This window comes from Enterobacter sp. B79-1 (assembly GCF_057444735.1).
Genome location: NZ_JBYAZJ010000003.1, coordinates 286,054 through 398,031, shown reverse-complemented (window position 1 = coordinate 398,031; position 111,978 = coordinate 286,054). Strand labels below are relative to the sequence as shown.

The window sequence follows — 111,978 nt, the reverse complement described above, 5'->3', positions numbered from 1 at the left end:
ATGGCAAGGTCACGAGTATTGTGGTTATATTTTGCAATAGCGGTTGGCGTACCTTTACCACCATTGTCCATAAAGAAGACAATATCCTTACGACCATAAAGAAGAACTTGTGGGATGGGATCACGCCCATAACTCACCGCCTGCGGCAGGGCGTGGATAGACTCTGTCGTGAGGAACCGAGGAATATTTTCATGCTCAATATTACCTAAAGGTGTTGTGGCAACAAGAGATCCAATAAAATCGGTCGTATACACTAACGCATCTGTATCTTTGGTCGTTACTTTTGAACCCGTAATATATTTTATCTGTTGCCAAAGGGTAATATCTTTAGGGATAACCTTAACGCCATCCATAAACATATCTTGCTTGCGCTTTAGCTGAATGACAGTACGGTGCACCTGTGTTAAAGAGGGGCTGATTTCCCCAACAGAAGGCATAAGACCATCGCGGGAATACAGCCGTTCAATGATAAAATAAATCCCAGTTGGGCGGGCAACATCAATGTTAATGGATGACATATGAATCCTGTAAGGAATGGGGATTAATGCTCATCGTGACAGTATGTTGTGAAGAGCCAGGCTATTCAACCACTCCCACCATAAATGATAGGGTGTCTTTTCTGTTTTTAATATCCAAATCAAAAAGAATGGGATTTTTCTTAAATAATACGTTTGTGCCGATTTTAACCAAAGAAATAAAAAAGCCCCGACATGCGGGGCTTTATCGACAGGCAGTAAGAATTACTTCTTAGCCGCGCGCTCGAAAGAGGCGATGATTTCTGCTTTCGCCGCTTCAGCGTTGTCCCAGCCGTCAACCTTAACCCACTTGCCTTTTTCGAGGTCTTTGTAGTGCTCGAAGAAGTGAGTGATCTGCGCTTTCAGCAGCTCTGGCAGGTCGTTCACATCTTTGATGTGATCGTACTCTTTGCTCAGCTTGGTGTGCGGTACCGCAACCAGCTTCGCATCTTCACCGGATTCGTCGGTCATTTTCAGCACGCCAACTGGACGGCAGCGAATGACGGAGCCTGGCTCCAGTGGGTATGGCGTTGGGACCAGCACGTCAACCGGGTCACCGTCCAGAGACAGGGTGTGGTTGATGTAACCGTAGTTGCACGGATAGAACATCGCGGTAGACATGAAACGGTCTACGAACAGGGCGCCGCTCTCTTTGTCCACTTCGTATTTGATCGGATCTGCGTTAGCCGGGATTTCGATAACTACGTAGATGTCTTCTGGCAGTTCTTTACCCGCTGGGACGTTGAGTAAGCTCATGTCGGTGTCCTTTAAAATGGATGGTAAACAAGTGGCAGGTATTATAGCCAACTCGCGCTGAATGTCTCCGCCTGTTTTCGCCATCTTCCCTCGTTGACCCCACTTTTCAGACCGTTTCCATGACAGGAAAATCCATAAACTCAGCCGCATTTTTAATGGTGAAATGAAAGCGATTACAAACTTGTGATTAACGTTTTATTCACTTTTCTGAAGTGTGATGTAACGCAATTCGTTACATATTTCATTGGCTATAGTCATTTCGCAGAACATCTTTTAACCAACAATAACTCACCCTACGAGGACGTTCATATGTGGAAGCGCTTACTTCTTGTCACAGCAGTTTCGGCAGCCATGTCGTCTATGGCGATGGCCGCACCTTTAACCGTAGGTTTTTCGCAAGTCGGCTCTGAATCCGGCTGGCGAGCGGCAGAAACCAACGTCGCGAAAAGCGAGGCCCAGAAACGCGGGATCACGCTGAAAATCGCCGATGGTCAGCAAAAACAAGAGAACCAGATCAAAGCCGTACGCTCCTTTATCGCCCAGGGCGTAGATGCCATCTTTATTGCGCCCGTCGTGGCGACCGGCTGGGAGCCCGTGCTGAAGGAAGCGAAAGACGCGGAGATCCCGGTCTTCCTGCTCGATCGTTCCATTGATGTAAAAGACAAATCTCTCTATATGACCACCGTGACGGCCAATAACGTGCTTGAAGGACAGTTAATTGGTGACTGGCTGGTGAAACAGGTCGACGGCAAGCCTTGTAACGTCGTTGAACTGCAGGGCACCGTCGGTGCGAGCGTGGCCATCGACCGTAAGAAAGGCTTTGCTGAAGCCATCGCTAAAGCGCCAAACATTAAAATTATCCGCTCTCAGTCCGGTGACTTTACCCGCAGTAAGGGCAAAGAGGTCATGGAGAGCTTTATCAAGGCTGAAAACAACGGCAAGAACATCTGCATGGTTTACGCCCACAACGATGACATGGTGATCGGTGCGATTCAGGCGATTAAAGAAGCGGGTCTGAAACCGGGCAAAGATATCCTCACCGGCTCTATCGACGGCGTGCCGGACATCTACAAAGCGATGATCGACGGTGAAGCCAACGCCAGCGTGGAGCTGACGCCGAACATGGCGGGCCCGGCCTTCGACGCGCTGGAGAAATTCAAGAAAGACGGCACGATGCCTGAGAAGGTGACGGTCACCAAGTCCACGCTCTACCTGCCGGATACGGCGAAAGAAGAGTTAGAGAAGAAGAAAAATATGGGCTACTGATCCAGTGAAATTGCCGGGTGGCGCTGCGCTTACCCGGCCTACCGGAACGTGCCGGGGACGTAAATATGAATACTGAACAACACCAGGAAATCCTCCGCACAGAGGGCTTGAGTAAATTCTTCCCCGGCGTGAAGGCGCTGGATAACGTCGATTTCAGCCTGCGTCGCGGCGAGATTATGGCGCTGCTGGGCGAGAACGGCGCGGGGAAATCGACGCTGATAAAAGCGCTGACCGGCGTGTATCACGCCGATCGCGGCACCATCTGGCTGGAAGGTAACGCCATTTCGCCAAAAAATACCGCCCATGCCCAACAGTTGGGGATTGGGACGGTGTATCAGGAAGTCAACCTGCTGCCGAACATGTCGGTGGCGGATAACCTGTTTATTGGCCGTGAGCCACGTCGTTTTGGCCTGCTGCGCCGCAAAGAGATGGAAGCGCGGGCGACAAAACTGATGGAATCATACGGCTTTTCCCTCGACGTCCGCGAGCCGCTGAACCGCTTTTCCGTGGCGATGCAGCAGATCGTCGCCATCTGCCGGGCTATCGATCTCTCGGCAAAGGTGCTGATCCTCGATGAACCCACCGCCAGCCTGGATACTCAGGAAGTCGAAATGCTCTTCACCCTGATGCGCCAGTTGCGCGATCAGGGCGTGAGCCTGATCTTCGTTACGCACTTCCTCGATCAGGTGTATGAAGTGAGCGATCGCATCACGGTGCTGCGCAACGGCAGCTTTGTCGGCTGCCGCGAGACCCGCGAGCTACCGCAGATTGAGCTGGTGAAAATGATGCTGGGCCGAGAGCTGGAAACCAACGCCCTTCAGCGTGCAGGGCGCACGCTGCTGAGCGAAAAACCGGTCGCCGCGTTCAGCGATTACGGCAAAAAAGGGGTGATCTCGCCGTTTAACCTTGAGGTTCGCCCCGGTGAGATTGTTGGCCTGGCGGGCCTGCTAGGCTCAGGCCGAACCGAAACCGCCGAGGTGATCTTCGGGATCAAACCTGCCGACAGCGGCAGGGCGCTGATCAAGGGCAAACCGCAAACCCTGCGATCGCCGCATCAGGCGTCCTGTCTGGGCGTCGGCTTCTGCCCGGAAGACCGGAAAACGGACGGCATTATTGCCGCCGCCTCGGTGCGGGAAAACATCATTCTGGCGCTGCAGGCGCAGCGCGGGTGGCTGCGTCCCATTCCGCGTAAAGAACAAAACGCCATTGCTGAGCGCTTTATCCGTCAGCTTGGTATTCGCACCCCGAGCGCGGAACAGCCCATAGAATTTCTCTCCGGCGGTAACCAGCAGAAGGTTCTCCTCTCGCGCTGGCTGCTGACCAAACCGCAGTTCCTGATCCTCGACGAGCCGACGCGCGGCATTGATGTAGGCGCGCACGCCGAAATTATCCGGCTTATCGAAACGCTGTGCGCGGACGGCCTGGCGCTGCTGGTCATTTCGTCCGAGCTTGAGGAGCTGGTGGGTTATGCCGATCGCGTCATTATCATGCGCGATCGCAAGCAGGTAGCAGAGATCCCGCTGGATAAGCTGTCCGTTCCGGCAATCATGAATGCCATCGCGGCGTAAGGAGCTAATCGTGATGCCCCGTTCACTTTCGCAAACCGGTGAGTCAAAGCGCCGCTTCAGCTGGCCGACCGGCACGCCGCAAATCGCGGCGCTGCTGGTGGTTTTACTGGTGGATAGCCTGGTCGCGCCGCATTTCTTCCAGATCATCGTGCAGGATGGCCGCCTGTTTGGCAGCCCGATTGACATCCTGAACCGTGCCGCGCCCGTGGCGCTGCTGGCGATTGGTATGACGCTGGTGATCGCCACCGGCGGGATTGACCTCTCCGTCGGCGCGGTGATGGCGATTGCTGGCGCCACCGCCGCCTCAATGACCGTGGCCGGGCACAGCCTGCCGGTGGTGCTGCTGGCCGCACTGGGCTCCGGGGTATTAGCCGGGCTCTGGAACGGCATTCTGGTGGCGGTGCTGAAAATTCAGCCCTTTGTTGCCACCCTGATCCTGATGGTGGCCGGGCGCGGCGTGGCGCAGCTGATTACGTCCGGGCAGATCGTCACCTTTAACTCCCCGAGCCTGGCGTGGCTCGGTAGCGGCAACCTTCTGTTCTTCCCGACTCCGGTGATTATTGCCCTCGTGACGCTGCTTATCTTTTGGCTCTTTACCCGCAAAACGGCGCTCGGCATGTTTATTGAAGCGGTGGGGATCAACATCCGCGCCGCGCGCAACGCCGGGGTCAACACCCGCTTGATGGTGATGCTGACCTACGTGCTGAGCGGCGTCTGCGCCGCCATTGCCGGGGTCATCGTCGCGGCGGATATTCGCGGGGCCGATGCCAACAACGCCGGGTTATGGCTGGAGCTGGACGCGATCCTCGCGGTGGTGATCGGCGGCGGGTCGCTGATGGGCGGGCGCTTTAACCTGCTGCTCTCGGTGGTGGGGGCGCTGATCATTCAGGGCATGAACACCGGCATCCTGCTCTCGGGATTCCAGCCGGAACTCAACCAGGTGGTGAAAGCGGTGGTCGTGCTCTGCGTGCTGATCGTCCAGTCGCCGCGCTTTGTCAGCATCATTAAGGGGATCCGTGGCCATGATAAAACGTAATTTGCCGTTGATGATCACGCTGGGCGTGTTTGTGCTGGGGTATCTCTACTGCCTCACCCAGTTTCCCGGTTTCGCCTCCACGCGTGTGATCTGCAATATCCTGACCGATAACGCCTTTTTAGGCATCATCGCCGTCGGGATGACCTTTGTGATCCTCTCCGGCGGGATCGATCTCTCCGTCGGCTCGGTGATCGCGTTTACGGGCGTGTTCCTCGCGAAAGCCATTGGGTTCTGGGGCATCTCTCCGCTGGTGGCATTCCCGCTGGTGCTGGCGATGGGCTGCGCGTTTGGTGCCTTTATGGGGCTGCTGATCGACGCGCTGAAAATTCCTGCCTTTATCATCACCCTCGCCGGGATGTTCTTCCTGCGCGGCGTGAGCTATCTGGTGTCGGAGGAGTCGATCCCGATTAACCACCCCATCTACGACACGCTCTCCAGCCTGGCGTGGAAAATCCCCGGCGGCGGCCGCCTGAGCGCGATGGGGCTGCTGATGCTGGGCGTGGTGGTGATTGGCATCTTCCTCGCCCACCGCACCCGGTTTGGCAATCAGGTCTACGCCATTGGCGGTAACGCCACGTCGGCCAACCTGATGGGGATCTCCACCCGCAGCACCACCATCCGCATCTATATGCTTTCGACCGGGCTGGCGACGCTGGCGGGTATCGTCTTCTCTGTGTATACCCAGGCCGGTTACGCGCTGGCGGGCGTCGGCGTTGAGCTGGATGCGATTGCTTCTGTGGTTATCGGCGGCACGCTGCTCAGCGGCGGGGTAGGCACGGTACTGGGCACGCTGTTCGGCGTGGCGATCCAGGGGCTGATACAGACCTACATTAACTTCGACGGCACGCTCAGCTCGTGGTGGACGAAGATTGCCATCGGCATTTTGCTGTTTATTTTTATTGCCCTGCAGCGCGGTCTGACGGTGCTCTGGGAGAATCGTCAAAGCTCGCCTGTTACCCGCGTAAACACATCGGTAACAGAGCCATAACACGCTGAAATTGCTTAAAGTCTAAACATTTTCCGGTAGCGGCCGATACTCTTCTTTTACGCCAAGAAATATCTCGCTACCGGAAATAACATCATGCTGAAAACGCTATCGATTCGTACCGGCTTGCTCTCTTTACTGGCCGTTATGACCCTTCTGCTGCTGATTGTCAGCGGCATTGGTATTTATGCCCTCACACAGAGTTCTTCTTCACTCCAGCGCATCAACCACCTTCAGGGTGAGCAAATGGTGCAGCTTAATTCAGGCTATACGCTGATCCTGCGCGCGCGCAATGAGGCGGGCCAGGCCGTCCGAATGATGGAAATTGGTCTGCTGGACGATGCATCCAAATCGGTAAAAAACATCAATCAGGAAATTGCCCAGGCGCAGAAAACGCTGAAAGCCGTGATCGACGGCGGGGTGGCTGACGAGCAGGGGCAAACGCTGCTGGATAACGTGGCGGCGAGTCTGGCGGCGTATACCCGGCAGGGCATCAACCCGATGCTGAAAGCCCTGAACGACCAGAGTGCGGACGGTTATTACGACCTGATTGAGAACGCGCTGATTCCGGTGGCAAACAAGTTTGATAATGATATGCAGGCTTTCCAGGCGTGGAGCGAAGCGCGTGGCAAAGCGGAAGTTAGCGCCGTGCAGTCGAGCAAAACCCGCGTACTGATCCTGATCGTTGTCGCCGCGCTGCTGACGGCTGGCATTATCGTCCTCGCCTGGCTGGTGCTGCGCCATATGCTGCTGAAGCCGCTCTCGGCATCGATTGCTCAGCTTGAACATGTCGCGGCAGGCGATTTAACCCATACCCTGGATCCGACGGCCAGCCAGGAATTTAACCGGCTCAACGCGGCCATTGAAGCGATGCGTCAGTCGCTGATGGGATCGGTTCTGCGGGTGCGCGATGCCAGTTCGCAAATTGATACCGGCAGCCGGGAGCTGACGGCAGGAAATATGAACCTTGCCCAGCGCACGGAATCTACCGCCACCTCACTTGAGCAAACGGCGGCCAGCATGGAAGAGATCACCGCCACGGTGAAACTCAACGCCGACAACGCCGAGCAGGCGCACCAGCTGGCGAAGTCCGTTTCCGACACGGCCGATCACGGCAGCGAAATGGTCTGCTACGTGATTGAAAAAATGCGCGATATCTCCGGCAGCTCGGCGCGCATCGCCGATATCCTGAGCGTGATCGACGGCATTGCCTTCCAGACCAATATTCTGGCGCTGAACGCCTCCGTTGAAGCCGCGCGTGCGGGCGAACAGGGACGGGGTTTTGCCGTTGTCGCGGGCGAAGTGCGAAACCTGGCCAGCCGCAGTGCCGACGCGGCGAAAGAGATCCGATCGCTTATCAGCGATTCACAAACTCATGTGAATGAGGGGAGCGAACTGGCACAGCAGGCCGGCGAAACGATGGATGAGATCGCAACAGAAGTGCTGCGAATGACCAAACTGATGCGTGAAATTGCGACCGCGTCTCAGGAACAGAGTCGCGGCATTGAGCAGGTGAACATTGCGGTGAACCAGATGGACGAAACGGCGCAGCAAAATGCGGCGCTGGTACAGCAGTCATCCGCCGCGACACGCTCGCTGGAAGAGCAGTCGCGCGAACTGATGGAAGCCATGTCCTCGTTTAAGCTGACGACCCAGACTGCTGCATAATCATATTCATCCCTGGTACGTGCTGTGCCAGGGTTTTATTTGTCGATGAATTTAACGCATTAATATTATCGTGAATATTCCCCATTAATATTTCCAGCGCGCTGGTTAACGCTAACGCTTTTTCTGTGGGTTCAAGATATAAACCTTTACGGTAAAACAGTGGCTCATCAAAAAGTTGATTAAAACGCTTTAGCGCCAGGCTTACCGCCGGGCGGGACATGTCCAGGCGCACAGAGGCTTTCGCCATACTGCCGCAGCGAACAATTTCAATAAAGACAGGAATAAGATTTAAATCAATGCCGGTATTGGCACGAGAATAGTTTTTCATCACGAATAGGCTCCAGGAAATAATTGTCAAACTGTTATGGAAATAATGCAGGAGCAGGGATGAAGATTAAAGCGTCTTTTTTATAAACACTTATACGGTAAAATATATAAATGACTGGGAAGCCGGGCGGCTTCCCAGGAGAAAGGGGTTACGCGTCCGGATACTCACGGATGAAACGTTCAACGTCTTCAACCATGTGGTTGTTGCCGACGAAGAACGAACGGCGCTGGTGCAGGCTTTCCGGCACGATATCCAGAATACGCTCTTTACCGTCGCTCGCCTTGCCGCCCGCCTGTTCGGCGAGGAATGCCATCGGGTTGCATTCGTACAGCAGACGCAGCTTCCCGTCCGGGTGGCTTGCGGTGCTTGGGTAGAGGTAGATGCCGCCTTTCAGCAGGTTGCGGTGGAAGTCAGCGACCAGAGAACCGATATAGCGGGAGGTGTACGGGCGCTGGGTGGCTTTATCTTCTTCCTGGCAGAATTTGATGTACTTCTTCACGCCGCTCGGGAATCGGATGTAGTTGCCTTCGTTGATGGAGTAAGTGTTGCCCTTCTCCGGGAAGCGCATACGTTCCTGGCTCAGGCAGAACACGCCCAGCGACGGATCGTAAGTAAAGGCGTGAACGCCGCAGCCGGTGGTGTACACCAGCATGGTGGACGAACCATACACCACATAGCCCGCAGCAACCTGATTGCTGCCCGGCTGGAGGAAATCTTCTTCGGTGACCGGCGTGCCAACAGGCGTGACGCGGCGGTAGATGGAGAAAATGGTACCGACAGAAACGTTAACGTCGATGTTGGAGGAGCCGTCGAGCGGATCCATCAGGACAACGTATTTCGCGTGTTCGCATCCTTCGAAAACAACAATTTCATCTTCTTCTTCGGAGGCGATACCCGCAACGATGTCGCGCGCGCGCAGTGCAGCTTTCAGTTTTTCATTTGCGAACAGATCGAGTTTCTGTTGAACCTCGCCCTGAACGTTCTCGGCACCGCTGGCACCCAGGATATCGACCAGACCGGCCTTGTTGATATCGCGGTGGATGATCTTAGCGCCCAGCTTTATTGCCGACAGCAAAGCAGTGAGTTCACCGGTAGCATGAGAGAACTCGTGCTGCTTTTCGACAATAAATTCACCTAACGTTTTCATAACACTTTCCCTGCATCTTATGTGAGTAGAGCGATTGTATGTTCACCAAAACGACTAAAGCCCAACAATCTTAACAAATATTCAAATAGTAGCGCACTGGTGAATCGCGCCAGCAAATACGGATTTACCTGAAATGCGTTTCACAGCCGCTAACATGTGAGTAAAATGTGCGCCACATTGAAGAAGGATAGTGACGTATGCGCATTCATATATTGGGGATTTGTGGCACTTTCATGGGTGGACTGGCAATGCTGGCGCGCTCACTGGGCCATGAAGTAACAGGTTCGGACGCCAATGTGTATCCGCCGATGAGCACGCTTCTGGAGAAGCAGGGCATCTCTCTGATTCAGGGCTACGAGGCCAGCCAGCTGGATCCTGAACCGGATCTGGTGATCATTGGCAACGCCATGACCCGTGGTAACCCATGTGTTGAAGCGGTGCTGGAACGCAATATTCCGTTTATGTCTGGCCCACAGTGGCTGCATGATTTTGTGCTGCGCGACCGCTGGGTTGTTGCCGTTGCCGGTACCCACGGCAAAACCACCACCGCCGGAATGGCGACCTGGATCCTCGAAGCCTGCGGCTATAAGCCTGGCTTTGTCATTGGCGGCGTCCCGGGCAACTTCGACGTTTCTGCACGTCTGGGTGACAGCCCGTTCTTTGTGATCGAAGCCGACGAATACGACTGTGCATTCTTCGACAAGCGTTCCAAGTTTGTGCATTACTGCCCGCGCACGCTGATCCTCAACAACCTTGAGTTCGATCACGCGGATATCTTTGACGACCTGAAAGCGATCCAGAAACAGTTCCACCACCTGGTGCGCATTGTTCCGGGTCAGGGCCGCATCATCCTGCCGGAGAACGACATCAACCTGAAGCAAACCCTGGCAATGGGCTGCTGGAGCGAGCAGGAGCTGGTGGGCGAACAGGGTCACTGGCAGGCGAAGAAACTCAACGCCGATGCCTCCGAGTGGGAAGTGCTGCTCGACGGTGAAAAAGTGGGTGAGGTGAAGTGGGGCCTGGTGGGCGAGCACAACATGCACAACGGCCTGATGGCCATTGCTGCGGCGCGTCACGTGGGCGTGCTGCCTGCGGATGCAGCCAATGCGCTGGGCTCGTTCATTAACGCCCGTCGCCGTCTGGAACTGCGCGGCGAAGCGAATGGCGTGACGGTGTATGACGATTTCGCACATCACCCAACGGCGATTCTGGCGACGCTTGCAGCGTTACGCGGTAAGGTTGGCGGCACCGCGCGCATTCTGGCCGTGCTGGAACCGCGCTCGAACACCATGAAAATGGGCATCTGCAAAGATGACCTCGCGCCGTCGTTAGGGCGTGCCGATGAAGTCTTCCTGCTGCAGCCTCAGCATATTCCATGGCAGGTGGCTGAAGTGGCCGATGCCTGCATTCAGCCTGCGCACTGGAGTGCGGATGTGGATGTGCTCGCGGATATGGTGGTGAAAGCCGCTCAGCCCGGTGACCACATTCTGGTGATGAGCAACGGCGGTTTTGGCGGGATCCATCAGAAGCTGCTGGACGGTCTGGCGAAGAAAGCGGAAGCGGCCGCAGAGTAAAAAAAAGCCCGGTGGCGCTAGCGCTTACCGGGCCTACATTTTGCACGACCTTGTAGGCCGGATAAGGCGTTTACGCCGCCATCCGGCGCAAAACCGCACGGATTACTCGTCGTTCTCAGACAGCTCGCGCAGATACTGGAAAATCAGGCGCGCAGACTTCGGCGGTTTATTCCCTTCTTTCTCTTTCTTCGCGTTGCGGATCAAAGAACGCAGCTGCTGGCGGTCGGCATCCGGCCACAGGTTCAGCACTTCCGGTACGGCGTCATCACCCTGTTCAATCAGACGATCGCGGATCTGCTCAAGCTTATGGAAAAACGCAACCTGCTGGTTGTGGCGGTTTTTCAGCTTGTCCAGTGCCTGGCGGATCGGATCGACGTCGCGCTGACGCAGCATTTTCCCGATAAGCTGAAGCTGGCGACGACGGCCTTCTTTTTTGATTTTTTGTGCCAGTTCAATGGCATCACGCAGATCCTGGTCGAGCGGGATCTTATCCAGCGCGTTTTTACCCAGTTCTACCAATTCTGCGCCAAGCTGTTTTAACTCTTCGGCGTCACGTTTAATTTCACTTTTACTGACCCAGATGATCTCATCATCTTCGTCTTCGATGTCATCACCGGGAACGTCGTCGAGCCAGTCTTCGGGCTGCTTAGTCATGTCAGGCTCCTTAAAAAAAGAGGCTAATGTTACCAGTTAAGACGCGCACTGAAAAACGGTTCTCTGTTAGACTTCAGATAACTCTCTCTTACAGTATGGCATTTGCGATGAAAGTAACCTCACAAGTTGAAGCGCAGCGTAAGATTCTGGAAGAAGCCGTCTCCACCGCGCTGATGCTTGCTTCAGAAAAATCAGATGGCGCCGAAGTGGCGGTCAGCAAAACCACCGGCATCAGCGTGAGCACCCGCTATGGCGAAGTGGAGAATGTCGAATTCAACAGCGATGGCGCGCTTGGGATCACGGTGTATCACCAGAATCGCAAAGGCAGCGCGTCATCCACCGATCTCAGTCCGGATGCCATCGCCCGTACGGTGCAGGCGGCGCTGGATATCGCCCGTTATACCTCTCCTGATCCTTACGCAGGCGTGGCGGATAAAGAGCTGCTGGCGTTTGATGCGCCGGATCTCGATCTTTTCCACCCGGCGGAAGTGACTCCGGACGACGCCATAGAACTGGCCGCGCGCGCCGAGCAGGCTTCCCTGCAGGCCGATAAGCGCATCACTAATACCGAAGGCGGCAGCTTCAATAGCCATTACGGCATCAAAGTCTTTGGCAACAGCCACGGCATGCTGCAGGGCTACTGCTCTACCCGCCACTCGCTCTCCAGCTGCGTCATCGCCGAAGAGAACGGAGACATGGAGCGTGACTACGCCTACACCATTGGCCGCGCGCTGGGGGATTTGCAGTCTCCTGAGTGGGTGGGTAAAGAGTGTGCCGAACGCACGCTGTCTCGCTTGTCACCGCGCAAACTCTCCACCATGAAGGCCCCGGTCATCTTTGCTAATGAAGTGGCAACCGGCCTGTTTGGCCATCTGGTGGGCGCTATCGCGGGCGGCTCGGTGTACCGTAAATCGACATTTCTGCTCGACTCGCTGGGCAAGCAGATCCTGCCGGAATGGCTGACCATTGAAGAGCATCCGCACCTGCTGAAAGGGCTGGCCTCCACGCCGTTCGACAGTGAAGGCGTGCGCACCGAACGTCGCGATATTATCAAAGACGGTATTCTGACCCAGTGGCTGCTGACCAATTACTCCGCGCGCAAGCTGGGGCTGAAAAGCACCGGTCACGCGGGCGGGATCCACAACTGGCGCATTGCCGGCCAGGGCCTCAACTTTGAGCAGATGCTGAAAGAGATGGGCACTGGCCTGGTCGTCACTGAACTGATGGGCCAGGGCGTAAGCGGCATCACCGGCGACTACTCGCGCGGCGCGGCGGGCTTCTGGGTCGAAAACGGCGAAATTCAGTATCCGGTGAGCGAAATCACCATCGCGGGTAACCTGAAGGATATGTGGCGCAACATCGTTACGATCGGTAACGATATTGAAACACGTAGCAATATACAGTGTGGTTCAGTTCTTCTGCCCGAAATGAAAATTGCGGGTCAATAAAGATAGCGTTTTGTTAATAATAAAAAAGGAAGTGAGCAATGCGTAAACATCTGTTAGCGATCGTCGCGGCTTCAACGCTGGTTCTTGGTTCGTCTGCGTTTGCCGCCGATCTTGAAGACAACATGGACATCCTCAGTGAAAACCTGAAGGTGGTGCAGAAAACGGACAATGCGGCGGACATGAAAGACGCCTTGACCAAAATGCGTGAAGCGGCGCTGGATGCGCAAAAAGCAACCCCGCCGAAGCTGGAAAGCAAAGCGGCAGACAGTGCAGAGATGAAAGACTATCGCCACGGCTTTGACGTGCTGGTCGGCCAGATCGACGGTGCGCTGAAGCTGGCTAACGAAGGCAAGGTGAAGGAAGCCCAGGCGGCGGCCGACCAGTTTGTGGCGACGCGCAACACCTATCATAAAAAGTATCGTTAATTGGGTGCCTGAGCTGTACGTCCTTCCTCCGTATGCGGAGGCGCATTACGCGCCCCCGCATCTTTGCTCCCTACTTACCGGAGCGACACTCCATCCGCGCGGTCACTTCAAGCGAGCCGTTTCGAAAACGGATCTCGCACAGTGTTTTCCTCGTCACCAGCGTTAAGATGATTATCGTCAAAGAAATAATCATCAAAACCCCGATACTTGGGTTTCTGCGTTTCATGGATGCCTCCTTGCTGTAAAGCGGGCGAGGTAGCAAACATCACGTGGCTAGACGTGTCGTTTACAGCCCCGTCCTGATTTAAATTCAGGTAGGGGCTTTCCACTTTCCGTCCCATGCCTGAGACGGTCAGTCTCAAGCACCCGTCGCCACTCTAGCGAATCCCCATAAGAAAACCTTATCCACGTCACATTTCTACGAGCTTGCTCGTAATCTTTTCCACTTCGCTGACCTGTTCATTGCCGCTGAATAGCGTGATATTCATCACGTAAATACAGCGGTCTATCCAGATTCACCGCATTTATGTGGCACAGATCACTGCTGCTGCTCGCCTTTCCACTTCGAAGTGGAAAACAACTCGCTACAAACAATTCCCCTGCAACGTTAGTTTTATTCCAGAGCCATTAACGGGGTAAGACCAGTGATTAACGGAGCGGTAATGAACGACGTTGGGGAACAGGCGGAGCAAACAGAACAGCTCGCGAACACCATGCTGCAGCAGGTTTATGCCCTGCTGGCCCGGCACGACATCATCCCTAACGCAGTGCAGGAGCAGATGCTGACCTCCCACGTTCGCGCGATGGCGCACCGGTCCGTGACCGGCGAGCCGCTGCCGGAGGTAGAAGCGGAGCTGTTCGACGAAATTTCACCAGATTCAATGCAACTTGCCCGTGAAGTGGTAGCGCAGTTTGGCAACCTTCCTGATGAAGAAGCCTGGCTGCTCTCCGTTCACTTCGAAGTCGCGAAAGACAACCTTTAAGGAGCAACACATGGAACAGATTACAGTCGTGATTGGCGATCGCCTGGGCAAAGGTCAGAAAGTGGCAGCCGGTGTGGAAAAAGCAGGTGGACGCGCGGTTGTCGTACCGGGCATGGCCGCGGACATGAAGCTTGGCGACATGATGAAAGCGGAAAACGCCACCTTCGGCATCTCCTTCTGCGGCAGCGGCGGCGCGGGTGCCATCACGGCGCAAACCAAATATGGCTACAAAGCGAAATACGGCATGCGTTCCGTGGAAGAGGGCGTGACTGCCATCAACGAAGGCTGCAACGTGCTGGGCTTTGGCTTTATGGATAAAGAAGAGCTGGGCGAGCGTCTGGTGCAGGCGTGGCAGAAGAAATACGGCGCATAAGCATGAAAGAACAGTTCTCAACCACGGTGAGAGTGAAGGGAAAAGGCGACGCCAAAGCGCGCGCCTTTGCCGACGCGCTCAACCACGTACAGGCCGCGGTGATGAAAGCCTCACCGCATATCTTACTGCGTATTGAGCCACAGGATGTGCAGGTTGTTCAGGCGCAAGAAGAGGTGCGTAAAGAAGCGTTTCTGTTCTTCTTTTTGCGCCGGGAAAGACGCACCTACAGCGTGGAGCTGGATGTGACCGTCAACGTGACCGCTATCAATCTTGACCAGGTGGATTTCGTCACGCAACGTTGATTATTCATAAAAGGGCAGACTGATGTTCTTAATTATATTAATAAAATCGCTCATCATTGGCGGCCTGGTTGGCGTCGGTGTGGGGGCCGGGGCTGCACGCATGTTTCATGCGCCTACCACACAGGGTATGGGCGCGTTTCGTACGTTGGGGGAACTGAACTCCTGTGAAGGGGATCCGGCGTCCCACTTCTCCTTTGGGTTAGGTTTCTTCTTTAACGCCTGGGCCTCTTCCGTGGCCGCAGGTGCCTTCACACAGGACGTTGACCACCGCATCATCCCGAACTGGGGTGCTGCTGCACTGATGATTAAAAACCGTAACGTCGGTGAAACGCTGCACGATCCCCGCAAAATGGCGATTGCCTGCGGTGTGATCGGCATGATCGTCGTGACCTTCCTTAACCTTACCGCCTCCTCCGTGCCGGCAGCGCTTCAGGTCACCGCCGTGAAGGTGCTGGTGCCTGCGGCTAACCTGCTGGTGAACACCGTCATGCCGGTGATCTTCTGGCTGGCGGCCATCGACGCGGGTAAAAAATCGGGCTTCTGGGCGACCATTTTCGGCGGCGCAGCGCAGCTGATCATGGGCAACGCCGTACCGGGCCTGGTGCTGGGGATCCTGATCGGTAAAGGCGTGGAAGAGAGCGGCTGGAACCACGTCACCAAAGTGATGATGGCGGCCATCGTCCTGCTCTTCGTGCTGAGCGGCTTCTTCCGCGGCTTCGACATGAAGATGATCGAATCCTTCCATCTGACCGTGCCGAACTGGCTCGACATGATCCACAACTCGCTCAGCGGTAAATAACAGGAGCCTCTACATGGAACAGAATAAAGGTTTTTGGTATGCCGACTGGTCGTTCCCGATCTTCGTTGGCCTGCTCTCCTCCGGCGTCTTTGCCGGAACGCACATGTACTACCTCTACGGCATCGGCGCGTTTAACGAAGTGGCCTTCGTGGCGATGCTGAAAGCGGGGATGGATACCGGCGTCTACGGCGCGGTGGCAGCGTTCGGCGCAAGCTTCCTGTTCGCCCGTATTATCGAAGGCTCGCTGGTCGGTATTCTCGACATCGGCGGGGCGATCCAGACTGGCGTAGGCCTCGGCGTACCGGCGCTGCTGCTGGGCGCGGGGATCATGTTCCCGGTGACCAACTTCATTGCCGCGCTGATTACCGGCCTGGTGATTGGTCTGGCGATTGGCTACGTCATCATCCTGGCGCGTAAGTTCACCATCAACCAGAGCAACTCTACCTACGGTGCAGACGTGATGATGGGCGCGGGTAACGCCTCCGGCCGCTTCCTCGGGCCGTTGATTATCCTCAGCGCCATGACCGCCTCCATTCCTATCGGCGTCGGTTCCCTGCTGGGTGCGCTGGTGTTCTACATCTGGCAGAAGCCGATCACCGGTGGCGCGATCCTCGGCGCGATGCTGTTGGGCTGGCTGTTCCCGGTCGCCCTTTAATACCCGCGGGCGCTCAGGCGCCCGCCTTATCAGGAGATCCTCATGTTTGATTTACTCCTGCGCCGTGCGCGCCTTGCCGACGATACCCTGACCGATATCGCCATTCAGGACGGGAAGATCGCGGCGCTGGGCGACATTGACGCCCCCGCGCATAAAACGGTTGAGCTGAACGGCGACGTATTCGTCAGCGCAGGCTGGATTGACTCCCACGTTCACTGCTACCCGAACTCCCCGATTTACCACGACGAACCGGACAGCGTCGGCATTGCCACCGGCGTCACCACCGTGGTGGACGCGGGCAGTACCGGTGCCGACGACGTGGACGATTTCTACGACATCACCCGCAAAGCCTCTACCGAGGTGTTTGCCCTGCTGAACATCTCCCGCGTGGGGCTGATTGCCCAAAACGAACTGGCCAACATGGCGAATATCGACGCCGACGCGGTGAAGCAGGCGGTGAAGCGCCACCCTGATTTTATCGTCGGCCTGAAGGCGCGTATGAGCAGCAGCGTGGTCGGTGAAAACGGCATCACGCCGCTGGAGCGCGCCAAGGCCATTCAGAAAGAGAACGGCGACCTGCCGCTGATGGTGCACATTGGCAACAACCCGCCGAACCTCGACGAAATTGCCGAGCTGCTGAGCTCCGGCGACATCATCACCCACTGCTACAACGGCAAACCCAACCGCATTCTGACGCCATCCGGCGAGCTGCGCGCCTCCATCACCTCCGCCCTGAAGCGCGGCGTGCGCCTGGACGTCGGCCACGGTACGGCGAGCTTCAGCTTTGAGGTGGCGAAACGCGCCATCGCGATGGGCATTCTGCCGCACACCATCAGCTCGGATATCTACTGCCGCAACCGCATCAACGGCCCGGTCGGCTCGCTGGCAAGCGTGATGTCAAAATTCCTCGCCATCGGCATGTCGCTGCCGCAGGTGATTGACTGCGTGACCGCGAACGCCGCCGACGGCCTGCGCCTGGCGCATAAAGGCCGCATTCAGCCGGGTCTCGATGCCGACCTGACGCTGTTCACCCTTAAACGTCAGCCGACGATGCTGACGGATGCCGAAAACGACAGCCTGCAGGCTGAACACATTCTGGTGCCGCTTGCCGCGATCCGCGCGGGCAAGGGCTACATGACCGAACAAGGGAGCACGGAACATGCCTTCGATTTATGAGAAGTACAACTTAAAGCAGGTTATCAACACCTCCGGCCGCATGACGGCGCTGGGCGTCTCCACGCCGCGCCCGGAAGTGGTGCAGGCGGCGATGGACGGCATGAATCACTATTTCGAGATGAAGGATCTGGTTAACAAAACCGGGGAATACATTGCGAAGCTGCTGGACGTGGAAGGCGCGACGGTGGTTTCCTGCGCGTCGGCGGGCATTGCCCAGTCCGTGGCGGCGGTGCTGGTGAAAGACAGCGACTGGCTGCTGGAAAACCTGCACGTCACCCCGATTGAGAACAACGAAATCGTCCTGCCGAAAGGCCACAACGTCAACTTTGGCGCGCCGGTGGGCACCATGGTGGCGCTGGGCGGCGGCAAGCTGGTGGAAGCGGGCTACGCCAACGAATGCTCTGCCGATCAGCTGGCGGCGGCGATCACCCCACGCACGGCGGCGATCCTCTACATCAAATCGCACCACTGCGTGCAGAAAAGCATGCTCAGCGTCGAGCAGGCGGCGGTCGTGGCGCGCAAGCACGATCTCCCGCTGATCGTCGATGCGGCAGCGGAAGAAGATCTTCACGCCTACTACCGCTCCGGCGCCGATCTGGTGATCTACAGCGGCGCGAAGGCGATCGAAGGGCCAACCAGCGGGCTGGTGATCGGCAAAACTCAATATGTTGAATGGGTGAAGCGTCAGACGGCGGGCATTGGCCGCGCCATGAAAGTGGGCAAAGAGGGCATTCTCGGCCTGACCTGCGCCATCGAACACTACCTGACGGCGACCAAAGAGAGCGGCGCTGAGATGGTGGCGAAGATGACGCCGTTTATCGACGCGCTCAACACCCTGAACGGCGTGACCGCGCGCGTGGTCTGGGACAGCGCCGGTCGCGATATCGCCCGCACCGAGATTAAGTTCGACGAAGCCGCAACCGGCGTCGGCACCGGCGATCTGGTGGCGAAGCTGAAGCAGGGCGAATACGCCATTTACTTCCGTGGCTACAAGGCCAACGAAGGGATTATCGAGGCGGACGTGCGCAGCGTGAATGCTGACCAGCTGAACATCGTCTACCGCCGCATTAGCGAAGTATTAGGACAGGAGAAAAAAGCATGAAACTGACCCCCAACTTTTACCGTGACCGCGTCTGCCTGAACGTGCTGGCAGGATCGAAAGCCAACGCCAGCGCCATTTACGAGGCGGCGGAAGGTCACGTGCTGGTGGGCGTGCTCTCCAAAAATTACCCGGACGTGGCGAGCGCCGTTGCTGATATGCGTGAATATGCCGCGCTGATTGATAACGCGCTCTCCGTCGGCCTGGGCGCGGGGGATCCGAACCAGTCGGCGATGGTGAGTGAAATCTCCCGCCAGGTGCAGCCGCAGCACGTCAATCAGGTCTTCACCGGCGTGGCCACCAGCCGCGCGCTGCTGGGGCAGAACGAGTCCGTGGTCAACGGTCTGGTCTCCCCGACCGGCACCGTCGGGATGGTCAAAATCTCCACCGGCCCGCTGAGCAGCACGGCCCCGGACGGCATCGTGCCGGTTGAAACCGCGATTGCCCTGCTGAAGGATTTCGGCGGCAGCTCCATCAAGTACTTCCCGATGGGCGGCCTGAAGTGCCGTGACGAGTACAAAGCGGTGGCGGAAGCCTGCGCCCGTCACGATTTCTGGCTGGAGCCAACCGGAGGTATCGATCTGGAAAACTATGAGGAGATCCTGCAGATCGCCCTCGACGCGGGCGTGAGCAAAATCATCCCGCATATCTACAGCTCGATTATCGACAAAGCCAGCGGCGATACGCGTCCGGAAGACGTGCGTACGCTGCTGGCGATGACGAAGAAGCTGGTGAAGTAAAATAAAACCTTACCGCACACACCTGAAGGAGCCACCATGCACACCCGTACCCTGCTTGTCGCTTCACTCTCAATGTTCGCCACCACCGCTATCGCCCAGACGCAATACGCCTGGGTGGGCACCTACAACCCCAACGGCGAAGGGCTGTACCGCTTTACCGTTGACCCGCAAAGCGGCGCGCTGGCGAATAAAACGCTGGTCAGCAAGCTGCCGAACGCCGCGCAGCTGGCCGTCTCACGCGACGGCAAAACGCTCTATCTGGCAAGCGAAGTGGAGCAGGGCGTGGTGCAGGCGCTGCGGGTGGGGGATAACGGTGAGCTGAGCGAGCTGAATCAGGTGGCATCCGGCGGTGCGGGGCCGGTTTACCTGTCGCTGACGCCGAACGGTCGCCATCTTCTGGTGGCGAACTACGTCAGCGGATCGATTGCCGTTTTGCCGGTTAAGGCAGACGGCAGCCTGGGTGACGCCACGGATCACCATCAGGATCAAGGCGAACCGGGCGCGGCGAAGCCGGAAGCGGCTGCGGAGGGCAGCTTTGCCATCAGCGATCACAACGGTCCGCATGCGCACATGATCGCCGCCGATCCGAGCGGCAAGTACGTATTTTCCACCGATCTGGGGCTGGATCGTCTCTACCAGTACCGCTTTGACGATCGAAGCGGCAAGCTGACGCCGAACGATCCGCCGTTTATCAACGCCTCCTCAAAAGGTGCCGGACCGCGCCACTTTGTCTTTACGCCAAAAGGGGATGCCCTGTGGCTGATTAACGAAGAGGCGTCTACGCTCACCCATTATACCGTGAACGCCAACGGTACCTTAAAAGAGGGCAAAACGCTTTCAGCCCTGCCGGAAGGTTACAAAGGCACCAGCTTTGCTGCCGGGCTGGCATTAAGTGCCGACGGCAAACAGCTGTATGTGGCTAACCGTTTGCATAACAGCATCGGGCACTTTACCGTAACGGCGGAGGGCACGCTGACGCATCAGGACGATATCTGGACGCGCGGCGACTATCCGCGCACCCTGACGCTCGATAAACAGGGACGCTGGCTGTACGTCATGAACCAGCGCAGCGACAACATTACCCGTTTCCGCGTGGCGCAGGACGGCAAACTCAGCTTCGAACCGGACTATACGCCGGTCGGCAGTCCATCCCAGATGGTCATTTCACCGTAAGCCGTAAGAGGACAAACCCGTGCGATTTCCGAACCAACGTTTAGCGCAACTTTTCGATCTGTTGCAAAACGAGACGCTGCCGCAGGACGAGCTGGCGCAGCGGCTGTCGGTTTCCACGCGAACCGTCCGTGCCGATATCACCGCCCTGAACGCGCTGCTGGCAAGCCACGGCGCGCAGTTTGTTCTGAGCCGTGGCAATGGCTATCAGCTCAAAATTGACGACGCTGAACGTTATCAGCAACTGCAGGCATCCCACCCGCGCGCGCTGCGTATTCCGCGAACCGGACCCGAGCGCGTGCACTATCTGGTGGTACGTTTTCTCACCTCAGCGTTTTCCCTCAAGCTGGAAGATCTGGCCGATGAGTGGTTTGTCAGCCGCGCCACGCTGCAAAGCGACATGGTGGAAGTGCGCGAGTGGTTCCACCGCTACAACCTGACCCTGGAAACGCGTCCGCGCCACGGCATGAAGCTGTTTGGCAGCGAGATGTCCACCCGCGCGTGCCTGACCGACCTGCTCTGGGAGCTGGCGCAGCAGGACAGTCTCAACCCGCTGGTGACCGAAGTTGCTCTCAACGCGGGTGTGCCGGAGCAGATGGTGGCCGTACTGCATGATGCGCTGACGCGACATCACATCCGCCTGACCGACGAAGGCGAGCTGTTCCTGCGTCTGTACTGTGCGGTGTCGGTACGTCGCATCAGCGAGGGCTTTCCGCTGCCGGAATTCCACGCCGAAGACGTAGAAGAGAACGTGCGCGAGGCGGCGAAGGATATCGCGGTCTCTATCCAGCAGCTGGCGGGCAAAGCGCTTTCGCCTTCGGAGGAGAGCTGGCTGTGCGTGCACATTGCGGCGCGGCAGATCCAGGAGATTGCCCCGAGCGCGATTAACGCAGACGACGATGAAGCGCTGGTCAACTACATCCTGCGCTATATCAACACCCACTATAACTACAACCTGCTGAGCGACGAGCAGCTGCACGCGGACCTGCTCACGCACATCAAAACCATGATCACCCGCGTGCGGTATCAAATCATGATCCCCAACCCGCTGCTGGATAACATCAAGCAGCACTACCCGATGGCGTGGGATATGACCCTCGCAGCGGTGTCGAGCTGGGGCAAATACACGCCGTACGTGATCAGCGAAAACGAGATTGGCTTCCTGGTGCTGCACATTGGCGTCGGGCTGGAGCGTCACTACAACATAGGCTACCAGCGCCAGCCGCGCGTGCTGCTGGTGTGCGACGCCGGTAACGCCATGGTCCGCATGATTGAAGCGGTGCTGCAGCGTAAATACCCGCAAATTGAGGTTACGCGCACGCTCACCCTGCGCGAGTACGAGCTGGCGGAAACGATTGGCGAAGACTTTGTGATCGCCACCGCCCGCGTCAGCGAAAAGTCGAAACCGGTGGTGACGATCGCCCCGTTCCCGACCGACTATCAGTTAGAGCAGATCGGCAAGCTGGTGCTGGTGGACCGTACCCGCCCGTGGATGCTGGATAAATACTTCGACGCGGCCCATTTCCGCATTATCGACACGCCCGTTGACCAGCAAACGCTGTTCCGGGAACTGTGCGCGCAGCTTGAAGGCGAGGGGTTTGTCGGCGCGGAGTTCCTGGATTCCGTCGTCGAGCGTGAAGCCATCGTCAGCACCATGCTCGGCGACGGCATCGCGCTGCCGCACTCCCTCGGCCTGCTGGCGCAGAAAACGGTGGTCTATACCGTACTCGCCCCGCACGGCGTGCAGTGGGGCGACGAAACCGCGCACGTCATCTTCCTGCTCGCCATCAGCAAAAGCGAGTACGAAGAGGCGATGGCGATATACGATATCTTTGTCACCTTCCTGCGTGAACGGGCGATGTCGCGGCTCTGTAGCTGCGGAGATTTTGCCGAGTTTAAGGCGGTGGCGATGGAGAGTTTGAGCCGGTTTTGAGAGGCGTTATCCAGAATTCGATGTAATGCGAATGTAATGCTAAACTGCATTACACATTCGATTTTACCGGAGGCATAATGGCCACGCTGAACGTCCGTCTGGATGACAAACTCAAAAACGAGGCTTATGCCGTGCTGGAAAAACTCAATATCACCCCAACGGAAGCCGTGCGATTACTGTTTCAGTACGTCGCGGAGACGGGACGCATGCCCGTGAAAACGGTCACCATTAGCGACAGTGAAGATGAACTGATAAAGGCAGTCCGGGATCGGCTGGCTAATCCGCAAAAGGGAATTAAGGTTAGTCTGGATGACTTATGAACTGGCATTTGACCCGAGAGCGTTAAAGGAGTGGAGAAAGCTGGGGGAGACTGTAAAAGACCAGTTTAAGAAGAAACTAGCGGACGTGTTGGTGAACCCTAGGGTCGAATCGGCCCGCCTGCATGGTCTACCGGATTGCTACAAAATAAAACTCAGATCGCAGGGTTATCGTTTGGTCTATCAGGTTCATGACAACGTTGTAACGGTATTTGTTATCGCAATCGGTAAGAGAGAGAAAGCAGCCGTTTATCATGATGCAAACAAACGGCTCTAATGCTCATCGCAGATGATGCACAACCTGGTTACTGCTGCCGCGCCAGATCAGCGCTGGGTCTTTTAAATCCTGCACGAACTTGCCGTCAACCAGGACGTTAATCAGATCCACCACTTCCATTTGCTGCGCGTTCAGCTCATCCAGCTTATAGCCTGTCCAGACCCAGATATCTTTTCCCGTACACTCTGCCCGAATGCGCTTCACCAGCTTCAGGATATCCGGCACGTTTTGCGGGTGCAGTGGGTCGCCGCCGGAGAGCGAAATCCCCTGGCGTTTGATGCGGGTGTCGTTGAGGTCGTTGACGATCTTGTCTTCCATCTCAGCGGTAAACGGCATGCCGGAATTTAAGCGCCAGGTGCTTTTGTTATAGCAACCGGGGCATTCGTGGACGCAGCCTGAGACGAACAGGGTGCAGCGGGTGCCGGGGCCGTTGACGATGTCGACGGGGTAGTATTGGTGATATCGCATAGAAAATGTCCAGAGAATGTGTGCGCGCTGATGCCCTCACCCCGGCCCTCTCCCACGGGGAGAGGGTGAAGAGTTCCCTCTCCCTGAGGGAGAGGGGTAGGGTGAGGGGGAAAACCCTGTGCAGAACTTACCCGATCTGCCCATTCCCCAAATGCTTCACGCGGCGCTTCACCTCTTCCTGCTTCCCGGCGTTAAACGGACGCGCATCCGGGCTGCCGAGATAGCCGCACACGCGGCGGGTGACGGAGACGCGGGCCGCGTCGTGGTTGCCGCATTTCGGACAGGTAAAGCCTTTGCTGGTGCACTCAAACTCACCGGTAAAGCCGCACTCGTAGCACTCGTCGATGGGCGTGTTGGTGCCGTAATACGGCACGTGCTGGTAGCTGTAATCCCACACGTCTTCCAGCGCCTTCAGGTTGTGCTGAATGTTCGGGTACTCGCCGTAGCAGATGAAGCCGCCGCTGGCGATCGGTGGATAGGCCGCTTCGAAGTCGATCTTGTCGTACGGGTTCACCTTTTTCTCCACGTCGAGGTGGAAGCTGTTGGTGTAATACCCTTTGTCGGTCACGCCTTCCACAATCCCGAACTCGGCAGTGTCCAGACGGCAGAAGCGGTCGCACAGGTTCTCGCTCGGCGTGCTGTAGAGGCTAAACCCGTAACCGGTTTCCTCTTTCCACTGGTCTACCGCGTCGCGTAGGCGCTGAACGATGGCGATGCCTTTTTCGCGCAGGGCCTCGCTGTCGTACATATGCGTATCGCCCGCCAATGCATTGATGGTCTCGTGTATACCGATATAGCCCAGCGAAATGGACGCGCGACCGTTTTTGAAGATCTCGGACACGTCATCGTCCGCCTTCAGGCGCACGCCGCAGGCCCCTTCCATATAGAGGATGGGTGCCACGCGGGCTTTCACCCCTTCCAGACGCGCGATGCGGGTCATCAGCGCTTTACGCGCCAGCTGCAGGCGCTCGTCCAGCAGCGTCCAGAAGGCATCTTCGTTACCTTTCGCTTCCAGCGCGATGCGCGGCAGGTTCAGGCTGATGACGCCCAGGTTGTTGCGTCCGTCGTGGATCTGCTCACCGTTTTCGTCTTCGTACACGCCGAGGAAGCTGCGGCAGCCCATAGGCGTTTTAAACGAACCGGTCACTTTGACGACCTGATCGTAGTTCAGGATGTCCGGATACATGCGCTTGCTCGCGCACTCCAGCGCCAGCTGTTTGATGTCGTAGTTCGGATCGCCAAACTTGTGGTTCAGGCCGTCGCGAATGGCGAACACCAGTTTCGGGAACACCGCGGTTTTGCGGTTTTTGCCGAGGCCGGAAATACGATTGCGCAGGATGGACTGCTGAATCAGGCGTGATTCCCAGCTGGTGCCCAGACCAAAGCCGAAGGTCACAAACGGCGTCTGGCCGTTGGCGGTGTGCAGCGTGTTCACTTCATATTCCAGCGACTGGAAGGCGTCGTAGCACTCTTTCTCGGTGCGGGAGTGCGCGTAGCCGTCAGCGTCCGGGATCTGCCACTCTTCGGCCGTTTTACGATGCTTGTTGAAGCTTGCCGTCACGAACGGGGCCAGCACTTCATCAATGCGGTTAATGGTGGTGCCGCCATAAATGTGGCTGGCAACCTGAGCGATAATCTGCGCGGTGACGGCGGTGGCCGTGGAGATGGACTTAGGCGGTTCAATCTCGGCGTTACCCATTTTAAAACCGTGGGTCAGCATGCCCTTCAGGTCGATCAGCATGCAGTTGAACATCGGGAAGAACGGCGAATAGTCGAGGTCGTGGTAGTGGATCTCGCCGCGCTCGTGCGCCGACACCACGTCGCGCGGCAGCAGATGCTGACGGGCATAGTGTTTAGCCACGATACCGGCCAGCAGGTCGCGCTGGGTCGGGATCACTTTACTGTCTTTATTGGCGTTTTCGTTGAGCAGGGCGGAGTTGGTCTGCTCGACCAGGCCACGTATCTCCTGGTTCAGGCGGCCGCGCTTCTCGCGCTGCACGTCACGATCGTGACGGTACTCAATATAGGCGCGCGCCAGCTGCTTGTAAGGCCCCGCCATCAGCTGGTTCTCAACCGCGGTTTGGATCTCGTTGATATCGACCTGGCTGCGTTCATTCATCTGGCTGCTAACGACTTCTGCGACGGTGGCGCAGTAATCTGCGTCATCGACTCCCGCTGCTTTAGCTGCACGCAGAATGGCTTCCTGGATGCGCTCTGATTTAAACGGCACTTTACAGCCATCACGTTTCATCACATGCGGTGTCATGATCACTCCATTTTTGAAAACAGGTTATCCACAGAGGTGGAGAAGTATTCACCGGGCGTATTCCCCGCCGGGCCAAAGACTTCCCGCGTTCCCAGCTCGTGTTATCCACAATTCCGGCCAGCGTAAGCGCCGTCTTGTTGTTGGAATAGTAGACGATAAATACAAGATGTTGGGTCGGCGTGCATTTTAAGTGCTACATATAGTGATTTGCATCAAACATGTTTGCGATTTATTTGATGCAGAACAAAGTAAAAAGACGAGAGTACAAACGGCGGGCGCTTCAGCGATTGTAAAGGCGCGCGGGAAAAATTTGATTAATTATTCAACAAAAACAGTAAAATAAGCCGGGTGCTGGGCGGCACCCGACAAGGAACGTTACTGCTGCAGCCACCAGACCGCTTCAAACGGACGGAGCGACGTCGTTTGCGATGTAGGGTAGTTACTCATCAGCACCTGCGGCTGACCGCTGAGAACGCCCGTTTCCCATTCCTGAGGCGTATGACTCAGGTTTGCCACCACCACCAGCGTCTGTCCCTGCCACTGACGGCGGTAACACCAAAGGGAAGGATGTTCCGGCAGGAGATCCTCATAATCCCCCCACGTCAGCACCGGCAGGGTTTTACGCAGGCTAATCAGCGACTGGTAGGTGTAAAACACTGAATCCGGGTCGTCGAGCGCGGCGCGGGCGTTCACCGTCTCGTAGTTGTCGCAGACGCCAATCCACGGCTCGCCCTCGGTAAAGCCCGCATTGTGCGACGCGTCCCACTGCATTGGGGTTCGTCCGTTATCACGTGACTTACTCGCCAGAATCGCCAGCAATTCATCCGGCTCGCGGCCGTTGGCCCGCAGTTCGGCGAACATATTCAGGCTCTCCACGTCGCGGTAATCGGTGATGCGGCTGAAGTGCGGGTTGGTCATCCCCAGCTCCTCGCCCTGGTAGATATACGGCGTACCCTGCATGCCGTGCAGCACCATGCCGAGCATCTTCGCGGCAGCCACGCGGTGTTCCCCTTCATCACCAAAGCGCGACACGATGCGCGGCTGATCGTGGTTACACCAGAACAGCGCGTTCCAGGCTTTGTTGTGCATCCCCTGCTGCCAGTGGCGGAAGAGGGTTTTCAGCGCGACGAAGTCCGGCTTCGCCTGCGTCCACTTTTCGCCGCCAGGGTAGTCCACCTTCAGGTGATGGAAATTAAAGGTCATCGACAGCTCGCTGCCGTCGAGCGACGCGTACTGCTGGCAGTTCTCCAGCGAGGTCGAGGACATCTCGCCAACCGTCATCAGGCTGCGTGGGGTGAAGACGTCGCGGCTCATCTCCTGCAGATATTCGTGGATGCGCGGCCCGTCGGTATAGAAGCGGCGGCCGTCTCCGATGTTGTCGTCCGGGAAATCCTGATCTTTTGAAATCAGGTTAATCACGTCCAGACGCAAGCCGTCCACGCCGCGATCGGCCCAGAACTCGCAGACTTTTTTCAGCTCGGCGCGCACCTCCGGGTTCTCCCAGTTGAGGTCCGCCTGCTCCGGCGCGAAGAGATGCAGATAGTACTGCTCGCTCTCGGCGTGCCAGCGCCAGGCGTTGCCGCCAAACTTGGAGCGCCAGTTGTTGGGAAGCTGCTCCGGCGTGCCGTCGCGCCAGATGTAGAACTGGCGGTACGGGCTCGCTTTGTTCAGCGATTCGCGGAACCAGGCGTGCTGCGTGGAGGTGTGGTTAAACACCATATCCAGCACGATGCGAATGCCGCGCGCGTGCGCCTTGGCAACCAGCTCGTCGAAGTCATCCAGGGTGCCGTAGGCCGGGTCAATGGCGATGTAATTCGCCACGTCGTAGCCGTTATCCACCTGCGGGGAGATATAAAACGGCGTCAGCCAGATGGCGTCAATGCCGAGGGTTTTCAGGTAGTCCAGACGCTGCGACACGCCGCGCAGATCGCCGGTGCCGCTGCCGGTGGTGTCCTTGAAACTTTTTGGGTAAATCTGATAGATGACGCCGTTCTGCCACCAGTGAGGAAGAGTATTCATAGTGCGTTCCTGCAAATGCGAAGGGGCGCAACTGCGCCCCGAAAGAAGACGTTAAACAATCTGCAGCGTGCCCTGACGGAACTTACGCTGGTAAACCACGGTGGTGAGCGCCATTGGGACGATAATTGCTACCGCCATCGCCAGCGCAAATACCTGCCAGAACGCGGGCTGGATGGAAAGGATGCCCGGCAGGCCGCCGACGCCAATCCCGTTTGCCATCACCCCATTCAGGCCGCACAGCAAGCCTGCCAGACCGGAACCGATCATCGCGCAGAGCATCGGGAAGCGGTATTTCAGGTTGATACCGTACATTGCCGGTTCGGTGACGCCGAGGTAGGCGGAGATGGCTGCCGGAACGGAGATCTCACGCTCGTTGTGCTTGCGGCTGACGATGATGATGCCGGTCACCGCAGAGGCCTGCGCAATGTTAGACAGCGCGATAATCGGCCAGACCGGCGTGCCGCCAAGGCTCTGAATCATCTGCATATCAATCGCCAGCGTGGTCTGGTGCACGCCGGTGATCACCAGCGGGGCATACAGGAAGCCGAACAGCGCGGCACCAATCGGCGCGAAGCTGCCGGTCATCAGGTGACGCACCGCGAAGGCCACGCCGTCGCCAATCATGCGGCCAAACGGACCGATAAAGGCGTGCGCCAGGAACACGGCAATAATCAGCGAGCAGACCGGCACCACCACCAGATAGAGGTAATCCGGCACGATGCGCTTCAGGCGCGTTTCAATAAAGCCCAGCGCCAGACCGGCCAGCAGTGCCGGGATCACCTGCGCCTGGTAGCCCACCTTAGCGATGGTAAACAGCCCGAAGTTCCACACCTCCGGCACCTGCTGCCCAAGTAAGTAAGCGTTCATTAACTGTGGAGAGACCAGCGTGACGCCCAGCACGATACCCAGAATCGGCGTGCCGCCCATTTTGCGCACCGCGGACCAGCAGATCCCGACCGGGAGATAGAAGAAGATGGCTTCGCCAATCAGCCATAGGAAGTCATAGATGCTTTGCAGCGCCGGGTACATCTGCGCCAGGGTTTTGCCGTCGCTCATCGGCACATCGCCGATGACGTTACGGAAGCCTAAGATTAAGCCCCCGCTGATCAGCGCCGGCAGCAGCGGGAAGAAGATCTCCGCGAAGTGGGAGATCAGCTGCTCGTGCCATTTCATATTCTGGCGCGCGGCCTTCTTCGCCTGCTCTTTATCAGCAGAAGAATGCCCGGTTGTCGCCAGCAAAGCCTGATAGTAATCGCCCACTTCGGTACCAATAACGACCTGGAACTGACCGGCGTTGGTGAAGCAGCCTTTGACCATGGAAAGTTCTTCAATGGCCTTCGGGTTGGCTTTGGCCGGGTCGTTCAGCACGAAGCGCAGGCGGGTAATGCAATGACTGACGGTTGCGATGTTTTCGCGTCCGCCGACCAGGACGATCAGCCGATCGATATCTGCTTGTTTGACTTTACTCATCATGAAACCTCATGACAGATGGTGAGGGGGGTAATGACCTGAGCGCAAGCCTACTCCTTCAGCGTGACGGCGAAAATGGGAACGTTCCCGAAATCAGGCGAAGATCACAATAATCTATTAAGCGGGGTTATCTGGATGTTTTTTAATGTCTGACCATGAACGTTTTATGTCGCGATTGTTGTATGATGCCGGTGCGCATAACCACACATATATTAATGGATTAATATAGATGATGAGTCAGACCAAGCCAGCCGACAATAAAACGTCCACCCGCCTGAAGCTTCGTTCTACGGGCGTCACGGCGTACTGCACCTTTGGACCTGCACTCTATTTTCATCCTGACAGTGAAACTCTGATTTCCGTTGATGCTTGTGATAACGATGCTATTGAACGAGAGCATGGACGACTGGAAAAGCTGCTGGCTACCCGTATAGATGCTCAGTTACGTATTGATGACCTGACAAAGCAGATAACCGCCCTGGACTGGTATCATGTTGCCGAGCGGAACCGCCTCGAATCACAGCTAAAACAGGAATATCAACAGCTCGACAGTGCTATCGGAGCATTGCGAAACGAGCTTCAGGATTTGACGCCGGCCAGTCAGCTCCCAAAGGCCACACTGCTGGACGATAACGCCAAAAAAAGCGCTATCGGCATTATGGAGATGATTGAAATTCGGGGAGGTGGATACCGTGGTGGCCGTTACACCTATGTCCGCTCCGATAAAATCCGCAGTCACTGGCGCCGCTATCGCCTGAATGATGGCGAAAAACAGCCGACGACAAAGAGTTTTATTAAAACCGTCAGTCATACCGGTGAAGATAGCGTCACTCGCACGCGGCAGGAAATCGATACACAGAGGCTGAAATCACAGCTGGCAAAAGTAAAACCTTCCATGACCCTCTGGGAGCAGAAGCTGATTGATGACCATGTGGACGTTCTCACAGACTGGGCCAGAGAACTGAATGACAGCCTAAAAAAACACAGCGAATCGGAAAGCGGCAACATCGTTTTTGGCGGTCAGGCTCAGCTGATGCGCTGGACTTACGGCGCAGGCCTCAAAGGCACCCTGAACCCTTTTGAATACGACATCCGCACCGGTAAGGTAAAACCAACCGCCACGGCCAGCGGGAAACTGAGCGCCTACGCCAGTCTGGCACTGGCCGAAGCCAAAAGCACCGCAAAAGTGTACTGGCCTGACCATGCAGGAACCCGTATCTGCTACCCCCTGGATCCGACACGCATCCCCGGCGGCGGCATGGGGCTGCTCGGCGTTCTGCGCTTTGATTTCGAGCTCGCCCTGTCCGGCAGTATAGGAGCCAGTCTGGGTATTGAAGCTGGCATCAGCTTTTCCGGGGACGTGGTGAAAGGCCTTCCCGTCAAAGCCACACCAACAGGCACGCCCGGACAGTGGCGCAATGTTGACATTTCAAAAACCGCCGAAGAAGTAAAGCCTGGCGCAGAACTAAGCCTGTTTGCCGGTGCGGAAGCCGGGGCCAATCTTGCCGGGAAAATGGTCTGGTTCAATCCGGACCAGGCTGGTAAGGGCAGCGAAAAATTTACCTGCCTGGCAAAAGTGGCTGTAGGTGTAACAGGGCAAGCAGGCTGGGGGGTCAGCGGTTGCATGGAACTCAGTTGGAAAGATGGAAAAGTCCGTATTCGCGTCAAGGGTGGTGTCTGTTCCGGCCTCGGCGCAAAAGGCTCTGTCACTCTAGAGGTGGACGGCAAAGCCATCATGTCTGATTTTATGCCCTGCCTCGCCTATATGCTACGCAATGCCGACTACATCCGCCTGATGGAGGTTATGAAAGAAGATGATTATGGTGCTTTTTGTGCCATCCCTCTGCTGGCTGGCATGTACAACCTGAACCGGGCCATTGATGCAGCGAGCGCTATCGGAACTACCCTGAAAGTCGGCTGGAACGACAAGGAAGCTCGCGTAAGACTGATGGAAAAAATACTCGATAATGATGAGTATCTGAAATACGCCCCGCCGGAAAGTAAAGGTGCTGCCATCGCCGCCCTGATAGAGAAAAATTTCTGGGATGAGGTCGCCAGCCCTGCCAGTCATCAGGGGGAGGCTTGCGAGGGTGGCACCACCTTTGCCAGCCGTAAACGCGCCATTCTCGCTGTCCTGCGCTGGGTACAGTCAAAGCGTGAGTATCAGAATATCATGCAGCACCTGTCCACCATCATCGGTGAAAAAGGCGACTGGAAAGCCAATGAGGCCCGAGTCATCGCGTTTCTGGCTGAAGGTGAGCAGCCGCGCGAATACGGATACGATGCCAGCTTCATTCCGGGCGCACAGAAAGTCATCATCATCCCCAGCCACTATGCGGAAAATCTGCATGCCATTTACGCCCATTTGCCTGATCCACCCGCCGTGTCACCGGGTCACCCAAACGAATTCATGCTTCCACTCACACCTGTGTCGCCGTCATTACTGCACAGCTGCACCACCTACATCACCACCCAGCACGGACGATAAACCATGACCGGACAGATTCTTTCACACTTAACCCTGATAACACTGGTAGTGGTGGCCATCACCGGCTGTCGTGATGAGCAAAATATAAAAGCCGACTCGGATGCGCTGGTTCGTACCTCGCTGGAAAATCTGGTGACGGTAAAAGGCGGCAGTTTTCAGATGGGAGATTTTGGCCGACTGGTTGATGAACATCTTCCTTTCAATCCAGACCAAGATACGCCCCTTCATTCCGTCACACTGTCCGACTTTCGGATCGGAAAATATCGCGTCACCTGGGGAGAGTTTAATCGCTGGCTCGTTATTCAGGGACGGGATAAAAACACTATCTACCAGACGATTTCTCAGGGTAAATATTTCAGTAAGCAGGACAAAGAGGCGCTGGGCGAAACATATCCTGCAACGGCAAGCTGGCAAGACGTCCGCGACTATTGCCAGTGGCTGGGTAAAAATAGCCATCGCAATATGGATCTCCCCACTGAAGCTCAGTGGGAGTATGCTGCCCGCAGTAAAGGGCAGTTATTTATTTTCGCGAATGCTGATAACAAAAATTACGTCTGGAACGACAAAAACCGTAACTATGCGTCATCCAGCAAAAAAAAACCTGTCGGTAGTTTTCCTGCTAATCCGCTTGGTCTCTACGACATGATGGGGAACGGTGCTGATTGGGTAAAAGACTGGTATGCGGCAGATTACTACCTTCATTCGCCAGAAAAAGATCCACAAGGTCCAGAGTCAGGAAAGAAAAAGTCAGTGCGAGGCAGCACAGGATCAGGACATACTCTAAGTATTGAACGCAGCAGCCTCAAGCCTGATAGCGAATGGGGTTCAGAGTTCCGCTGTGTAGAGAATAGTCCGCTCAAGTGATTAAACTGTTTTCTGCATATGATGTTAAGAGATCCCACGTAAGTCTAATGGAAAAAATCCTTGTTGATGCTTACTACCTGAAATACGCCCCGCCAGAAAGTAAAGGTGCCGCTAACGAGGCCCGTGTTATCACGTTTCTGGCTGAAGGTGAGCAACCGCGCGAGTACGGGTACGATGCCAGCTTCATTCCGGGCGCACAGAAAGTCATCATCACTCCCAGCCACTATGCGGAAAACCTGCACGCCATTTACACCCATTTGCCTGATGCCCCCGCCGTTTCACCGGGTCACCCGAACGAATTCATGCTTCCCCTCACGCCTGTGTCGCCGTCATTACTGCACAGCTGCACCACCTACATCACCACCCAGCACGGACGATAATCCATGACCGGACAGACTCTTTCACGCTTAACCCTGATAGCACTGGAACTGGTCGCCATCACCGGCTGCCGTGATGAGCAAAAAATAAAAGCCGACTCGGACGTGCTGGTTCGTACCCCGCTGGAAAATCTGGTGACGGTGAAAGGCGGCAGTTTTCAGATGGGCAACTTTAGTCCATTAATGACGGAAAATGCAGAGAACCGCCCTTACGATTTCGATAAAGATGCCCCCCTACACCCAGTGACGCTTTCCGATTTTCGTATCGGAAAATATCGCGTCACTTGGGGAGAGTTTAATCGCTGGCTCGTTATTCAGGGACGGGATAAAAACACCATCTACCAGACGATTTCTCAGGGTAAATATTTCAGTAAGCAGGACAAAGAGGCGCTGGGCGAAACATATCCTGCAATGGCAAGCTGGCAAGCTGGCAAGCTGGCAAGCTGGCAAGCTGGCAAGAGGTCCGCGACTATTGCCAGTGGCTGGGTAAAAATAGCCATCGCAATATGGATCTACCTACCGAAGCCCAATGGGAATATGCAGCACGCAATCGGGGACAATTTATTATTTACGCGAACAGTGACAATAAATGGCATGATCACTCTGATAAATTACGAAATTTTGCCGACGACTTTCGTACTGATAACTCGTTTAAAAAACCCGTTGGCAGCTATTCTCCAACCCCCCTTGGTTTGTACGACATGATGGGTAATGGCGCTGACTGGATAAAAGACTGGTATGCGGCAGATTACTTTCTCCATAGTTCCAAAATAGACCCGCAAGGCCCTGAAAATGGGACGAAAAAAGTAATAAGAGGAGAGAATCGCAACGAAGACAGTTCTTACACTATAACCCGTGGAGGTTGGGATCCTGATAATGAGTGGCTTTCAGGCATCCGCTGCGTGGAGAATAGCCCGCTCAAGTAATTGAGTTATTCCCTGTTCGCGATGTGTGGCACGACGAATAATATCATCGAAAATGTGATGATCTGAGATGATACGGTAAGACCTGAATCTAGCCACATTATGCTTCAGAGAGGATTGCGGGAATAACGATCTGACGCGGCTCAGCGCGCCCGTTGATCTGCTCTATCAGCTGCGCGGCGGCCTGCCTGCCGGACTCGGCGTAGCCCGGATCGACGGTGATAATTTCCGGGTGCAGGAACTTCATCAGCGGCGTGCTGCCGACGCTCGCCACCTGGAGGTTATCGATGCGCTGCTCCTGCAGATATTTGCTGGCACCCAGCGCCAGGGTATCCGTGGCGCACACCAGCGCGGTGGTCTGCGGCGTCAGGACGCTGGCGACCTGCTCGTAGCCCTGCTTCATGCCCAGCCCTGGCAGGGAGGCCACGGCGGAGAGGTTGTGCTTTTTGCAAAAGGCCAGATACGCTTCGTGGCGGCGCTTGCCGGTGGTGACGTCCGCGTGCGGTACGCCCAGGTAGCTGATGTGGCGATGGTCTTGCTCGTACAGGCGCTGCATCAGGGTAATAATGGCGCCTTCATCGTCATAGCAGACGGACGCGAAACCGTGGGCATCGCGCGCCAGCAGCACCAGCGAGGGCTGCCAGGGTTTGAGCATCTCTTCTTTGATGCCGGTAAAGCCAAACAGCACCACGCCATCAATATTGCGCCGCTGAAGCATACCCAAATGCTCTTCAACCAGTTGCACAGAGAACTGGCTCTCCATCATGATCGGGTCATAGCCCTGCTCGTAGAAGGCGGGCAGCATGGTCTGCACGGCGAGGTTTTCTGACAGGGAATCCAGACGCGAAACAATAATGGCGACCACCTTGTCACTCTGCCCGCGCATGGCGCGCGCGGAGCGGGAAGGGGAAAATCCGTGCTGATTCATGACCGCCTCAACGCGCTCGCGCGTGCGTTCGCTGACGCCGCTTTCGTTGTTCAGCACGCGTGAGACGGTTGATTTTCCCACGCCGCTTAAACGCGCGATGTCTTTAATCGTAAGGCGGTTCTGCATGCTGTATTCCCTGTAACAACGACAAAATGATCAATTGAGCCTAATGCTATAGCGCGATTTCGCTATGGGCAAAGTCTGGTTTACGTTCGGTTTATTTGCGTGGGGTTATAATACCGCCCGATTAGCCACAAACGGTATGGTTAAATCCTTATACTGCGCGGCGACACCCTGATTTTTACTTACCGGAGGCCACATGGATCCCGATCCCACACCTCTCCTGAACGGGAGAAAACGTTCTTTCCGGTAAGCCAGCCTTGTTGCTGTCTCACCGGCGTGAGGCAGTAGCGTCTTAAACGTTCCTGCTTGAAAAATTAAGTGCCTCTCAGGTACGGCTTTGCCACGCCTGAAGGAAATGCTGCGTCCGCGCTTGCGGATGCGGAGGAATGCCTATGTTTAAAAATATCACCCGGCAGCTGCAGGCCCTGCTGAGCCGCCACCTGCCACACCGTCTTGTTCAGCGCGACCCGCTGCCAGACGCCAAAAATATGGCGGGGGCGGCGATCCCCGCGTCCCTGACCGAACGCTGCCTGCACGCGGCGGCAATGGATGAAAACGAAGTCTGGCGCGCCTTTGGCGGTCACCCGGAAGGGCTGAATGCCGCAGAAGTGGAAAAAATCCGCGCCGTGCACGGCGATAACCAGATCCCGGCGCAAAAGCCCTCCCCATGGTGGGTACACCTGTGGCTCTGCTACCGCAACCCGTTCAACCTGCTGCTGACCGTGCTGGGCATCATCTCCTACGCCACTGAAGACCTGTTTGCCGCAGGCGTCATTGCCCTGATGGTGGGCATCTCCACGCTGCTGAACTTCATTCAGGAAGCCCGCTCCACCAAAGCGGCGGATGCCCTCAAGGCGATGGTCAGCAACACCGCGACCGTCTCGCGCGTGATTAACGATCTCGGCGAAAATGCCTGGGTGGAACTGCCTATCGACCAGCTGGTGCCGGGCGATCTGGTGAAGCTGGCGGCGGGGGACATGATCCCGGCGGATTTACGCATCATCCAGGCGCGCGATCTGTTCGTGGCGCAGGCCTCGCTGACCGGGGAATCCCTGCCCGTTGAAAAGGTGGCGCGCAGCCGCGACCCGCAGCAGATGAACCCGCTCGAGTGCGACACCCTGTGCTTTATGGGCACCACGGTCGTCAGCGGCACCGCGCAGGCGATTGTCACCGCCACCGGGGGCAACACCTGGTTTGGACAGCTTGCCGGGCGCGTAACGGAGCAGGAGAGCGAGCCGAACGCCTTCCAGAAAGGGATTGGCCGCGTCAGCATGCTGCTGATCCGCTTTATGATGGTGATGACGCCGATCGTCCTGCTGATCAACGGCTACACCAAGGGCGACTGGTGGGAAGCGGCGCTGTTCGCGCTCTCCGTGGCCGTCGGCCTGACGCCGGAAATGCTGCCGATGATTGTCACCTCCACGCTGGCGCGCGGGGCGGTGAAGCTCTCTAAACAGAAGGTGATCGTCAAACACCTCGACGCCATCCAGAACTTTGGCGCGATGGACATCCTCTGTACCGATAAAACCGGCACCCTGACGCAGGACAAAATCGTGCTGGAGAACCATACGGATGTCGCCGGTAAAACCAGCGAGCGCGTGCTGCACAGCGCGTGGCTGAACAGCCACTACCAGACCGGGCTGAAAAACCTGCTCGACGTCGCGGTGCTGGAAGGGGTAGACGAAGAATCCGCCCGCACGCTCTCCGGCCGCTGGCAGAAGGTGGATGAGATCCCGTTCGACTTCGAGCGCCGCCGCATGTCGGTGGTGGTGAGCGAGCAGCAGGACGTCCACCAGCTGATCTGCAAAGGCGCGCTGCAGGAGATCCTCAACGTGTCGACGCAGGTTCGCCATAACGGCGAGATCGTGCCGCTGGACGACACTATGCTGCGCCGCATCAAACGCGTCACCGATAACCTGAACCGTCAGGGGCTGCGCGTGGTAGCCGTCGCCAGCAAGTTCCTGCCCGCGCGTGAAGGGGACTATCAGCGTATCGACGAATCCGATCTGATCCTCGAGGGTTACATCGCCTTCCTCGATCCGCCGAAAGAGACCACCGCGCCGGCGCTGAAGGCGCTGAAGGCGAGCGGCATCACGGTGAAAATCCTCACCGGCGACAGCGAGCTGGTGGCGGCCAAAGTGTGCCATGAAGTGGGGCTGGACGCGGGTGACGTAGTGGTGGGAAGCGATATTGAACATCTCTCCGACGACGAGCTGGCGCAGCTTGTCCTGCGCACCACGCTGTTTGCCCGCCTGACCCCGATGCACAAAGAGCGCATCGTCACGCTGCTGCGTCGCGAAGGGCACGTGGTGGGCTTTATGGGCGACGGCATCAACGACGCGCCCGCGCTGCGTGCGGCGGATATTGGTATCTCCGTCGACGGCGCGGTGGACATCGCCCGCGAGGCGGCGGATATCATCCTGCTTGAAAAGAGCCTGATGGTGCTGGAGGAGGGCGTGATCGAAGGCCGCCGCACCTTCGCCAACATGCTCAAGTACATCAAAATGACCGCCAGCTCCAACTTCGGTAACGTCTTCAGCGTGCTGGTGGCGAGCGCGTTTCTGCCGTTCCTGCCGATGCTGCCGCTGCACCTGCTGATCCAGAACCTGATGTACGATGTCTCTCAGGTGGCGATCCCGTTTGATAACGTGGACGACGAGCAGATCCAGAAGCCGCAGCGCTGGAACCCCGCCGATCTGGGCCGCTTTATGCTGTTCTTTGGGCCGATCAGTTCCATCTTCGACATTCTGACCTTCTGCCTGATGTGGTTTGTGTTCCACGCCAACACCCCGGAACACCAGACCCTGTTCCAGTCCGGCTGGTTCGTGGTAGGTCTGCTGTCGCAGACGCTGATTGTGCACATGATCCGCACCCGCCGCATTCCGTTCATCCAGAGCCGCGCGGCGTGGCCGCTGATTGTGATGACGGGCATTGTGATGGCGCTCGGCATCGCGCTGCCGTTCTCACCGCTTGCGAGCTACCTGCAGCTGCAGGCGCTGCCGCTGAGCTACTTCCCGTGGCTGGTGGCGATCCTCGCGGGGTATATGGTGCTGACGCAGATGGTGAAAGGATTCTATGCGCGTCGGTATGGGTGGCAGTAACGGCAAGCCCGGTGGCGCTGCGCTTACCGGGCCTACGATCCGAACGTAGGCCCGGTAAGGCGAAGCCGCCACCCGGCAACTGGCTTTTCTCTCAAATTCAACAACCTGTGATCTCCGTCGGCGCATTCGCTTGACGACAAATTGAGCGCATGTTAACAGAATGTTTTGCCTTTCTACCCTAAATAATTCGAGTTGCATGAAGGCGGCAAAGGAGTGAATCCCCGGGAGCTTACATAAGTAAGTGACCGGGGTGAACGAGTGCAGCCAACGCACAGGCAACTTGAAGTATGACGGGTATATTTGGCCCGTCAGATAAGGAACATTCATGTTACGGTACAGTCTCTTAACCGCCGGGCTGATGCTCGGCGCCTCTGCCTTCGCCGCTCCGGCAGGCGATCTCCCTTTGATGCCCTGGCCTGCTAAGGTTGAACGCCCGACGACCCAGGGCGCGCTGGTGCTTAACGATAAAATTTCCGTTAGCGTCAGCGGCGACGATCTCGGTGACGCCGTCAGCCGCCTGCGCCAGCGCATTGCCCTGCAAACCGGCTGGACGCTGCAGCCGCAGGCTGAAAAGCCAGACAAACCGACCATCCGCATTGCCATCGCCAAAAAGGTGAAGCCGCAGCCGCTGCCGGACAGCGATGAAAGCTATAAGCTCACGGTGGACGCCAACGGCGTCGATATCTCCGCCAACACCCGCTTCGGCGCGCTGCGCGCCATGGAAACGTTGCTCCAGCTGATGCAGAACGGAGCGGAAAACACCTCGCTGCCGTGGGTCACCATTGAAGATTCACCGCGCTTCCCGTGGCGCGGGCTGCTGCTGGACTCGGCGCGTCACTTTATTCCGCTGCCGGATATCAAACGCCAGATCGACGGCATGGCCGCCGCCAAGCTTAACGTGCTGCACTGGCACTTAACCGACGATCAGGGCTGGCGCTTCAGCTCGAAGCGTTACCCTAAACTGACGCAGCTTGCCAGCGACGGGCTGTTCTACACGCCAGAGCAGATGCGCGAGGTGGTGCGTTACGCTACCGAACGCGGCATCCGCGTGGTACCGGAAATCGACATGCCGGGCCACGCCTCGGCGATTGCCGTGGCCTATCCGGAGCTGATGAGCGCCCCCGGGCCTTATGAAATGGAGCGCCACTGGGGCGTCCTGAAGCCAGTGCTGGATCCGACAAAAGACGCAACCTACACCTTCGCCGACGCGATGGTCAGCGAACTGGCAGCGATCTTCCCCGATCCGTATCTGCACATCGGCGGCGATGAGGTGGACGACAGCCAGTGGAAAGCGAACGCCGCGATCCAGAATTTCATGCGCGACAACAGGCTGGCGGACAGCCACGCGCTGCAGGCGTATTTCAACCGCAAGCTGGAGACGATCCTCGAGAAACACCACCGCCAGATGGTCGGCTGGGACGAGATCTACCATCCCGATCTGCCGAAAAGCATTCTGATCCAGTCCTGGCAGGGGCAGGATGCGCTGGGGCAGGTGGCGCAGAACGGCTACAAGGGCATTCTGTCGACGGGCTTCTATCTCGACCAACCGCAATCTACCGCTTACCACTACCGGAATGAAATCGTGCCGCAGGGCTTAAACGGCGTGGATGTGATTGCAGACACCGACAGCGCCCAGAGCTGGGCCTTCACCATGCCGCGCCTGAAGGGCAAGCCGGTTGAGGGGAGCTTCACGCTGGTGAAAGGGGAGTCCGGCTGGCGCGGATTTATTGATTTTGCCGGGAAATCTCGCCGCGCGGTGGAAAACATTGCGTGGCGCGACGACAACCAGGTGACCTTCACCGTCGACACCTGGATGGGCGAAACGCGCCCGGTGGTCTCCGTTGATAACGATAAGCTGAGCGGCTATTTCCTGGTGGGGAACACCCGCTACCCGATTAGCGGCACGCGTCTGGACGAGGTGCCGAAAGGCATTCCGCCCGTCGTGCCGGATGTAGCGAATCAGGCCAACCTGCTTGGCGGCGAAGCGGCGCTGTGGGCGGAAAACGTGGTGTCACCGGTGCTGGATATCCGCCTGTGGCCGCGCGCCTTTGCGGTGGCGGAGCGGCTGTGGTCAGCGAAGGACGTCAACGATGTCGACAACATGTACACCCGCCTGCAGGCGATGGACAGCTGGTCGACGGTGTCGGTCGGGCTGCAGCAGCACACCCAGCAGCAGGTGCAGTTCACGCGGTTGGCGAACAATGCCGACACGCTGCCGCTGCAGATCCTAGCGCAGGCGGTAGAGCCCGCGCAGTATTACACCCGTCAGCACCTGAAGTTCCAGGCGGGAAATTATCATCAGTTCGAACCGCTCAACCGCTTCGCGGATGCGCTTAACGCCGAAAGCGCCACGGTGCGGCAGATGAACAAATGGGCCGACCGTCTGGTGAGCGATGCGGAAGACACGGAAAGCGCCGACGCGCTGCGCCACGTCTTTAACCGCTGGCAGAGCAACACCAGCGACGCGCTGGCGCTAAGCGAAAACAGCTATCAGCTGAAGGCGATGAAGCCGGTGATCCAGGAAGTGGATAAGCTGGCCTCGATTGGCCTGAGGCTGACGGATCTTGTGTCACGTCAGGGCACGCTGGATGATAAAGAGATCGCGTCGATTCAGAGCGAGCTGGATAACGCGGCGAAGGTACAGGACGAAGTGGTCATTGCGGCGGTGTATCCGCTGGAGACGCTGCTCAGAGCGACGCGGAATCAGTAGTAAAAACGCCCGGTGGCGCTACGCTTACCTGGCCTACGTGACGTGTAGGCCCGGCAAACGCAGTGCCGCCGGGCATGAAGGCAACTCAGTTCTTAAGAACCCACGCCTCTTTCCAGTGTGAACCTGTGCCCGGCTCAAACTGGGTCGCGTATTTGCTCCACTGCACGCAGTAGCCGCTGTACGGGAAAGGCTTACACTGGTAGGTCTTACCGTCTTTCGGCTGCAGCACCACGGTGCCGGCTTTGTACGACGCGATATTGTCCGGGAAGATATAGTCATGCGGACCCGAGTTGTCCGCCGCCGCTTCGCCTTCCAGCATCAGGTTCAGGACATCCTGCGCAAACAGCGTGCCGTCTTTGTTGGTGGCGTAGTACTTGAGCATATGATGACCCGCTTCAACGCCGGTCAGCGTCAGGGTGACGTCCTGATTCGCGTTGTTCATCTCCTGCTTGAGATACCCTTTTTCCGCACCGTGATGGTTCATGACGTGGGCTTCGAAATCGACGTTACCGTGGGTATTCACATGGAAGGTCACGGTGGCGTTGCCCTGTTCGATTTTGCTGTACTGCAGGCCAGAGACGGTAATCGTCTCGTTAACCTCCGCTTTCTGCTCCTCATAGGAGATCGCAACGGATTTCAGCGTGCTGCCGTCTTTCACGTAGACGCTGTTCGCGCCGTGAACCGGGCTAATCTCACCGCCTTCATCCTTCACGCCGACGCGGACGTCCTGGTGCGCGGCGTTAATTTTCTGCGCCAGATCGTAAGACCACTGGTTGGCATCACCCTGGGCAGCGGTGGCGATCGTCATGTCGGTGCGCATGGCCGTGACTTCACCGTGAGCGTCGAAGAAGCGGGCAATGACCTTATCGCCCGCGTTCAGGTTATTACCGGCAATCTGCCCGCTCAGGGTTTTGCTCCATTCGGAAACAACGCCCGGGGTTTCATCCGGCGTAACGTTGCCGCCGTTCCCAAAATCAACGTCAATGGCCTGGTAGAAACTGTTTGAGGTATCCGCAATTTCCCAGACGCCATAAATCACCTGGTAACCCGTACGTGCCGGCACATTACAGGTCATGGCTTTACGCATCTCGGGTGCCTGACCATTTCCATTCACGGTACAGAACGGGGTTAATTCAAACTGGTCGCGGGTCAGGGGCTTATTCGGATCCCAGTTTTGCTTGGTGATGTAGTAACGCCAGTTGGTAGTTTTGTGCGGCGCGGTGTGATACCAGACGAATTCATGCGCGCCTGCGGTCATCGGCGTTTTCGTCCAGGCATTCATACTCTGTTTATCCAGCTGGGAGTAGTTAGCGATCCCCGCGCTGGCGAGCTGGCCGTCCGGCGGTAGCGCCCCCGTCGGGAAGCCGGAGGTTTTCTCCACGCTCTGCGGTTCATACTGTACGGAACCGCAATCAATATTTTGACCGAGCTTACACATATAAGCGCGGCTGGCAGGTGATTCAATATAACCGTGCGCCAAAGCGGAGGACGCAACGGCCATCGTCGCCACCGCCAGCGCTATTTTCGAAAGTTTCATTGTTAGTCCATTAATAATAAATATGCAGCGCAATGTTATTAATGGCGGGCGGGGGACGTCATGCTGCGGTGAGAGGAAAAATAGCCAAAAAAAAGGACGGCCGAAGCCGCCCATGAATTATTGAGATCAATTAGCGACGTACGGCAATCGCTTCGATTTCAATTTTCACGTCTTTTGGCAGACGGGCCACTTCCACGCAGGAGCGCGCCGGGAAGGTGGCGTTGTGCTCAGTGAAGAAAGCTTCATACGTGGCGTTAACGGTGGCGAAGTCGTTCAGATCTTTCACGAAAACGGTGGTTTTCACGATATCGCCCACTTTCAGGCCCGCGGATTCCACGATCGCCTGCACGTTTTCCAGCGACTGACGCGCCTGAGCCGCGACGTCGGCCGGTACTTCACCGGTTTTTGGGTTCACCGGGATCTGGCCCGAAGTGATGATCATGCTGCCCAGATCAACGCCCTGAACGTATGGGCCGATAGCCGCTGGTGCATTTTCCGTCGCGAGTACTTTGGTCATGATTTCTCCAGAATAACAGCTGATTTAAGAGTCCCGGCCATTATAGGGAGGCCGGGATCCTTTACCAACCTCAATTAGTTGGCCAGCACCACATAATGAGAAAACTCTTTTTCGCAGTATTTGCATTTGAGCGCGATGTCATTGGCGCGCTTTTTCACTGCAAAACTGGAGGAAACCGGCTCAGCGTGGCTGATGCAGTTGCTGTTCGGGCAGACCAGCACGCTTTCAATACGATCCGGCAGGCTCGGACGGGATTTGCCCACCACGTCGTAATCGTCGATGCGGTTAACCGTGGCGTCCGGCGCGTACAGCGACAGCTGGTTGACCTGCTCGTCGGTCAGGAAGGTGTTCTCGATTTTGATCAGGTCCTTGCGGCCCATCTCGCCTGACGGCAGGTTCAGGCCGATCGTGATGCGCTGGTCGGTTTCGGTCAGTTTGAACAGCGTCAGCAGCTTAAAGCCCACCTGCGCAGGGATGTGGTCAATCACGGTGCCACGCTTGATGGCTTCAACCTGGAGTTTGTTATCGTGTGTCATGGTCGTTTCCCCTTACAGTGCCAATTCGCGATTCAGAACCAGTGCCAGTAACGCCTGGCGGGCGAAGATGCCGTTTCCGGCCTGCTGGAAGTACCAGGCGTGCGGCGTTTTGTCCACGTCTGTGGTGATCTCATCGATGCGCGGCAGCGGGTGCAGCACCTTCATGTTGTCGCGCGCGCCCTCGAGGTCGCTGGCGCGCAGCACGAACTGCGCCTTCACGTTGGCGTATTCGGACGGATCCAGACGCTCTTTCTGCACGCGGGTCATGTAGAGAATATCCACGTTGCCCATCACTTCTTCGATGCTGGCGTGCAGGCTCCACTGAATGCCTTTTTCGTCCAGCATGTCGAGAATGTACTGCGGCATCGCCAGCGCGTCAGGCGCGATGAAGAAGAAGCGGTTGCCGTTAAATTTCGCCAACGCCTGGGTTAGGGAGTGGACGGTGCGGCCATATTTCAGGTCACCGACCATGGCGATGTTCAGGTTCTCGAGCGTGCCCTGGGTCTCCTGAATGGTGAACAGATCCAGCAGAGTCTGCGTCGGGTGCTGGTTGGCACCGTCACCGGCGTTCAGTACCGGAATGCCGCCGGAAAACTCGGTTGCCAGACGCGCCGCGCCCTCCTGCGGGTGACGCATCACAATCGCGTCGACGTAGGTGCTGATGACTGAAATGGTATCCGCCAGGGTCTCGCCTTTTTTACCCAACGACGTGTTGCTGCTGTCCGAGAAGCCCACCACGCTCGCGCCCAGGCGGTGCATGGAGGTCTCAAAGGAGAGGCGCGTGCGGGTCGAGGCTTCGAAGAAGCAGCTCGCAATCACCTTGTGCTTCAGCAGCTCTGGTTGCGGATTGGCCTTCAGTTTTGCCGCGGTTTCCAGAACCAGTTCCAGCTCTTCGCGGCTGAGGTCGTTTATGGAAATGATGTGTTTTTGATAAAGCGGATTCATGTTTATCTCCTGACGCCGGGCAAAAAAAAGCCCCTCAAATGAGGGGCTCTGGGAATAGGTTTAGCAACGGGAAGAAAAACGGCAGGCCAGCGTCTGATTTCAGACGCGGTAAGACGATATGTCGTACACGCTTGACCATGCTTCCTCCCGGCAAATTGTCGGGCATTATACGCAGCTCGTTTTGCGGATCAAGCGATTTAATGCACGCTTTACTCAATGCAAACGGTTCTTTATGAATATTAATGCGTTCTGAGTAAATAATTAATTTGCTTATGCACCAGCGCGGTGCGCTTCACGATGCGAGGAGCGACCCAGACGATACTGCTTCCGGCCACCACGCCTAAAATTTCCGGTAACTGGTGATAATCCAGAATACGCGCCACCGCGCGGCCATATCCGGCAACGGTATGGATAAGGATAAATTCGCTATTGTGCTCCACGCTCACCACCATTTCGGAGACGGTGCGCGCGGCATCAGGGGCAGGGCGCAGCTGGGGATTCAGCGAATAAATTTTTAGACCTTTGGCATTTCGAATTTTTATGACACCAAGCAACTTGAGCAGACGTGAAACGGTGGACTGGCTGATGGTCTCAAAACCACGCTCCTGTAAATCCCGGCGGATCTCCTCCTGGGAGAGGTAGCTCTTTTCCGCGATCAGACGCTGGCAGACCGTTAGCTGTAGTTGCTCTTTGGGAGAGTACTCTTCGTAATCCATCATAGTTCCCATATCAGTTCCCGAAATAACCGGTGGCACCGCACCGATCCGTAGGCCGGATAAGCGCAGCGCCATCCGGCAAATCACAACATGGCACCCAGGCTTAACGCCACCATAATCACCACCGTTAATATCCCCAGCAGCGGCGCCACCCATTTCAGATAACGCACGTAAGGCACGCGGGCGATAGCCAGACCGCCCATCACGACGGCAGAGGTGGGAGTGATCAGGTTAACGATGCCGGACGCCGACTGGTAAGCCGTGACCACCAGGTCGCGGTTGACGTTAGCGAAATCGGCAAGGGGCGCCATGATCGGCATCGTCAGAACGGCCAGGCCGGACGAAGAAGGCACAAGAAATGACAGCACCACTTCCAGCCAGTACATCACGTTGATGAACGCCACCGTTGACAATCCGGTGACCATTCCCTCGGCGCTGTGCAAAATGGTGTGGGTAATCATGCCCTTATCCATGATCACTACGATACCGCGCGCGATGCCGATAATCAGCGCGACGCCCAGCAAATCTCGCGCGCCGTTGATAAACGTCGACGTCAGCTCCTCTTCGCTCATGCGGGCAATCAGGCCGACAATAATCGCGCTGGCGAGAAACACCGCCGAGATCTCCGCCATCCACCAGCCCAGCACCGCCACGCCGTAGATCATCACCGCGAAGGCGAGGGCAAAAATCACCAGAATGATTTTGCGCACCGGGGTAAATTCCAGCGACTGTTCGCCCTTGTCGCCGAGGAAATGGGCGCGGTTCTCTTCCTGCTTGTCGGCAACGATCGACAGCGACGGATCCTGACGCACCTTACGGGCGTAACGCATCACCCACGCCACGCAGATGATCCAGCCGATGACCAGCAGCGCCACGCGCAGGGCGATGCCGTTGGTGAAGGGGATCCCGGCGGCGTTGGCGGCGATCACCGTGGCAAACGGGTTGATGGTGGAGCCGAGCGTGCCGATCCCCGCGCCAAGCAGCACGGTGGAGGCGGCGACCACCGGGTCGAACCGCGCGGCCAGCATTACCGGCACCAGCAGGGTGTAGAACGGCAGCGACTCTTCGGCCATGCCGTAAATCGTGCCGCCTGCGGCAAACAGCGCCATCAGGATCGGGATCATCCACTCCTCGCGGCCGCGAAGCCGGGTGGTGACGCTCTCGATCCCGGCGTCAATCGCCCCGGTTTTGGTGACGATCCCGAGAAATCCCCCGATGATCAGGATAAACAGCGCCACGTCGATGGCCCCGGCCTGGCCGGACTCCGGATCGTACAGCCCGGCAATCGGCGCCATCAGGACGGAAACCAGCCCCTGCGGATGCGCCGCCACGTGCGCGTAGGTTCCGGCAATCGGGACTTCTTTACCGAGGGTCTCGTTCATCGCCATCTGGTACTGACCGGCGGGAACGACCCAGCTCAGTGCCGCCACAACGGCAATCAGAAAAAAGAGAATGGTGTAAGCGGAGGGAAACTTAAACTTGCCCATGATGTTCTCCTTAAACCCGGCGCACCCGTGGCGCGCCGGGCGGTGATTAGTCGCCGAGTGTCGCCACCATGACCGCTTTAATGGTATGCATGCGGTTCTCTGCCTCGTCGAAGACGATGGAGTTCGGTGATTCGAAGACCTCTTCCGTCACCTCCAGTCCCTTCAGCCCGTACGCCATCTCGATCTCGCGGCCCACTTTGGTGTGCTCGTTGTGGAACGCCGGCAGGCAGTGCATGAACTTGACGTTCGGGTTGCCGGTTGCCTTCATCACCTGGGCGTTAATCTGATACGGCTTCATCAGGCTGACGCGCTCGGCCCAGGCTTCCTTCGGCTCGCCCATGGAGACCCACACGTCGGTGTAGAGGAAGTCGGTCCCCTGCACGCCTTCTTCCACGTCGTCGGTGAGGGTGATGCGCGCGCCCGTCTCTTTGGCGATGGCGCGGCACTGCTCAACCAGCCCCGCTTCCGGCCAGAAGGATTTCGGCGCGACGAGGCGGATATCCATCCCCATCTTGGCCGCACCCACCATCAGGGAGTTGCCCATGTTGTTGCGCGCGTCGCCGAGATAGGCAAAGCTCAGCTCCGGCAGGGTTTTGCCCGGGGAGTGCTCCAGCATGGTCATCAGGTCGGCGAGGATTTGGGTTGGGTGAAACTCGTCGGTCAGGCCGTTCCACACCGGCACGCCCGCATACTCGCCCAGCTCTTCGACGATGGTCTGACCATAGCCGCGGTATTCGATGCCGTCGTACATGCGGCCCAGCACGCGGGCGGTGTCTTTCATCGACTCTTTATGGCCAATCTGCGATCCGCTTGGGCCGAGATAGGTCACCTGCGCGCCCTGATCGAACGCGCCCACTTCGAAGGCGCAGCGGGTGCGGGTGGAGGTTTTTTCAAAGATCAGGGCGATGTTTTTCCCGACCAGGGTTTGCTTCTCGCGTCCGGCTTTTTTGGCGGCCTTGAGTTCGATGGCGAGGTCAATCAGGTACTGGATCTCCGCCGGGGTGTAGTCCAGCAGTTTCAGGAAGTTGCGGTTTTTCAGGTTGATGGTCATGGCTAAATCCTTTTTAAAATGAGTGTTCAGTTACGAATCAACGTGCCTTTCTCGCCCGCGAGGATCTCCGCGCCGTCGGCCAGTGCGCCGATCCCGGCAATGCCGTTGCAGGCTTCAACGAACTCGCGGCAGGCGGCCACTTTCGGCCCCATCGATCCGGCGTCGAACTGCATGCCCCTGAGCAGTTCCGGCGTCACCTGCGCCAGCGGGCGCTGGGTCGGTTTGCCCCAGTCGAGGTACACCGCGTCGGCATCGGTCAGGATCAGCAGGGCATCCGCCTCAATCTGGCGCGCCAGCAGGGCGGCGGAGAGGTCTTTGTCGATCACCGCCTCAATCCCGCGATAGCCGTTGGCGTTTTCCACCACCGGCACGCCGCCGCCGCCGTTGCAGATCACCAGGTGGTCGCGCTGAATCAGCGCCGTGATGGCGTCGCTCTCGACGATGCGCTTCGGCTGCGGAGAGGGCACCACGCGGCGGACGTAGCTGCCGTCGGCCTTGAACACCCAGCCTTTTTCCGCCGCCAGCGCTTTTGCCTGGGCTTCGCTGTACACTGGGCCGATGTACTTGGTCGGGTTGCTGAAGGCCGGGTCGGCGGCGTCCACTTCCACCTGCGTGAGCAGGACGCTCACCTCGCGCTGGGGCAGGTTGTTTTTCAGCGCCTGCTGGAGCATGTAGCCGATCATTCCCTGGCTTTCGGCACCGAGAACGTCCAGCGGGTAGGGCGTCACTTTGTCGTAGGCGCTGTTCTGCAGCGCCAGCAGCCCGACCTGCGGCCCGTTGCCGTGCACCAGTACCACGCGCCACTGTTCCGTCAGCCCGGCGATGGTGCGGGCTGCCTGCTCGATGTTCTGGCGCTGGATCTCCGCTTCCAGCGGCTCGCCGCGCTTGAGCAGCGCGTTGCCGCCAAGCGCCACAACCAGAGTGGGTTTTCGTTCCATGATGGCTCCTTTAAATTCCGTCGCGTTCCAGTGGGCAGCTCATGCAGCGCGCGCCGCCGCGGCCGCGTCCGAGTTCGTCGCCAGGGATGGGCAGCACGGTGATGCCCGCTTTGTCGTACTTCTCGTTGGTCCAGACGTTGCGCTCGTAGCCGATCACCACGCCGGGGCGGATAGTCAGGACGTTGTTGGCGTCGTTCCACTGCTCGCGTTCGGCTTCGAAGGCGTCGCCGCCGGTGGTGATCAGGCGCACCTGGCTAATGCCGAGGGCCTTCTCGATGGCGTGCAGCAGGTCGGTTTCCTGGGTGCGCAGCAGGCCGCCGCGTCCGTCCGGGGTGAGCGTCCAGCACTGGGCGTCTTTGCGCACCACTTCCGGGTAGACGGAGAAGGTGTCCACGTCGATGTGGGTCATAACGGTGTCGAGGTGCATGCAGGAGCGGTGTTTTGGCAATTCAACGGCGATCACGCGCTCTGCCTGGCGGTGTTTGAACAGGCTGTTGGCGAGAAACTCCACGCCCTGCGGCGTCGTGCGCTCGGACATGCCGATCAGGACCGCGCCGCGGCCAATTACTAATACGTCGCCGCCTTCTAAGGTGGCGTGGTCGTAATTAATATTTTCGTCGCCGAAATACTTAATAAAATCGCCGTCGGCAAACGCCGGGTGCCAGCGATATATTGCTCGCAGGTTATTCGTTTCGCGCTGACGGGCCGGTTTCGCCATCGGGTTAATGGACACGCCGTTATAAATCCAGCACGAGGTATCGCGGGTAAATAAATGGTTCGGCAGCGGCTTCATAATAAAATCATTCGCCGTGTGGGTATCGACCACCATATTTTTAATGGCTGCCGGAATTTCACCGTAGGTTAATCCGCCGCTTAATCTGCGCGCCAGTTCGCGGTGCGGCATATCCGCCAGCCAGCCGCGGACGTCGCCGGCAAAGGTGGGGCCGAGGCGGTAGTCGGAGATTTGCGTATCCAGTAGCCAGGCCTTAGCCTCTGCAATATCAAGGGCTTGTGTCAGAAGGTCGGTCAACAGCAGGACTTCCACACCCTGCTCGCGCAGCGTGTTTGCGAAAATGTCATGCTCCTCACCCGCCCGTTCAACCGAGAGCACGTCGTCAAATAGCAGCTCCTGACAGTTTGACGGCGTTAAACGTTTAAGACTTAAATTTGGGCGGTGCAGCATAACGCTACGCAATTGACCAATTTCAGAACCGACGTAATGCTTTTCCATAATTATTCCTTTAACTGTTTTTCAGAATAAAAAGGGCATGCGCCATGTGATGTATTTAATTGCATGGCGGCTAAGCTCAATTGATTTCGTGATTCATACTAGGCGGTTAAATAATCCGTATTGTGATATTGCTCACGCGAAACCGGATATTAAGGGGTTTGTTTTCATTTGCATGATTCGCATCAGATAATGAATAATTTTATATTATTGAGGGGTGAATAGCTAAGCAGGATCCGGTGGCATTATTTGAGGTTGTTATTATTTTGTAGATTTTAATCTTTTGAAATATGTTGTTATGTGGCTGATTTTAAATGATAAATATTATGCGCAAGAATGGCTATGCAATTAACGTAATTAACTATTTTTGACTTAAGAAAAATCAATAAATAATTATGGTTTTTTAGAGCAAATTATCAAAACAGTAAAGTGTGAGACGGCAACGGGTTTTGTAAATTAGAGAGCATGATCAAGAGGTTAGAACAGCCGTGCGATAAGCGCGGATCGAGGTTATGCATAACCCCTGCATAAATGCCTGGGCAGAGTTAACAGCAAATTAACACCTTTCTCGATAAACATGCGCTCGCGCAAACCTCTTCGAAAAAGGGCTGGTATGGCAGCAGGGATTCTCGTATAAAAGATAAAAATGAAACAATGTTTTATATTGAGGGTTAAAACATGATTATTGGCAACATCCACCATCTGCAGTCCTGGCTGCCTGACGATCTTCGTCAGGCCATTGAGCACGTCAAAGCCCACGTCACCGACGCCACGCCGCTCGGGAAACACGACATCAACGGCAACAGCCTGTTTTATCTGGTCTCGGAAGACATGACCCAACCGTTCGCCGAGCGCCGCGCCGAGTTCCACGCGCGCTATCTGGACATCCAGATAATTATGAAAGGCCAGGAAGGGATGACTTTCAGCACCCTGCCGCACGGCACGCCGGACACCGACTGGCTGGCGGACAAAGACATCGCGTTCCTGCCGGAAGGCGAGCAGGAGAAAACCGTGGTGCTGAGCGAAGGGGATTTTGTTGTGTTCTGGCCGGGCGAAGTGCACAAGCCGCTGTGCGCCGTGGGAGCACCGGCGCAGGTGCGTAAGGTTGTGGTGAAGATGCTGGTAGAGTAACCCTTACCCCTCACCCTAACCCTCTCCCCAAAGGGGAGAGGGAACTGCACCGAGCCATCTTTTCCCCCTCGCCCCTATGGGGAGAGGGCCGGGGTGAGGGGCAATATGTGATCCAGCTTATATTTCCCGCACTCCCTCTCCCCTTCCCATTTACCTGCGCTTTTTCTGCGTCATAGTATGATCGTTAATTTAATGAACGCTGTTCTATAATGTAGAACAAAATGATTCAGCAAGGAGATCTCATGCCGCAGTCCGCGTTGTTCACGGGAATCATTCCCCCTGTCTCCACCATTTTTACCGCCGACGGCCAGCTCGATAAGCCGGGCACCGCCGCGCTGATCGACGATCTGATCGCGGCGGGCGTCGACGGCCTGTTCTTCCTGGGCAGCGGCGGCGAGTTCTCCCAGCTCGGCTGCGAAGAGCGTAAAACCATTGCCCGCTTTGCTATCGATCATGTCAATCGTCGCGTGCCGGTGCTGATCGGCACCGGCGGCACCAACGCCCGGGCAACCGTTGAGCTGAGCCAGCACGCGCAGCAGGCGGGCGCGGACGGCATCGTGGTGATTAACCCCTACTACTGGAAAGTGTCGGAAGCGAACCTGATCCGCTATTTCGAACAGGTGGCCGACAGCGTCACGCTGCCGGTGATGCTCTACAACTTCCCGGCGCTGACCGGGCAGGATCTGACCCCGGCGCTGGTCAAAACCCTGGCCGACTCGCGCAGCAACATCGTCGGCATCAAAGACACCATCGACTCCGTCGCCCACCTGCGCAGCATGATCCACACCGTCAAAGCCGCCCATCCGCACTTCACCGTGCTGTGCGGCTACGACGATCATCTGTTTAATACCCTGCTGCTCGGCGGCGACGGGGCGATCTCGGCGAGCGGCAACTTTGCCCCGCAGGTGTCGGTGAATCTTCTGAAAGCCTGGCGGGATAAAGACGTGGCGAAGGCGGCTGAGTATCATCAGACCTTACTGCAAATACCGCAGATGTATCAGCTGGATACGCCGTTTGTGAACGTCATTAAAGAGGCGATAGTGCTCTGCGGCCGCCCGATTTCCACGCACGTGCTGCCGCCCGCCTCTGCGCTGGACGAGCCGCGCAAGGCGCAGCTGAAAACCCTGCTGCAACAGCTCAAGCTTTGCTGAGCCGGACGATAACGATGACCATTGAGAAAATTTTCACCCCACAGGATGACGCGTTTTATGCGGTGATCACCCACGCGGCGGGGCCGCAGGGCGCGCTGCCGCTGACCCCGCAGATGCTGATGGAATCTCCCAGCGGCAACCTGTTCGGCATGACGCAGAACGCCGGGATGGGCTGGGATGCCAACAAGCTGACCGGCAAAGAGGTGCTGATTATCGGTACCCAGGGCGGGATCCGCGCCGGAGACGGACGCCCGGTTGCGCTGGGCTACCACACCGGGCACTGGGAGATCGGCATGCAGATGCAGGCGGCGGCGAAGGAGATCACCCGCAACGGCGGGATCCCGTTCGCGGCCTTCGTCAGCGATCCGTGCGACGGCCGTTCTCAGGGCACGCACGGCATGTTTGATTCCCTGCCGTACCGCAACGACGCGGCGATCGTGTTTCGCCGCCTGATCCGCTCCCTGCCGACGCGCCGGGCGGTAATAGGCGTGGCAACCTGCGATAAAGGGCTGCCCGCCACCATGATTGCCCTGGCCGCGATGCACGACCTGCCGACCATTCTGGTGCCGGGCGGGGCGACGCTGCCGCCGACCGTCGGCGAAGACGCGGGCAAGGTCCAGACCATCGGCGCGCGCTTCGCCAACCACGAACTCTCCCTGCAGGAGGCCGCCGAGCTGGGCTGTCGCGCCTGCGCGTCGCCGGGCGGCGGGTGTCAGTTCCTCGGCACGGCGGGCACCTCGCAGGTGGTCGCGGAAGCGCTGGGCCTGGCGCTGCCGCACTCCGCGCTGGCGCCGTCCGGACAGGCGGTGTGGCTGGAGATCGCCCGCCAGTCGGCGCGGGCGGTGAGCGAGCTGGATAACCGCGGCATCACCACGCGCGATATCCTCACCGATAAAGCCATCGAAAACGCGATGGTGATCCACGCGGCGTTCGGCGGCTCCACCAATTTACTGCTGCACATTCCGGCCATCGCCCACGCGGCGGGCTGCACTATTCCGGATGTTGAACACTGGACGCGGGTTAACCGCAGGGTGCCGCGCCTGGTGAGCGTGCTGCCCAACGGCCCGGACTATCATCCGACCGTGCGCGCCTTCCTCGCGGGCGGTGTGCCGGAGGTGATGCTTCACCTGCGCGATCTCGGCCTGCTGCATCTTGATGCGATGACCGTTACTGGCCAGACGGTCGGCGAGAACCTCGACTGGTGGCAGGCGTCCGAGCGCCGGGCGCGCTTCCGTCAGTGCCTGCGCGAGCAGGACGGCGTGGATCCGGATGACGTGATCCTGCCGCCGGAGAAGGCAAAAGCGAAAGGGCTGACCTCGACGGTCTGCTTCCCGACGGGCAACATCGCGCCGGAAGGGTCGGTGATCAAGGCCACGGCGATCGACCCGTCGGTGGTGGGCGAAGATGGCGTGTACCGCCACACCGGCCGGGTGCGGGTGTTTGTCTCGGAAGCGCAGGCGATCAAGGCCATCAAGCGGGAAGAGATTAAGCAGGGCGATATCATGGTGGTGATCGGCGGCGGCCCGTCCGGCACCGGCATGGAAGAGACCTACCAGCTCACCTCCGCGCTCAAACATATCTCGTGGGGCAAAACGGTATCGTTAATCACCGATGCGCGCTTCTCGGGCGTGTCGACGGGCGCCTGCTTCGGCCACGTGTCGCCGGAGGCGCTGGCGGGCGGGCCGATTGGCAAGCTGCGCGATAACGACATCATCGAGATTGCCGTGGATCGTCTGACGTTAACTGGCAGCGTCAACTTTATCGGTACCGCAGAAAACCCGCTGACGCCGGAAGAGGGCGCGCGCGAGCTGGCAGTACGGCAGACGCACCCGGACCTGCACGCTCACGACTTTTTGCCGGACGACACCCGGCTGTGGGCGGCGCTGCAGTCGGTGAGCGGCGGCACCTGGAAAGGCTGTATTTATGACACCGATAAAATTATCGAGGTAATTAACGCCGGTAAAAAAGCGCTCGGCATTTAATTATTTTCTGAGATAAAACCGTCTGCGGGAAATATTCCGCGGACGGTTTTATCTCGCCTGTAATTTGCTAATTTAAACAACAAGTTGAGATATATCGTTGGCGTCACAAAAGCAAAATAACGTAATTCAGAAATAAGATATGACCATTGCTGGTTAATTGAACAGCTCATTACACTCCATTAACACGATGTTGTAATTCAGCACACTACATAAGGGTGTAATTCTGATGACGCAATTAACCATGAAAGACAAAATTGGCTACGGGCTGGGTGACACCGCCTGCGGCTTCGTCTGGCAGGCCACGATGTTCCTGCTGGCCTATTTCTACACCGACGTCTTCGGCCTGTCGGCGGGGATTATGGGCACGCTGTTTTTGGTCTCCCGCGTGCTCGACGCCGTCACCGACCCGCTGATGGGGCTGCTGGTAGACCGCACCCGCACGCGGCACGGCCAGTTCCGCCCGTTCCTGCTGTGGGGCGCCATCCCGTTCGGCATCGTCTGCGTGCTGACCTTCTACACGCCGGACTTCTCTGCACAGGGCAAGATCATCTACGCCTGCGTGACCTACATTCTCCTTACCCTGGTCTACACCTTCGTTAACGTGCCGTACTGCGCCATGCCGGGCGTCATTACCGCCGACCCGAAAGAGCGTCACGCCCTGCAGTCCTGGCGCTTCTTCCTGGCCGCGGCGGGCTCGCTCGCCATCAGCGGCATCGCGCTGCCGCTGGTCAGCATCATTGGCAAAGGGAACGAGCAGGTGGGCTACTTCGGCGCCATGTGCGTTCTGGGGCTGAGCGGCGTGGTGCTGCTCTACGTCTGCTTCTTCACCACCAAAGAGCGCTACACCTTTGAGGTACAGCCGGGCTCGTCGGTGGCGAAAGATCTTAAGCTGCTGCTGGGCAACACCCAGTGGCGCATCATGTGCGCGTTCAAGATGATGGCAACCTGTTCCAACGTGGTGCGCGGCGGGGCGACGCTCTACTTCGTGAAATACGTGATGGATCACCCGGAGATGGCGACCCAGTTCTTACTCTACGGCAGCCTTGCCACCATGTTTGGCTCGCTCTGCTCCTCCCGCCTGCTGGGCCGCTTCGACCGCGTTACCGCCTTCAAGTGGATTATCGTCGCTTACTCGCTGATTAGCCTGCTGATTTTCGTCACCCCGGCGGAGCACATCGCGCTGATTTTCGCCCTCAACATCCTGTTCCTGTTCGTCTTTAACACCACCACGCCGCTGCAGTGGTTGATGGCCTCTGACGTGGTGGATTATGAGGAGAGCCGCAGCGGTCGCCGCCTCGACGGGCTGGTGTTCTCCACCTACCTGTTCAGCCTGAAGATTGGCCTGGCGATTGGCGGGGCGGTGGTGGGCTGGATCCTGGCGTACGTGAACTACTCCGCCAGCAGCAGCGTGCAGCCGGTCGAGGTGCTGACCACCATCAAAATTCTGTTCTGCGTGGTGCCCGTGGTGCTCTACGCGGGCATGTTCATCATGCTGTCGTTTTATAAGCTCACCGACGCCCGCGTGGAGGCCATCAGCCAGCAGCTGATTAAGCACCGCGCGGCGCAGGGCGAGGCCATTCCCGACGCTGCGACAGCCGCATCCCATTAACCGGAGGCAATATGGAAATCACCAACCCAATACTCACCGGCTTCAACCCGGACCCGTCCCTCTGCCGTCAGGGCGAGGACTACTACATCGCCACCTCGACCTTCGAGTGGTTCCCGGGCGTGCGCATCTACCACTCCCGCGACCTGAAAAACTGGTCGCTGGTCAGCACCCCGCTGGACCGCGTGTCGATGCTGGACATGAAGGGCAACCCGGACTCCGGCGGCATCTGGGCGCCGTGCCTGAGCTACGCCGACGGCAAATTCTGGCTGCTCTACACCGACGTGAAGATTGTCGATTCGCCGTGGAAAAACGGCCGCAACTACCTCGTCACTGCACCGTCCATCGAGGGGCCGTGGAGCGAGCCGATCCCGATGGGCAACGGCGGGTTTGACCCGTCCCTGTTCCACGACGACGATGGCCGCAAATACTATATCTATCGCCCGTGGGGGCCGCGCCACCACAGTAACCCGCACAACACCATTGTGATGCAGGAATTTGACCCGCAGACCGGCACCCTCGCGCCGGAGCGCAAAACCCTGTTTACCGGCACGCCGCTCTGCTACACCGAAGGGGCGCACCTGTATCGCCACGCGGGCTGGTACTACCTGATGGTCGCCGAGGGCGGCACCAGCTACGAGCACGCCGTCGTGGTGCTGCGTTCCAAAAATATCCACGGGCCGTACGAACTGCACCCGGACGTGACGATGATGACCAGCTGGCACCTGCCGGAGAACCCGCTGCAGAAGAGCGGCCACGGCTCGCTGCTGCAGACCCATACCGGGGAATGGTACATGGCCTACCTCACCAGCCGCCCGCTGCGCCTGCCCGGCGTGCCGCTGCTGGCCTCCGGCGGACGCGGCTACTGCCCGCTGGGCCGCGAGACCGGCATCGCCCGCATTGAGTGGCGCGACGGCTGGCCGTACGTGGAAGGCGGCAAGCACGCGCAGCTGACCGTGAAAGGCCCGCAGGTGGCGGAACAGCCTGCATCCATTCAGGGCAACTGGCGGGAGGACTTCGACGGCAGCACGCTCGACCCGGAACTGCAGACCCTGCGCATCCCGTTCGACGACACCCTCGGCTCGCTCACCGCGCGGCCCGGCTATTTACGGCTCTACGGCAACGACTCGCTCAACTCGACTTTTACTCAGTCGACCGTGGCGCGCCGCTGGCAGCACTTCGCTTTTCGTTCAGAAACGCGGATGCAGTTCTCGCCGGTCCACTTCCAGCAGAGCGCGGGGCTGACCTGCTACTACAACAGCAAAAACTGGAGCTACTGCTTTGTGGACTACGAGGAGGGGCAGGGGAGAACCATCAAGGTTATTCAGCTCGACCACAACGTGCCGTCATGGCCGCTGCACGAGCAGCCCATTCCGGTGCCGGAGAGTGCGGAGAGCGTCTGGCTGCGGGTAGATGTGGATACGCTGGTCTACCGCTACAGCTACTCGTTCGACGGCGAGACGTGGCACGCCGTGCCGGTAACGTATGAGGCGTGGAAGCTATCGGACGACTACATCGGCGGGCGCGGCTTCTTCACCGGCGCATTTGTGGGGCTGCACTGCGAGGACATCAGCGGCGACGGCTGCTACGCGGACTTCGACTACTTCACCTACGAGCCGGTCTAACGGCTCAGGCCGGGTAGCCCAGCGCGCGTGAGAGCTGGAGCCCGGCCTGCTGAAGCTGCTCGCGGAAATCAGCCAGCTCGGCGTCGTCCACCCGGGAGGTCAGCGTCGACAGGCTCAGGGCAGCGATGACGCGGGACTCGTGGTTCCACACCGGCACCGCCACGCAGCGCACGCCCTGCTCGTTCTCTTCGCTATCAAGGGCATAGCCCTGCTCGCGGGTCTGCGTCAGGGCGGCCATTAGCTCTTCACGAGAGGCGAGGGTGGAAGGGGTATAGGTGGTGTACTGATAGCCCTCAAGCAGGGCGTTCAGCTCGGTCTCGCCCAGCCAGGCAATCAACACCTTGCCGATGGCGGTGGCGTGAACCGGCAGGCGGCGGCCGATGCGCGAATAGGCTATGGCGGCCAGCTTGCCTTCAATCTTCTCGATGTAGACCCCTTCACGCCCGTCCAGGATCCCCAGATGGGTCGTCTGCCCGGTCCGCTGGGACAGCTCCGTCAGCCAGCCTTTCGCCTTCTGACGAATATCGATGGAGCCCACGACAAAATGACCGCGCTCGACCAGCTTCATGCCGAGGCGATACTTGCCGTTCTCCGGGTTCTGATCGATATAGCCGTGAAGCTGCAGGGTTTTCAGCAGCGAGTGGAGGGTACTCTTGCTCAGCCCCATCAGTTTGCTGATGTCGGTGATCTTAAGCTCGGTGGCCTGCTCGTTGAACAGGTCGAGGATCTGCAACGCACGTTCAACAGACTGAATAATCGGCATAATGCTGGTATGTCCACGCTGGAATTAAGGCGAAAACGTACCTTTTTCGGGGTGAAAAATCAATGAAATGGAGCCGGTTTGCCCGGCGGCGCTTCGCTTGCACGGGCCTACGGGTTGTGTAGGCCGGGTAAGCGCAGCGCCACCCGGCAAGAAGAGCGCACCGATTCAATATCATTGTCAGTACGTTGTTTGGCTCAGTTCGGTATAGTCAGGTTTCTTGAAAATTCAACAGCAGAAACCGACTGCACCTTCCATAAGTTGTTTTCTTTAACCATGCAGTCTATGACTACGTGGTCCTGTTTTTTACCGAATGCAATGTATACGTTGACACAGACTGGATCGGTATCCCCGGCTATGGCAGTTACATTCTGCGGCCAGTCATCGCCGACGTATTGCGCTTTTAAAAATATATCAGCCTCGTAAAACTCTTCGTCTGCATAGCGAGGATCCTGAGTGCGTCGGAGTTTTTTCATTGTTGATGCTGTGACATATTTATCTATTTCGTTTCCATCAGTAATGGGAAATGCATCTTTGTTGATTTGATTAACGTACCAGCTGTTAAATTTTACAGCACGTTCAATCGGGTCAGAGTGGCCAGCCATTGCAGAGGAAGAAAATATGAAGAGAATTAGTAAGATATTTTTCATATTAGTAGTGCCTGTAAAGGGTGGCTGCGGGCATACGACACAGCTTCATGCTTATTCCATGACATAGATAATCCTTATTAACGAAATGCAGCAATAAGGAAATATTACGCCGTTAATATACACTGATTTGTAATTGATAATGAATTAATATTAACTATTATACATCCAATAAATAATGACTAATAAAATTATAAATATATATTATGGTTGATAGATATTTGTGGGGTGTGTCAGGGAAATGAATTTTTATGCCAATAGACTGGGAATGATTATCTGCTGAAAAATAATTCAGCAGATAATTACCATCTCAAGGTAGGAGAGGGGCTCACTCCCCAAGCGTCGCCACCATCACCGCCTTAATCGTATGCATCCGGTTTTCCGCCTGGTCAAACACGATGCTCGCCGGCGACTCAAACACCTCGTCCGTCACTTCCATCCCGCCGTGCAGGTCGAACTCTTTCGCCATCTGCTTGCCGAGCGTGGTCTGGTCGTCATGGAACGCCGGCAGACAGTGCAGGAACTTCACGTCCGGGTTGCCGGTCAGCGCCATCATCTGCGCGTTCACCTGATACCCGCGCAGCAGCGCAATCCTCTCCGCCCATTTCTCTTTGGCTTCGCCCATCGACACCCACACGTCGGTATAGATAAAGTCCGCGCCCTTCACGCCCGCCGCCACGTCTTCCGTCAGGGTGATTTTCCCGCCGTGCTTCTCCGCCAGCGCGCTGCACTCCGCCACCAGGCTCTCTTCCGGCCAGCAGGCCTTCGGGGCCACCAGACGCAGATCCAGCCCGGTCAGCGCCGCCGCTTCCAGCATCGAGTTGCCCATGTTGTTGCGCGCATCGCCCGCGTAAACCAGCGTCATCTCGTTAAACCCTTTGCCCGGCAGGTGCTCCTGCATGGTCAGCAGGTCCGCCAGCAGCTGGGTCGGGTGGAACTCGTTGGTCAGCCCGTTCCACACCGGCACGCCCGCGTACTGCGCCAGCGTTTCGACCACTTCCTGGCCGTGGCCGCGATACTGAATGCCGTCGTACATCCGCCCGAGCACGCGCGCGGTGTCCTTAATTGACTCTTTATGCCCAATCTGGCTGCCGCTCGGCCCTAAATAGGTAACGCGCGCGCCCTGGTCAAATGCGGCAACTTCGAAAGAGCAACGGGTACGGGTCGAGTCTTTTTCGAAGATGAGCGCGATGTTTTTACCAGTAAGCTTCTGTACTTCCTTGCCATTTTTTTTATCGGCTTTGAGCTGTGCGGCAAGGGTCAGCAGAGAAGTGAACTGTGCAGGGGTAAAGTCGAGCAATTTCAGAAAGTGTTTCTTGTACAGATCAGACATTTTATCCTCACATGGCGAACGCCACTTATTGAATTAAAATTCACTTTATATGTGTAATTATTCATTTGCAACCCCGTTTCACAAATCTTTCCAACAAAGGTGGAGGCAAACCCGTCCGTGTGTGAAAATAGAAGTATCTGCCGCACTTTAAAGAGGATTGAGCCATGGCAAACCCGGAATTACTGGAAGAGCAACGCGAAGAGACGCGTCTGATTATTGAAGAGCTGCTGGAAGACGGCAGCGATCCGGACGCGCTGTACACCATCGAGCACCATTTCTCTGCGGATGATTTCGACGCGCTGGAAAAAATGGCCGTGGAAGCCTTCAAGCTGGGTTACGAAGTGACCGAGCCGGAAGAGCTGGAAGTGGAAGAGGGCGACACCGTCATCTGCTGCGACATCCTGAGCGAGGGCGCGCTGAAGGCGGAGCTGATCGACGCGCAGGTCGAACAGCTGATGAACCTGGCCGAGAAGTTTGACGTGGAATACGACGGCTGGGGAACCTACTTCGAAGATCCGAACGGTGAAGACGGCGAAGAAGGTGACGACGAAGATTACGTCGACGAAGACGACGACGGCGTGCGTCACTAAGCGTTTCAGGCGGTGGCCCCGCGCCACCGCTTTTTCAAGGCAGAACCATGGATTACCCGCAGATACTCGCCCCCGTACTCAACTTCCTTCAGTGCCCGACCCCGCAAGCATGGATTGATAAAGCCCGCGATCCGGCGAACCTGCCGCTGCTACTCACCGACCACATGGTGTGCGAGCTCAAGGCCGCCCAGACCGCGCTGCTGCTGGTGCGTAAATACGTCGCCGACGAAAGCGGTGCCGACGCGCTGCTCGACTGGCTCAAACCCTACGAACAGTTCACCTTCCGCGACGGCCCGGAGCCGGACTTCATCGCCCTGCACAGGCAGATTGGCAAAAGCGTGATGCCCAAAACCGACGACCCGTGGGGCCAGGCGCTCATCGACAGCATGGTGCTGCTGATTAAAGAGGAGCTGCACCACTTCTGGCAGGTGCGCGAGGCGATGCTGGCCCGCGATATTCCATACGTCAAAATCACCGCCAGCCGCTACGCCAAAGGGATGCTGAAGGAAGTGCGCACCCACGAACCGCTGACGCTGATCGACAAGCTCATCTGCGGCGCCTACATCGAAGCCCGCTCCTGCGAACGCTTCGCCGCGCTGGCCCCGTTCCTCGACGACGACCTGCAGAAGTTTTATCTCTCGCTGCTGCGCTCGGAAGCGCGCCACTATCAGGACTACCTGACGCTTGCCCGGCAGGTGAGCGACGACGATATCTCACCGCGCATAAAGCTTTTTGGCGAAATTGAAGCCACACTTATCTCGACACCGGACAACGAGTTTCGCTTCCACAGCGGCGTGCCGGTGTAAACCGGCATAATTCAAGGATAAGGATGCGAGATGAATAAAACGTGGACCCGTATTGTGATTGTCGTCATTGCGGCCGCCGCCGTGGCGTTCTGGGTATTCTTCGATAAGCAGCGTGCCCCCGAACACCAGATTGATACCACCCTCAACGCGATGCCCGCCTGGCAGGTGATTAAGGAGCAGGAGCCCGCGCTGCATCAGCGCATCCTCGACCAGATGGCCGCCCTGCAAAAAGCGGGCGAGCCGGAGCAGCAGATTATCGACACCATCCAGCCGCAGATCCTGCATCTGCAGATGTCGCGCCTGCAAAACGCCCCGGACGCCAACGTGGTGAACTACATGACCATCAACATGGAGCAGACTGCCGCCATCCAGAAGGTGAGCGACGACGCCTGCTTCCGCTTCCTCTACCCGATGGTGAAGGGCGGCGTGAACCCGATGCGCATGCTGGATAAAGACCTGATGACGCGGCGCATGCAGGCCGACGCCGACATGATGCGCGCGGCCTACGGCAAAAACCGCCACACCGTGACCCCGGCCGAACGCGAGGCGGCCGTCGAGGATGTGCGACCGATAATGAAGGCGCTTGCCGATAAGTATGGCGAGGACATCCAGCTGCTGCAGATGCCGGAGAAGGCGGTGGGCAAAGAGAAGCTCTCCTGCGATATGGTGCAGGAGATGTGGGCCAAGGTGCTGGCGCTGCCTGAGCAGAAGGCGGCGAGAGTGATTCGGCTGGCGGTGTCTGAGCTGGAGTGACAAAGGGCGCTGGTTTTTTGGGCACTTAGCGCGGGTTTAGCGCGTCGTCGCTTGCATGGCGGCGCGCGACAGGTATAATCCACAACGTTTCCGCATCCCCTTCAGTGCCGAAGTGGCGAAATCGGTAGACGCAGTTGATTCAAAATCAACCGTAGAAATACGTGCCGGTTCGAGTCCGGCCTTCGGCACCATTAGTACTTACATAACCATCCGATAAAGTCCAATTATTTCTTAAAAATCAATGCCTACAACGATTTTCACATCCTCAGTCGTCCGAAGTTGTCCGTTGAAATCCTGATGTCATTGGTGGCATTTTAACTTCGATTAGAAATGTACCCCCAAATTAAGCTCAACGGCAGTCAGGTCGAGACCGCAAAGCCAAAAGACTAAACCTACAAAATGGCCGATGGCGGCGGTTTGTATCTCGAGGTTTCGGCCAAGGGTTCTAAATACTGGCGCATGAAATACAGAAGGCCCTCTGACAAAAAAGAGGATCGCCTCGCTTTTGGTGGTTGGCCTACGGTGACGCTTGCTCAGACAAGAGCAAAGCGCGATGAAGCTAAAAAAATATTAGTCCTGGGCATTGACCCAAAAGCCGAAAAGAAAGAAGCTCAAGCCGAGAATTCAGGGGCGTATGCTTTCGAAACCATTGCTCGCGAATGGCACGCTAGTAATAAGCGATGGAGTGAAGACCATCGATCGCGCGTTCTTTGCTATCTTGAGCTTTATATCTTCCCTCATATCGGTTCGTCCGACATTCGCCAGCTCAAAACCAGTCACCTGTTAGCCCCGATTAAAAAGGTTTATGCCAGTGGAAAGCATGACGTTGCGCAGCGTCTTCAGCTGCGCGTCACGGCTATTATGCGTTATGCTGTACAGAACGATTTCATCGACTCAAATCCAGCCAGTGATGTGGTTGGTGCGTTATCGACAACCAAAGCGCGACACTATCCAGCGTTACCATCTAACCGTTTCCCTGAGTTTCTTGCTCGTCTCGCTGCATATCGTGGCCGTGTAATGACACGGATCGCGGTCGAGCTTTCCTTACTCACTTTTGTACGTTCCAGTGAATTACGTTTCGCTCGTTGGGATGAATTCGACTTCGATAAATCCCTTTGGCGTATACCTACGAAGCGAGAAGAAATTAAAGGTGTGTGTTACTCGTATCGTGGCATGAAGATGAAAGAGGAGCATATTGTTCCTCTCAGTCGGCAGGCGATGGTTTTGTTAAAGCAGCTCAAGAAAATTAGTGGTGATAAAGAGCTGCTATTCCCTGGGGATCACGACGCAGCTAAAGTTATGAGCGAAAACACGGTAGCGTGCGATGGGTTATGATACGAAAACTGAAGTTTGCGGGCATGGATTCAGAACAATGTCGCGTGGTGCTTTGGGAGAGTCTAGGTTATGGAGCGATGACGCTATAGAGCGGCAATTAAGCCATTCTGAACGTAATAATGTCCGTGCGGCTTATATTCATACATCAGAGCATTTAGATGAGCGGAAATTAATGGTGCAATGGTGGGCTGATTTCTTAGACTCTAATAAGGATTCATGGATTATGCCATATGATTATGCAAAAAATCCAATAGATGATAAGGCTATGAAAGGCCTGCTCGCAGGCCTTTCATTATTTATGTTTCAATAGTCGATTTTCTTTAGATAAATTTAATATAACATTGCTTTTTAATGACTCAGGGAATTTATCTACTCCCGTAGATAAAATTACTTGATAATCTAAATTGCGAGGATTCTCTAATGAATGCAAGCATCCTATCATTTGCTTAAGATTATCATTATCAATCCCTATGTTTTCAGGAGTGTCAATTAATAGTAACCTTGGGAAAGGTATATCATCAAGCAATGACATTTGCAGAAGTGTGACGTAATATAAAAATCTTTTGTGAACACTAGCACTTGCTTCCTTATAATCACCATTGTTAATTAGCGGCATGTAATCGTCTGCGCTAATTTCAGCGGATCTACAATCCTGAAGCGATATCCTCATGAATTTATTATAATATTTACTGAATTGGTTTACTTTTTCAATAAGCTCCTGTGCCGCTGAAGCTTCAAGTCTCTCGACAACTAATTTAGCAATGTCCATTTCAGTCTTAGACTTACTTTTATCATTTTGATAACCTTGTAAGCGCTCTTCAAGGATTAAAGCTTGCTTAAGATTACTGATTTTTTCTTTTTTATCGATTACATGATCTTCCACTTCATCAATTGCATCGAAATCAGTCAAATATTCTATCTTGTCAAGTGCACTACTTAACTCATCTTTTATTTGAGAGTTGATTATTCTTAATTTATTAATGCTTGTGTTTAGCGACTCAAGGTCTTCTTTAGAAGAATCTAAAGCTATCTTCATGGTTTCAAGTGATTTTATTTTGCTCTTGAGAAGCGAATAATATTCACTAGGATCGTAGAAATAACGCCTATAATCATTTTCATCTATTTCATTACCACATACGCACTTGTGAGTAGGGCGATCTACATGTTTAAGACAATATGGACACGTATCTGGGGTGAATATTTCAAGCTGCTTATGCGTATGTATTATTTTTTCTATTCTACGAGCATCTTCTCTCGTTCTGGATATAATATCATTAATTGATTCAATTTCTTTGTACTTATTAAGAATTTTATTTTCAAGTTCAATGATTTCAATTTCAGTTCTACTAAATGAGTCTTTTAATTTTGCGGTTTGGTTTATCCCAATATTATCTTTTGTTTTAATCTTAATACTGTTGTTTCTAAAGTTAATAAGCTTTTCAATTTCTAAAGAAAGTGACTGAATATTTTCTTTTAAAAAATGATCGTTTATAACTTCATTAATACCTAATTGCTTGTGCATCTCGCTAACGATGCCAAAATACTCATTATAAAGAATGTTAGCTTTATCATAATTATTTTGTTTGCGTTTTAAAGCACCATAGGCATCATAGAGTTGGACTAATGTCTTTCCTAATAAGACTTCGAAAATAGCCTTTCTAAGAAATACAGAGTCACTTACATAATTTTGTTGATCCGCTGGTTTGTATATGATGTTAGTATCAGTACCTTGATTGTGATATATCAAACGAAGTAGATCGTTGAAGCCAATTTTGAAGTTTTTCCCAGAGTGAAAAATTTCTATAGCTGGGATGCCTAGCTCATTTAAAAGCCAGTCAGAAAAAATGTAATCATCAAGTCTATTCCTATTTATAGGAAGGTAAGTGAAGTTCCCAAGATTTTCCCCATTAATTACAATGTCTTTCTCTGAAATTATTGTTATAAGGTTTTCACCAATTTTTCGGACCAGTTTATAAAAACTACCATTAGCAAAAATTTCTAGCTCAATAAAATTTGAACTATCGTTAACAATTTCTTTATGCGTTATTTTTTCACTCTTATTGAAATGAGAAACTTTTCCGCCTAAAGAGTAATAAATAAGGTCGAATAAAGTTGACTTCCCGCTTCCATTTGGTGCTTCTATGATGTTTATTTTATGTTCATCTAATGCAGGCGAACTAAAATTATAAATTTTGCCTTCATAGTGAACTTTATGGATTTTTAATTGGCCCATAGTTTAAGTCCGTAGCTTTCGAATACTCTAGCGATTAAAGTATTTAAGGTTAAACTGTTTATTCTCTGAACGATGCCTTTCAAAATATTGACATTACTGAACTCAGTGTAAAATATTTCTGTCGTAAAGAAAGTATTTATTTTATCTTTGTTGATTATCTTGACGTCATAGCAATCTGGCTTTTCTGTGCTGATTAAGGATATTATCTTATTCTTCTCTAAGCTTCTTAGTATCTTATATACTTCCCTTTCATTCAATGACGCTTTGACAAATGTATCGAATAATATTTCCTTATCCTCTGGATGCAAATTGGAATTATGCTCGTTGTTTGCCAGTATCGAAATTGCTGAAGGAGATGCAATAAGCTGCATAATGAAAGTAAGCTTTCTGTGATCCTTAAACACCATTTTTTTATTTGATATTTCCTTTAGGCAAATCAAGATCAAATATGTCAAAAAATAAAAATCCTCTCCAGAAATGAAGTTGATTTGTTTAATTCGAACATCTTTCTTTATACTGTTCATGTTTTATTATTCGTCATAAGCTAAATAGCAGTCATCAAATAAACTTAATATAATTCCTTTGATATTATCGCGATCATTTATTCTTATCCTATAAGTTTTTTTACGATCCTGCACATTATTATAACATAATTCAATCATTTCGTCTAAATGAATGTTAAGTTCATCAGGTGAGAAAGTTCTCTTTGAGCAATTATTTTCTAAGTATTCATCACACCATTCGTATATTTTGCATCGTAGAGAAGCGTACTCATGCCCGAATATACTCTCATTTGCTCTGGAATTTGTTGCCGTAAGACTCAGTCTTTTAAGTTTTCGTATGGAAATGTCCTTACATACACTTAGGTATTTTTCAGTGAGATTTCTCTGGTCCTCAGTGTCAATCTCTTCAAAACCCTCCCATGATGGATCAATTGGTTTATACTCATCATTGTTTGCTGCAATTTGCAAGAAAACAACTTGTACTTTTTCACGGCTAACAAAACGTCCAAATTTTCGTTCGTCTTGCTGTGATTTATCAAATAAAATTTCAATCGCGCTAAGGATTATATCTTCTTGACCAGAATGACGTTGATTGTAAAACTCACATTTTTTTATATCTTCTTTTACTGATTCATCTAATGCGGAAATATCGGAATCAATCATGATAATAGTGATTCCCTTTATAAATTCATTAAATTCTTCATTTGTCCATGCAGATACTTTATTATAATTGCCACCTATGTAATCGATGATTGTCTTATCTTTGTCTGTGTAAAAAGTGTATTGCTTTTTGTATTCATCTAAGAATAAATGTCGTGAGATTGTAATTTCATCTTCATCTAAATTTTCAAAGTTGACAATTTTTTTTAAAATACTAAATCGAGTTTCCTTGGTAGTAGTAATTGTATAATTTGGGATAAGGTCTAATATATATTTGTTGTCAAGTTGCTCTTGAGCTATCCTTGCATAACAGAATATGGAAAAATCAATCGTTTGGTTATCGTTAAAATAAGCAATGTACTGGTCCGCAAACGCTACCAAAGTATTTTTAATTGGTTCGCTATTAAAACTTAGACCACTGGTGTAAATTTTATTCTCTTCTATTTCCAGGTCAACGCCTGAGTTTTCTGGAACAAGCGTTGCAGAGTCTTCGATAAACTCAGTTGCGCAGTAGCATGCTCTTGGTCCATTTTGTTTTATAAGTCTCAAAAGGCGTTGTGCAGCTCTGGTGCGTTGAAAAGGTAAACCGCGACCAGAGGTTTTGCCTGCTTCTCGATTGATTGTCTTAACGTTCATAGACTTAAATAATTAGTTGTCAATTGTCTGATGCTATCAGATAAAGACGAAAAAAAGTACATCCTCTGTTCAAGTTGATACGTAGCTCTACATATATGCCACCAAAGCGCTTGACGCACGTTAAGAGTACGAGGCTTAGGATTTACATCGTTTCGCGCACTGCCCCGCCCGCTTCGCTTAACAGACTGGTTTTCATGCACCCCGTAAATCGTCTCAGGTGCCACCACACAAGGGCTTTCGCGTCACAAATGGCGTATGAGACTCATGCGTTTTCATGCGCCATAGATATGCACTCATACGCTCTCAGGCCAGCCAGGAAACAGCGGATCTCGAACCTTACGGATCTGCTGGATATCAAAGCCCATATCATCCGCGATCTCTTCCTGAATGCTTTCAGGAAAGTGCGCTTCAAGGATCTGCTGCGCCAGCGAGCTGATCAGATTTTTGTTCTTATTCAGCAGCGCAAAGTGTTCTTCATCAAACCCGCCTGCGACGTTATGTTCCACAAGTTCTTTAACAGGCGGTTGCTTACTGCCAATGGTCGAACAGAACTCAGTATTCTTCAGATCCCAAAATCCATCCCCTTTGAGCCGCCAGAAAGGCATATTCGGGTAATGCGCCTTCCTCTGTGGGCCAAAGCGTTCTAACAGGCTAAGCAACTGCTCGTGAACCTCGGTTCCATAATCAAACAGTCGCGCATGCCCCTGCTGATAGTTCGCCAGCACGTACAGAAGCAATAAAGGCTTATGCGGCGCACGCTGTTCGCCTTTGCGCCAGATGGTGATATCGGCAATTGCCTGTTCGAGAGTTTTGCTGGAAGCCATCGCGTTACGGAAGAAGGAAAATAATTGCGATGATGCTCGCAAAACCCAGACCAATCAACCCACAATCAGCAAAAACATGATCTTACCGCACACGAACTTTTTTCCTGAACCCTCCTCGCAAATTCCAAATTTACCCCACACCAAACCGCTGTATTTATATTCAGCCCTGTATAATGAGCACCAGAAATTACGCCGAACGGCAAAGGAAGTATCAAGGAATATTTAAAGAGAGAATTCGCGATATGAAGGTGCTGCAACACCCCCATACCGCTAACCACAAACAACTTTCAAGGAGTTGAAAATGGCTGCGACGAATTTTAAGCCAGAGTTTACTGTTTGCAAAACAGAATCAGACGCTTTCACCGGCATGATTGAAAACCGCGAGCTGGTGCGCAAAAACAGCGCCCGCCGACTTCACGGCAACCAGCCCAACGCGGCGCCCGTCCATCCTCGCGCGGAAACGCAGCAGGACAGTGCCGCCTGCTGCGAACTGTATGCGCGCATAGATATGAAATATCTTCTTCTGGGCGGCGACTGGTTAACCCGTGCAGGCTTTATCAACGGTATGCCCGTGAAAATCCGCGCTATGAAAGACTGCATCGTGATTACGCCGCAGCATACAAGAGAATTATGGGGATGCCTGGAAGGTATGAGCGTGGTGAATATAAATAAGCACAAAGTCGCACAATGGTTAAAAACGTTTCCGGGCGCGTTAAATGACACCGGTGATATTCCGGTGATCAAGCGCAACACCTGATAAATATCCCGGCCCTGCGCCGGGATTATTATTTAAGCCGCTTTCAAAACACCGGCACCCCCAGCCCAACCTTCACCTCCCTCAACGTCTCCTGCGTCACCCCCTGCGCCCGTTCCGTGCCGCGCTTCAGCATCGCCATCAGCTCTCCCTTGTCCTGCATATACATCGCTCTCCGCTCCCGCATCGGCGCAATCAGTTCCTGCAGGCACGCCTCCAGCTCGTTCTTACACACCCGGTCGCCCAGCCCGCCCGCCTGATAGTGCGCCTTCATCGCCGCCACTTTCTCCTTGTCCGGATGAAACGCGTCGAGGTAAGTAAACACCACGTTCCCCTCAATCTGCCCCGGGTCGCTCACCTTCAGGTGGTTCGGGTCGGTGTACATGGCGCTCACCGCACGATGAATTGTCTCTTCGCTGGCCGAAAGGTGCAGCGTGTTGCCCAGCGATTTTGACATCTTAGCGCTGCCGTCGATGCCGGGCAGACGGCTGGTGTCGCTCAGCATCGCCTTGCAGTGGCGCAGCACCGGGGTGGGCAGCAGGCTGTTCATCTTGTGCACAATCTCGTTGGTCTGCTCAATCATCGGCAACTGGTCGTCGCCGACGGGCACGCACTCGGCCTTGAACGCGGTGATATCCGCCGCCTGGCTGATGGGGTAGGCCATAAACCCGACCGGCAGCGAGCGGGCGAAGCCCTTCTGCGCAATCTCGTTTTTCACCGTCGGGTTACGCTCCACGCGGGCGACGGTGACGATGTTCATATACAGCATCGTCAGCTCGGCGAGGGCGGGCAGGGCAGACTGCAGGCAGATCGTGGTCAGGTTCGGGTCGATACCGGCGGCGAGGTAGTCGGCCAGCACTTCGGGGATGTTGTCGCGGATCTTCTGCGGGTTGCTGCCGTTGTCGGTCAGCCCCTGCAGGTCGGCAATCAGCACAAACTGGCTGTGCGTGTGCTGGAGCGCCACGCGCTGGCGCAGCGATCCGACGAAGTGGCCGAGGTGCAGCGGGCCGGTTGGGCGATCGCCGGTGAGGATAGTTGGTGCGTTCATAAAGACTCCTTAATGGGCAGTTGCCGAAAGGGGTCTTAAATGTGTGAAAGCCGCCTTTCGGCGGCTATCTGAAAATGGGGAAAACTACTCCGTGCCGCCTTTAAGAAGGCAGCCACCAGCGGTTTACGGTGAGGACGGCGTGGTTTATGTTCATCTCTTTACCGTACCACGTCCGGCGCGAAAAACAAAAGGGCACGTCATGCTGCAATCACTCAACCACCTGACCCTCGCGGTCAGCGACCTGCAAAAAAGCGTCACCTTCTGGCACGAGCTGCTGGGGCTTGCGCTGCACGCCCGCTGGAATACCGGGGCCTATCTCACCTGTGGCGATCTGTGGGTCTGCCTGTCGTACGACGAGGCGCGCCAGCACGTGTCGCCGCAGGAGAGCGACTATACCCACTACGCGTTTACCGTGGCGGAAGCTGATTTTGAACCATTCTCGCAAAGGCTGGAGCAGGCGGGCGTCACCGTCTGGAAGCAGAACAAAAGCGAGGGGTCGTCGTTCTATTTTCTCGACCCGGACGGGCACAAGCTGGAGCTGCACGTGGGCAGCCTCGCCGCGCGGCTGGCGGCGTGTCGCGAGAAGCCCTACGGGGGCATGGTGTTTACCTCAGACGAGGCTTGAGGCGCGCACCTTCAGCCTGCCCGCCAGCGTCACGTGCGTGGCGGCATCTTCCTGATTGCACAGGTACTCCACCGCCAGCCGTCCCAGCTCGCTGTAGGGCAGCTGGATGCTGGTCAGCGGCGGGGTGAGCTGTTCCGAGATCTTCTGGTCGTCGTAGCCCGCCAGCAGCATATCCTGCGGGATGCGCACGCCGTTCACCGCCAGCGCCTGATAGCAGCCAATCGCCAGCCAGTCGCTGGCGCAGAAGATGGCGTCCGGGCGCTCGGCCAGTTCCAGCAGGGAGGTGGTGGCGGTAAAGGACTCGCTGAACTGCCAGTTGGTCTGGCGCACCAGGCCGTCGTCGCACGCGAGTCCGGCCTGCTGCAGCGCGGCCTGGTAGCCCGCCAGACGCTGGCGCGAGGCCTCCATCCAGCTCTCCCCGGTGATGTGGGCGATGCGCGTGGCCCCGCAGGCGATGAGGTGTTTCGTCACCTGGAAGGCGTTGGCGTAGTCGTCCGGGATAAACGACGGCAGCAGCGGCGAGCCGGGGTCGCGCTGGTTGAGCAGCACCAGCGGGATGCGGGTGCAGTCCTGGAAGGCCGTCATATCCACCAGCGTGGTGACCGGAGAGGCGAGAATAATCCCGATGCAGTTGCGCTTCTCCAGCTGGCGGATGATGTTCAGCGCCAGCTCGATATCGTCGCCGTAGTCGTAGACGGTGAGCAGGGTCTCGTTGCGCCACGCGGCTTCCCGCGCCTGGCTGATGGCGTCGATAAACGGGTCGAAGCTCTGCATGGAGCTGACCAGCAGGGCGATCTCCTCCTGGTTGCGCGGGGCGTGAACGGCGGGGAGGCGGTCGTAGCCGAGCTCGGTGGCGACGCTAATCACCCGCTGGCGGGTGTCGTCGCTGAGCTTGATGTTGCGGGACTGGTTAAGCACCAGCGATACCGTCGCCTGCGACACGCCCGCCGCCCGCGCAATATCGTTCATCGTCACTTTCGTTTTTCGCTTCATCCGTCCTCTCCCTTTCGCGACTTCGCATCATACCCTAACCGCACGCTTTAGCGCCGTCGATCACGTTTCTCATTCATCGAAGCGTGAACTTTGTGAGAGCCGTCGCTTTTCGGAGCGCCGTGATTTGCGCATTTATCCTGCAACTAATATTTATTAGCTAAATATTATCAGTAAGAGGACGCGTAATGAAAGAGCAGTGGAGCAGGGAGCAGGCACAGGCGTGGTATGAGCTAAAAGGCTGGCTGTGCGGGTTTAACTATCTGCCGTCAACGGCGGTGAACTGGACCGATATCTGGCAGGCAGAGACCTTCGATGCCGCCACCATCGAGCGCGAGCTGGGCTGGGCGGCGGACGCGGGCTACAACACCCTGCGCATCAACCTGCCGTTTATCGTCTGGGAGCACGATCGCGACGGGCTGATGGCGCGCATCGACCGGTTTTTGACGATTGCCGACGTCCACGGATTCAGCACCATGCTGACCCTGATGGACGACTGCGGCTTCTCCGGCGACGAGCCGTACCTCGGCCCGCAAAAGCCACCGGTACCGGGCAAGCACAACAGCCAGGCGGCGGCGAGCCCGGGGCGCGACAAAGTGTGCGATCCCGACTGCTGGGCAGCCATTGAGCGCTATATCCGCGACGTTGTCCGCCAGTTCCGCGAGGATAAGCGTGTCCTGCTGTGGGATCTCTATAACGAGCCGGGCAACCGCGGCATTTTCGCGACCGGCACGCAGGAGGTGCAGTACGACGCGAAGCTGGAGACCTGCGCCCACGCGCTAATGAAGCTCGCATTCCAGTGGGTGCGTGAAGAAGACCCTACCCAGCCGCTCACCGTCTGCGCCTGGCGTCTGCCGCCGGAGGAGGAGGGCGAGACGTTCTTCCAGCATCCGCTGGACCAGACCGCGCTGGCGCTCTCGGACGTGGTGAGCTTCCACGCCTACACCCACACCGGGCGCATGACGGCGATTATTCAGCAGCTGCAACAGCTTGGTCGCCCGCTGTTCTGCACCGAATGGCTGGCGCGCCACGTGGGCAGCACCATCGAAGAGCAGCTTCCGCTGATGTACGCGGCGAAGGTCGCACCGTACCAGTGGGGGCTGGTGCGCGGCAAAACCCAGACGTGGCTGCCGTGGCCGGTGGTGATGAAGGAGTCCACGGACTACTGCCGCCTCTGGTTCCACGACGTGTTCGAGGAGAACGGCATCCCGTTCTCGCGCCGTGAAATCGCCCTGATGCAGCAGCTGCGCAAGATCGCCCCGCAGGCACAAGGCTAATAATATCGACCCGGCGGTCCACCGCCGGGCAACCAGGCAGGCATTTAACAATGGCAACGACAATGAAAATACCGTCACGCGAGCTGTGGTCTTATTTTGGTTATGGTTTAGGTCAGTGTTTTAGCTTTGGTTTAGTGGGTTCGTTTATTAACTATTTTTACACCGACGTGCTGGGGATCTCGGCGCTGGCGGCGAGCACCATCTTCCTGATTGCCCGCGCGTGGGACGCGGTTCACGATCCGCTGTTTGCCAGCGTTATGGACACCATTAACAGCCGGTTCGGCAAGTTTCGCCACTTTTTGCTGATCGCCCCGCTGCTGATCACCGGCGTCACGCTGCTGTCGTTCTATAAAATCGAAGCGGACATGACCACCAAAATCCTCTACGCCGGGGTGACCTACATCCTGTGGGGGACGCTGTATGCCATCTCCGATATTCCGTTCTGGTCGATGTCGTCGGTGATGACCAACGACTCCGCCCAGCGCACCCGCGCGGTGACGGCGGCGATGCTCGGGGTGAACGCGGGGATTGCGTGCGCCAACATCTTCTTCCCGAAGCTGGCGGCGTTCTTCGCCCAGTACAGCAACGATAAAGGCTACTTTATGGCGGCGCTGGTGATGATGCTGGTGGGCCTGCCGCTGATGCTCAACGGCTTTATGCAGATCAAAGAGCGCGTGCCGCCGAGCCCGGAAAAGGTGACGATGCGCGATACCTTCCACAACCTGCGCCAGAACAAGCCGCTGTTTATCGTCCTGCTGTCGTTCTTTTTCTGCGTGTTCCACAACGTGGCGGGCGGGCTGTATATCTACTTCTTTATCAACAATCTGGGCGACGGCAGCCTGCAGATGGCGATTGGCGTAATGGGGATTGTGGCGGCGGTGCTGTGCCTGGTCGCCCCGATGCTGACGCGCCGGATGCAGAAGCGGAAGCTGTTTATGATCCTCTGCGGGCTGGACGTGGCGGTGCGCGTGGTGATGTGGTTTGTCGGGTATCAGCAGGTGACGATGCTGTTTATTCTGCTCGGCCTGAGCACGCTGTTCGTGATGATGACCAACATCCTCACCTCGTCGATGATTGCCGACACCATCGAGTACGCGGAGTACCACACGAACAAGCGCTGCGCGGCGATCACCTTCTCCGGGCAGACCTTTACCGGCAAGATGTCGGTGGCGGTGGGCGGCGGGTTAATCGGCGTGTTTCTGACGATGATTGGCTACGTGCCGCAGGCGCAAATTCAGAGCGAAGGCGTGCTGTCGGGGCTGTTCTTCGGCATTTGCCTGCTGCCAGCGATTGGGTCGGTGATCCGCATCGTGTTTATGTCGCGCTTTACCTTCACCGAGGAGAAGCATGCGGAGATTTGTCGGCTGCTGGCGGAGCGGAACGCGTCTGCGAAAGCGCCGGGTGGCGGCTGCGCCTTACCCGGCCTACAGGACCAGCCCTTGTAGGCCTGATAAGCGAAGCGCCATCAGGCTTCGCATTTAAAGCATTACAGCGACTTCACAAACGCCAGCAGATCTTCGTTGAGCTGGTCCTGGTGGGTCAGCGCGAAGCCGTGCGGCGCGTTGTCGTACACCTTCAGCGTGGCGTTTTTAATCATCTCTGCCGCCAGCTTGCCGGTGCTTTCAAACGGCACGATCTGGTCGTTGCTGCCGTGAATCACCAGCGTCGGCACGTCGATTTTCGCCATGTCCGGGCGGAAGTCGGTTTCGCCGAACGCGGTCACGCAGTCGATGGTGCCCTTCAGGGATGCCAGCAGGGCGATGTTCAGCGTCTGGGTCAGGGCGCCGTCAGAGACGGTCTGCCCGGCGTTGATGCCGTAGAACGGCGTCGCGAAGTCGCTGATGAACTGGGCGCGATCTTTACGCAGTCCGTCGCGAATGCCGTCGAATACGCTCTGATCCACGCCCTGCGGGAAGGAGTCGGATTTGCCGAAGATCGGCGTGACCGCGCCCAGCAGCGCCAGACCGGCGACGCGCGCGCTGCCGTAGTTGTTGATGTAGCGGGTCACGTCGCCGCCGCCCATGGAGAAGCCCACCAGCGTTACGTCGTGCAGAGCCAGGGTGGTAATCAGGTCGTTGATGTCGGACGCAAAGGTGTCGTAGTCGTAACCGTTCCACGGCTGATCCGAGCGGCCAAAGCCGCGGCGGTCAAAGGCGATGGCGCGGAAGCCGCGCTCGGCCAGGTAGTTCAGCTGGCTGTCCCACATGTCGCCGTCCAGCGGCCAGCCGTGGCTGAAGAGAACCGGTTTGCCCGCGCCGCCTTCTTTGTAGTAAATCTGCGTGCCGTCTTTTGCCTTAAACGTTGCCATAGTGTGTTCCTGTGCAGGTGATGATTATGGTTATACCGGCGCGACCAGGTAGCGAATAGCCGGTGATGTTGTGCCCTGATGAAAAGCCAGAACGCGGCTCTGCAGCAGGAGGTCATTCATGGTGTGGCGCTCCTGCTGGCGCAGATGCTCGATCCAGGAGCCCATCATGAAGGTCTCGATAAACAGGCCGGGACGCTCGATATCCTCGTACACCGCCCAGCTCATCGCCCCGGCGCGGCGGCGCACCCGGCGCAGCTCGTGGACGGCCTCAAGGAAGGCCTTGGTGTTCTGCGGGTCGATGATGTACTCGTGCGACACCAGCACCGGGCCGCGCTCGTTCGGCAGGTCAATCTCCACGCCGTCCAGCGGCTGGCCGCTGAGGTCGAGGTTCAGGTCCGGATCTTTGCCCAGCTTCCAGCGGAACACCGTCGCGCTCGCCAGCACCATCCCCAGCGTGGCGACCACCAGCGAGGTCGGGGTGCCGAAGCGGGAAGCGATCTGCCCCCAGATGGCGCTGCCCGCGGTCATCGAGCCGAAGAACACCGTCAGGTAGACCGCCAGCGCGCGGGCCTTCACCCAGCGGGCGGCGCTGCGCTGCGCGCCGAGGTTGAGGGTGGAGAGCACCGCAATCCACGCGAAACCGGTGAAAAACTCAAACAGGTTGAGCAGCCAGACGTGGCGGACAAACGCCAGCGCCAGCATGGTGAGGGCAAACGTCAGGCTGGCGGCCACCATCAGGCGGTCGGCGTCCAGCCGCTGGCGCAGGCGCGGCAGCAGGATCGCCCCGGCAATCGCCCCCAGGCCAATGCACGCCAGCATCACGCCGTAGCCCGCCGGGCCCAGGCCCAGCTCGCGGCGCGCCACCAGCGGCAGCAGGGCCCAGCCCGCGCTGCCGAAAACGAAGAAGGCCACGGTGCGCACCAGCACGTTGCGCAGCACCGGCGCGGCGTGCACGTAGCGAATCCCGGAGCGCACCGCAGAGAAGAAGTGCTCCGGCGGCAGACGCTGAATGGACGGAGCCGGACGCCAGCGCCACAGCACCCACGCCACGCCAACCACGGAGAGCGCGTTCAGGGCAAACACCATCCACGGCCCGGCGAGCGAGAGCAGAAAACCGCCCAGTGCGGGGCCAATCGCCCGGCTGATGTTCACCCCGAGCGAGTTCAGCGCCACGGCGGCGCCTAGCTCGGGCTTGCTCACCAGATCGGGCACCACGGCCTGGAACGGCGGCGAACTCATCGCCGCGCCCACGCTCAGCAGAAACGTCGCCACCAGCAGAACGGCGGGGGTAACGTGTCCGGTGAAGGAGAGCACCGTCAGCCCGGCGGCGGCGATGAACACCCACAGCTGGGAGAAGAGCAGGTATTTACGTCGGTCGACGATGTCCGCCATTACCCCGGACGGCAGGGCGAAGAGGAACATCGGCAGGCTGCTGGCCGCCTGCACCAGCGCGATATCCAGCGGATCGGCGCTCAGGGTCAGCATGCTCCAGTTGATGCCGACGTCGCTCATCCATGAGCCGACGTTAGAGACCACCGTGGCGATCCACAGCATGCGGAACACCGGCTGGCTCAGCGGCTGCCAGGGCGAAACCGTCGGTGCGGGCGTCGTCTCGACGTGTGCGTCGCGAACGTCGTTAACCTGGGTCATGCAAACCTCTCCGTTGCCTTACGCTGCAGCCGCCACTGGCCCGGCCCGGTGAGGGCAAGGGTGGTGAAGATAATCAGCAGCAGCCAGCCAAACTGCCCTTCGGCAATCGACCAGTTCGGGTGGACCGCCAGCATCGCCACCAGCAGCACGGCGATAATCGGCAGGCACGCCAGGCGGGTGTAAACCCCCGCAATGATAAACAGCGGGCAAATCACCTCGGCGACAATCGCCGGGATCAGGCTCGCCCAGGGCCCGAAGCCGAACGGATCCTCAATGCGCGTCAGCTCTTCGCTGAAGTGCAGCACCTTCGGCAGGCCGTGCACGTACAGCAGCAGCAGGCTGCCGGTCAGGCGCAGGAAGAACAGCCCCAGGTCGACCCGGGGCGGGGCAAAAGTGTTTTTCATCAGAATGCAAAGCAGCTGCAGCCCAGCGCCCCCCAGAAAGCGTTATCGTCGGACACCGGCATCTCTGAGGTGCGAGCGAAATCATGCTGGTGGCTGTGAACCCCGCACGGGCCGCTGCAGTGGTGGATAGGGCTCAAGCCGACGCGGGCGGCCTGCGGCGGCGCGCTGCGGTAGTGGCCCGGCACCTTCACCACCGGGGACCACTCGGGCAGGACCGGAATGGCAGGCGGGGAAAGCGGGCCAAAGCTGCCTGCGGCGTAGACGATGTCGCCGTTCACCACCGTCAGGACGGACTCGATGCCCTTGATCTCCTCTTCCGGCACGCGGAAGTAGTCTTTGCTCAGCACCGCCAGATCGGCAAGCTGGCCGACCTTGATCTGCCCCTTCTGGTTCTGCTCGCTGGAGAACCACGCGCTGCCCTGGGTCCAGAGCATCAGGGCGGTATCGCGGTCCAGACGGGCGCTGTGGTCGTACATCTGCATCCCGCCGACGGTGCGGCCGGAGACCAGCCAGTAGAGCGCGGTCCACGGATTGTAGCTCGCCACGCGGGTGGCGTCCGTCCCTAAGCCCACCGGCACGCCGGTCTCGAGCATTTTTGCCACCGGCGGCGTGTGGCGGGTGGCTTCGATCCCGTAGCGCTCGGCAAAGTATTCGCCCTGGAAGGCCATGCGGTGCTGCACGGCAATGCCGCCGCCCAGTTCTTTGATGCGGTCGATGTTGGCCTGGGTAACGGTTTCCGCGTGGTCGAAGAACCAGTGCAGGCCGTTGAACGGAATGTCGCGGTTCACCTTCTCGAAGACGTCCAGCATGCGGCTGATGGATTCGTTATAGGTGGCGTGCAGGCGGAACGGCCAGCGGTGCTCCACCAGATGGCGCACCACGCGCTCCAGCTCGTCCTCCATGCCCGGCGCGAGGTCCGGGCGCGGCTCGAGGAAGTCTTCAAAATCGGCGGCGGAGAAGACCAGCATCTCGCCCGCGCCGTTGTGGCGGAAGAAGTCGCTGCCCTGGCCCGGCGTGAGCATGTCGGTCCATTTTTCAAAGTCTTCCAGCTCGTGGCCCGGACGCTGGGTAAACAGGTTGTAGGCGATGCGGATGGTCATCTGCTTTTTCTCATGCAGCTCGGCGATCACCTCGTAATCTTCCGGGTAGTTCTGGAAGCCGCCGCCCGCGTCGATGGCGCTGGTCAGCCCCAGACGGTTCAGCTCGCGCATGAACTGGCGGGTGGAGTTGACCTGCTGCTCCAGCGGCAGCTTCGGCCCTTTGGCCAGCGTGGCGTAGAGGATCATGGCGTTTGGACGGGCGATCAGCATCCCGGTCGGGTTGCCGTTGGCGTCGCGCTGGATCTCGCCGCCCGGCGGGTTCGGCGTGTCTTTGGTGTAGCCGACCACCTTCAGCGCGGCGCGGTTGAGTAGGGCGCGGTCGTACAGGTGCAGGATGAAGACCGGGGTGTCCGGCGCGGCGTCGTTAATTTCGTCGAGGGTCGGCATCCGGCGCTCGGCGAACTGGAACTCAGTCCAGCCGCCCACCACGCGCACCCACTGGGGCGACGGCGTGCGCAGGGCCTGCTCTTTCAGCATCCGCAGGGCATCGGCCAGGGACGGCACGCCTTCCCAGCGCAGCTCGAGGTTGTAGTTCAGCCCGCCGCGGATAAGGTGCAGGTGCGAGTCGTTCAGGCCGGGGATGGCGGTGTGGCCTTTCAGGTCCACCACCTTGGTGCCGTCGCAGTGGTGCTGCATCACCTCGGCGACGGTACCCACTTCCAGAAATTTTCCGTCGCGCACGGCAACGGCTTCCGCGACGGGGTTCTCGCGATCGACGGTGTGAAACTGGCCGTTAACCAGAATGAGATCGGCTTTACCGAGGGTAACCATAACTGCTCCTGACTGAGAGGGGAATGGTCAGGATTATGGGAACCGGTTTCGGCAAAGATCCAGTTATACAATAGGATAGGTATACCAAAGTATAACTATACCTAAGGTTAACTATACGAAGAGATAATTACGCGCAGGGACGGAAAACCGCAGGATGAGGGTGACTTTATCGCCGCGGCGCTCGCGGCGATTTCACCCTTAACCACTGGAAAATGCTATGACCTCTTCAAAGCTCGAAGTGTTAACCCCTGCGAACTGTCAGATTATTTTCATCGACCACCAGCCACAGATGGCGTTTGGCGTGCAGTCTATTGACCGCCAGGTGCTGAAAAACAACACCGTGGCGCTGGCGAAAGCGGCCAAAGTGTTCAACATCCCGACCATCATCACCACCGTTGAGACCGAAAGCTTCTCCGGTAACACCTATCCGGAGCTGCTGGACGTGTTCCCGGGCCAGGACATTCTGGAGCGTACCTCCATGAACTCCTGGGACGACCAGAAGGTGCGCGACGCGCTGAAGGCCAACGGCAAGAAGAAGGTGGTGGTTGCCGGCCTGTGGACCGAAGTGTGCAACAACAGCTTCGCCCTGTGCGCGATGCTGGAAGGCGACTACGAAATTTATATGGTGGCGGACGCGTCCGGCGGCACCTCCAAAGAAGCCCACGACTACGCGATGCAGCGCATGATCCAGGCGGGCGTGATCCCGGTGACCTGGCAGCAGGTGATGCTGGAGTGGCAGCGCGACTGGGCGCGTAAAGAGACCTACACCGCGGTGATGGATATCGTGCGCGAGCACTCCGGCGCGTACGGCATGGGCGTGGATTACGCCTACACCATGGTGCACAAAGCGCCGTCTCGCCAGAAGAGCGAGCACCGCACCTTAGCGCCGGTCCCGGCTCGCTAAGCCCCGCTGGCGGGCTGGTCCCTCATCCGGCTCGCCGCTGCCTCTTTCTCTGGAGTTCACAATGAGTACTGGGCTGATATCCCTTGCCGCAGGCGTGTTGATTGGCCTGATGTATGCCGTGCTGAAGGTGCGCTCCCCCGCGCCGCCCGCGCTGGCGCTGATTGGCCTGCTGGGGATGCTGGCGGGTGAACAGGCGACGCGGCATCTGTTATCCCGCGACGCCGCGCCGCCTCAGGTGACCGTTCCGCAGGCGACATCGCAGACGGGAGCGTCATCATGAAAGCGTGGATAATTTCGCTGGTGTGCGGCGTGGCTGCTGGGGTAATTTACGCCCTGCTCGACGTCCATTCCCCGGCGCCGCCGGTTGTCGCCCTGCTTGGCCTGTTTGGCATGCTGGTGGGCGAACAGCTCATTCCGGTGGGACGGCGTTTACTGAGTCGCGAACCGCTTACCCTCGCCTGGTTTCGTCACGAATGCGTGCCGAAAATCAGCGGCACGGCGCCCCCTGCGCCCGCGAAGGACGATCGCGACGTTTAATGATTTGTGAGAGGAAAGAGAGCATGACGCTGCCGTGGCGCATTGCCATCATTGATGACGAACGTTCCGTCCGCAGCGGGCTGAGTAATCTCCTGGAGTCGGAAGGGTATTCGACCGATACGTTTGATTCGGCAGAAGTATTTCTGAGCCATCCGTTCGCCCTGTCCGGCGCGGCGCTGGTCATCACCGATATCAAGCTGCGGGGCATGAGCGGCCTGGAGCTGTTTGATAAGCTGCGGCTGCTGGCCGTACCGCCTCCGCCCGTGCTCTTTATCTCCGGTCATGCTGATGAAAATATGCAGCGGTACGCTCTTGATCTGGGCGCCGCTGCATTTTTGCGTAAGCCCATTAACATCGATATTCTGCTGGATCATCTTCAGCGGGAGCTGGCCCGCCGACAATAAGGATCGCGGATGAACGAACACGAGCAGCCTGCATTCTGGCCCGCCCCGGGGAATCTTCACCAGGGGCGGGTTTTTGTCCTTAAAGAGGATGTGATTTTTACCGTGCTGGCGCAGGAGGGCGGTATCGCCTGGATGCACGCGCGACATCCTCATTCCGGCGGCTCGTTCATTATCGCCACCGCGGTGAGCGACGAAGAGGAAGAGCGGGCCACCCGGCTGCTCAAAAACGAGTTTGCGCTGCGCGACGTGCTGCAGGACAGCTGGGCCATCCGCGCCGTTGCCTCCACCCAGTACCGGGGGCGCTTCGCGCTGGTGTATGCGCCGTTTGCGTTTGAGCTGCTGGCGCGGCGCGCGGGCAGGGCGATCTCGGGCATCGCGCGCTTTATCGAGATGGCGATCCAGATCTGCGCTCCCCTGCGCCAGATGCATCTGCAAAACCTGATCCACGGCGATATCAAGCCCGGCAGTATTTTTGTTCATCACGATGCCACCTGCCGTCTGGGCAGCTTTGGCCTTTCCAGCAGTCTCTCAGATGCCGTCACCCAGACCCGGCTTCCCGTTTCAGGCGGTACGCCCGCGTATATGTCGCCGGAGCACACCACCCGCACCCAGCGCCCGGTCGACGGCCGCAGCGATCTCTACAGCCTCGGCATGGTGCTGTATGAACTCCTGACCGGACGACTGCCGTTTGAGTTGGGGGAGGACGAGCAGACCAACTGGGCGCACTACCATATTGCCTCCGCGCCGCTGGCCCCGGACGCGATCCGCCCGGACGTGCCGGAAATGCTGTCGACCATCATCCTGAAGCTGCTGGAAAAGCACCCTGATAACCGCTACCAGACGGTGGACGGGCTGATTGCCGACCTCCGCCGCTGCCAGGCAACGCTGACCTGCGAGGGCGAGATCGTCGCCTTTATCCCTGGCCAGCAGGACCGCACCCCGGCGATCCATCTGGCGGACTCCCTGTTCGCGACCCATCCGCAGGCGAACGACGTCATTGCCGCGTTTGAGCGGGTGGGGCAGAACCTGGTGCCGGAGCTGGTGACGATCGGCGGGCCGTCGGGGATCGGCAAATCCTCAATTATTGCGACGGCACTCAAAACGCTGCAGCAGCGTACGGTGCTGCTGGCGGTGGGCAAAGTCGATCAGTTTTCGCCGTCGCTGCCCTACGGCGTATTAAGCTCCGCGTTCCGCACCCTGACGCTGCACCTGCTGGGGCTGCCCGCAGACGACGTGGCGAAGTGGAAAATCCGCCTGTCTCGCGCCCTGGAGGGGCACGAGGCGCTGGCCGTCAGCCTGGTGCCCGAGCTGGGCCTGCTGCTTGAGAGCCAGCCGCGCTTCTCGGCGGATACGTTTTCCATCGATGCCCGGGCGCGCTTCAGCCATATGGTGCTGGCGCTGGTAAAAACCTTTGCCTCGCAGGGCTGCCCGCTGGTGCTGGTGCTCGACGATCTCCAGTGGAGCGACGCCGCCAGCCTGCAGACGCTCAAATATCTGCTGATGAACTGCGGCGCTGTTCCGCTGCTGGTGGTCGCGGCCCACCGGGATATCAGTTCCGTGTCCGACGACTCCCTGCAGGCGCTGCTGGCGAGCCTGCCGGAAGCGGCGCAAAACGCGAGCGAGATTGTCCCGCAGGCGCTGTCCGTGAAAGCGGTGGCGCGCTGGCTGGCGACGGTATTTCGTACCCGCAGTGCGGCGACGACCGACCTCGCCACGCTGATCCACGAGAAGACGGGCGGCAACCCGCTCTTTGTGCACGAGTTTTTCCGCCGCATCGTCGATGACGGTCTGGTGGTGCACAACAAATATCAGGACAAGTGGCACTACGATCTGCAGGCGATCCGCGCCAGGCATTACACCGAAAACGTCGTCACTCTGGTGCTGGAGCAGCTCGAAGAGCTGCCCGACGAGACGCGCCGCCTGCTGGGCAGCATCGCCTGCCTCGGCGGCACGGGCGAGATGGAGATGATCTGCCGCGTGGTCGGCATGTCGATGGCGGAAATGCGCTATGCGCTGCACCCGGCGGTAATGGCCCAGCTCATCGTGCTGACGGAAAAAAAATATGCCTTCACCCATGACCGGGTGCAGGAGGCGGCCTTTGCGCTGCTGGAACGGCATGAGAAAAGCCATATTCACCTGACGACCGCCAGCCTGCTGGCCGACGCCGCGCGTCAGGCGGCGGGGAACGAGCTGCTGTTCCGCGCCGTTCACCACGTCACGGCCGCGCTGGACAGCATCCAGCCCGCGCCGCAGCGGCAGATGTTCCGCGAGCTGAGCCTGCTTGCCGCGCGACGCGCGAAGCGTTCGGGAGATTACCTTTCGGCGCTCGGCTATATCCAGACCGCCAGAGCGCTGGGCAACGCCGGGACGGTATCGGACTTCATGCTCGATATCGAAGAGGCGGGCTGCGAGTTTGCGCTGGGGCATCTGGAGCGGACCCGCGAGCTGTGTGACGCCATTCTCGGCTGCCCCGGCGGGCTGACCGAAAAGGCGCTGGCGGCCAACCTGCTGGTGGAGGTGTACATTCGCCAGTCGGACAGCCGTCTGGCGCTGGAGGCGGCGCTCTGCTGGCTGGGGATTTTTGGGATCCAGATTAGCCGCTATCCGGAAGATGCCGACTGCGACGAGGCCTGGGCGCTGTTTTGCAACCGCACGGCCGACGCGCCGCAAAACCTGTTTGCCCAGCTGTCGCGGATGGATAACCCGGAAACTGAAGCGGTGATGAACCTGCTGTACAGCGCCAGCATTTGCGCCAGCTTCATCTGCCCGCGCCTGCACTTTTTGCTGCTCTGCCGCATGATGCACCTGACCCTCGACCACGGCATTACCGGCGCGTCCACCACGGCGATGGCCTGGTTTGGCGTGCTGATTGGCCACCGCTACGCCGAGTACCGCCTCGGGTTCCAGTACGGCACCCTGGCCCGCGAGCTGGTCAATCGCCACGGCTACGACGCGTTCGAAGCCAAAACCCTGCTGCCGCTCGACCAGCTCAGCGTCTGGACCCAGCCTTTGTCGTTCACCATCGAGTGCGCGAAGGCTTGCTTCACCTCGGCGGTGACCCACGGGGATATGACCATGGCCTGCTTTGCGGCCTGCCACCAGGTGATTAACTTCCTGTCGCGGGGCGATCACCTGGGCGGGGTGCTGACCAGCATCGATCGGGGCCTGGCGTTCGTGCGTAAAACCCACTTCCAGGACGTGGAAACCATTTTGATGGTCCAGCGCGGCTACGTTGAGTTCCTGCGCACGCCGGTCATCGGCACCTGGACCGCGGCGCAGGTGCTGCCGGAGGCGCTGCTTCCCGCGTCGCCGGAGCAGGCGCCGGAGAAGAACGCCACCATGCTGTTCTGGTACTGGCTGTATCGCGGCATGGCGCACTTTACCTGCGGTGAATATGCCGACGCGCAGGCGGATCTTGAGATGGCGGGCTGGTATGCGTGGTCTGCGCCGGGGCACATCCATCTGCTGGACTACCATCTTTACAGCGCTCTGGCGCTCTCCCGTCAGCTGACGCCGGAGACCTTCTCGGCGAATCACCGCCGCAGCATTCACGCCCACTACGACAAAATTGCCCTCTGGGCGCGCATTAATCCCGGCACGTTCGCGGATAAAGAGGCGCTGATCTACGCCGAAATCGTGCGTCTGGACGGGATGAACAGCATTGCGCTCGAGCAGTATGAGAAGGCGGTCCGGCTCTCACGCGAGGGCGGGTTTAACCCGATTAATGCCCTGGCCCACGAGCTGGCGGGGCGCTTTGCGCTGGCCTGCGGCTACCCGACCGCCTCGGACGCGCACTTCCGCGGCTCGATTGCCGCCTGGGGACGCGCGGGCGCGCAGGCCAAGGTACGCCAGCTGGAGCAGGATTTCCCGCACCTGCTGGCCTCCGGGCAGGCCAGCGCCTACGACACGGTGGCCTTCGCCCAGAACGAGACCATCCGCGATCTGCAAAGCGTGATCAAAGCCTCCCGCGCGCTGTCGGAAGAGATTAACCTTGAGCGCTTGATCGAAAACCTGATGACCATCCTGCTCGAACGCGCCGGGGCGCAGCGCGGCCTGCTGCTGCGCGTGAGCGAGAGCCTCATCCCGGAGATCGAGGCCAGCGCCTGGACCAGCACCGAGGGCGTGCGGGTGCGGATCCTGAAAGACGTGCCGACGGCGACCGACCTGCCGCTATCGGTGCTGGCGGCGGTGATCCGCACCGGGCAGGAGATCCGCACCGGCAGGCCGGAGGAGTTCCATCCCTTCAGTCAGGACCCCTATCTGGTGACCTCGGGGGCGGCGGTCATGTGCGTCCCGATGTTCAAACAGGCGCGGCTGGTGGGCGTGCTCTACCTGGAAAACCGCCTGATGCCGGAGGTCTTCACCGCCGAGCACTCGCGCGTGGTAAGCCTGCTGGGCGCGCAGGCCGCGGTATCCCTGGAGACGGCGCGGCTGTATGCCGAGCTGCTGGCGGAGAACATCCAGCGCCGACGGGTGGAGAAAGAGCTGCGATCCAGCCAGACCTCGCTGATGCTCGGCGAGCAGATCAGCCACACCGGCAGCTGGCGCTGGGAGCTGGAGCAGGATCTGATGTTTGTCTCGGAAGAGTACGCCCGCATTCTCGGCCTGCCCGAACGGCAAAAGATGATCTCCATGGCGGAGTTTTTGACCTTCGTTCATGAGGACGATTATGCCCGCATCAGCGCCATCGTCACCCGAAGCGTGCGCGACGGGCTCTCCATGCGCGCGGAGTTTCGGGTTAAGCGTACCGACGGCTCAACGCGCTATATCCTCGGGATTGGCGATCCGGTGGGCGTGGGCAGCGAGGTGAACGAGTATTACGGCATCATCACCGACATCACCAGCCAGCGCGCCGCGGAGGATGCCATGCGGGTCGCGCAGGCGGATCTGGCGCGGGTGTCCCGGGCCACCACCGTCGGGCAGCTGACCTCCTCCATCGCCCACGAGATCAACCAGCCGCTGATGTCGATCGTCTCGAACGCCGGGGCGAGCCTGCGCTGGCTCAACCGCGAGCCCGCCCGGCTGGATAAAGTGCGCGAAGGGCTGGAGGAGATCGCCGCGGAAGGCGCGCGGGCGGGGGAGATCATTCGCAGCATCCAGTCCCTGACGCGCAAGCAGGACCCCACCTTCTCGCGCATCGACATGCACTACCTGATCCACCATATCATCACGCTTTCGCGCAGCGAGCTGGAGCAGAGACACATTAGCGTTGATTATCTGTTAAGGGCGCAGGACAGCTTTATCACCGGCGACAGCGTGCAGATCCAGCAGGTGCTGTTGAATCTGGTGATGAATGCGGTAGAGGCGATGGCCGAGGTCAAGGATCGCGCCAGCACCATTACCCTCAGCACCGCCAACGCCGACGGGAAAGTGATCGTCGAGATCGCCGATACCGGGAGCGGCATTGAGCCCGAGCGGCTGGAGCAGATTTTTGACTCGTTCTACTCCACCAAAGCGCAGGGGATGGGGATGGGGCTGACCATCAGCGCCAGCATCATCGAGCGCCACTGCGGGAAGCTGAGCGCGCGCCGCCGGGAGCCGTACGGCACGGTGTTTGCGTTTGCGCTGCCGCTGGCGGCACAGGAAGGGTAAAGGTTACTCCGCAGGCAGGCTATTGGTCAGGCGCTCAACGGCCCTGACCAGCTCCGCCACGGAGCGCACCTGCATTTTCTCCATCACGCGGCGACGGTGCACCTTCACCGTGATTTCGCTGACGCCCAGCTCGGCGGCAATCTGCTTGTTCAGCATGCCGCTTATCGCCAGCGTCAGCACCTCGTGTTCGCGGGGGGTGAGGGACATGTGGCGCTGCTTCAGGGCGTAGTGCTCTTTATTGCGCGCGGCGTTGTGTTCCGCCAGCTGAAGCGCGGACTCAATGGCGTCGATCAGCGCAGCGGATTCAACGGGCTTGGTGAGAAATTCGTACGCGCCGCCCTTAATGGCGCGCACCGACATCGGGATGGTGCCGTGGCCGGTGAGGAAAATAATCGGGATCTCGCGCCCGCAGTCCTTGAGGGCGTCAGCCACCTCAAAGCCCGAGATGGCGGGCATTTGCATATCGAGAACCACGCACGACGGTAGCTCTTCAAAGCGGTGTTGAAGAAATGCTTCTGCCGATGAAAAGCCGACGGCGTTCAGGTCTGCCGAGTCCAGCAGCCCGATCACGGACTGCCTGACTGCGTCATCGTCATCTACCACATACACAATGTGTTCCATTCACCGCCCCGGTGCTGATTGACATGTCGAGGATGCAAACAGTCCCGACGCTTACGTAAGGGACTGTTTATGCTGACTTTCATCTTAACACATTAACTATCATTATCATTTCACAATATGATAACCGTATGAAGTATAGCGAGCCGGGGCGGAGGCGGTGAAGGAACGAAACGCCGTTTTTATGCACCGACAAGCTCGATGCGGTTGCCGTCCGGGTCTGCAATCACCGCTTCATAGAAGCCATCTCCGGTCATGCGCGGGGCGCTGAGCAGCGTGCCGGTGGCCTGCGCCCGCTCGGCCATGGTGTCGACCTGCGCTTTGCTGCCGACGTTGATGGCGATATGCGCCCAGCCGATAAACTCCGGGTGCGACGGGGCGTCGGGCAGCTCCGGCAGCGTCATCAGCTCGATGGTCGGCCCGTTATCGAGCGTAATAAAGTGTGATTCGAAGCCGGGACGGTTTTTACTGACGTAGCGTTCGTTACTGCGGCCATTAAAAACCGTTTCCCAGAACTGAACCTGGGCGTTCAGGCTGCGGGTCCAGAGTGCGACATGGGCAATATGCATAAGCTCCCTCGTTATTTGTCGGTGAGGACTTTCACCGGTAAAACAGGCTACACTCTGGTTTTGAGCGCGACAAGCTGAGGAAAAGACAATGCACTACACACTGAAAGAAAGCGACAAGGATAAAGCGGAAGGGTCAAACGGCGCGGGCGCTCTGCAGCAAAAACTGCTGGAGTCTCGTTCGATTGTGATCTCCGGTGAGATCAACCAGGAGCTGGCGCAGAAAGTCATTACCCAGATGATCCTGCTGCAAAGCGTGAGCAACGATCCGATCAAGCTGTACATCAACAGCCAGGGCGGCCACGTGGAAGCGGGCGATACCATCCACGACTTCATCAAATTCATCCGCCCGGAAGTGCACGTCATCGGCACCGGCTGGGTGGCGAGCGCCGGGATCACCATCTTCCTGGCGGCGAAAAAAGAGCACCGCTACTCGCTGCCAAATACCCGCTTTATGATCCACCAGCCGCTGGGCGGCGTGCGCGGTCAGGCGACGGATATTGAGATCGAAGCGCGCGAGATCATCCGCATGCTGGATCGCGTGAACAAGCTGATCGCCGACGCCACCGGCCAGCCGCTGGAAAAAGTGAAAAAAGACACCGACCGCAACTTCTGGATGTCTCCGGCAGAAGCGCTGGACTACGGCATCGTGGGTAAACTGATTACCCATTATGACGAGCTGAAGCTGGATTAAGTTTTCGCGGCGTGTTTGTGTCGGGTGGCGGCTTTGCCTTACCCGACCTACACGCTTTTTACCCTCGCTTGACCCACGACAAAGCGCTCACGCTTGCTCTCTTCCATAATCGCGCCTGTTTCCCCTCTCACTGGTGCTACCCATGGCGTATCAACTGAACCTGAACTGGCCGGAATTTCTCGAGAAATACTGGCAAAAACAACCCGTAGTGCTGAAAAATGCCTTCCCGAATTTTGTCGATCCGATTACCCCGGACGAGCTGGCAGGGCTGGCGATGGAGCCGGAAGTCGATAGCCGTCTGGTGAGCCATTTCAACGGCAAATGGCAGGCCAGCAATGGTCCGTTTGAGCACTTTGACGATCTGGGCGAAACCGGCTGGTCGCTGCTGGCGCAGGCGGTGAACCACTGGCACATGCCCGCGGCGGAGCTGGTGCGTCCGTTCCGCGTCCTGCCGGACTGGCGTCTGGATGACCTGATGATCTCCTTCTCCGTGCCGGGCGGCGGCGTGGGCCCGCATATCGATCAGTACGACGTATTCATCATTCAGGGGATGGGCAGCCGCCGCTGGCGCGTGGGCGACAAGCTGCCGATGCGTCAGTTCTGCCCGCATCCGGCGCTGCTGCATGTCGATCCGTTTGAGCCGATCATCGACGAAGATCTGGCCCCGGGCGATATCCTCTACATCCCGCCTGGATTCCCGCACGACGGCTTTACCCATGAGACGGCGCTCAACTACTCCGTCGGCTTCCGCGGGCCGAACGGTCGCGATCTGATCAGCAGCTTCGCTGATTACGCGCTGGAAAACGATCTGGGCGGCGAGCACTACAGCGATCCGGATCTGACCTGTCGCGAACACCCGGGCCGCGTGGAGCAGTACGAGCTGGATCGCATTCGTCAAATGATGATCGACATGATCGGCAAGCCTGAAGATTTCACAAAATGGTTCGGCAGCTTTGTCTCGACGCCGCGCCACGAGCTGGATATCGCCGCCGCCGAGCCGCCGTACGCGCCGGAAGAGGTGCTGGACGCGCTGCAGGGTGGCGAAACGCTGTCTCGCCTGAGCGGCCTGCGCGTGCTGAACATCAACGGCAGCTTCTTCATCAACAGCGAACAGCTGGAGACGGTAGACGCGAAGGCGGCGGATGCGCTGTGCCGCTACACCGAACTCGGCCAGGCTGAGCTGGGCGATGCGCTGAATAACCCGGCGTTTATTGAAGAGCTCACCGGGCTGATTAACCAGGGGTACTGGTACTTCGACGAGTAGTGACGTTTACCGTCAATACGGCCTTAGCTTTCGGGTTAAGGCCGTTTTTTTCTGCTTTCCGCTGACATGTTCTGTCATTACCTGCAGTTATTCTTGTACTACCTAAAAAGAGAAGGGTTTTCATTGCAGTTTTTTCTGCAAATGCCGTTAACACCTATCAGGCACCCTTAAAAATTACGCAATTAAAACTGAAAATAGCCTTCGGCTGGTAAGAGATAATGGGAAAATACAGAACAGATCAAGACCTGGAGCTACTTCACTACTCGGACAACGAGATGCTGGAAGTATTGGTTAACTATCTCACCACGGATAAAGACGGGTCGACGCGTTACACTGAGTCCTTAACGGGTGAGAAAGCATTTCAGGATGCAGGTAAAAACTATAAGCAGGTCTGGCAACTCATCGGGGCGGAGCTACAACATTTCGGTGGCGATACCTTTGTTAACCTCTTCCGTGGTAACGGCGTGCTTTATAAAGAAATCCTGACGGACGTATGCAAGAAACTCTCCGTTAAAGCCGATTTCTCTGCGGATACTGTCGATATTGAGCAGGCCCTTCTCGCAAAATTGTTCACTGACTCCTGGGATAAAATGAATGAGGAAGAGCGCCGCAACATCCGCCGCGAACTCAAAATTGACGGGAATCTTGCTAGTGGTGCAGCACTGACGGCAATCATCACCGCAATCCGTATGGGCGGATTTATGTCCTATCAGGTGGCGATGATCGTGGCGAATGCCGTTGCGAAAGCGGTGCTGGGCAGGGGACTGGCGCTTGCCGCCAATGCGGGACTGGTACGCGCGATTGGGATTTTTGCCGGTCCGATCGGCATGGCCATTACGGCGTTACTGACTATCCCGGCCATCAGCGGCCCGGCGTTTCGCGTTACGCTGCCTGCCGTGGTGCAAATTGCTGCCATGCGCCAGCAAATGCTAAACAAAGGTGGAGATTTCTTTTGATGAAGGAAACGTTGCTTACTATCGACTGGGTGAATGTGTACAAAGAGGTTAAAAGCGCGCTGGAAACCGGGCACGTCATTATTCGTGATGGCGTCGCGTACTGGCACGCCATGTCCGGTAAAAGCGGGATCGCTCAACACCTTCCGCTAAAAGAGGTGGTGCTGGAAACGGCCTCCATTGGCGACATCAAACAACTTACACAAATGGCACAGACCGTTCAGCTAGCTGCAGTCGGCGTCTCCACGGGGATTATCGTGGGGGCAATGGTGGTGCAAACCATGTATTTGTCGAAAAAAATTGATCAACTGCAGCAGAGCATGGATCTGATCTCCGAAGATGTGCACGCGCAGAATGTTATTTTCTACATGGATAAACTGTCTCGCTACTTTGGCGTCGTGGAGTCTGCTCGCGTTATGTTGCTGGATCGCACGCTGGTGGATGAGACGCATGACGTTGCGGCACACCTCATTGTCCGAATGGGCAATGAACGCAACGAGGTTCTCTCGTTTATTGATAACTTGCTCTCCTTTGCCGATAAACTCAGCGACAGGCATTTAGAACAGGTTCTGGATTTCATTACTCTCATGCTCGATCTGGTGCCAAAAGCGGTCTATATCGAGAGTCAACTTTGCGATCGCTACGGGAAATTCAGGCTGGCAGAGCACCTGATGCGCGAAAACTCACGCCGCTATGCTGCCACGCTGGAACATTACCGCCAGTGGTGTAATAGCAAAGTTAAGGAGAGCATCAGCGGTCGCGTTGAGCCACAGTCACTTGCCTTTACCCGTAAGCAGGAAGATTTGCGTCTGTTATTTAAATCGGAAGATAACGCGCTACTGCTCCAGGAGCTGGTTTCCATCGCCCCCCTTCCTCTTAAAGCGTAATCATGATGATGCCTGGAACCTTTTCCAGGTATTCTTCATATTTCTTGAACCATATTTTTTTCTGACACATTTTGTCAGTACCATCCTCTATTTTCTTTTCACTGACCAATATTGGTAGGTCTGCTCGAAACGGTAGGAAATATCATTGGAGTTTTCGATGCTCCTGCCGTTAACCAATATTGCCCCAGCAACTTAATTCAAATTTCCCACAGCCCATAATGAGGTAATACATGTCTTTGGGACGAATTCGACCGCAATTTACGCAGGGCCTGGAGAAAGCAGCCGGTGAAGAAAATAAGGCGTTTGCATCAGCGGTTATTCCCCGTTTTACGCTAGAAAACGATGTGGCGCTGACGACGCAGGTCATTGCCCAGCTTGATGAAGCCAGAGCCAAAATTGACCACTTCCATAAAATTTACGTGGAGTGGGGATTCGCAGCGGTCGACCCTATGGGGAACGGGATCGTGCTGAATTTTTTTGGTCCACCAGGAACCGGCAAAACCCTGACGGCAGAGGCGCTGGCGGGTTCGCTTAAGCGCAAGATTATGGTTGTCAGTATTGCCGATCTCGAAAGCAAATTTATGGGGGAAACCGCGAAAAATATCGCTGCTCTTTTCCGTCAGGCCATGGGGGAAGAGGCCGTGTTGTTCTTTGATGAAGCAGACACCCTTTTGGGTAAACGTCTCTCATCTGTTACTCAGGGCATTGATAATGAAGTAAACGCGATGCGTTCCACCTTACTGATTGAGCTGGAAAAGCATACCGGTATCGTCATCTTTGCTACCAACTTCGTCAAAAACTACGACAGCGCATTCCTCAGCCGTATCTCTCACCATGTTGGTTTTACGTTACCCGGCAGCCAGGAGCGTTTTCGCATCTGGGAAAAATTGCTCGTGCGCGCTATTCCGCTTGCCGATGCGCGGGAAACGATGCTGGAAAGCGCCGTGTCTCTCTCCGAAGGGCTCTCTGGCCGGGATATTCGCAATGCCATGCGCCTGGCGCTACCTAAAGCCGTACTGGAATCAGAACAAAAACTAACGCTTAAGCATCTTGAAAGTGCACTTGCGCAAATTCGTGATGCTTACGGCGCGATATCGAACGCGGCATCTTTCGTTCCACCACACATTAACACAGCAAAAAAAATGCTCGGTTTGAGCTAAGGGTTGAATCATGGGTTTATGGAGTCGTATTTGCTCTGCAGTCTCGTACGTACGTGATGTCGCTTCATCCGTCGTCAACAAAGCAAAAGAAATGGCCGGAAAAGCGATCGGTTTCATGGCAGAAAAAGCGGAAGGTTTTGTTGGTAAAGTCAACCAGATGTGGCAACGCATTAAGCCGCATATCAGCACGGGACGCAAAATACTTCAGATGCTAGGCGGTTTTATCACATTGCCATGGGTAAAGAGCGCGCTGGCGGGGCTGGATCGCGCGCTTGCATGGCTGGAAAAACTTGATAAACAGCCGCTGGTAAAAAAGCTGCAGAAAGCTCTGGAGTGGGTCATTAACTGGTGTAAAAACGCCCACCAGAAACAAATGGAAGAGCAGGAGCTTGAAGAGGCTCGCCATCATGCTCAGGCTATGGCTGAAGCGGAAGGTGAATTGACTGGTGAGGAGAAAGAGGCTGTGTCGGCTTTCGCACTGGTGAACAGCTATCTTATCGCAAAAGCAGAAGTGGATATCGCCGTGAAGCGAGATACGCTGCAGGACTTCGAGTATTTCCTGCGCCTGCGTGCAGTGCAAAAGCTGCTCGCCTTCTATGAAACCCGTATGCAGGCCGTGAAGTCCATCAGTGATGTCGATGCGGATATGCACTTTATGGTTTATGCCGCGAATGCGCTGATCCAGCAGGAGGCAGAGTTTAGCGATGCCGATACTCTGCGTCTGGATAGCCTCACTCAGAGACTATTCGGCAAGCCGATTATCCCGTTTGTCTTCGAAGAGATGATTATTGCATGGGAGAAAAGCCGTCAGCTGCTGGAAGAAGAGTGGGAGAAGAAAAACAGCGCGCTTTCGAAAGATCGTTTGCTGCATAACCGTTTGGTGCGCGCGCAAAAATACGAAGAGCTTGAACCGGCTGAAGTGGGCGTGCTGAACGATCTTAAAATCACCTTGCCGCGTGATACGGCCGATCTGGAACAATTAGGCGACGATCTACTGGCGCGCCAAAGCTACGTCAACGCGGCGGAAGGCTTTCTGCAGATGCTGGAAAAAGAAGAACAGCAGCTGATTGCGGAAGGCAAAGCGTATCTGCTCGATCAGGGGGCGACTGTGGGTGCACTGCTGATCGACTGCTCGCAAAACGATCGCGCCTGGTCTTCTCTTTCCCGGCAGGAACAGAGCTTAATTACCGATTTCGCCAACATCTTTGCTGCCGATTGCCAGAAACGTACTGAAGCGGGTCTGCTCGTCGAGGTGGCTGCATGAATCTGCTGACTGAAATTGGCCACTTTTTGATCCCTGGCTTTGATGCGCTGCAGATGGGCTTTTTCGGCGCCATGCTGTTGGCAGTAATCTACACCTGGCTCTCCGTCAGGCGCAATGCACAGGAAGCGCGCTGGCAGCAGGCCTGGGAGAAAAGTGGGTTACAGGCTGCTCAGCCGGGGGTGAGTGCAGAAATGGGATCGGCCGCTGAGCTGAGCCAATCACTGGCGACCAAAGCTGAGAAAATAGCCGCCATTATGCCGGGTATGCTGTTGATCCTTGGTCTGTTGGGAACCTTTCTTGGGCTGGGGCTGGCGCTCGATAAAGCTTCCGGCATTTTGCATAACGCGGGAAACAGCATTGGTGCAATGGACTCCTCCATGCGCGACCTGATGGAGATGATGCAGGGGCTGGGCACGAAATTCAAAACCTCAACCTGGGGGATTATTGCCTTTATCGCCCTCAAAATCTGGGAGTCGAAAAACGGCTATGAAGAGCGCCGTCTCAACTGGTGTATGGCTAAACAGCAGCACTCCCTGACCGAAGAATATGCCCAGCGGGCGGAGGAAAACGCTTCCCGGCAGCAGCAGCGTGAAGCTGGACGTGACGCGGCTACCGAGCGTCTGGTGGAGGCGATGGCGCTGCAAACTGTCGCGTTGCGCGAGGAGTTCAGTCAGCAGGCAAAACGCAGTGAAGAGCAGGAAGCACAGCGTCATCAATACCATCTGGCGGCGTTAAAAGAGATCGCAGATATTAATAATCAGTCGCGCAATCTGCTGGAAACTTACACCCGTAAAAGTGAAGAGAACCTGGTGGCACTGCAGCAGGCGGCGACTACTATGAGTGATGCTTCGCAGCAAGTCTCTGGCTCGGCGATGAGCCTGGAAAAGGTGGTTACCGCGCTGGGTGCCGAACTTAGTGAGGTCATGACCGGCATTAAGCAAGAGCTGACGCAGGTAGTTAATGAGATGAATGCCGACTTCACTCGCAACGTGCAGCAGATGAGCGATAAGCTGGCGGAGTCTACTCATCAGCTCAGTACGACAATGGGCCAGATAGAAACCTCCTTAAACGGTGCTATCGCAAGCATGGATGCGTCTTTCCGCGGCAACATGACGCAGATGGCCAACCAGCTGGAATCCGCCACTTCGCAGATCAGCGAGTCGGTTAACAACATGTCTTCGCAGATCGACTTAACCATGACCACGGTGAAAGAGAGAACCGAAGCCGCGGCGAAAATTCAACGTCAGGCGATGGATGAATTCTCCGAAACCAGCATGACGCTGAATGAACAAGTCACCTCTATGACAAACTATATTCAGCGCGTCACGAAGGAGATCGCTCTCGGTCTGGCCGCCGTTTCCGAAGGCAACCGTAAGATGGAGCACTACATCACGCGCTTTAACGAGGCCTTCGATCTGCTGGGTACACTGCCGGAAACCGTTAAGCAGATCACCACTCAGGTGTCTGCATTGTGCACCCGCATCGATAAGTTGCTCCCGGCTCAACAGCTTGTCGCCGAACGTGTTGAGGTCTGATATTGCCGATGAAAGATAAACCGAATGAGTGGATTTCTATTTCCGATCTAATGGCAGGGGTCATGGCCGTGGTGATGCTGATGCTGGTGTTATCGGTACTGCAAAACAAAGTGGCTGACGTAAAACGCGAGCAGGAGAAAAACAGCGGCCAGGCAGCCGCTCAACAGAAACTGAATGCCATGATGCACAGCATGCAGCAGGAGATGGCGGATCAGGGGGATGCTGCGCTGGTGGGGTTTGATATAGCCAGCGGAAAAATTACGCTGCGCGATAAAATCTTCGCCCGCGGTAGTGCCTGTATCACCGATCAGGCAAGAGATGCACTTGCTCGTCTGGCACCACGGATTCAGGCGTTCGTGAGCGGTTCGACGAACACTCAGGTTTTTGTTGAGGGGCACACGGATAACATCAGCGTGAATAACCCTGTGGTCGATTACACCAGGTTCTGTACCGTGTATGACGATAACTACACGCTCTCGGCTGCCAGAGCCCGTGAAGCACGTAAATTGTTAATTGCGAACCTCAACGATCAGCAATCGCATCGTGTGATTGTGGCCGGTTTTGGCGACTCTCAGCCGCTAAAAGGGATTTCACCCAGCGATGAGCGTAATCGCCGCGTTGAGGTGCAGTTCCTGACGCACGCGCCGTCACGTCAGGAGCAGGGCAGCGCTCTGTAACTCAGCGGCTGGTTGAGTAATGGCATCTAAACCAGCCCGCTGTAGGGGCTTACTGAACCGTTGGAGAGGACTGGGGTGAGGGCATCAGGCTGCGCTACTCCTCCATCGCAATCACAATCGCTTCACCCATCTTCTTCAACGCCTCGCGATTTTTGTCCGTCGGCGGCAGCGCCACGTTGATCCGCAGACAGTTGCGGTACTTCCCGGAGGCGGAAAACAGCGACCCGGCCGCGGCCTGGATCTTCAGCCGACACAGCTGCTTGCTGACGCACACCATGTCGACCTTTTCCGGCAGCTCAATCCACAGCAGGAAGCTTCCCTGCGGGCGCGTGACGCAAATCTCGGCCGGAAAATACTGCCGCACCCAGCAGGTGTAGGTTTCCATATTCTGCTGATAGATCTGACGCATACGGCGCACGTGGCGATGGTAATGCCCGTCGCGAATAAACGCCGCCACCGCCATCTGCGTCCCCGGCACGTTAAACCCGCCCGCGGCGTATTTCATGTGCATCACCCGGTCGTAATAGCGCCCCGGCACAATCCAGCCGACGCGCAGGCCCGGCGCCACGGTTTTGGTAAACGAGCTGCAGAGGATCACGCGGCCGTCGATATCCATCGAATGAATGGTGCGCGGGCGCGGGTACTCCGCCGCCAGCTCGCCGTAAATGTCATCCTCCACGATCACGATATCGTGCCGCTGGGCCAGGGCTAACACCTGCTTTTTCCGCGCTTCCGGCATGATAAACCCGAGCGGGTTATTGCAGTTGGGCACCAGGATCACCGCCTTGATCGGCCACTGCTCCAGCGCCAGTTCCAGCGCCTCGATGCTGATCCCGGTCTCGGGATCGGTAGGAATTTCAATCGCCTTGATGTCAAACCCGCGCAGCATCTGCATGGTGCCGTGAAACGACGGCGATTCTACCGCCACGATATCCCCCGGCTTGCACACCGAGAGCAGGGCGATCGACAGCGCGCCGTGGCAGCCGTTGGTGATGACAATTTCGTTCGCCGCGACGGTGGAGCCGCCGTCCAGCATCAGGCGGGCGATCTGCTCGCGCAGCTCCAGGCGGCCGTCGAGCACGTCATAGCTCAGCATTTCCCCCGGATTATGCTGCGCGATGCGGCTCATCTCGCGCCACAGGGGCTTCAGGCTCGGCTGGTTAATATCCGGCGAGCCGCCGCCAAACGAAATCATCTCTTTGTCGGCACGCGCGTCCAGCAGCATCATCACCTCATCCCACTGGGTGACGTCCACGGGACGCTGCACCGGGCGCGTCATGGCCGGAACCGGCGGCTGGGCTTTGCGCTGCGAAACAAAATAGCCGGAGCGCGGCTGGGGGGTGATCAGCTGGAGGTTTTCGAGGATCTGATAGGCCTGCTGTATGGTGCTGATACTCACGCCGTGCTCCTGGCTCAGCGTGCGCACCGACGGCAGACGTTCGCCGCTGCGATACAGCCCTTGTTCAATGCGTTCTGCCAGAAGGTTGGCGAGATGTTGATAGCGCGTCATGCTGTATCCTTTGTTTTCACCATACAGATTGTAAAACCAGTACAGATTGCCGTAAAAAATGGCATGCAGATACTGTTTTAGCGGATCTGTATGGTAAACAAAAGCTGTTTTTGAGTCTGTATTGCACAGGTCGATTTCCAGGATGATAACCCCACTGGTACAGTGAGGAGAGCATCATGGAATTCTATGAGAACCGTTCAAAACGTCCGTTCGTCGTGTTTGTCTGGATCGGCAAAACGATCTGCAACTGGTATCGCATCAACCGTACCCGCCGCATTCTGAGCCAGATGAGCGACGAGCAGCTCAAGGACGTTGGGTTGTCGCGGTATGATGTGTGATCTACGTCGTCGCCGGGTGGCGGCTACGCCTTACCCGGCCTACTCGATCCCGTAGGCCCGGTAAGCGTAGCGCCACCGGGCGCTTTTCAGCTCAACAGCGCAAATGTCTGCCATTTCGGCCTTTCCAGTAAATCCACCGCCTCCTGATATGTCCGCACGTTGTTATAGCCCATCACCAGCCCGTAGCGTTTACCCGATCCGCGATACCACTCCGACAGCGCATTCACCTGCAGCTGCTGTTCCTGCCAGCAGCGCGCCACTTCCCGGTCACCGCTTCCTCTGGTCAGAAACGCCACGATATGCATCCCGCCGTCGTTTTGCTCGGTGAAAAACAGATCGCCATACACCTCGCGCAGGGCGGCAATCATCCAGTCGCGGCGGGTCTGATACAGCGCGCGCATCTTTTTCAGGTGACGAAAAAAATGCCCTTCGTTGAGAAACGCGGTGAGGATCTTTTGCGTCAGCACCGGCTGGCCGCTGGTGGTAATGTCCGCGCAGTCGGTAAAGGCCCCGACGGTGCTGGCGGGCATCACCACGTAGCCCATGCGCAGCGACGGCATGATGGTTTTACTGAAGGTCCCCATAAAAATCACCCGGTCGTGCTGGTCGAGGCTTTTCATCGACGGCAGCACCTTGCGGGTGTAGTGAAACTCCCCGTCGTAATCGTCTTCAATGATCCACGCCTCGTTCTGGCTGGCCCAGTCGAGCAGCTGCTGCTTGCGCGGCAGGGAGAGGGTGACCGCCAGCGGGCTCTGGTGCGACGGGGTGACAATGGCAAAACGGGCGTCGCGATGGTGACGGAGCAGGTAGTCCGTGTCGATACCGCAGCGATCGACCGGCACGGTGTGCAGGCGAGGCACGATCCGCTTGAGCAGTTGCTGGCCCATAAAATAGCCCGGATCTTCAAACACCACCTTGTCGCTGCGGCTGGCAAGCGTGTCGAGGATCAACCGCAGGCTGCCGCTATAGCCGCTGGTGATCAGCACCTGCTCGGCGGTGCAGGAGAGCCCGCGCGAGATGTTCAGATAGCTGGCGATGGCCTGGCGCAGCGGATACCAGCCCAGCACCGGTGGGTTGAGCATCTCCTCCTGACGCATGGCGCGCGTCGCCTGGCCTGCCAGCAGCAGCCATTTTTTATACGGGAAGCTGTCGAGGGCCGGGATGCCGGGGCGCAGAAACCCCGCCCGCTCGCGCTGGCTGATGAGCGATGCCGGAAGTGTGCCGGTGGGCTGTTCCGCAGGGGCAGTCTTACCCGGCAGCAGTAAATCCGGGTTCACCCGCGTGCCGCGCGCGCCCTGGCTCACCAGATACCCTTCACCCGACAGAATGGCATAGGCCGTTTCGACGGTTTTACGCGCCACCTTCAGCTCTTCCGCCAGCACGCGGATGGCGGGCACCTTATCGCCCGGCTTCAGCACGCCGCGCGTGATATTGTCGCGATAGCGGGAATAAATCTCGTGATAGCCCGGCTTCATGTCCTACCTCGTTTCGCTATTTTTGTATCTTTTTACTATGTCATGAAGGGCGTAGATTTGCCTCATCGCATGACATATGCCGCACAAAAAGAGGAAAGACCATGAGCACTCGCGTCAACCACCATAAAGCTACACCTGCCCTCGCCAACGCCCTGTCCGCCCTGAGCATGGAAGTGGCAAAAACCTCCATCGACCCGGCGCTGAAGCACCTGATCGACATTCGCGTGTCGCAGCTGAACGGCTGTACCTTCTGTCTGGATATGCACTCGAAAGAGGCCAAAATCGGCGGCGAGCGCGAGCTGCGCCTGTACCATCTGGCGGCCTGGCGCGAGTCCCCGCTGTTCAGCGCCCGCGAGAAAGCCGCGCTGGCCTTCACCGAAGCGCTGACCCAGATTGGCGTTCACGGCGTGAGCGATGCGCTGTACCGCAGCGTGGCAGAGCACTTCTCGGACGTGGAGATTTCAGAGCTGAACTTCGCCATCGTGGCGATCAACGCCTGGAACCGTCTGGGGATCACCTCCCGCATGGAACCCGGCTCGCTGGATGCGGCTTACGGGCTGAATAAGGCTAACCTGGAATAATCCCGCGCTCGCGGATCATCGCCACCAGCGCCCGTAGCCCTGGCGGAACGTGGCGATGGCCGGGGTAATACAGGCGCAGCCCGGCAAAGGGCTGCGCCCAGTCGTTTAAGACGCTCACCAGTTCTCCACGCTCAAGCTCTTCACGGATATAGAGTTCTGGCAAAAATCCCACCCCTAATCCCGCTTTCACGGCGCGGATCGAGGCAAAAAGATCGGACGTCGCAAAGCGCGGCGGCACGGCAAGGGCGTACGTCTCACCCCGACGCGCCAGCTCCCAGCGGTAGATCCCGCCGTGGGCCATGCGCATGCCGATCCCCTGATGTGAAAGCAGATCGTCCGGCGTCTGCGGAATGCCGTGACGTGCAAAATAGTCCGGCGTGGCGGTGACCAGCTGGCGGATCTCCCCGGTCAGCGGCACGGCGATCATGTCCTGCGGCACGGACTCTTCAAGGCGGATCCCCGCGTCAAAACCTTCCGCGACGATGTCGATCATTCGCGCTTCGCTGGCGGTCTCTACGCGCATCTTCGGGTAGCGGATCATAAAGTCGATCAGCAGCTGGTCCAGAAACAGGGTGCCGATATGGTTCGGCACGTTCAGGCGCAGCGTGCCAGTAAGTTCCCCGGCGTCACTGTGGATCTCCTCGCCGGCGAGACGGATCTCCTGCAGGGCCGGGCCGATACGCGCCACATAGCGCTGTCCGGCGTCGGTGAGCGCCACGCTGCGGGTGGTGCGGTTGAAAAGGCGGGTATCAAGGCGGCTCTCCAGCCCGGCGATGGCGTTGCTTACCGCCGTGGCGGACATGCCCAGCTCCTGCGCCGCGGCGCGAAAGCTGCCGCGCCGCACTACCGCCATCACCACTTCCAGCTCTGTCAGACCTGAACGATGCATAGATTATCCTGAAAATCGAAACAACCCTTGCAGCATAGCGTGGATTATCGAAACGGAGAAGCCGTGCCAGACTGTGCTCACACGGCCTGAGGAGGTTTATATGCACACCATCGAACAGATCTTTATTAACGGCGAATTTGTTACCCCGCACGGCACCGAGTGGTTTGATTTGTACAACCCGGCGACGGCGCAGGTCATCGGCCAGGTTCGTCTGGCAGATGAGGTCGACGCAGAGCGCGCCATTGCGGCGGCAAAAGCGGCGTTTCCGGCGTGGTCGCAGACTACAAAGCCGGAACGCATCGCAGCGCTAAAACGTATGCACGCCGCAGTGGCCGCTCGCCACGACGATCTGCTCGAAGCGGTCATTGAAGAGTACGGTGCCCCCGCCTCGCGCTCGGCGTGGATGGCCAGCTATCCGGCGGAGGTGATTGCTCAGGCCATTGAGGCGCTGGAGGCGTTTGCATTCGTCACCCGCGCAGGCGCAGCCACGGTGCAAATGACGCCGCTTGGCGTGGCCGGGCTTATCACGCCGTGGAACAGCGACGCGGGCTTTATCTGCGGCAAGCTGGCGGCCGCGCTCGCGGCGGGCTGCACGGCGGTGATCAAGCCGAGCGAAATGAGCGCCCTGCAAACCCGGATTGTCACCGAAGCGCTGCGCGACGCTGAACTACCGCCGGGCGTGTTTAACATCGTCACCGGGCGCGGCGAGACGGTAGGTGAGACCCTCAGCCGCCATCCGGACGTGGCAAAAATCTCGTTTACCGGCTCCACGAATACTGGCAAGGCGATCCTGCGCAACGCGGCGGAGAGCTTTAAGCGCGTGACCCTGGAGTTAGGCGGTAAATCGCCGACGATCCTGCTGGATGATGTGGATCTGACTCAGGCGATCCCGCTGGCGATGCAGGCCGGGTTTATGAACAGCGGGCAGGCGTGCGTAGCCGGGACGCGCATTCTGGTGCCGCAGGCGCGTAAGGCGGAGATCGAAACCGCGCTGGCGCTGGCCGTGGCGGCGGTGAAATCCGGCGACCCGCGCGATAGCGCGACAGAGATCGGCCCGATGGTCAGCGAGAAGCAGTGGCTGCGGGTGCAGGGGTATATCCGCAAAGGGATCGAAGAAGGGGCGCGCCTGCTGGCGGGCGGCGAAGGGCGACCGGACGGGACGCGAGACGGCTGGTTTGTGCGCCCGACGCTGTTTGCCGACGTGAACAACCAGATGACCATTGCCCGCGACGAGATCTTCGGCCCGGTGCTGTGCGTAATCCCGTATCAGGACGAGGCGGAGGCGATCGCCATTGCCAATGACACTGAATACGGACTGAGCGCGATGGTGCTGGGCGGCGATGCGGACCGCGCGCGACGCGTGGCGCAGCAGATTGTTTCCGGTCGCGTGCTGGTGAACACGCTTGCCCATGAACCGAAAGCGCCGTTCGGCGGGTTTAAGCACTCCGGCGTGGGGCGCGAGATGGGCGAGTGGGGGATTAGGGCGTTTATGGAGCCGAGGTCGGTTCTGGGTTAAGTCTGTTGAAGGTCATGCACGCCCCGTAAGCCGGGGCGTTACGTGCCGGGATCACTCTTCAAACACCCTCTCAAAGGTTTTCGTCGGTAAGAACAGCGTGAATGCATTCTCGGCCAGGAGAGGTATGAACCCCATTTTGAGGTAAAAATCTTTGGCTTTATGGTTGAGTGCTTCAACAAACAGGCCATGAATGCCGACGGCAAAGGAGGCCAAATAAACGGTCTTCATGGCATGAATAACGAGTAATTCTCCATAGCCTTGCCCCTGAATACGTTTATCAATCGCCAGACGGCCAAGGGTGACGCTCGGTACATTTTTATAAGGAATACGTTTTTGCTGAGTTTTTGAGGGCAGGTAAGCCTTTTCAAAACAGCTTCCGGAGAGCGTGTAATAGCCCAGAATACGCGGTTTTGTCTCTCGTGTGGTGAGGACATAACCCCGCAAAAACTTTCCACGATGCTGGCGTTTCAGGTGCTCCGTCAGGAAAGTGTTAAGGCTCTCTTCTCCGCAATCGAACTGGCTTAGGTCGTACTCAACGTCTTCTGAAAAAATCCCTATCTTCACGTCGTTCACGTTTTACTCCATATCCAGGAGACGCTTAGCCGCTTGCTTCAGGCGGTCATTTGGCGCAGGCGGATTACTGATGGCATCCATCACCGTTTTCCAGGATGCTTCGCTAAGGACCAGGCGGCGGTGCTGGTCAATTACCTCTGCTGCGCGTTCAGAGGCTGTGCTGACCATGAATTGTGAAATCGACTGGTTTGTCATTGCCGCCGCTTCTTCGATCATGTTTTTGTCATCTTCGGTTAACCGGAGATCGATGCGCTGTTTCTTCAGTGCTGACATAGTTTCATTCTCAAGCTTTATCCGGGCTTAACGCCTCGTTTTACAGGTATTACTCATGTACGGCATTTATCCGTACATTGATCATAAATGTGGCCTCACCGGAATTCAATGAGAAGTTGAGTGCAGCGCCATCCGGCACAACACTTCGCTCCTTGCCGAAGTATTGTGCTTTTTCCTCCTGCATTCTCTCCTCATCCTCACAACGGAGAGACACCCATGATCGCAGTCATTTTCGAAGCCAAAGCCGAGCCCGCGCATCAGGCGCGCTATCTGCAACTCGCCGCCGAACTTAAGCCGCTACTGGCGGACATCGACGGCTTTATTGATATCGAACGGTTTCAGAGCCTGACCACTGACGGCAAAATCCTCTCCCTCTCCTGGTGGCGCGACGAAGAGGCCGTCCGCCGCTGGAAGCAGAACGTTTTCCATCAGGCCGCGCAGGCCGAAGGGCGAGAGTCGATTTTTTCTTTCTACCGTATTCGGGTGGCGCAACTGGTGCGGGAGTACTGTTCCGAAGCCGGAGGGCACGCGGATGTATGACGTTCACCTCATTCTGCTGACGGATAATGATAAGCTGGCCGCAGAGATCACCGAACCCTGGGCGACATATGTTAAAAACGAGCCTACCTCCTGAGAACAGCGCGGCGCTGGAACAGGCCGTTGCGGCTGTGGCGGCGGCAATGGCCGATCCGTCGCGCGTGAAGATGCTCTGTGCTCTGATGGACGGGCGGGCGTGGACGGCTACAGAGCTGAGCGCGGCGGCAGACGTTGCGCCGTCGACAGCCAGCGGGCATCTCGCCCGGCTGGTGGAGGGAAAGTTGATTACCTGCCTGTCTCAGGGGCGGCATCGCTACTATCGCCTTGCCGGGCACGACGTGGCGGCGCTGGTCGAGCAGATGATGGGGCTCTCCTGGAGCCGCATTACCCCGCCGGAAACCACCGCGCCGAAAGCCCTGCGCGAAGCGCGAACCTGCTACGACCATCTTGCCGGAACGGTCGCGGTCCAAATCTATGATTTTATGCAGGCGGAAGGCTGGCTGGAGGCTGGCGGTTCAGCGTTGACACTCTATGGCCGGGAGCAGTTCCTGGCGCTCGGTATTCCGCTAACGCCTCACCCCCGTCGCAAGGCTTGCTGCGCCTGTCTGGACTGGAGCGAGCGGCGGTTTCATCTTGGCGGTGAGGCCGGCGCGGCGCTGTTGATTTATCTGGAAAGCAAAGGCTGGATCCAGCGCGTGGCGGGGTACAGGGAGGTGGTGGTGACGGCTTCGGGGAAAAGTGCCGTTCAGAGACTTTTTAGCAGCTAAAAAAAGCCCGGTGGCGCTGCGCTTACCGGGCCTACGTGTAAATCGCCTCCCGTAACGCCTTTCGCAATTCCTGCGCTTTTACCTCTCGTTTCTTGATACTTACCATGATAACTATTATCTTGACCGCGTGTGACGAGAGGTTTCCCCCCATGAGTGAAGAAGAACTGTTCTGCCGCAGGCCGATGGGTATGCGGATGGCGATGATCGTGCGCCAGTGGCGTGCCGTCATTGACGATGCCATTCTCGATACGGGGTTAACCCAGTCGAGCTGGACGGTGATGATGCAGCTGCATCAGCTCGGGGATAACGTCTCCATGAGTGAGCTGGCGGAGGTGCAGGGCATTGAACTGCCGCCGCTGATGCGCACTCTGACACAGCTGGAAAAGCAGGGTTACCTGCTGCGCGCCGTATCGCCTTATGACAAGCGTATCCGGCTTCTGACGCTGACGCCTGAGGGAAAAGCCATATTAAAAAGGCTCAATCAGGTGATTGAGACCTATCAGGCGCGCGTATCGCAAAACATCGCGCCGGATCATATCGACATTTTCAGCGCCACCCTGAATCAAATCGCCTGCAATTTGCGGACAATCCGCGAAGAAGATAACAAGACCGAAAAATAATGACTCCTGAACAAAAGTTTGCCCGCTGGGTAAGGGTAAGTATTGCCTCTTTCCTGCTGATGTTTGTCTACTTTATCGTCGCGGATATCTGGATCCCGCTGACGCCGGACTCCACCGTGATGCGCGTGGTGACGCCGGTTTCTCCGCGCGTCTCCGGCTATGTGGCGGCAGTACATGTCCACAACAACAGCCAGGTGAAGAAAGGCGATCTGCTGTTTGAGCTCGACGACACGCCGTTTCGCAATAAAGTGGAAGCGGCGCAAATCGCGCTTGAGCAGGCACGCCTTTCCAACGAACAGCTGGATGCGCAGATCGCCGCCGCGCAGGCCAGCCTGAAAACCGCCATGCTGACCGCGCGTAACGACAAAGTGACCTTCGACCGCTACCAGAAGCTGAGCACCTTGCAGAATGTTTCGCAGGCGGATCTGGATAAGGTTCGCACCACCTGGCAGAGCAGCGAGCAGTCCGTCAGCTCCATCCAGGCCAATATTCATAACCTGCGTATTCAGCGCGGCGAGCGGGACGAGCACCGCAACGTGACGCTGCAAAAATACCGCAACGCGCTGGATGACGCGGAGCTGAATCTCGGCTGGACGAAAGTTTACGCAGAAGCGGACGGCACGGTGAGTAACTTACAGTTAAGCCCTGGCTTTTACGCTTCGTCCGGCTCAGCCGCGCTGGCGCTGGTGAACAACCAGACCGATATCGTCGCCGATTTCCGCGAGAAGAGCCTGCGTCACACCCATCAGGGCACCGACGCCGCCGTGGTGTTTGACGCCTTCCCTGGACAGGTGTTCCGCGCCCACGTGACCAGCAGCGACGCGGGGATCCTCGCCGGGCAAGAAGCGGTTAACGGTCAACTGTCCGAACCGGAGACCTCCAACCGCTGGGTGCGAGATGCCCAACGCATGCGCATTCACGTCGCGCTGGACGAGGCGCTGCCGAAGCATCTGCCGACCGGCGCGCGCGCCACCGTGCAGCTCTATAACAGCGAGGGGCCGTTTGCGCGCTTCTTCTCCGGGATGCAGATCCACCTGGTGAGCCTGCTTCACTATGTCTATTAGCACCCTGGCGCGGGTGTTTACCCCGCACGGCAACATCGTCTACACGGCAAACGACTTTCGCCAGACCCTGCGCATCGTCTTTGCCGGGATGATTGCGCTCAGCATCTCCAGCTTTTACAACACCAGCTACGGCGTGTTTTTTGTGGTCTACCCGATCATGCTGCTGTCGCTGGTGCCGGTCTTTAACCGCCACGTGGCGAAGCAGTTTATCTTCAGCGCCGCGCTTAACTGCGTCGAAATGATCTTCATCATCGGCTATCTGTCGCAATGGCCGGTCATCATGACGCTGGTGGTGTTTGCCCTGTACGTGATGCGCTTTCGCTTTATGAGCAAGGGGCCGCTGTTTCTGTTTGGCTCAATGGGCGTGGTGTGCCAGAGCGTGATGCTCAATTTTATGAGCTACCCCACTACCAACTGGCACACGCTGCTGTTTTCCAACATCGAAGCGAGCATCATGGCGGTGTGCCTGAGCGCGCTGATGAACTATCTCCTGCCTGATGTGGAGCCCCGCAAGCCGCCGCCGCTGATTGAGAAAGACGATGCGCGCGTGCGCCACGAGTCGCTGCTCTCCGGCACCGTCGCGACGCTGATATTCGTGGTGTTTCAGATTAGCGACTTGAGCGATTCGCTTTCGGCGCTGATGGCGGGGATTTTGATCCTGTTCCCGATGCACTACCGCGGTTCGGTGATGAGCTCTATCTGGCGCGTGGTCGGCGTGGTGCTGGGCTGCCTCTATATTCTGGTGGTGCAGCTGATCCTCTACGATCACAGCAGCCATATGCTATTGATGATGCCCCTGATTGGCCTCGGGCTGGCGTTTGGCGCGCGCCTGCACGTGATGGAAAAGGTGGGCGCGGGCGTGGGATTCTCCAGCATCACCACCATCGGCATTATGTTCGGGCAGAACATGCACCCGGACACTGACCTGGTGTTCAGCGATCTCTATCGCATCACCTCCGTCACCTTTTCGCTGGTCGCAACGCTGACGTTGGTCTTCCTGGTGCACCTGATCCTCAACCGCTTCGAGGCGACGCGCTACGTCATCGCGCCACCTAAAGCAGACTAATGCCCCAGCACGGCAGGCAGCTGCGAGAGTAAAAACAGGATCAGGCCAATCGTCCCGCCCACCAGCGTGCCGTTGACGCGGATGAACTGCAGATCTTTACCGATGTTCAGCTCAATCTGGCGGGACATGTCTTTGGCGTCCCAGCTTTTGACCGTGTCGCTGATGTGGCGGGTCAGGAACGCGGCGAAATCCGGTGCGAGGCGATGGGCGGCCTGCTCCAGATGCTCGTTCAGCGACGCCCGCAGGCTGGCGTCGTTTGTTAGCGTTTCGCCAAACCACAGCCCGGCGTTGGCGATGCGTTGCTTCACGCGCGAATCCTCGCTTTGCATATCCGCCTTCAGCCACTGGCGCAGATCGGCCCACATCTCGCCCAGATAGCGGTTAAACGCCTCATCGTTTTTCAGGTAGTGCTTGATGTTGTCGGCTTTCGCCGCCATTTCCGGATCGTTTTTCAGGTTGTCGATAAGCTTCAGCGTGGCGCGGTCGAACGCCTGGCGGATCTGGTGCTTGCGGTCGTGGCTGATATCGTCCAGCAGCGTGTTCACCGCGTTTGACACCATCTCCGCGCTTTGATCGCCCAGCCACTCGGTGGGCAGCACCATCGCCTTGCGCGGATGTTCGGTCTTCAGCCAGTGGACAATCTGATCGGAGATAAACTCCCGCGTGCTTTCCCGCTGAATCAGGATAATCAGGCGGTTGATGATGGCGTCCAGAAGCACCTGGTGGCGGTTGTTTTTGGTCATGCTCTCCAGCATCACGGCGCTGGTTTCGGTGAGATCGACCTTATCGATGGCCTTATGCACCGCCCGCTTGAGCAACCGCTGAATGCGCCCGTCGTCGGTGAGTTCCAGAAAACCGCTCATCACCTGAATCAAATGCTGCCCGACACGCTGCGCGTTATCCGGCTGGCTGAACCAGGTGCCGATCATTTTTGCCGGTTCATAGCGGCGGATCAACGCCACCAGCGACTGGGTATCCAGAAACTTCTCCTGCACGAACTGGCCGAGATTGTCGCCGATTCGGTCTTTATTGCGCGGGATAATCGCCGTGTGGCGCGAGATAAACGGAATAGGCACCCGGCGGAACAGCGCAACCACGGCAAACCAGTCTGCCAGCGCGCCGACCATCGCCGCCTCGGCAATGGCCTTCACGCCGCGCACCCAGAAGGTCTGCGGCAGGAACAAGGTGGTGATAAACGCTGCGGCGGCGATCAGCAGCAGCGACAGCGCCAGCAGCTTGGCGCGTTTGAGTTCGGTATGTTTTTCCATGGGTTAAGGATAGAGGGTTGTGCACCAAAAGTGCAAAGCTGGTGTAAGAGGAGGGAGACGCAGCCTCTGTGCAAACAAACGGCTATTATATTAAAAATATATATATCAAAATTATCTATTATTAATTTTTCTATGTTTTTTGTGCTTATTTATTCTCGATAGTAAGGTTTTGTGACCGACACGCTAATTTCGATTTTCTTGTGAGTCATAAGATAAAGGACTATTCGCACAAGGAGACGGTATTAATGACATGGGAATATAAAGTATCGACAGGAGTATTGAGCCATAACGGCGAATTTGTCGCTCACTGCTACAGCGGCGCGGGTGAATCGAAAGATAAGCCTGAGTGTGAAAGTCAACGAAACAGAGGACCGATTCCCAGAGGTATTTATTTTATTGCCGGATGGAATAATCACAAAAGTGCAGAGGCCATTGTTCTTGAACCTATAGCTGGCACTAATACTTTTGGCCGAGATCATTTCCAGATTCATGGGGATAAAAAAGGTCAACCGCCAGGTTCGGCATCAGCAGGTTGCATCATTATGAACGGCCAGGACAAACGTCATATGATTTATGATTCAGGTGACACAATACTGGTGGTGCGATAATGAAGTATATTATTGCGCTATTCTTTTTTTGCTTGCCGGTGGGTTTATTTGCCAAAAACCACACTCCTGAACAGATATTGCAAATGATAAATGACAAAGGTGCCAGGACCGTTGTAAGTGAACTGGATTCAAATGATAACGGTGAGTCGGAATGGTGGAATCATATCATCCCGAAAATTAGGAGCGGCACACAAGCATGGTTAGCCGTAGCGAGTGCCCTTGAACCCGGGGTGGACGCCAGTACGGCTGAAGATTTAAAGGCGGCACTTTCTGAAGCCATCCCGCATAACCCTGAAGATGTCTTAGCAATCTTAAAAGACGATAAACCGTTGCTCACTATTGAACAAGTCTGCGCTTTTGCCAATTTCCCTGAGACGGAAGCAGAAAGTAATAAGCTTTATGTCGATTCCATCAGGGAGATGTTTAAAGTTAACAGCCCGAAGGGTAAAAGATGCCTCGCTGTTATGATCGCCACCGTTGAACACTCTGTTCCATTCGATAAGGATATTTAAATGGCCATTCCGGGATATATGTCATTAATTGACGATGCGGGTAATATTATAAAAGGGAGCGTGAAGATTAAAGACCGAGAAAACCAGATTGAGGTTTTGGGACTTTATCATAATGTGAGTTATAACTCTGACTTGCACAACGGTAGAGCGTTGAGCAAGCGCCAGCATCGTCCCTTTCTTATTGAGAAAGAAATTGATGCCTCCAGCGTTTTTCTCTATAAAGCACTTAGCACGAGCGGTACCCTCAGAAAAGCGACTATCGACCTGTACAGAATCAATGATGCCGGTCAGGAAGAAATCTATTTCACGATAACGCTGGAAGCGGTGAAGGTCGTCACGCTATTTTCATTGATGCATGACGTGAAAGAGACTTACCATGAAAAGCAGGGGCATATTGAGCTTGTTTTACTTCGTTATGAAAAGATTACCTGGCATTACCGTGACGGTAACGTGATTCATTCGGATGACTGGGATTATCGGTTAGGGGCTTGATTAACTGTCTCTGGGATACAGACGGTCTCCCGGAGACAGAGTGCGATAACGTTAAATTTCGCCTTTTAATCCCTCTTCCAGCTCATCAAAAAGCTGTAAGTCCACGTCCAGCAACTCGACCGCATTGCTGCGACGAATGCCGACATTATTCTCAATTAGCAGTTCTAGCAGTCGGTCACCATCTATCAAGGTAATAGGAGCCGCACCGGGATGCAGAGCCGCTTTTTCACAGTTTCCGGCAAAACGCCCCGTGGTGATGAGTGTGCCCCGGATCGCGCTGTGATAAGGCAACGCACCACGTAACTGGTCGATAACAGGACGGGTAATATTGCTCTGCATACGCTTAACCTGCACCACTTCCGTGATGGTGGTAATGCCCACTTGTACTCTACCGACTACGTCGACGCCTTTATCGCCCGACGCTTTGGTCACTTCCACCTGTTCATAACCCATTGCCTCCAGAAGTTGACCAATCAAATGCTCAAACTTGTAGGGATTCATGGTGCTGATTTGTTCGCGAAGCTGCTCTTTTTGCTGCTGGTTGTAGCGCTTCACCGCGTCCAGAAGTTCTTTTCGTGGATCGGCTTTGCGGGCCGGTAAGGAATTCGCCAGCCATGCACGGCCTTTATCAGTGATGTAGTAACTCATCCCTTCACGGGCGACCATATCGCGATCGATCAGGTTATAGAGTCGCGAGTAGAGGGTGCTTTTGATGGAACTGGTAGAAGCGAATTTTGAATGCTGGTGTAAAAAAGCCTGCCATTCAGGGAGTAAGTCAGCACGGCGGGACATTTCACGTCCAGCCAGCAGTTCAAGAAGTTGCAGTAACCCTTCTTTGTCGTCCAGCGCGCGTAGCGTGGCGTCATCATTATTCAGAAATTGTTGCCCGCGCTGGGTGGGTACCCAAATATCTTTGGGCGTCGTTTCCATCAGTTCGAAAACAGAAGAGTTAAGAAATAAATAGCTACCGTAACTATGACGGGGATTGAGGATGTGGTTATCCTGGTTCCAGATTTTCAGTGCGATCTCTGCGTCTTCGCCTTTCAGGCGTTCGTTGATCCACATATCAGGTCCGGACCAGTCAACGGGGTTTTGCGGCGTGCCGGTTTGTTCCTGAATCGCATTGATCATGTTACGTACAGAATGCACTGAATAGCCGGAGACGGCTTTCATCATTGCCTGAACCTGCGTATAGGTTGGAAAAAGTGGCGTAATAACTTTGTAATTTTTCACGTTGTTCCCTTAACGATTGCTTTGGCTTTAGCTTGCCACGTCAGGGAAGAAATACTCATAGCTAAGTCACTTATTTTGTAAGGTAATAATGTTCTTGTAGGTTTTCTATATAGGCAAAACACTATCTGCCACCAATCGCCACAGCACCCATCCCCCAAACCCCATCAACACCACCCCCGCCGTGCGCTCAATCCACCACAGCGAGCGGCTGAG

The 111,978-nt window shown here is 56.8% G+C and carries 105 protein-coding genes, 1 tRNA gene and 5 pseudogenes (2 of these 111 cut by a window edge); 66 read left to right on the top strand and 45 right to left on the bottom strand.

Annotated features, from left to right (window positions below):
• A protein-coding gene (locus tag AC2T6E_RS12290; RefSeq protein WP_486691961.1) for a hypothetical protein crosses the window boundary here: on the bottom strand, nt 1-518 show its 5' portion. 67 nt of this gene lie to the left of the window's left edge; the window shows 518 of its 585 coding nt (coding positions 1-518); it begins with the start codon at nt 516-518; its stop codon lies off the left edge, out of view.
• A 222-nt stretch (nt 519-740) separates the two neighbouring features.
• Nucleotides 741-1,271 carry an inorganic diphosphatase gene (ppa, locus tag AC2T6E_RS12285; RefSeq protein WP_010427397.1) on the bottom strand — a complete coding sequence of 177 codons (531 nt, stop codon included), beginning with the start codon at nt 1,269-1,271 and terminating at the stop codon, nt 741-743.
• 309 nt (nt 1,272-1,580) lie between these two features.
• On the opposite strand from ppa, the gene ytfQ reads away from it, so the two are divergent.
• The 5 genes from ytfQ to AC2T6E_RS12260 all read left to right on the top strand — a co-directional run bounded on the left by ytfQ (nt 1,581) and on the right by AC2T6E_RS12260 (nt 7,794).
• The gene (gene ytfQ / locus AC2T6E_RS12280; RefSeq protein WP_014882271.1) at nt 1,581-2,537 is read left to right on the top strand and encodes a galactofuranose ABC transporter substrate-binding protein YtfQ; all 957 of its coding nucleotides are present in this window, start codon (nt 1,581-1,583) and stop codon (nt 2,535-2,537) included.
• A 65-nt stretch (nt 2,538-2,602) separates the two neighbouring features.
• A complete protein-coding gene (gene ytfR / locus AC2T6E_RS12275; RefSeq protein ID WP_010427395.1) occupies nt 2,603-4,105 on the top strand; it encodes a galactofuranose ABC transporter, ATP-binding protein YtfR in 1,503 nt (500 codons plus the stop codon).
• A gap of 10 nt (nt 4,106-4,115) precedes the next feature.
• Nucleotides 4,116-5,141 (top strand): galactofuranose ABC transporter, ATP-binding protein YtfT, encoded by a 1,026-nt coding sequence (gene ytfT, locus AC2T6E_RS12270; protein WP_174341204.1) that lies wholly within the window; start codon nt 4,116-4,118, stop codon nt 5,139-5,141.
• Nucleotides 5,128-6,129, top strand: coding sequence for a galactofuranose ABC transporter, permease protein YjfF (gene yjfF, locus AC2T6E_RS12265; protein WP_042714276.1), 1,002 nt, complete (start codon nt 5,128-5,130; stop codon nt 6,127-6,129). The genes ytfT and yjfF overlap by 14 nt, the downstream gene beginning before the upstream one ends.
• A gap of 93 nt (nt 6,130-6,222) precedes the next feature.
• Entirely contained in the window at nt 6,223-7,794 is a 1,572-nt protein-coding gene (locus AC2T6E_RS12260) for a methyl-accepting chemotaxis protein (protein WP_486691957.1), read from the top strand.
• Here AC2T6E_RS12260 and AC2T6E_RS12255 read toward each other — a convergent pair.
• Nucleotides 7,766-8,122 (bottom strand): helix-turn-helix domain-containing protein, encoded by a 357-nt coding sequence (locus AC2T6E_RS12255; RefSeq protein WP_108417869.1) that lies wholly within the window; start codon nt 8,120-8,122, stop codon nt 7,766-7,768. The genes AC2T6E_RS12260 and AC2T6E_RS12255 overlap by 29 nt on opposite strands.
• A 148-nt stretch (nt 8,123-8,270) precedes the next feature.
• Nucleotides 8,271-9,269, bottom strand: coding sequence for a class 1 fructose-bisphosphatase (gene fbp, locus AC2T6E_RS12250; protein WP_010427386.1), 999 nt, complete (start codon nt 9,267-9,269; stop codon nt 8,271-8,273).
• A gap of 197 nt (nt 9,270-9,466) precedes the next feature.
• Between fbp and mpl the strand changes: the two genes are divergently transcribed.
• The gene (gene mpl / locus AC2T6E_RS12245; RefSeq protein WP_100165615.1) at nt 9,467-10,843 is read left to right on the top strand and encodes a UDP-N-acetylmuramate:L-alanyl-gamma-D-glutamyl-meso-diaminopimelate ligase; all 1,377 of its coding nucleotides are present in this window, start codon (nt 9,467-9,469) and stop codon (nt 10,841-10,843) included.
• Between the two features lie 102 nt (nt 10,844-10,945).
• On the opposite strand, the gene yjgA is transcribed toward mpl, so the two are convergent.
• A complete protein-coding gene (gene yjgA / locus AC2T6E_RS12240; protein ID WP_010427381.1) occupies nt 10,946-11,497 on the bottom strand; it encodes a ribosome biogenesis factor YjgA in 552 nt (183 codons plus the stop codon).
• Nucleotides 11,498-11,592: 95 nt separating this feature from the next.
• Here yjgA and pmbA point away from each other — a divergent pair, with 95 nt between their 5' ends.
• Nucleotides 11,593-12,945 carry a metalloprotease PmbA gene (pmbA, locus tag AC2T6E_RS12235; RefSeq protein WP_486691954.1) on the top strand — a complete coding sequence of 451 codons (1,353 nt, stop codon included), beginning with the start codon at nt 11,593-11,595 and terminating at the stop codon, nt 12,943-12,945.
• 38 nt (nt 12,946-12,983) lie between these two features.
• Entirely contained in the window at nt 12,984-13,370 is a 387-nt protein-coding gene (cybC, locus tag AC2T6E_RS12230) for a cytochrome b562 (RefSeq protein WP_010427378.1), read from the top strand.
• 70 nt (nt 13,371-13,440) lie between these two features.
• Here cybC and AC2T6E_RS12225 read toward each other — a convergent pair whose 3' ends face one another.
• Nucleotides 13,441-13,563, bottom strand: a complete 123-nt coding sequence (locus AC2T6E_RS12225) for a Hok/Gef family protein (RefSeq protein WP_230372849.1) — start codon at nt 13,561-13,563, stop codon at nt 13,441-13,443.
• Between the two features lie 451 nt (nt 13,564-14,014).
• On the opposite strand from AC2T6E_RS12225, the gene AC2T6E_RS12220 reads away from it, so the two are divergent.
• The 12 genes from AC2T6E_RS12220 to AC2T6E_RS12165 all read left to right on the top strand — a co-directional run bounded on the left by AC2T6E_RS12220 (nt 14,015) and on the right by AC2T6E_RS12165 (nt 23,194).
• Nucleotides 14,015-14,353 carry a glycine dehydrogenase gene (locus tag AC2T6E_RS12220; RefSeq protein WP_108417867.1) on the top strand — a complete coding sequence of 113 codons (339 nt, stop codon included), beginning with the start codon at nt 14,015-14,017 and terminating at the stop codon, nt 14,351-14,353.
• A gap of 10 nt (nt 14,354-14,363) precedes the next feature.
• Nucleotides 14,364-14,726, top strand: coding sequence for an SFCGS family glycine-rich protein (locus tag AC2T6E_RS12215; protein ID WP_010427372.1), 363 nt, complete (start codon nt 14,364-14,366; stop codon nt 14,724-14,726).
• Nucleotides 14,727-14,728: 2 nt separating this feature from the next.
• Nucleotides 14,729-15,028 carry a DUF4312 family protein gene (locus tag AC2T6E_RS12210; protein WP_174341202.1) on the top strand — a complete coding sequence of 100 codons (300 nt, stop codon included), beginning with the start codon at nt 14,729-14,731 and terminating at the stop codon, nt 15,026-15,028.
• Between the two features lie 22 nt (nt 15,029-15,050).
• Nucleotides 15,051-15,827, top strand: coding sequence for a DUF4311 domain-containing protein (locus AC2T6E_RS12205; protein WP_008501408.1), 777 nt, complete (start codon nt 15,051-15,053; stop codon nt 15,825-15,827).
• Nucleotides 15,828-15,840: 13 nt separating this feature from the next.
• Entirely contained in the window at nt 15,841-16,482 is a 642-nt protein-coding gene (locus AC2T6E_RS12200; RefSeq protein WP_010427370.1) for a DUF4310 family protein, read from the top strand.
• A gap of 42 nt (nt 16,483-16,524) precedes the next feature.
• On the top strand, nt 16,525-17,658 hold the full coding sequence (locus AC2T6E_RS12195; protein ID WP_486691948.1) for an amidohydrolase/deacetylase family metallohydrolase: 1,134 nt from the start codon (nt 16,525-16,527) through the stop codon (nt 17,656-17,658).
• Nucleotides 17,642-18,760, top strand: coding sequence for a DgaE family pyridoxal phosphate-dependent ammonia lyase (locus tag AC2T6E_RS12190; protein ID WP_029739261.1), 1,119 nt, complete (start codon nt 17,642-17,644; stop codon nt 18,758-18,760). Before AC2T6E_RS12195 ends, AC2T6E_RS12190 begins: the two co-directional genes overlap by 17 nt.
• Nucleotides 18,757-19,497, top strand: a complete 741-nt coding sequence (gene dagF / locus AC2T6E_RS12185; protein ID WP_119935775.1) for a 2-dehydro-3-deoxy-phosphogluconate aldolase — start codon at nt 18,757-18,759, stop codon at nt 19,495-19,497. Before AC2T6E_RS12190 ends, dagF begins: the two co-directional genes overlap by 4 nt.
• A 36-nt stretch (nt 19,498-19,533) precedes the next feature.
• Nucleotides 19,534-20,670: a lactonase family protein gene (locus tag AC2T6E_RS12180; protein ID WP_260662768.1), complete on the top strand. Its 1,137-nt coding sequence runs from the start codon at nt 19,534-19,536 to the stop codon at nt 20,668-20,670.
• A 19-nt stretch (nt 20,671-20,689) separates the two neighbouring features.
• Nucleotides 20,690-22,600 (top strand): BglG family transcription antiterminator, encoded by a 1,911-nt coding sequence (locus AC2T6E_RS12175; protein ID WP_458667479.1) that lies wholly within the window; start codon nt 20,690-20,692, stop codon nt 22,598-22,600.
• Nucleotides 22,601-22,677: 77 nt separating this feature from the next.
• Nucleotides 22,678-22,920: a type II toxin-antitoxin system RelB/DinJ family antitoxin gene (locus AC2T6E_RS12170; RefSeq protein WP_212474435.1), complete on the top strand. Its 243-nt coding sequence runs from the start codon at nt 22,678-22,680 to the stop codon at nt 22,918-22,920.
• Nucleotides 22,910-23,194: a type II toxin-antitoxin system RelE family toxin gene (locus AC2T6E_RS12165; protein ID WP_320742854.1), complete on the top strand. Its 285-nt coding sequence runs from the start codon at nt 22,910-22,912 to the stop codon at nt 23,192-23,194. Before AC2T6E_RS12170 ends, AC2T6E_RS12165 begins: the two co-directional genes overlap by 11 nt.
• Before the next feature lie 3 nt (nt 23,195-23,197).
• Here the strand turns inward: AC2T6E_RS12165 and nrdG are convergent, their stop codons facing one another.
• The 4 genes from nrdG to treB form a co-directional block, all read right to left on the bottom strand.
• Nucleotides 23,198-23,662, bottom strand: a complete 465-nt coding sequence (gene nrdG / locus AC2T6E_RS12160) for an anaerobic ribonucleoside-triphosphate reductase-activating protein (RefSeq protein ID WP_348552876.1) — start codon at nt 23,660-23,662, stop codon at nt 23,198-23,200.
• A gap of 127 nt (nt 23,663-23,789) precedes the next feature.
• Nucleotides 23,790-25,928 carry an anaerobic ribonucleoside-triphosphate reductase gene (gene nrdD, locus AC2T6E_RS12155; RefSeq protein WP_047646505.1) on the bottom strand — a complete coding sequence of 713 codons (2,139 nt, stop codon included), beginning with the start codon at nt 25,926-25,928 and terminating at the stop codon, nt 23,790-23,792.
• A 375-nt stretch (nt 25,929-26,303) separates the two neighbouring features.
• Nucleotides 26,304-27,947, bottom strand: coding sequence for an alpha,alpha-phosphotrehalase (gene treC, locus AC2T6E_RS12150; RefSeq protein ID WP_458667476.1), 1,644 nt, complete (start codon nt 27,945-27,947; stop codon nt 26,304-26,306).
• Nucleotides 27,948-27,998: 51 nt separating this feature from the next.
• Entirely contained in the window at nt 27,999-29,417 is a 1,419-nt protein-coding gene (treB, locus tag AC2T6E_RS12145) for a PTS trehalose transporter subunit IIBC (protein WP_010427357.1), read from the bottom strand.
• 229 nt (nt 29,418-29,646) lie between these two features.
• Here treB and AC2T6E_RS12140 point away from each other — a divergent pair, with 229 nt between their 5' ends.
• The 5 genes and pseudogenes from AC2T6E_RS12140 to AC2T6E_RS12120 all read left to right on the top strand — a co-directional run bounded on the left by AC2T6E_RS12140 (nt 29,647) and on the right by AC2T6E_RS12120 (nt 34,072).
• Nucleotides 29,647-31,905, top strand: coding sequence for a hypothetical protein (locus AC2T6E_RS12140; protein WP_486691942.1), 2,259 nt, complete (start codon nt 29,647-29,649; stop codon nt 31,903-31,905).
• Between the two features lie 3 nt (nt 31,906-31,908).
• Nucleotides 31,909-32,769, top strand: coding sequence for a formylglycine-generating enzyme family protein (locus tag AC2T6E_RS12135; protein WP_486691940.1), 861 nt, complete (start codon nt 31,909-31,911; stop codon nt 32,767-32,769).
• A 47-nt stretch (nt 32,770-32,816) separates the two neighbouring features.
• Nucleotides 32,817-33,149, top strand: a complete 333-nt coding sequence (locus tag AC2T6E_RS12130; protein ID WP_454539739.1) for a hypothetical protein — start codon at nt 32,817-32,819, stop codon at nt 33,147-33,149.
• Between the two features lie 3 nt (nt 33,150-33,152).
• Nucleotides 33,153-33,473 (top strand): annotated as a pseudogene (locus AC2T6E_RS12125) (SUMF1/EgtB/PvdO family nonheme iron enzyme); the annotation flags it as partial.
• 179 nt (nt 33,474-33,652) lie between these two features.
• The gene (locus AC2T6E_RS12120; RefSeq protein WP_486691937.1) at nt 33,653-34,072 is read left to right on the top strand and encodes a formylglycine-generating enzyme family protein; all 420 of its coding nucleotides are present in this window, start codon (nt 33,653-33,655) and stop codon (nt 34,070-34,072) included.
• Nucleotides 34,073-34,169: 97 nt separating this feature from the next.
• Here the strand turns inward: AC2T6E_RS12120 and treR are convergent, their stop codons facing one another.
• Nucleotides 34,170-35,123 (bottom strand): trehalose operon repressor TreR, encoded by a 954-nt coding sequence (treR, locus tag AC2T6E_RS12115; protein WP_454539742.1) that lies wholly within the window; start codon nt 35,121-35,123, stop codon nt 34,170-34,172.
• Between the two features lie 389 nt (nt 35,124-35,512).
• Here treR and mgtA point away from each other — a divergent pair, with 389 nt between their 5' ends.
• Both mgtA and AC2T6E_RS12105 read left to right on the top strand, forming a co-directional pair.
• Nucleotides 35,513-38,221, top strand: a complete 2,709-nt coding sequence (gene mgtA / locus AC2T6E_RS12110) for a magnesium-translocating P-type ATPase (RefSeq protein WP_486691935.1) — start codon at nt 35,513-35,515, stop codon at nt 38,219-38,221.
• Between the two features lie 325 nt (nt 38,222-38,546).
• A complete protein-coding gene (locus AC2T6E_RS12105; RefSeq protein ID WP_486691932.1) occupies nt 38,547-40,931 on the top strand; it encodes a beta-N-acetylhexosaminidase in 2,385 nt (794 codons plus the stop codon).
• An 85-nt stretch (nt 40,932-41,016) separates the two neighbouring features.
• Here the strand turns inward: AC2T6E_RS12105 and gbpA are convergent, their stop codons facing one another.
• The 5 genes from gbpA to AC2T6E_RS12080 all read right to left on the bottom strand — a co-directional run bounded on the left by gbpA (nt 41,017) and on the right by AC2T6E_RS12080 (nt 44,605).
• A complete protein-coding gene (gene gbpA / locus AC2T6E_RS12100; protein ID WP_444508565.1) occupies nt 41,017-42,468 on the bottom strand; it encodes an N-acetylglucosamine-binding protein GbpA in 1,452 nt (483 codons plus the stop codon).
• Nucleotides 42,469-42,598: 130 nt separating this feature from the next.
• Nucleotides 42,599-42,985, bottom strand: a complete 387-nt coding sequence (gene ridA, locus AC2T6E_RS12095; RefSeq protein ID WP_014882305.1) for a 2-iminobutanoate/2-iminopropanoate deaminase — start codon at nt 42,983-42,985, stop codon at nt 42,599-42,601.
• 74 nt (nt 42,986-43,059) lie between these two features.
• On the bottom strand, nt 43,060-43,521 hold the full coding sequence (pyrI, locus tag AC2T6E_RS12090; RefSeq protein WP_003863370.1) for an aspartate carbamoyltransferase regulatory subunit: 462 nt from the start codon (nt 43,519-43,521) through the stop codon (nt 43,060-43,062).
• A 12-nt stretch (nt 43,522-43,533) separates the two neighbouring features.
• On the bottom strand, nt 43,534-44,466 hold the full coding sequence (pyrB, locus tag AC2T6E_RS12085; protein ID WP_089599762.1) for an aspartate carbamoyltransferase: 933 nt from the start codon (nt 44,464-44,466) through the stop codon (nt 43,534-43,536).
• A gap of 34 nt (nt 44,467-44,500) precedes the next feature.
• Nucleotides 44,501-44,605, bottom strand: a complete 105-nt coding sequence (locus AC2T6E_RS12080; RefSeq protein WP_071524139.1) for a pyrBI operon leader peptide — start codon at nt 44,603-44,605, stop codon at nt 44,501-44,503.
• Between AC2T6E_RS12080 and AC2T6E_RS12075 the strand changes: the two are divergent.
• Nucleotides 44,585-44,702: pseudogene (locus AC2T6E_RS12075) on the top strand (hypothetical protein). The gene AC2T6E_RS12080 and the pseudogene AC2T6E_RS12075 overlap by 21 nt on opposite strands.
• Nucleotides 44,703-44,705: 3 nt before the next feature.
• Here AC2T6E_RS12075 and AC2T6E_RS12070 read toward each other — a convergent pair.
• From AC2T6E_RS12070 to arcA, 5 genes are all read right to left on the bottom strand, one after another.
• Nucleotides 44,706-45,185 (bottom strand): arginine repressor, encoded by a 480-nt coding sequence (locus AC2T6E_RS12070; RefSeq protein ID WP_032608385.1) that lies wholly within the window; start codon nt 45,183-45,185, stop codon nt 44,706-44,708.
• 80 nt (nt 45,186-45,265) lie between these two features.
• Nucleotides 45,266-46,669 (bottom strand): YfcC family protein, encoded by a 1,404-nt coding sequence (locus AC2T6E_RS12065; protein WP_486691927.1) that lies wholly within the window; start codon nt 46,667-46,669, stop codon nt 45,266-45,268.
• A 46-nt stretch (nt 46,670-46,715) separates the two neighbouring features.
• Nucleotides 46,716-47,720, bottom strand: coding sequence for an ornithine carbamoyltransferase (gene argF / locus AC2T6E_RS12060; protein WP_219280501.1), 1,005 nt, complete (start codon nt 47,718-47,720; stop codon nt 46,716-46,718).
• A 26-nt stretch (nt 47,721-47,746) separates the two neighbouring features.
• Nucleotides 47,747-48,658, bottom strand: coding sequence for a carbamate kinase (arcC, locus tag AC2T6E_RS12055; protein WP_033144506.1), 912 nt, complete (start codon nt 48,656-48,658; stop codon nt 47,747-47,749).
• A 10-nt stretch (nt 48,659-48,668) separates the two neighbouring features.
• A complete protein-coding gene (gene arcA, locus AC2T6E_RS12050; protein ID WP_486691924.1) occupies nt 48,669-49,889 on the bottom strand; it encodes an arginine deiminase in 1,221 nt (406 codons plus the stop codon).
• 675 nt (nt 49,890-50,564) lie between these two features.
• On the opposite strand from arcA, the gene AC2T6E_RS12045 reads away from it, so the two are divergent.
• From AC2T6E_RS12045 to AC2T6E_RS12025, 5 genes are all read left to right on the top strand, one after another.
• Nucleotides 50,565-51,017: a YhcH/YjgK/YiaL family protein gene (locus AC2T6E_RS12045; RefSeq protein WP_431642265.1), complete on the top strand. Its 453-nt coding sequence runs from the start codon at nt 50,565-50,567 to the stop codon at nt 51,015-51,017.
• 242 nt (nt 51,018-51,259) lie between these two features.
• Nucleotides 51,260-52,168 carry a 2-keto-3-deoxygluconate aldolase gene (yagE, locus tag AC2T6E_RS12040; RefSeq protein ID WP_486691922.1) on the top strand — a complete coding sequence of 303 codons (909 nt, stop codon included), beginning with the start codon at nt 51,260-51,262 and terminating at the stop codon, nt 52,166-52,168.
• 14 nt (nt 52,169-52,182) lie between these two features.
• Nucleotides 52,183-54,150 carry a xylonate dehydratase YagF gene (gene yagF, locus AC2T6E_RS12035; protein ID WP_148400900.1) on the top strand — a complete coding sequence of 656 codons (1,968 nt, stop codon included), beginning with the start codon at nt 52,183-52,185 and terminating at the stop codon, nt 54,148-54,150.
• A 226-nt stretch (nt 54,151-54,376) separates the two neighbouring features.
• Nucleotides 54,377-55,759 (top strand): MFS transporter, encoded by a 1,383-nt coding sequence (locus tag AC2T6E_RS12030; RefSeq protein ID WP_148400899.1) that lies wholly within the window; start codon nt 54,377-54,379, stop codon nt 55,757-55,759.
• An 11-nt stretch (nt 55,760-55,770) separates the two neighbouring features.
• Entirely contained in the window at nt 55,771-57,381 is a 1,611-nt protein-coding gene (locus AC2T6E_RS12025) for a glycoside hydrolase family 43 protein (protein ID WP_486691919.1), read from the top strand.
• A gap of 4 nt (nt 57,382-57,385) precedes the next feature.
• Here the strand turns inward: AC2T6E_RS12025 and xynR are convergent, their stop codons facing one another.
• The 4 genes from xynR to argL all read right to left on the bottom strand — a co-directional run bounded on the left by xynR (nt 57,386) and on the right by argL (nt 60,186).
• On the bottom strand, nt 57,386-58,144 hold the full coding sequence (gene xynR / locus AC2T6E_RS12020) for a DNA-binding transcriptional repressor XynR (protein WP_134691264.1): 759 nt from the start codon (nt 58,142-58,144) through the stop codon (nt 57,386-57,388).
• 194 nt (nt 58,145-58,338) lie between these two features.
• The gene (locus AC2T6E_RS12015; protein WP_148400896.1) at nt 58,339-58,791 is read right to left on the bottom strand and encodes a DUF3828 domain-containing protein; all 453 of its coding nucleotides are present in this window, start codon (nt 58,789-58,791) and stop codon (nt 58,339-58,341) included.
• Nucleotides 58,792-59,116: 325 nt separating this feature from the next.
• On the bottom strand, nt 59,117-60,121 hold the full coding sequence (gene argF / locus AC2T6E_RS12010; RefSeq protein WP_486691916.1) for an ornithine carbamoyltransferase: 1,005 nt from the start codon (nt 60,119-60,121) through the stop codon (nt 59,117-59,119).
• Nucleotides 60,091-60,186, bottom strand: coding sequence for a putative translational regulatory protein ArgL (gene argL, locus AC2T6E_RS12005; protein WP_213014347.1), 96 nt, complete (start codon nt 60,184-60,186; stop codon nt 60,091-60,093). The genes argF (AC2T6E_RS12010) and argL overlap by 31 nt, the downstream gene beginning before the upstream one ends.
• Nucleotides 60,187-60,285: 99 nt before the next feature.
• Here argL and rraB point away from each other — a divergent pair, with 99 nt between their 5' ends.
• The 5 genes and pseudogenes from rraB (at nt 60,286) to AC2T6E_RS11980 (ending at nt 63,915) form a co-directional block, all read left to right on the top strand.
• Nucleotides 60,286-60,711 (top strand): ribonuclease E inhibitor RraB, encoded by a 426-nt coding sequence (gene rraB / locus AC2T6E_RS12000; RefSeq protein WP_008501374.1) that lies wholly within the window; start codon nt 60,286-60,288, stop codon nt 60,709-60,711.
• Nucleotides 60,712-60,758: 47 nt separating this feature from the next.
• Nucleotides 60,759-61,517, top strand: a complete 759-nt coding sequence (gene miaE, locus AC2T6E_RS11995; RefSeq protein WP_023345335.1) for a tRNA isopentenyl-2-thiomethyl-A-37 hydroxylase MiaE — start codon at nt 60,759-60,761, stop codon at nt 61,515-61,517.
• Nucleotides 61,518-61,547: 30 nt separating this feature from the next.
• Entirely contained in the window at nt 61,548-62,270 is a 723-nt protein-coding gene (locus AC2T6E_RS11990; RefSeq protein ID WP_486691913.1) for a topoisomerase II, read from the top strand.
• Between the two features lie 106 nt (nt 62,271-62,376).
• A tRNA-Leu gene (locus AC2T6E_RS11985) sits at nt 62,377-62,461 on the top strand.
• Nucleotides 62,462-62,669: 208 nt separating this feature from the next.
• A pseudogene (locus AC2T6E_RS11980) lies at nt 62,670-63,915 on the top strand (tyrosine-type recombinase/integrase).
• Here the strand turns inward: AC2T6E_RS11980 and AC2T6E_RS11975 are convergent.
• The 4 genes and pseudogenes from AC2T6E_RS11975 to AC2T6E_RS11960 form a co-directional block, all read right to left on the bottom strand.
• Nucleotides 63,898-65,838 carry a hypothetical protein gene (locus AC2T6E_RS11975; protein WP_486691911.1) on the bottom strand — a complete coding sequence of 647 codons (1,941 nt, stop codon included), beginning with the start codon at nt 65,836-65,838 and terminating at the stop codon, nt 63,898-63,900. The pseudogene AC2T6E_RS11980 and the gene AC2T6E_RS11975 sit on opposite strands and share 18 nt — an antisense overlap.
• Nucleotides 65,826-66,362, bottom strand: coding sequence for a hypothetical protein (locus tag AC2T6E_RS11970; RefSeq protein ID WP_486691909.1), 537 nt, complete (start codon nt 66,360-66,362; stop codon nt 65,826-65,828). Before AC2T6E_RS11970 ends, AC2T6E_RS11975 begins: the two co-directional genes overlap by 13 nt.
• 6 nt (nt 66,363-66,368) lie before the next feature.
• Nucleotides 66,369-67,637 (bottom strand): hypothetical protein, encoded by a 1,269-nt coding sequence (locus AC2T6E_RS11965; RefSeq protein ID WP_486691907.1) that lies wholly within the window; start codon nt 67,635-67,637, stop codon nt 66,369-66,371.
• Between the two features lie 265 nt (nt 67,638-67,902).
• Nucleotides 67,903-68,461: pseudogene (locus AC2T6E_RS11960) on the bottom strand (phosphorothioated DNA-binding restriction endonuclease); the annotation flags it as partial.
• Nucleotides 68,462-68,762: 301 nt separating this feature from the next.
• Here AC2T6E_RS11960 and AC2T6E_RS11955 point away from each other — a divergent pair.
• A complete protein-coding gene (locus AC2T6E_RS11955; RefSeq protein WP_486691905.1) occupies nt 68,763-69,218 on the top strand; it encodes a SymE family type I addiction module toxin in 456 nt (151 codons plus the stop codon).
• Nucleotides 69,219-69,261: 43 nt separating this feature from the next.
• Here the strand turns inward: AC2T6E_RS11955 and trpS are convergent, their stop codons facing one another.
• Nucleotides 69,262-70,263 (bottom strand): tryptophan--tRNA ligase, encoded by a 1,002-nt coding sequence (gene trpS, locus AC2T6E_RS11950; RefSeq protein ID WP_486691903.1) that lies wholly within the window; start codon nt 70,261-70,263, stop codon nt 69,262-69,264.
• Between the two features lie 199 nt (nt 70,264-70,462).
• Here trpS and fosA point away from each other — a divergent pair, with 199 nt between their 5' ends.
• Nucleotides 70,463-70,888: a FosA/FosA2 family fosfomycin resistance glutathione transferase gene (gene fosA, locus AC2T6E_RS11945; protein ID WP_486691901.1), complete on the top strand. Its 426-nt coding sequence runs from the start codon at nt 70,463-70,465 to the stop codon at nt 70,886-70,888.
• On the opposite strand, the gene AC2T6E_RS11940 is transcribed toward fosA, so the two are convergent.
• The gene (locus AC2T6E_RS11940; RefSeq protein ID WP_028015352.1) at nt 70,874-71,881 is read right to left on the bottom strand and encodes a LacI family DNA-binding transcriptional regulator; all 1,008 of its coding nucleotides are present in this window, start codon (nt 71,879-71,881) and stop codon (nt 70,874-70,876) included. The two genes, fosA and AC2T6E_RS11940, sit on opposite strands and share 15 nt — an antisense overlap.
• A gap of 185 nt (nt 71,882-72,066) precedes the next feature.
• Here AC2T6E_RS11940 and AC2T6E_RS11935 point away from each other — a divergent pair, with 185 nt between their 5' ends.
• Together AC2T6E_RS11935 and AC2T6E_RS11930 are read left to right on the top strand one after the other, a co-directional pair.
• The gene (locus AC2T6E_RS11935) at nt 72,067-73,155 is read left to right on the top strand and encodes a cellulase family glycosylhydrolase (RefSeq protein WP_486691899.1); all 1,089 of its coding nucleotides are present in this window, start codon (nt 72,067-72,069) and stop codon (nt 73,153-73,155) included.
• A gap of 50 nt (nt 73,156-73,205) precedes the next feature.
• Nucleotides 73,206-74,600 carry an MFS transporter gene (locus AC2T6E_RS11930; RefSeq protein WP_486691896.1) on the top strand — a complete coding sequence of 465 codons (1,395 nt, stop codon included), beginning with the start codon at nt 73,206-73,208 and terminating at the stop codon, nt 74,598-74,600.
• A 41-nt stretch (nt 74,601-74,641) separates the two neighbouring features.
• Here AC2T6E_RS11930 and AC2T6E_RS11925 read toward each other — a convergent pair whose 3' ends face one another.
• From AC2T6E_RS11925 to AC2T6E_RS11910, 4 genes are read right to left on the bottom strand one after another with little or no spacing between them, the layout of a single operon-like run.
• On the bottom strand, nt 74,642-75,463 hold the full coding sequence (locus AC2T6E_RS11925) for an alpha/beta fold hydrolase (RefSeq protein ID WP_486691893.1): 822 nt from the start codon (nt 75,461-75,463) through the stop codon (nt 74,642-74,644).
• Nucleotides 75,464-75,493: 30 nt separating this feature from the next.
• Entirely contained in the window at nt 75,494-77,113 is a 1,620-nt protein-coding gene (locus tag AC2T6E_RS11920; RefSeq protein WP_486691891.1) for an MFS transporter, read from the bottom strand.
• Nucleotides 77,110-77,517 (bottom strand): DoxX family protein, encoded by a 408-nt coding sequence (locus AC2T6E_RS11915; protein WP_023619921.1) that lies wholly within the window; start codon nt 77,515-77,517, stop codon nt 77,110-77,112. Before AC2T6E_RS11915 ends, AC2T6E_RS11920 begins: the two co-directional genes overlap by 4 nt.
• Entirely contained in the window at nt 77,517-79,388 is a 1,872-nt protein-coding gene (locus tag AC2T6E_RS11910; RefSeq protein ID WP_348557116.1) for an amidohydrolase, read from the bottom strand. The genes AC2T6E_RS11915 and AC2T6E_RS11910 overlap by 1 nt, the downstream gene beginning before the upstream one ends.
• 217 nt (nt 79,389-79,605) lie before the next feature.
• Here AC2T6E_RS11910 and AC2T6E_RS11905 point away from each other — a divergent pair, with 217 nt between their 5' ends.
• The 5 genes from AC2T6E_RS11905 (at nt 79,606) to AC2T6E_RS11885 (ending at nt 86,825) form a co-directional block, all read left to right on the top strand.
• Complete coding sequence (locus tag AC2T6E_RS11905; RefSeq protein ID WP_008501349.1) at nt 79,606-80,292, top strand: hydrolase; 687 nt, start codon at nt 79,606-79,608, stop codon at nt 80,290-80,292.
• Nucleotides 80,293-80,353: 61 nt separating this feature from the next.
• Entirely contained in the window at nt 80,354-80,572 is a 219-nt protein-coding gene (locus tag AC2T6E_RS11900) for a DUF1427 family protein (RefSeq protein ID WP_023334357.1), read from the top strand.
• Complete coding sequence (locus AC2T6E_RS11895) at nt 80,569-80,829, top strand: XapX domain-containing protein (protein ID WP_023334358.1); 261 nt, start codon at nt 80,569-80,571, stop codon at nt 80,827-80,829. Before AC2T6E_RS11900 ends, AC2T6E_RS11895 begins: the two co-directional genes overlap by 4 nt.
• 23 nt (nt 80,830-80,852) lie before the next feature.
• Nucleotides 80,853-81,233: a response regulator transcription factor gene (locus tag AC2T6E_RS11890; protein ID WP_312961645.1), complete on the top strand. Its 381-nt coding sequence runs from the start codon at nt 80,853-80,855 to the stop codon at nt 81,231-81,233.
• A gap of 9 nt (nt 81,234-81,242) precedes the next feature.
• Nucleotides 81,243-86,825: a trifunctional serine/threonine-protein kinase/ATP-binding protein/sensor histidine kinase gene (locus AC2T6E_RS11885; RefSeq protein WP_486691885.1), complete on the top strand. Its 5,583-nt coding sequence runs from the start codon at nt 81,243-81,245 to the stop codon at nt 86,823-86,825.
• A 3-nt stretch (nt 86,826-86,828) separates the two neighbouring features.
• Here the strand turns inward: AC2T6E_RS11885 and AC2T6E_RS11880 are convergent, their stop codons facing one another.
• Nucleotides 86,829-87,446: a response regulator transcription factor gene (locus AC2T6E_RS11880; protein WP_486691883.1), complete on the bottom strand. Its 618-nt coding sequence runs from the start codon at nt 87,444-87,446 to the stop codon at nt 86,829-86,831.
• Nucleotides 87,447-87,625: 179 nt separating this feature from the next.
• The gene (locus AC2T6E_RS11875; protein WP_486691881.1) at nt 87,626-88,012 is read right to left on the bottom strand and encodes a VOC family protein; all 387 of its coding nucleotides are present in this window, start codon (nt 88,010-88,012) and stop codon (nt 87,626-87,628) included.
• Nucleotides 88,013-88,094: 82 nt separating this feature from the next.
• On the opposite strand from AC2T6E_RS11875, the pseudogene AC2T6E_RS11870 reads away from it, so the two are divergent.
• The 8 genes and pseudogenes from AC2T6E_RS11870 to AC2T6E_RS11835 all read left to right on the top strand — a co-directional run.
• Nucleotides 88,095-88,703, top strand: a pseudogene (locus tag AC2T6E_RS11870) (ATP-dependent Clp protease proteolytic subunit); the annotation flags it as partial.
• Between the two features lie 142 nt (nt 88,704-88,845).
• A complete protein-coding gene (locus AC2T6E_RS11865; RefSeq protein ID WP_316383265.1) occupies nt 88,846-89,967 on the top strand; it encodes a ribosomal protein uL16 3-hydroxylase in 1,122 nt (373 codons plus the stop codon).
• Nucleotides 89,968-90,185: 218 nt separating this feature from the next.
• Nucleotides 90,186-90,923, top strand: a complete 738-nt coding sequence (locus AC2T6E_RS11860) for a YaaW family protein (protein ID WP_486691878.1) — start codon at nt 90,186-90,188, stop codon at nt 90,921-90,923.
• On the top strand, nt 90,923-91,807 hold the full coding sequence (locus tag AC2T6E_RS11855; protein ID WP_182403329.1) for a hypothetical protein: 885 nt from the start codon (nt 90,923-90,925) through the stop codon (nt 91,805-91,807). The genes AC2T6E_RS11860 and AC2T6E_RS11855 overlap by 1 nt, the downstream gene beginning before the upstream one ends.
• A gap of 230 nt (nt 91,808-92,037) precedes the next feature.
• Nucleotides 92,038-92,967: an ATP-binding protein gene (locus AC2T6E_RS11850; protein ID WP_182403331.1), complete on the top strand. Its 930-nt coding sequence runs from the start codon at nt 92,038-92,040 to the stop codon at nt 92,965-92,967.
• Between the two features lie 10 nt (nt 92,968-92,977).
• A complete protein-coding gene (locus AC2T6E_RS11845) occupies nt 92,978-94,231 on the top strand; it encodes a hypothetical protein (protein ID WP_182403333.1) in 1,254 nt (417 codons plus the stop codon).
• Nucleotides 94,228-95,766 carry a hypothetical protein gene (locus tag AC2T6E_RS11840; RefSeq protein ID WP_431642218.1) on the top strand — a complete coding sequence of 513 codons (1,539 nt, stop codon included), beginning with the start codon at nt 94,228-94,230 and terminating at the stop codon, nt 95,764-95,766. The genes AC2T6E_RS11845 and AC2T6E_RS11840 overlap by 4 nt, the downstream gene beginning before the upstream one ends.
• Before the next feature lie 8 nt (nt 95,767-95,774).
• The gene (locus AC2T6E_RS11835; protein WP_182403337.1) at nt 95,775-96,443 is read left to right on the top strand and encodes an OmpA/MotB family protein; all 669 of its coding nucleotides are present in this window, start codon (nt 95,775-95,777) and stop codon (nt 96,441-96,443) included.
• A 94-nt stretch (nt 96,444-96,537) separates the two neighbouring features.
• On the opposite strand, the gene AC2T6E_RS11830 is transcribed toward AC2T6E_RS11835, so the two are convergent.
• Nucleotides 96,538-97,953, bottom strand: coding sequence for an aminotransferase-like domain-containing protein (locus tag AC2T6E_RS11830; RefSeq protein WP_089598044.1), 1,416 nt, complete (start codon nt 97,951-97,953; stop codon nt 96,538-96,540).
• A 176-nt stretch (nt 97,954-98,129) separates the two neighbouring features.
• Between AC2T6E_RS11830 and AC2T6E_RS11825 the strand changes: the two genes are divergently transcribed.
• Complete coding sequence (locus AC2T6E_RS11825; RefSeq protein ID WP_023334364.1) at nt 98,130-98,291, top strand: DUF1127 domain-containing protein; 162 nt, start codon at nt 98,130-98,132, stop codon at nt 98,289-98,291.
• A gap of 86 nt (nt 98,292-98,377) precedes the next feature.
• Here AC2T6E_RS11825 and pdxR read toward each other — a convergent pair whose 3' ends face one another.
• Nucleotides 98,378-99,766: a MocR-like pyridoxine biosynthesis transcription factor PdxR gene (gene pdxR / locus AC2T6E_RS11820; protein WP_447854365.1), complete on the bottom strand. Its 1,389-nt coding sequence runs from the start codon at nt 99,764-99,766 to the stop codon at nt 98,378-98,380.
• Nucleotides 99,767-99,867: 101 nt separating this feature from the next.
• On the opposite strand from pdxR, the gene AC2T6E_RS11815 reads away from it, so the two are divergent.
• On the top strand, nt 99,868-100,347 hold the full coding sequence (locus AC2T6E_RS11815; protein ID WP_131634093.1) for a carboxymuconolactone decarboxylase family protein: 480 nt from the start codon (nt 99,868-99,870) through the stop codon (nt 100,345-100,347).
• Here the strand turns inward: AC2T6E_RS11815 and AC2T6E_RS11810 are convergent.
• Complete coding sequence (locus tag AC2T6E_RS11810) at nt 100,334-101,236, bottom strand: LysR family transcriptional regulator (protein ID WP_454539764.1); 903 nt, start codon at nt 101,234-101,236, stop codon at nt 100,334-100,336. The two genes, AC2T6E_RS11815 and AC2T6E_RS11810, sit on opposite strands and share 14 nt — an antisense overlap.
• Before the next feature lie 100 nt (nt 101,237-101,336).
• Here AC2T6E_RS11810 and AC2T6E_RS11805 point away from each other — a divergent pair, with 100 nt between their 5' ends.
• Nucleotides 101,337-102,752: an aldehyde dehydrogenase family protein gene (locus tag AC2T6E_RS11805; protein WP_486691870.1), complete on the top strand. Its 1,416-nt coding sequence runs from the start codon at nt 101,337-101,339 to the stop codon at nt 102,750-102,752.
• A 51-nt stretch (nt 102,753-102,803) separates the two neighbouring features.
• Here AC2T6E_RS11805 and AC2T6E_RS11800 read toward each other — a convergent pair whose 3' ends face one another.
• Both AC2T6E_RS11800 and AC2T6E_RS11795 read right to left on the bottom strand, forming a co-directional pair.
• Nucleotides 102,804-103,325, bottom strand: a complete 522-nt coding sequence (locus tag AC2T6E_RS11800) for a GNAT family N-acetyltransferase (RefSeq protein WP_126817509.1) — start codon at nt 103,323-103,325, stop codon at nt 102,804-102,806.
• A gap of 3 nt (nt 103,326-103,328) precedes the next feature.
• Nucleotides 103,329-103,598 carry a type II toxin-antitoxin system TacA family antitoxin gene (locus AC2T6E_RS11795; RefSeq protein WP_348573130.1) on the bottom strand — a complete coding sequence of 90 codons (270 nt, stop codon included), beginning with the start codon at nt 103,596-103,598 and terminating at the stop codon, nt 103,329-103,331.
• 216 nt (nt 103,599-103,814) lie between these two features.
• Between AC2T6E_RS11795 and AC2T6E_RS11790 the strand changes: the two genes are divergently transcribed.
• The 5 genes from AC2T6E_RS11790 (at nt 103,815) to AC2T6E_RS11770 (ending at nt 107,652) form a co-directional block, all read left to right on the top strand.
• Nucleotides 103,815-104,138: an antibiotic biosynthesis monooxygenase family protein gene (locus AC2T6E_RS11790; protein ID WP_348573129.1), complete on the top strand. Its 324-nt coding sequence runs from the start codon at nt 103,815-103,817 to the stop codon at nt 104,136-104,138.
• Nucleotides 104,139-104,206: 68 nt separating this feature from the next.
• A complete protein-coding gene (locus AC2T6E_RS11785) occupies nt 104,207-104,902 on the top strand; it encodes an ArsR/SmtB family transcription factor (protein ID WP_486691865.1) in 696 nt (231 codons plus the stop codon).
• A 149-nt stretch (nt 104,903-105,051) separates the two neighbouring features.
• Nucleotides 105,052-105,522 carry a MarR family winged helix-turn-helix transcriptional regulator gene (locus AC2T6E_RS11780; protein WP_214605972.1) on the top strand — a complete coding sequence of 157 codons (471 nt, stop codon included), beginning with the start codon at nt 105,052-105,054 and terminating at the stop codon, nt 105,520-105,522.
• Nucleotides 105,519-106,586, top strand: coding sequence for an HlyD family secretion protein (locus AC2T6E_RS11775; RefSeq protein ID WP_348573185.1), 1,068 nt, complete (start codon nt 105,519-105,521; stop codon nt 106,584-106,586). The genes AC2T6E_RS11780 and AC2T6E_RS11775 overlap by 4 nt, the downstream gene beginning before the upstream one ends.
• A complete protein-coding gene (locus tag AC2T6E_RS11770) occupies nt 106,576-107,652 on the top strand; it encodes a DUF2955 domain-containing protein (protein ID WP_120159641.1) in 1,077 nt (358 codons plus the stop codon). Before AC2T6E_RS11775 ends, AC2T6E_RS11770 begins: the two co-directional genes overlap by 11 nt.
• On the opposite strand, the gene AC2T6E_RS11765 is transcribed toward AC2T6E_RS11770, so the two are convergent.
• Nucleotides 107,649-108,920 (bottom strand): DUF445 domain-containing protein, encoded by a 1,272-nt coding sequence (locus AC2T6E_RS11765; RefSeq protein ID WP_486691862.1) that lies wholly within the window; start codon nt 108,918-108,920, stop codon nt 107,649-107,651. The genes AC2T6E_RS11770 and AC2T6E_RS11765 overlap by 4 nt on opposite strands.
• Before the next feature lie 245 nt (nt 108,921-109,165).
• Between AC2T6E_RS11765 and AC2T6E_RS11760 the strand changes: the two genes are divergently transcribed.
• From AC2T6E_RS11760 to tssD, 3 genes are read left to right on the top strand one after another with little or no spacing between them, the layout of a single operon-like run.
• The gene (locus AC2T6E_RS11760) at nt 109,166-109,528 is read left to right on the top strand and encodes a tlde1 domain-containing protein (protein ID WP_023334375.1); all 363 of its coding nucleotides are present in this window, start codon (nt 109,166-109,168) and stop codon (nt 109,526-109,528) included.
• The gene (locus AC2T6E_RS11755; protein ID WP_182402994.1) at nt 109,528-110,040 is read left to right on the top strand and encodes a hypothetical protein; all 513 of its coding nucleotides are present in this window, start codon (nt 109,528-109,530) and stop codon (nt 110,038-110,040) included. The genes AC2T6E_RS11760 and AC2T6E_RS11755 overlap by 1 nt, the downstream gene beginning before the upstream one ends.
• Entirely contained in the window at nt 110,041-110,532 is a 492-nt protein-coding gene (gene tssD / locus AC2T6E_RS11750) for a type VI secretion system tube protein TssD (RefSeq protein WP_486691859.1), read from the top strand.
• Nucleotides 110,533-110,583: 51 nt separating this feature from the next.
• Here the strand turns inward: tssD and AC2T6E_RS11745 are convergent, their stop codons facing one another.
• Together AC2T6E_RS11745 and AC2T6E_RS11740 are read right to left on the bottom strand one after the other, a co-directional pair.
• Entirely contained in the window at nt 110,584-111,765 is a 1,182-nt protein-coding gene (locus AC2T6E_RS11745; protein ID WP_460212778.1) for a restriction endonuclease, read from the bottom strand.
• Between the two features lie 105 nt (nt 111,766-111,870).
• Nucleotides 111,871-111,978, bottom strand: partial view of a LysE family translocator gene (locus AC2T6E_RS11740; RefSeq protein WP_486691856.1) — the 3' end only. It continues 540 nt past the right edge of the window; only the last 108 of its 648 coding nucleotides appear in the window; its start codon lies off the right edge, out of view — the gene reads right to left on this strand; its stop codon occupies nt 111,871-111,873.

What these genes read in the sequence shown, in the direction of transcription:
- ppa (WP_010427397.1), bottom strand. Translation starts at nt 1,271, where the DNA reads ATGAGCTTACTCAACGTCCCAGCGGGTAAAGAACTGCCAGAAGACATC.
- ytfQ (WP_014882271.1), top strand. Translation starts at nt 1,581, where the DNA reads ATGTGGAAGCGCTTACTTCTTGTCACAGCAGTTTCGGCAGCCATGTCG.
- ytfR (WP_010427395.1), top strand. Translation starts at nt 2,603, where the DNA reads ATGAATACTGAACAACACCAGGAAATCCTCCGCACAGAGGGCTTGAGT.
- yjfF (WP_042714276.1), top strand. Translation starts at nt 5,128, where the DNA reads ATGATAAAACGTAATTTGCCGTTGATGATCACGCTGGGCGTGTTTGTG.
- AC2T6E_RS12260 (WP_486691957.1), top strand. Translation starts at nt 6,223, where the DNA reads ATGCTGAAAACGCTATCGATTCGTACCGGCTTGCTCTCTTTACTGGCC.
- AC2T6E_RS12255 (WP_108417869.1), bottom strand. Translation starts at nt 8,122, where the DNA reads ATGAAAAACTATTCTCGTGCCAATACCGGCATTGATTTAAATCTTATT.
- fbp (WP_010427386.1), bottom strand. Translation starts at nt 9,269, where the DNA reads ATGAAAACGTTAGGTGAATTTATTGTCGAAAAGCAGCACGAGTTCTCT.
- mpl (WP_100165615.1), top strand. Translation starts at nt 9,467, where the DNA reads ATGCGCATTCATATATTGGGGATTTGTGGCACTTTCATGGGTGGACTG.
- yjgA (WP_010427381.1), bottom strand. Translation starts at nt 11,497, where the DNA reads ATGACTAAGCAGCCCGAAGACTGGCTCGACGACGTTCCCGGTGATGAC.
- pmbA (WP_486691954.1), top strand. Translation starts at nt 11,593, where the DNA reads ATGGCATTTGCGATGAAAGTAACCTCACAAGTTGAAGCGCAGCGTAAG.
- cybC (WP_010427378.1), top strand. Translation starts at nt 12,984, where the DNA reads ATGCGTAAACATCTGTTAGCGATCGTCGCGGCTTCAACGCTGGTTCTT.
- AC2T6E_RS12225 (WP_230372849.1), bottom strand. Translation starts at nt 13,563, where the DNA reads ATGATTATTTCTTTGACGATAATCATCTTAACGCTGGTGACGAGGAAA.
- AC2T6E_RS12215 (WP_010427372.1), top strand. Translation starts at nt 14,364, where the DNA reads ATGGAACAGATTACAGTCGTGATTGGCGATCGCCTGGGCAAAGGTCAG.
- AC2T6E_RS12210 (WP_174341202.1), top strand. Translation starts at nt 14,729, where the DNA reads ATGAAAGAACAGTTCTCAACCACGGTGAGAGTGAAGGGAAAAGGCGAC.
- AC2T6E_RS12205 (WP_008501408.1), top strand. Translation starts at nt 15,051, where the DNA reads ATGTTCTTAATTATATTAATAAAATCGCTCATCATTGGCGGCCTGGTT.
- AC2T6E_RS12200 (WP_010427370.1), top strand. Translation starts at nt 15,841, where the DNA reads ATGGAACAGAATAAAGGTTTTTGGTATGCCGACTGGTCGTTCCCGATC.
- AC2T6E_RS12195 (WP_486691948.1), top strand. Translation starts at nt 16,525, where the DNA reads ATGTTTGATTTACTCCTGCGCCGTGCGCGCCTTGCCGACGATACCCTG.
- AC2T6E_RS12190 (WP_029739261.1), top strand. Translation starts at nt 17,642, where the DNA reads ATGCCTTCGATTTATGAGAAGTACAACTTAAAGCAGGTTATCAACACC.
- dagF (WP_119935775.1), top strand. Translation starts at nt 18,757, where the DNA reads ATGAAACTGACCCCCAACTTTTACCGTGACCGCGTCTGCCTGAACGTG.
- AC2T6E_RS12180 (WP_260662768.1), top strand. Translation starts at nt 19,534, where the DNA reads ATGCACACCCGTACCCTGCTTGTCGCTTCACTCTCAATGTTCGCCACC.
- AC2T6E_RS12170 (WP_212474435.1), top strand. Translation starts at nt 22,678, where the DNA reads ATGGCCACGCTGAACGTCCGTCTGGATGACAAACTCAAAAACGAGGCT.
- AC2T6E_RS12165 (WP_320742854.1), top strand. Translation starts at nt 22,910, where the DNA reads ATGACTTATGAACTGGCATTTGACCCGAGAGCGTTAAAGGAGTGGAGA.
- nrdG (WP_348552876.1), bottom strand. Translation starts at nt 23,662, where the DNA reads ATGCGATATCACCAATACTACCCCGTCGACATCGTCAACGGCCCCGGC.
- nrdD (WP_047646505.1), bottom strand. Translation starts at nt 25,928, where the DNA reads ATGACACCGCATGTGATGAAACGTGATGGCTGTAAAGTGCCGTTTAAA.
- treC (WP_458667476.1), bottom strand. Translation starts at nt 27,947, where the DNA reads ATGAATACTCTTCCTCACTGGTGGCAGAACGGCGTCATCTATCAGATT.
- treB (WP_010427357.1), bottom strand. Translation starts at nt 29,417, where the DNA reads ATGAGTAAAGTCAAACAAGCAGATATCGATCGGCTGATCGTCCTGGTC.
- AC2T6E_RS12140 (WP_486691942.1), top strand. Translation starts at nt 29,647, where the DNA reads ATGATGAGTCAGACCAAGCCAGCCGACAATAAAACGTCCACCCGCCTG.
- AC2T6E_RS12135 (WP_486691940.1), top strand. Translation starts at nt 31,909, where the DNA reads ATGACCGGACAGATTCTTTCACACTTAACCCTGATAACACTGGTAGTG.
- AC2T6E_RS12130 (WP_454539739.1), top strand. Translation starts at nt 32,817, where the DNA reads ATGGAAAAAATCCTTGTTGATGCTTACTACCTGAAATACGCCCCGCCA.
- AC2T6E_RS12120 (WP_486691937.1), top strand. Translation starts at nt 33,653, where the DNA reads ATGGATCTACCTACCGAAGCCCAATGGGAATATGCAGCACGCAATCGG.
- treR (WP_454539742.1), bottom strand. Translation starts at nt 35,123, where the DNA reads ATGCAGAACCGCCTTACGATTAAAGACATCGCGCGTTTAAGCGGCGTG.
- mgtA (WP_486691935.1), top strand. Translation starts at nt 35,513, where the DNA reads ATGTTTAAAAATATCACCCGGCAGCTGCAGGCCCTGCTGAGCCGCCAC.
- AC2T6E_RS12105 (WP_486691932.1), top strand. Translation starts at nt 38,547, where the DNA reads ATGTTACGGTACAGTCTCTTAACCGCCGGGCTGATGCTCGGCGCCTCT.
- gbpA (WP_444508565.1), bottom strand. Translation starts at nt 42,468, where the DNA reads ATGAAACTTTCGAAAATAGCGCTGGCGGTGGCGACGATGGCCGTTGCG.
- ridA (WP_014882305.1), bottom strand. Translation starts at nt 42,985, where the DNA reads ATGACCAAAGTACTCGCGACGGAAAATGCACCAGCGGCTATCGGCCCA.
- pyrI (WP_003863370.1), bottom strand. Translation starts at nt 43,521, where the DNA reads ATGACACACGATAACAAACTCCAGGTTGAAGCCATCAAGCGTGGCACC.
- pyrB (WP_089599762.1), bottom strand. Translation starts at nt 44,466, where the DNA reads ATGAATCCGCTTTATCAAAAACACATCATTTCCATAAACGACCTCAGC.
- AC2T6E_RS12080 (WP_071524139.1), bottom strand. Translation starts at nt 44,605, where the DNA reads ATGGTCAAGCGTGTACGACATATCGTCTTACCGCGTCTGAAATCAGAC.
- AC2T6E_RS12070 (WP_032608385.1), bottom strand. Translation starts at nt 45,185, where the DNA reads ATGATGGATTACGAAGAGTACTCTCCCAAAGAGCAACTACAGCTAACG.
- AC2T6E_RS12065 (WP_486691927.1), bottom strand. Translation starts at nt 46,669, where the DNA reads ATGGGCAAGTTTAAGTTTCCCTCCGCTTACACCATTCTCTTTTTTCTG.
- argF (WP_219280501.1), bottom strand. Translation starts at nt 47,720, where the DNA reads ATGACCATCAACCTGAAAAACCGCAACTTCCTGAAACTGCTGGACTAC.
- arcC (WP_033144506.1), bottom strand. Translation starts at nt 48,658, where the DNA reads ATGGAACGAAAACCCACTCTGGTTGTGGCGCTTGGCGGCAACGCGCTG.
- arcA (WP_486691924.1), bottom strand. Translation starts at nt 49,889, where the DNA reads ATGGAAAAGCATTACGTCGGTTCTGAAATTGGTCAATTGCGTAGCGTT.
- AC2T6E_RS12045 (WP_431642265.1), top strand. Translation starts at nt 50,565, where the DNA reads ATGATTATTGGCAACATCCACCATCTGCAGTCCTGGCTGCCTGACGAT.
- yagE (WP_486691922.1), top strand. Translation starts at nt 51,260, where the DNA reads ATGCCGCAGTCCGCGTTGTTCACGGGAATCATTCCCCCTGTCTCCACC.
- yagF (WP_148400900.1), top strand. Translation starts at nt 52,183, where the DNA reads ATGACCATTGAGAAAATTTTCACCCCACAGGATGACGCGTTTTATGCG.
- AC2T6E_RS12030 (WP_148400899.1), top strand. Translation starts at nt 54,377, where the DNA reads ATGACGCAATTAACCATGAAAGACAAAATTGGCTACGGGCTGGGTGAC.
- AC2T6E_RS12025 (WP_486691919.1), top strand. Translation starts at nt 55,771, where the DNA reads ATGGAAATCACCAACCCAATACTCACCGGCTTCAACCCGGACCCGTCC.
- xynR (WP_134691264.1), bottom strand. Translation starts at nt 58,144, where the DNA reads ATGCCGATTATTCAGTCTGTTGAACGTGCGTTGCAGATCCTCGACCTG.
- AC2T6E_RS12015 (WP_148400896.1), bottom strand. Translation starts at nt 58,791, where the DNA reads ATGAAAAATATCTTACTAATTCTCTTCATATTTTCTTCCTCTGCAATG.
- argF (WP_486691916.1), bottom strand. Translation starts at nt 60,121, where the DNA reads ATGTCTGATCTGTACAAGAAACACTTTCTGAAATTGCTCGACTTTACC.
- argL (WP_213014347.1), bottom strand. Translation starts at nt 60,186, where the DNA reads ATGAATAATTACACATATAAAGTGAATTTTAATTCAATAAGTGGCGTT.
- rraB (WP_008501374.1), top strand. Translation starts at nt 60,286, where the DNA reads ATGGCAAACCCGGAATTACTGGAAGAGCAACGCGAAGAGACGCGTCTG.
- miaE (WP_023345335.1), top strand. Translation starts at nt 60,759, where the DNA reads ATGGATTACCCGCAGATACTCGCCCCCGTACTCAACTTCCTTCAGTGC.
- AC2T6E_RS11990 (WP_486691913.1), top strand. Translation starts at nt 61,548, where the DNA reads ATGAATAAAACGTGGACCCGTATTGTGATTGTCGTCATTGCGGCCGCC.
- AC2T6E_RS11975 (WP_486691911.1), bottom strand. Translation starts at nt 65,838, where the DNA reads ATGGGCCAATTAAAAATCCATAAAGTTCACTATGAAGGCAAAATTTAT.
- AC2T6E_RS11970 (WP_486691909.1), bottom strand. Translation starts at nt 66,362, where the DNA reads ATGAACAGTATAAAGAAAGATGTTCGAATTAAACAAATCAACTTCATT.
- AC2T6E_RS11965 (WP_486691907.1), bottom strand. Translation starts at nt 67,637, where the DNA reads ATGAACGTTAAGACAATCAATCGAGAAGCAGGCAAAACCTCTGGTCGC.
- AC2T6E_RS11955 (WP_486691905.1), top strand. Translation starts at nt 68,763, where the DNA reads ATGGCTGCGACGAATTTTAAGCCAGAGTTTACTGTTTGCAAAACAGAA.
- trpS (WP_486691903.1), bottom strand. Translation starts at nt 70,263, where the DNA reads ATGAACGCACCAACTATCCTCACCGGCGATCGCCCAACCGGCCCGCTG.
- fosA (WP_486691901.1), top strand. Translation starts at nt 70,463, where the DNA reads ATGCTGCAATCACTCAACCACCTGACCCTCGCGGTCAGCGACCTGCAA.
- AC2T6E_RS11940 (WP_028015352.1), bottom strand. Translation starts at nt 71,881, where the DNA reads ATGAAGCGAAAAACGAAAGTGACGATGAACGATATTGCGCGGGCGGCG.
- AC2T6E_RS11935 (WP_486691899.1), top strand. Translation starts at nt 72,067, where the DNA reads ATGAAAGAGCAGTGGAGCAGGGAGCAGGCACAGGCGTGGTATGAGCTA.
- AC2T6E_RS11930 (WP_486691896.1), top strand. Translation starts at nt 73,206, where the DNA reads ATGGCAACGACAATGAAAATACCGTCACGCGAGCTGTGGTCTTATTTT.
- AC2T6E_RS11925 (WP_486691893.1), bottom strand. Translation starts at nt 75,463, where the DNA reads ATGGCAACGTTTAAGGCAAAAGACGGCACGCAGATTTACTACAAAGAA.
- AC2T6E_RS11920 (WP_486691891.1), bottom strand. Translation starts at nt 77,113, where the DNA reads ATGACCCAGGTTAACGACGTTCGCGACGCACACGTCGAGACGACGCCC.
- AC2T6E_RS11915 (WP_023619921.1), bottom strand. Translation starts at nt 77,517, where the DNA reads ATGAAAAACACTTTTGCCCCGCCCCGGGTCGACCTGGGGCTGTTCTTC.
- AC2T6E_RS11910 (WP_348557116.1), bottom strand. Translation starts at nt 79,388, where the DNA reads ATGGTTACCCTCGGTAAAGCCGATCTCATTCTGGTTAACGGCCAGTTT.
- AC2T6E_RS11905 (WP_008501349.1), top strand. Translation starts at nt 79,606, where the DNA reads ATGACCTCTTCAAAGCTCGAAGTGTTAACCCCTGCGAACTGTCAGATT.
- AC2T6E_RS11900 (WP_023334357.1), top strand. Translation starts at nt 80,354, where the DNA reads ATGAGTACTGGGCTGATATCCCTTGCCGCAGGCGTGTTGATTGGCCTG.
- AC2T6E_RS11895 (WP_023334358.1), top strand. Translation starts at nt 80,569, where the DNA reads ATGAAAGCGTGGATAATTTCGCTGGTGTGCGGCGTGGCTGCTGGGGTA.
- AC2T6E_RS11890 (WP_312961645.1), top strand. Translation starts at nt 80,853, where the DNA reads ATGACGCTGCCGTGGCGCATTGCCATCATTGATGACGAACGTTCCGTC.
- AC2T6E_RS11885 (WP_486691885.1), top strand. Translation starts at nt 81,243, where the DNA reads ATGAACGAACACGAGCAGCCTGCATTCTGGCCCGCCCCGGGGAATCTT.
- AC2T6E_RS11880 (WP_486691883.1), bottom strand. Translation starts at nt 87,446, where the DNA reads ATGGAACACATTGTGTATGTGGTAGATGACGATGACGCAGTCAGGCAG.
- AC2T6E_RS11875 (WP_486691881.1), bottom strand. Translation starts at nt 88,012, where the DNA reads ATGCATATTGCCCATGTCGCACTCTGGACCCGCAGCCTGAACGCCCAG.
- AC2T6E_RS11865 (WP_316383265.1), top strand. Translation starts at nt 88,846, where the DNA reads ATGGCGTATCAACTGAACCTGAACTGGCCGGAATTTCTCGAGAAATAC.
- AC2T6E_RS11860 (WP_486691878.1), top strand. Translation starts at nt 90,186, where the DNA reads ATGGGAAAATACAGAACAGATCAAGACCTGGAGCTACTTCACTACTCG.
- AC2T6E_RS11855 (WP_182403329.1), top strand. Translation starts at nt 90,923, where the DNA reads ATGAAGGAAACGTTGCTTACTATCGACTGGGTGAATGTGTACAAAGAG.
- AC2T6E_RS11850 (WP_182403331.1), top strand. Translation starts at nt 92,038, where the DNA reads ATGTCTTTGGGACGAATTCGACCGCAATTTACGCAGGGCCTGGAGAAA.
- AC2T6E_RS11845 (WP_182403333.1), top strand. Translation starts at nt 92,978, where the DNA reads ATGGGTTTATGGAGTCGTATTTGCTCTGCAGTCTCGTACGTACGTGAT.
- AC2T6E_RS11840 (WP_431642218.1), top strand. Translation starts at nt 94,228, where the DNA reads ATGAATCTGCTGACTGAAATTGGCCACTTTTTGATCCCTGGCTTTGAT.
- AC2T6E_RS11835 (WP_182403337.1), top strand. Translation starts at nt 95,775, where the DNA reads ATGAAAGATAAACCGAATGAGTGGATTTCTATTTCCGATCTAATGGCA.
- AC2T6E_RS11830 (WP_089598044.1), bottom strand. Translation starts at nt 97,953, where the DNA reads ATGACGCGCTATCAACATCTCGCCAACCTTCTGGCAGAACGCATTGAA.
- AC2T6E_RS11825 (WP_023334364.1), top strand. Translation starts at nt 98,130, where the DNA reads ATGGAATTCTATGAGAACCGTTCAAAACGTCCGTTCGTCGTGTTTGTC.
- pdxR (WP_447854365.1), bottom strand. Translation starts at nt 99,766, where the DNA reads ATGAAGCCGGGCTATCACGAGATTTATTCCCGCTATCGCGACAATATC.
- AC2T6E_RS11815 (WP_131634093.1), top strand. Translation starts at nt 99,868, where the DNA reads ATGAGCACTCGCGTCAACCACCATAAAGCTACACCTGCCCTCGCCAAC.
- AC2T6E_RS11810 (WP_454539764.1), bottom strand. Translation starts at nt 101,236, where the DNA reads ATGCATCGTTCAGGTCTGACAGAGCTGGAAGTGGTGATGGCGGTAGTG.
- AC2T6E_RS11805 (WP_486691870.1), top strand. Translation starts at nt 101,337, where the DNA reads ATGCACACCATCGAACAGATCTTTATTAACGGCGAATTTGTTACCCCG.
- AC2T6E_RS11795 (WP_348573130.1), bottom strand. Translation starts at nt 103,598, where the DNA reads ATGTCAGCACTGAAGAAACAGCGCATCGATCTCCGGTTAACCGAAGAT.
- AC2T6E_RS11790 (WP_348573129.1), top strand. Translation starts at nt 103,815, where the DNA reads ATGATCGCAGTCATTTTCGAAGCCAAAGCCGAGCCCGCGCATCAGGCG.
- AC2T6E_RS11785 (WP_486691865.1), top strand. Translation starts at nt 104,207, where the DNA reads ATGTTAAAAACGAGCCTACCTCCTGAGAACAGCGCGGCGCTGGAACAG.
- AC2T6E_RS11780 (WP_214605972.1), top strand. Translation starts at nt 105,052, where the DNA reads ATGAGTGAAGAAGAACTGTTCTGCCGCAGGCCGATGGGTATGCGGATG.
- AC2T6E_RS11770 (WP_120159641.1), top strand. Translation starts at nt 106,576, where the DNA reads ATGTCTATTAGCACCCTGGCGCGGGTGTTTACCCCGCACGGCAACATC.
- AC2T6E_RS11765 (WP_486691862.1), bottom strand. Translation starts at nt 108,920, where the DNA reads ATGGAAAAACATACCGAACTCAAACGCGCCAAGCTGCTGGCGCTGTCG.
- AC2T6E_RS11760 (WP_023334375.1), top strand. Translation starts at nt 109,166, where the DNA reads ATGACATGGGAATATAAAGTATCGACAGGAGTATTGAGCCATAACGGC.
- AC2T6E_RS11755 (WP_182402994.1), top strand. Translation starts at nt 109,528, where the DNA reads ATGAAGTATATTATTGCGCTATTCTTTTTTTGCTTGCCGGTGGGTTTA.
- tssD (WP_486691859.1), top strand. Translation starts at nt 110,041, where the DNA reads ATGGCCATTCCGGGATATATGTCATTAATTGACGATGCGGGTAATATT.